The organism is Streptomyces barringtoniae, assembly GCF_020819595.1.
In the GTDB taxonomy this organism is placed as follows: domain Bacteria; phylum Actinomycetota; class Actinomycetes; order Streptomycetales; family Streptomycetaceae; genus Streptomyces; species Streptomyces barringtoniae.
In genome coordinates this window covers 282720-395821 of the sequence record NZ_JAJHNP010000008.1, presented here as the reverse complement: position 1 = coordinate 395821, position 113102 = coordinate 282720, and the positions used below count along the sequence as shown (strand labels likewise).

Here is a 113102-nt window from a genome sequence, read left to right as displayed (position 1 = left end):
GACGCCGCCCGGTTTGCGCTGTTCTCCGACGACGGCTCCGTCGGCCTGCTCCGCCTGGCTGCTGACCTGGCTGGTCACTGAACTGGACCTCCTTCGAGGCGGCTGTCCGGGGAGTGGTCGTCCCACAGACCATCCCAGGATCAACACTACGTCGGTTAGGGTCGCCTTCCCGAGGGCATCCACAGATTGGACGACATCGAGTCGGCCTGTGGCGCTTTCGAGTCGGCATGGCACTGCGGTGTCAGCGCGTCCTTCCCCGGTCGTGTCCTCCGGCCTTCCATCCGGGTACCCGGCCTTCCCATGGAAGCCGGATCGGCTGACACCCTGCTGACACAGTGTCTTTCGGTCAGGAGTTCAGATAGGTCAGCACGGCCAGAACACGCCGGTGGTCCCCGTCGCTCGGCGCCAGCCCGAGCTTCAGGAAGATGTTGCTGACGTGCTTCTCCACGGCTCCGTCGCTGACCACCAGCTGCCGGGCGATCGCCGAGTTCGTGCGCCCCTCCGCCATCAGCCCCAGCACCTCGCGCTCCCGCGGGGTCAGCCCCGCCAGCACGTCCTGCTTGCGGCTGCGGCCGAGCAGCTGCGCGACCACCTCGGGGTCCAGCGCCGTACCGCCCTCGGCCACCCGCACGACCGCGTCAACGAACTCGCGCACCTCGGCGACCCGGTCCTTGAGCAGATAGCCCACGCCCCGGCTGGAACCGGCCAGCAGTTCGGTGGCGTAGCGCTCCTCCACGTACTGCGACAGCACCAGCACGCCGAGCCCCGGATGCGCCTTCCGCAGTCGTACGGCCGCCCGGACGCCCTCGTCGGTGTGCGTCGGCGGCATCCGTACGTCCGCGACCACGACGTCGGGCAGCTCGCCCTGTGCGTCCAGGTCGGCGATGGTCTTCACCAGGGCCTCCGCGTCCCCGACGCCGGCCACGACATCGTGCCCGCGGTCGGTCAGCAGCCGGGTCAGGCCCTCCCTGAGCAGCACTGAGTCCTCGGCGATGACCACGCGCACCCTGTCCTCCACGATCTCCCGGCCCCCGATCCCGATCCTGATCCCGATCCGGCCCCCGACGACTGTCGTCCGTACGGAGGTCCGGCATTCGAGCGTACGAAGGTCCAGCATTCCAGCATCCGGTACGCGCCGCTCGCCGCATCAGCACAATCCCGCCTCCGAGGTGGGGCGGGACGGCGCTGGTGCGGTGGGTACGGGATCTTCATCACAGCGGGTCGCGGGTCGCGGGTCGCGGGTCGCGGTTCGCGGGTCGGTCATCGATCGGTGGGACTTCGACGGTTTCAGGCCCTCGCGTCAGGTTCGCCAGGGCAGTTCCGCGATCACCCGGGTGGGGCCGCCTGCCGGGGAGTCCACCACGAGGACGCCGTCCACCGCGTCCAGGCGGCCGGCGAGACCGGCCAGGCCCGAGCCGCGGGAGGCGTCCGCGCCGCCGACGCCGTCGTCGGTGACCTGCAGCATCAGGCGGTCCGCCGCGCGCCACACGTCGACCGCGGCGGAGCGGGCCCGGCTGTGCTTGCTGATGTTCTGCAGCAGTTCGGAGACCGTGAAGTAGGCGATGCCCTCGATGGCCGGGGCCGGGCGGGCCGGCAGATCGACCTCCACCCGCACCGGCACCGTGCAGCGGGAGGCGACCGAGGACAGGGCCGCGTCCAGGCCCCGGTCGGTCAGTACGGCCGGATGGATGCCGCGGGCGAGGTCGCGCAGCTCCTGCAGCGCCGTCTTCACCTCGCCGTGGGCCTCGTCCACCATCCGCGCCGCCGCCTGCGGATCCTCGTGGAGCTTCTCCTTCGCCAGCCCCAGGTCCATGGCCAGGGTGACCAGCCGTGCCTGGGCGCCGTCGTGCAGGTCCCGCTCGATGCGCCGCAGATCGGCGGCGGCCGTGTCGACCACGACCCCGCGGTCCGACTCCAGCTCCACCACCCGCGCCGACAGCGGCGACGGCCCCAGCAGGCCCCGCACCATCAGCCCGTCCACCGTCGTCAGGGCCCGTACGATCCACGGCGTTGCCAGCGTGAACAGCAGCCCGACCAGCGCGGTCACGGTGATCTCGAAGGGGTTGTCGAGATAGACGCTGTGGTGCTCGTCGCCGTACAGCTGGATGCCGCCCTGGCCGGCGTAGGCCGGGAAGACCCAGAACCACAGCGGGTAGGTCAGCAGCGTCCAGCCCATCGTCCACAGGCTCACCGCCACCGAGAACGAGAACACCGCCCACGGGAACTGCACCAGCGTGTACAGCAGGTTCCGCCAGGACGTGCCGCTCTTGAGTACGGCGCCCATCCAGGCCAGCGCGCCCGGCTTGCGCATCCGCAGCGGCTCCGGCTCGGCCACCTCCAGGCGCAGCAGCCCGCGCGCCCGCGCCCGCTCCAGCGCGCCGAAGCCGCGGCAGCCGGCGAGCGCCGCCGCGAGCACCGGGACGCCGAGGAAGGTCACCAGCAGGCCCGCGCCGAGCGACGCCATGGTCACCGTCCAGGTGAACAGCACGATCGAGAGCGGCAGGCTCAGCAGGACATAGCCGAACTCGCGCCAGCTGCGCGCCTCGAACGGCGCCCGCAGTGCGGGGGGCAGCCGATGGCCGGTCCCGGCGGACTGTTCCTCCCCGTATCCGTACCCGTGTCCGTACTCCGTGGCCATCGATTCCGTCCCGTTCTCCTCGTCCCGGCGGCGGTTCAGCCGCAACTCCAGGGTCGTGCGGCGGGGGTCTCCGGGCCATGGAGTCCGTCGGCGTCTTGGAGCGGGGGTTTTCCCCACCTCCTGCCTCCGGCGGTCGGGCCGTTTGACCGGTGCGGTTGGTTTCTTGGTGCGGTTGGGTTTCGGTGGCGTGGTGTGCGATCGCCGTGGGGGTTCCGCCGTGGGGCGGCTGCGGGGGCGTTGGGTCGCTCGCGCCCACGCGGCGGCAGCCGCGCAGCAGACGCAGCCCCGCGCCCCTGGGGGCGCAGCCGCCGTACCCGCCGGGAGCCCTCGCCGCCGTACCCGCATGGGAGCCGCCCTGGCCGCCGTACCCCCACGGAGCCCTGGCCGCCGCACCCGCATGCGGAACCGCGGCCGCCGCACCGCATACGAAGCCGTCGGCTATTCCGTCCGGTCCCGCCACGGCAGCTCGGCCGTGACCACCGTCGGGCCGCCCGCTGGGGAGTCGAGCACGAACAGGCCGTCCACCGCGCCCAGCCGGTCCGCGAGGCCGCGCATGCCGGTGCCGCCCTCGAGGCGGGCGCCGCCCCGGCCGTCGTCCCGGACCTGGATGAGCAGCCGGTCCGCCGCGCGCCACACGTCGACCGAGGCGGAGCGGGCCCGGCTGTGCTTGCTGATGTTCTGCAGCAGTTCGGAGACCGTGAAGTAGGCGATGCCCTCGATGGCCGGCGCCGGGCGGTCCGGGAGGTCCACGGTCACCTTCACCGGCACCGTGCAGCGGGTGGCGACCGAGGACAGGGCCGCGTCCAGGCCCCGGTCGGTCAGTACGGCCGGATGGATGCCGCGGGCGAGGTCGCGCAGCTCCTGCAGGGCCAGCTTCACCTCGCCGTGCGCCTCCTCCACCATCGCCGCCGCCGAGTCGGGATCCTCCAGCAGTTTCTCCTTGGCCAGACCGAGACCCATGGCCAGGTTGACCAGCCGTGCCTGGGCGCCGTCGTGCAGGTCCCGCTCGATGCGCCGCAGATCGGCGGCGGCCGTGTCGACCACGACCCCGCGGTCCGACTCCAGCTCGGCGATACGGCGCTCCAGCTCGTCCGAGGGCGACAGCAGCCCGCGCACCATGAAGCGGTCCACGTTGGCCAGGCCCCGCGCCAGGTACGGCAGCACCGGCCACAGCACGAACAGCGAGGTCAGCACGGTGCAGAAGGTGAGGATGCCCCAGGGCAGCCGGATGAGGTCGTACAGCAGGGTCCGCCAGCCCACCGGGTCCTTCAGCGCCATCCACAGCCGCTGCGTGAGCCCGCCGCCCTTCGCGAGCGGCAGCGGAGTCGGCTCCTCCACGCGCACCCCGAGCAGCCGTCGCGCGCGGGCCCGCTCCAGCTTCCCCAGCTGCCGGGCACCCAGCAGGCTGAGCGCGAGCAGCGGAAGACCGATGACAGTGATCGTCAGGCCCCCGCCCACGGACAGCACGGTGATCGCGTAGACGAACCCGAACACCGTCACCGGCAGGTTCAGCAGGAGATGCAGGATCTCCTTCCATGTGTGCGCGTCGTACGCCGGCCGGATGGGCGGGAGACGGTCGGTGTCGTCGGCCCGGCCGGCGGCGGAGCTGGTAGCGGTCATACCGGTCAGCCTGCCGTGCCCGGCACCCTGCGCGCCATGCGGTTCGCCGCCCTGCGCCGACGGGGGAAAACCCCACCCCGCACGCCTCGCCCGGCTCCTCCACCTGCCCCATGGCGTGACTGGCTGCTTACCGGTTCTTTATCAGGGCCTAGACTCCCGTGCGTACAGATCCTCGAATCACGCTGCATCACAGAGTGCGCCCTCGTGCACGAGGGCGTCCGAGGGTGCACGAGTTCACTAAGGTCACGAGGTCAGAGAGCGAGGGACGGACGGTGCGGGAGACGTTGGGGAACTCGACGGCCGCCGCGGCGAACGTCATCGCCGCCGGCTACTTCCGGTCCTACTCGGTGGTGGGCCTGCTCGCCCTCATCGGCGTGCTGTTCGTCGCCGTCGCCTTCGGCGCGGGCCGTCTGCTGCGCCCGGTCGTGCCGACCCCCGAGAAACTCCTGACCTACGAGTGCGGCGTCGACCCCGTCGGCGAGGGCTGGGCCCACACCCAGGTCCGCTACTACGTCTACGCTTTCCTGTACGTGATCTTCGCGGTCGACTCGATCTTCCTGTTCCCCTGGGCGACGGTCTTCGCCGCCCCCGGCTACGGCGCGACGACGCTCGTGGAGATGTTCGTCTTCCTCGGCTTCCTCGCCGTGGGCCTGCTGTACGCATACAAGAAGGGCGTCCTGGCATGGACGTGAACCCGGAGCCCGTTTACCTGCCGGAGCCCAAGCGGCTCGGCGCCCTGGCCCGCCTGGCCCCCGAGCCGATGAAGGTGGTCCTGAACTGGGGACGCCGCTACTCGCTCTGGGTCTTCAACTTCGGCCTCGCCTGCTGCGCGATCGAGTTCATCGCCGCGTCGATGGCCCGCCACGACTTCATCCGCCTCGGCGTGATCCCGTTCGCACCCGGGCCCCGCCAGGCGGACCTGATGGTGGTGTCGGGCACGGTCACGGACAAGATGGCCCCGGCCGTCAAGCGCCTGTACGAGCAGATGCCCGAGCCGAAGTACGTCATCTCCTTCGGCGCCTGCTCCAACTGCGGCGGCCCCTACTGGGACTCCTACTCCGTCACCAAGGGCGTCGACCAGATCATCCCGGTGGACGTGTACGTCCCCGGCTGCCCGCCGCGCCCCGAGGCGCTGCTCCAGGGCATCCTCAAGCTCCAGGAGAAGATCGCCCGAGAGTCGCTGGGGGAGCGGTACGGCGAGTCCCGCCCGTCCGCGGCCGCGCTGACCAGCGACCTGGTGAAGCCGCCCGCCCCCGCCGGTGAGGGGGATGGCCGATGAGCACCGTCGGCTGGCTGCCCGCCCCGGTCGAGGACCTCTTCGGTACGGACGCCACGGCCGAGGAGTCCTACGACCTCCTGACCGTGGACGTGCCGCCGTCCTCCTGGCTCACCGCCCTGGAGACGGCCCGTACGACCCTGGGCTGCACCTACTTCGACTGGCTGAGCGCGGTCGACGAACCGGGCACGGGTTTCCGTGTCTCCGCCCACGTCGTCGCCCTGGGCCCGGTCCGCCGCCTCCTCGTCCGTACGACCGTCCCGCACGAGGCGCCGACGCTGCCCTCCGCCGTCGGCGTCTACGCGGGCGCCGCCTGGCACGAGCGCGAGACCCACGAGATGTTCGGCGTGCTGTTCGAGGGCCACCCGGGGCTGGAGCACCTGCTCCTCCCGGAGGCCTTCGAGGGCCACCCGCTCCGCAAGGACTTCGTCCTCGCCGCGCGCGTCGCCAAGGCCTGGCCCGGCGCCAAGGAGCCCGGCGAGTCCGAGCACGGCGGCCCGAAGCGCCGCCAGATGCTCCCCCCGGGCGTCCCCGACCCCAACGAGTGGGGCCCCCTGAAGGGCCAGCTGCCCCCTGCCCCGGCCCGCCCGGCGCGCGGCGCGGGCCGCGCGGCGGGCGAACGCCCGGCAGCTCGCGCGGGCGCGGCCGGCGACCGACCGGTACGACGGACCCGTACGGCGGCACAGGGCTCGGCCAGCCAGACAGACGACGTTGCCGGAGCTGTGACCGAGGCCGGGGCCGCCGAGGCTGCTGGCGCTGCCGGAGCTGTGGGGAGCAGCGGGACTGCTGGGGCTGCCGGAGTTGCTGGGACCAGCGGGACTGCCGGGGCCGCCGGGGCTGCGGGTGCTGCCGGTGCCCGGCCGCGGCGGATGCGGAGCGCCGGCGAGGGCTCGGTGAGCCAGACGCGCGCACCTCAGGACGCGGCCGAGCTCAAGCAGACCGCAGCCGAGCGCGACGCGACGGGTGCCGAAGCGGCGGAAGGCCCGGCCGCCGAGGCCTCCGTGGCCCACGAACCCAGTACCGCCCCGGCCCGTCCGCGCCGCGCCCGCAGCGCCTCGGAAGACTCGGCCACACAGCGAGCCCAGACCCCGGAGCCGACGGCCCCGGCTACGGGCGAGCGGGCGGCCCCGGCTCCTCGTGAGTCGGCGGCGCCGGACACCGCAGCTCGTCCCGCGCGCCGGAGCCCGGCTCCGCGCAGCTCGGACGCCCCATGGCACCACGCCCGCCCGGCCTTCGAGGAGCCCGGACGGGCCCCGGCGGAGGCCGAAGAGATCCCAGTGGAGGCCGAAGGGGTCCCGGTGGAGGCCGAAGGGGTCCCGAAGGCATCCGAACAGGCGCCGGAGGAGCCGGAACGGACCGCCGCACAGCCCAACCAGGGCTCGGCTGAGCCGCAGCGGACGTCCGAGAGGCCCGAACAGGTCCCGGCGGACCCTGAGCTGACGTCCGCGGAGCCCGAGCGGAGGCCTGGCAGCTCGGCGGAGTCCGAGCCGGCTTCCGCAGAACCCAGGCGGAGCCCTGCAGAGCCCGAGGGGGCCCGGGCGGAGCCCGAGCAGCCCCCTGTGGCCCCTCGGCGGAGCCCGGAGCAACCGCAGCGGACCCCCGCCGAGCCCGGGCAGGGCCCTGCCGAGTTCGAGCAGACTCCCGCTGAATCCGGGCAGGTCCCTGCGGACTCTCGGCGGGGCCCGGAGCGACCGCAGCGGACCCCCGCCGAGCCCGGGCAGGGCCCTGCTGAGCCCGAGCGGACCCCCGCTGAACCCGGGCAGGCCCCCGCCGAGCCCGAGCGGACCCCCGCCGAACCCCGGCAGGCCGAGCAGCAACCTGAACCGCCCGCCGCCACCGGTGACGACTCCACCCCCGGCGACGAGCCCGCCACCCCCGACAACTCCACCCCGAATCCCGGCACCAACCCCGACTCCGGCACCGACCCCAACGACGACAACCCCGCAGGAGGCCCGCAGTGAACGGCGTGTTGGACGTCGCCCTGCGACTGCTGGTCGTGTTCGTCGTCTTCCTCACCTTCCCGCTGATCGTCGGCCAGACAGAGCACAAGGTGATGGCGCACATGCAGGGCCGCCTCGGCCCGATGTACGCGGGCGGCTTCCACGGCTGGGCCCAGCTCATCGCGGACGGCGTGAAGTTCGCGCAGAAGGAGGACGTGGTCCCGGCAGGCGCGGACCGCCGCGTCTTCCAGCTCGCCCCCGCCGTCGCTCTGCTGCCGTACCTCCTCGTACTGCTCGCCATCCCGATCGGCCCCAGCGAGGGCGCCGTCGGTCAGGTCCTGGACGCGGGTGTGTTCTTCGTGCTCGCGGTGATGGGCGTCGGCGTGCTCGGCTCGCTCATGGCCGGCTGGGCCAGCGCGAACAAGTTCTCCCTGCTCGGCGGCCTGCGCACGGCTGCCCAGCTGCTCGCCTACGAACTGCCGATGCTGCTCGCCGCCGCCTCGGTGGCGATGGCGGCGGGGACCGTCTCCCTGCCCGGCATCCTGCACGCCTTCCACTGGTGGTGGGTACCCTGGCAGATCGTCGGCGCGGTCGTCTTCTTCGTCGCCGGACTCGCCGAGCTGCAGCGCCCGCCGTTCGACATGCCGGTCGCCGACTCGGAGATCATCTTCGGCGCGTACACCGAGTACACCGGGCTGCGGTTCGCACTCTTCCTCCTCGCCGAGTACGCCGGGATCGTCGTCCTGTGCGGCCTGACCACCGTCCTCTTCCTCGGCGGCTGGCACGGCCCCTGGGGCCACGACGGCCTGGGCTGGCTGTGGACCCTGCTGAAGACCGCGATCCTCGCCTTCCTCGTCATCTGGCTCCGCGTCACCTACCCGCGCCTCCGCGAGGACCAGCTCCAGAAGCTGTCCTGGACCCTGCTCGTCCCCCTCTCCCTCGCCCAGATCGCCCTCACCGGCATCGTCAAGGTGGTGATCTCCTGATGGCCCCCATTCCCGGCTCCGGCCTTGCCAAGGGCCTGGCCGTCACCCTCCGCACGATGACCAGGAAGACGGTCACCGAGCAGTACCCGGACGCCCAGCCCGAACTGCCGCCCCGCACCCGCGGTGTGATCGGCCTGTTCGAGGAGAACTGCACGGTCTGCATGCTCTGCGCCCGTGAGTGCCCGGACTGGTGCATCTACATCGACTCCCACAAGGAGACGGTCCCGCCCGCCGCCCCCGGCGGCCGCGAGCGCAGCCGCAACGTCCTCGACCGGTTCGCCATCGACTTCTCCCTGTGCATGTACTGCGGTATCTGCATCGAGGTATGTCCTTTCGACGCGCTGTTCTGGTCCCCGGAGTTCGAGTACGCCGAGACCGACATCCGCGACCTCACCCACGAGCGGGACAAGCTCCGCGAGTGGATGTGGACCGTTCCGGCCCCGCCCGCCCTCGACCCCGCCGCCGAGGAGCCGAAGGAGATCGCCGCCGCCCGCAAGACCGCCGAGAAGCTGGCGGCCGCACAGGCCGAGCAGCATGAGCCGCAGGAGGGCGCGTCGTGAGCCTCGCCCCGACCGTGAGCCTGGCCGCGGGCCACCCCGGCTTCCTGTCCCCGACCGGCGTCGAGATCGCCTTCCTCCTGGTCGGGCTGGTCACCTTCGGCGCCGCACTGGTCACCGTCACCACCCGCCAGCTGGTGCACGCCGCTCTGTGGCTGGTGGTCTCGCTCGGCGGCCTCGCCGTCGAATACCTGCTGCTCACGGCCGAGTTCATCGCCTGGGTGCAGGTCCTGATCTACGTCGGTTCCGTCGTCGTCCTCCTGTTGTTCGGTCTGATGCTCACCAAGGCCCCCATCGGCCGCTCCCCGGACGCCGACTCCGGCAACCGCTGGGCCGCCCTGACCGTCGCGGTCGCCGCCGCCGTCGCCCTGGTGTGGGTGGTCGTCGACGCCTTCCGCACCACCTGGATCGACCTGAACGGCCCGGCCGCCGGCTCCACACGGGTCACCGGCGAGAGCCTGTTCCGCAACTGGGTGCTGCCCTTCGAGGCTCTGTCCGTGCTGCTCCTCGCGGCCCTGGTCGGCGCGATCGTCCTGTCCCGCAAGGCGAAGGCGGAGTCGAACCCTCCCCATGTGAACTCCCGGGGTGTCACCGAGAGTTCCCCCTCCGTCACGGATTCCGGAATTCACCCGGTCGAGCAGGAAGGCGCCCGCTGATGCACCTCGCCTACCCGGCCGTACTCTCCGCCCTCCTGTTCTGCACCGGCCTGTACGGTGTCCTCGCCCGCCGCAACGCGATCCTGGTCCTGATGTCGGTCGAGCTGATGCTCAACGCCGTCAACCTCAACCTCGTCGCCTTCGACGTCTGGCTCAGCCGGGCCGCCAGGGACACCCTGCACTCCGGCCAGGCGCTGACCCTGTTCACCATCACCATCGCCGCCGCCGAGATCGGCATCGGCCTGGCGATCGTGCTCGCCGTCTACCGCAACCGCGGCACCTCCGACATCGACAAGCTCCGCGACACCGCCGAGGGACCCGGCACCGAGGGACCGGGCTCCTCCGCGGCCGAGAAGGCTGAGGCCACCGCGTGACCACGACCACCCTCGCCGTCCTCGTCCCCCTCCTGCCGTTCCTCGGCGCCGCGGCCGGACTGCTGCTCGGCCGCACCGCGCCCAGGTTCGTCCGCCCGCTCGCCGTGCTGCCGCCGCTGGCCTCGCTCGTCCTGGCCGCGCTGGTCGCCGTACGCCAGGGCGGCGACCAGGCCATCACCGCGCACACCGAGCTGACACCCACCGGCTCGGTCCCGATCGAGCTGGCCCTGCACATCGACGGCTTCGCCGCGCTCGTCGCGATCCTGGTCGCGTTCGTCGCGGCCTGCGTGCAGATCTACTCGACCGGGTATCTGCGCGACGACCCGCGCTACCCCTCGTACGCCGCCCTCGTCTCCCTGTTCACCTCCGCGATGCTCCTGGTCGTCTACTCCGGCGATCTGATCGTGCTGCTGGTCGGCTGGGAAGTCATGGGCATCTGCTCCTACTTCCTGGTCGGCCACTACTGGGAGACCCCCGAGGCCCGCGCCGCCTCCCTGAAGGCCTTCCTGGTCACCAAGCTCGGCGACGTGCCGTTCCTCATCGGCCTGTTCGCGCTCGCCACCGACGCCGGCTCGTTCCGGATCACGCGCGTCCTCGGCGCCGTCGCGAGCGGCAACCTGCACCATCCGACGGTGGTCGCCCTGCTGCTCCTCGCGGGCGTCGCGGGCAAGTCGGCGCAGTTCCCGCTGCACACCTGGCTCCCGGACGCGATGGCGGGCCCCACGCCCGTCTCGGCGCTGATCCACGCCGCGACGATGGTCGCCGCCGGTGTCTACTTCGTCGCCCGCCTCCTTCCGGTGTTCGAGGCCTCCCAGGCCGCGATGCTCGTGCTGGCCGTCATGGCCGCCGTCACGATGGTCGGCTCCGGTCTCGCCGCGCTCGCCCAGGACGACATCAAGCGCGTCCTCGCCTACTCGACGATCGGCCAACTCGGCTACATGACGGGCGCCCTCGCCGTCGGCGACCGGGGTGCCGCCGTCTTCCACCTCCTGTCCCACGGCGCCTTCAAGGCGCTGCTGTTCCTCGCGGCCGGCGTGATCATCCACGCCGCCGGCACCAACTCACTGGCCGCCATGTCCCGCATGCACGGCCTGCGCGACCGCGTCCCGGACGCCTACTGGACGATGACCGTGGCGCTCCTCGCACTCGCCGCGATCCCGCCGTTCAGCGGCTTCTTCTCCAAGGAGTCCGTCCTCGGCGCCGCCGAGCACGTGGTGGACGGCCACCCGGACCACGCCCCCTGCGCCGCCGGCTGGATCGTCCTCGTCGCCGGTCTGCTCACCGCCCTGCTCACCGCCGCCTACGCGACGCGGCTGTGGCTGCTGGCCTTCCGCGGCCGGGGCGCCGAGGCCCCCGACCACGGCCGCCAGCCGCTGACGATGACCGTGGTGCTGTGGGTCCTCGCCGTCCCGTCCCTCGCCTTCGGCGGGCTCGCCTACCGCGCGCTGCCCGGCTGGTTCGACGGCCGCGACCTGACCCCGACCCTGCTCACCTCCATCCTCGGCACGGGCCTCGCCCTGGTCGGCGGGCTGCTCACCTACGGCGCCTGGCAGCGCACCACCCAGCTCGCCGCCCGGGTCCCGCTGGGCGCGGTCGCCGCCCATCCGGAGCAGGACGCCGGGCTGGTCGAGGCCGAGGCCATCGCCACCCACGCGCCGGCCTACGGCGACATCGCCTACGCGCCCGACCCGGCGGACCCCTCGCGGCTGCTGCTCGGCCCGCTGCGCCGCCACGCGGCCGTCGGCTTCCACCTGGACGCCGTGTACGCGGCGCTGTTCGTCCGCCCGGTGCAGGCCGGAGCGAGCCTCGTCCGGTTCCTCGACCGCGAGGTCGTCGAGACCTACGTACAGGGCGCGGCCGGCCTGCCCCGGCTGCTCGGGGCCGCCGTACGGCGCGCCCAGACCGGCAATGTGCAGACCTATGTGAGCGCGCTGCTCGCCGGCACCGTCGTCCTGGCGGTCGCCGTCGTCCTCGTCGCCACGGGAGCGTGAGCAGGCGTGATCGATATCAACGAGTCCGTGATGCAGTTCCTTCTGGCATTCGTCGTCGTCGGCCCGCTCCTCGGCGCCGTCGCCGCCCTCCTCCCTGCCCCGCCCGGGCTGAAGGGGAAGTCGCCCGAACAGGCCGTGCTGCGGCACGGCGTGACCGTGACCGGCGCGATCCTCATCGCCGCGATCGTCCTCGCGCTCGGCTTCGACCAGGGCCATCCGTCGAGGATGCAGGCCACGACCGACATCAGCTGGATCCCCGCACTCGACGTGCGGATCCACCTCGGCATCGACGGCATCTCCCTCCCCCTTGTCGTCCTGACCGCGCTGCTGACCTTCCTCTGCGCGCTGTACTCCTACTTCAAGCCGCCCGCGGGCGGCTCCCCGAAGGCGTTCGTCGCGCTGCTGCTCCTGCTCGAGTCCGGCACCCTGGCGACCTTCGCCGTCCTCGACCTGCTGCTGTTCTTCCTCGCGTTCGAGATGGTGCTCATCCCGATGTACTTCCTCATCGCCCGCTGGGGCGGCGAGGGCCGGACCCACGCCGCGTGGAAGTTCATCCTGTTCACGCTGCTCGGATCCGTCGTCATGCTGCTCGGCCTGCTCCTGATCGGCATCAAGGCGGGCACGTTCGACATGGTGGCACTCGCCACTGACAACGGCCGGTCGCTGACCGCATCCGTGCAGGTCATCGCCGTTCTGGCGATCGGGATCGGGCTTGCGGTGAAGTCGCCGATGTGGCCCGCGCACAGCTGGCTGCCCGACGCCCACACCGCTGCGCCGACCGTCGGCTCGGTCCTGCTGGCCGGTGTCCTGCTCAAGATGGGTACGTACGGGTTCGTCCGGATTCTGCTGCCGATCGCGCCGCACGGCTTCCACACCTTCGCGCCGTACCTCGCCGCATTCGCGGTGGTCGGGATCATCTACGGGTCCCTGGCCTGCCTGGCCCTGGCCAAGCGCGGCGCCAAGGGCGACCTCAAGCGGCTGATCGCCTACTCCTCCGTCGGCCACATGGGCTTCGTCCTGCTGGGCATCGCCACCATGACCCCGACCGGCGTCAACGGCGCCCTGTTCGCCAACATCGCCCACGGCCTCATCACCGGCCTGCTCTTCTTCCTGGTCGGCGCGCTGAAGGACCGCACGGGGACGACCGACCTGGACACCCTCGCCGAGGAGACGGGCCTCGCCCTGTACGGCAAGGCGCCACGCCTCGGCGGGCTGCTCGCGTTCGGCGCGGTCGCCTCCCTCGGCCTGCCCGGTCTCGCCGGGTTCTGGGGCGAGATGCTGGCCCTGTTCGGCGCGTTCAAGCCCGCCGCCGACCTCAGTCGGCCTGCCTTCCTCACCTTCATGGCGATCGGCGCGTTCGGCACCCTGCTGACGGCCGCGTACATGCTGATCGTGGTCCGCCGCGTGTGCATGGGCGGCGCGGAACAGGAGGTTCCGAAGCTCGCCGACGTCCACGGCTACGAGTTCGCAGCCTGGACCCCGCTCGTCGCCCTCACCGTCGTCGCCGGACTGTGGCCGAGGACGCTGCTCGGCCTGACCGACCCGGCCGTGCACCAGCTCCTCGCAGGAGGCACCCGATGAGCGCCCAGCCCCTCGCCGAGTCGCTGGTCCAGTCCGTCGACTGGCTCGCCGTCGCCCCGCCGGTCATCGCCGCCGCGGTGGGACTCGGCGTCCTGGTCGCCGACCTGTTCCTGCCCGAGGCCCGCAAGGCCGTCCTCGGATGGGTCTCGGTCGCGGGACTGGCCGTGGCCGTGCTGATGCTCCTGCCCCTCCTCGACGGCGACCGCAGCACGTTCTGCCTGACCGGCGGCGCCACGCGCGCGTGCAGCTACACCGCCGACCACTTCACCCTCGTCATCCAGTTCCTCGTCCTCGGCGGCGCGCTCCTCGCGGCCCTGCTGTCCGTCACGAACCTCACGGACGACCAGCGGCGCGTCCCGCCGGGCGAGTTCTGGTTCCTGCTGCTGTCCTCGGCGGCCGGTGCCGCCCTGCTGCCGGCTTCCCGGGACCTGGCCACCCTGATCGTCGCCCTGGAGGTCGCCTCCCTGCCCGCCTTCGCCCTCGTCGGCATCCGGCACGGCGACGAGCGGTCCTCCGAGGCCGCCCTGAAGTTCTTCCTGTCCTCGGTGACGGCCACCGCGGTCAGCCTGATGGGCATCAGCTTCGTCTACGCCTCCACCGGCACCCTCTACCTCACCCAGGTCGCCCAGCGCCTGCCCCACGTCGGCGGACAGCTGCACACGCTCGCGCAAGCGGGCGTCGTCCTCACCCTGATCGGCTTCGCCTTCAAGACGGCCGCCGTCCCCTTCCACTTCTGGGTGCCCGACACCTACGTCGGCGCGCCGCTGCCCGTCGCCGCGTACCTGTCGGTCGTCGGCAAGGCGGTCGGCTTCTCCGGGCTGATCCTCGTCACCGTCGTCGCGTTCCCGTCGTACGCCGACGTCTGGGGCCCCGCCCTTGCCGCTTTGGCCGCGCTCACCATGACCGTCGGCAACGTCGGCGCCCTGCGCCAGCAGGCCACGCGCGCGTACAGCGCCGTACGGCTGCTCGCCTGGTCCTCCGTCGGCCAGGCCGGCTATCTGCTGGTGCCGATCGCCGCCGCCGGCTACGCCAGGGACCCGCAGAAGGCGATCGGCTCCACGGTGGCCTACGCGCTGATGTACGGCGCAGTGAACCTCGGCGCGTTCGCGGTGGCCGCCGTGGTGGGCCGCAGCCGGGCCCTGAACCGGATCAGCGACTACCGGGGCCTGTACGCCACCAACCCGCTCACCGCGCTCCTGCTGGCGTTCTTCCTGCTGTGCCTGGCCGGGCTGCCGCCGGGGATCATCGGGCTGTTCGCCAAGGTCACCGTGTTCTCGGCGGCCGTGGATGCGGGCCTCGGCTGGCTCGCCGTCGTCATGGCAGTCAACGTGGTGATCGCCCTCTTCTACTACCTGCAGTGGACGGCCCTGCTGTTCCGCGCCCCCGAGGGCGAACCCGCCCGGCACCGCGTCCCGGCCCCCCTCACGGCCGCCCTCACCCTCACCGGCGTGCTCGGCGTCGCCCTGTCCGGAGCACCCCAGCTGGTCCTCCGTTTCGCGGCGACCGGACTGTTCTGAGGGCCCGGCCACGCGCGCGTGGGGCACCCGTGGCCTCCACGCGCGCGTGGCCGTACGCGCGCCCTCACCCGTACGACGCCGGCGCGCACACGCAGCCATCAGGGAACTCGCAGCTGCCGCCTGGCGTTGTCACAAGCGGGAGGGTCCACTGGACCAAAGTGTTCCCCAGCTGCACGACTTGGAGGGCGCACGGTGCACCGCCGGCACAACGGGCTCAGGACCGCAGTACTCCTCGGGGGACTGTCCGCACTCATCATCGTCATCGGCAGCTTCTTCGGCCGCACCGGTCTGGTGGTCGCGGTCCTGGTGGCCCTCGGCACGAACGCGTACGCCTACTGGAACAGCGACAAGCTGGCGCTCCGCGCGATGCGCGCCCGACCGGTCAGCGAGTTCGAGGCCCCGGCGCTGTACCGCATGGTCCGCGAGCTGTCCACGCAGGCCCGCCAGCCCATGCCCCGGCTGTACATCTCGCCGACGGAGGCCCCCAACGCCTTCGCCACGGGCCGCAACCCGCGCAACGCGGCCGTGTGCTGCACCGAGGGCATCCTGCGCCTGCTGGACGAGCGCGAGCTGCGGGGCGTCATCGGCCATGAGCTCAGCCACGTCTACAACCGGGACATCCTCATCTCCTCGGTGGCCGGCGCGCTCGCCTCGGTGATCATGTTCCTGGTGAACTTCGCCTGGCTGATCCCGGTCGGCCGCTCGGACGACGACGAGGGTCCCGGTCTGCTCGGCGTGCTCCTGATCATGATCCTCGGCCCGCTCGCCGCCAGCCTCATCCAGCTGGCCATCAGCCGCTCCCGCGAGTACGAGGCGGACGCCTCCGGCGCCCAGCTCACCGGCGACCCGCTGGCCCTCGCCAGTGCCCTTCGCAAGTTGGAGGCCGGCACCCAGCAGCTCCCGCTGCCGCCCGAGCCGCGGATCGAGACGGCAAGCCACATGATGATCGCCAACCCGTTCCGCGCAGGTCAGGGGCTGACCAAGATGTTCTCCACGCACCCGCCGATGGCGGAGCGCATCGCCCGGCTGGAGCAGCTGGCAGGCCGTCACCGGTGACGGCCCCGTCCCGCCGCTCGCCGAGCTGCTGGGGCGAACCCCGGAGTCGGTTTCGGCGCTGAGACCGACCGAAGAGGGCTGGTATGCCGAAGTCGAAGCCGTGGAACCGGAGCGCGGCGTGTGCCGGACACGAGCAGGGTCATGACCGGCTGCCAAGTCGCAGCGGACCCCGCGGGCGAGCTGCCCGGCTACGGCGCTTGGACCGAGACACCCGCGCGCAGGTCGACAGAGAGGGCCGCGGCCAGGGATGCCTTGAGAGCCACAGGACACCCCAGAGGGTCAGCGTCCGGCGAAACCCTGGTCCGACGGAACCACCTCACGTCCGAGCGGCATGAGCGAGATCGGGATGAGCTTCAGATTCGCCCAGCCGAAGGGGATCCCGATGATCGACAGGAACAGCGGGATGCTCGTGATCAGGTGGGCCAGTGCCAGCCACCATCCCGCGAAGATCACCCAGAGCACGTTGCCGATGAAGGAGGCGGCCCCCGCGTCCGGCCGTTCCACGGTGGTCCGGCCGAACGGCCACAGGACGAAGCCGGCGATGCGCAGCGACGCGATGCCGAACGGGATGGTGACGATCAGGACGAAGCAGATCAGGGCAGCGATGAGATAACCGATCGCCATCCAGAAGCCGCAGAAGACGAGCCACAGGATGTTGAGCAGCAGGTTGAACACCTTCATGATCGGTACCTCTCCAGGTCTCTCCGTCGGCATGCCTGCTGCCACAAGTATCAGCGCGTCAGGCGTTCGGGCAGAACCGCAGCACCTTTGTGGCTTGATCGGGAACGTTCAGGAACGTTCGGGAACGATCTGTCTACGGCGTCACCCGGCGCGTCGTCGCCGCACCCACCGTCGTACGCCGTAGGCCGCCGCCCCCACGGCGAGCACGCCCGCCCCCACGGACACCGAGACGGCGGGCAGCGCGAACGCCAGCGTGGCGCAGCCCAGCAGGCCCACCACGGGCACCGCACGGGCCGACGGGGCCGGACTCAGGGTCCAGGCGGAGGCGTTGGCGACGGCGTAGTAGGCGAGCACGCCGAAGGAGGAGAAGCCGATCGCGCCGCGCACGTCGACCGTCGCGGCCAGTACGGCGACCACCGCGGCCACGGCGAGCTCCGCCCGGTGCGGCACCTGGAACCGCGGATGCACGGCCGCCAGCGCCCCCGGCAGATGCCCGTCCCGGGCCATGGCGAGCGACGTACGGGAGACGCCGAGGATCAGGGCCAGCAGTGAGCCGAGCGCCGCCACCGTCGCCCCGACCCGCACCACCGGCACGAGCCCCGGCGCACCGGCCGCCCGTACCGCGTCGGCCAGCGGTGCCGCCGCATGCCCGAGCCCGTCCGCACCGAGGACGGCGAGCACCGCGACGGCCACGCACGCGTACACGACGAGTGCGATCCCCAGGGCCAGCGGGATCGCACGCGGAATGGTGCGCGCCGGATCCCGTACCTCCTCCCCGAGGGTCGCGATCCGTGCGTACCCGGCGAAGGCGAAGAACAACAGCCCCGCCGCCTGGAGCACCCCGCCCGCGCCCGACGACATCCCTGTGTCCAGCCGTCCGGCGTCGGCCCGCCCGGATGCCAGGCACACGACCACCACGGCCGCGAGGACGGCCAGCACCACCGCCACGATCACGCGCGTCAGCCACGCCGACTTCTGGATCCCGCCGTAGTTCACGGCCGTGAGGGCGACCACGGCCGCGACCGCCACCGCGTGCGCCTGCCCCGGCCAGACATAGGCGCCCACGGTGAGCGCCATGGCCGCGCAGGACGCCGTCTTGCCGACCACGAAGGCCCAGCCCGCGAGATAGCCCCAGAAGGGGCCCAGCCGTTCCCGTCCGTACACGTACGTCCCGCCGGAGGCCGGATAACGGGCGGCCAGCCGGGCCGAGGACATGGCGTTGCAGTAGGCCACCACCGCGGCGAGCGCCAGCCCGGGCAGCAGCCCCGATCCGGCCGAGCGCGCGGCCGGCCCCAGGGCCGAGAACACGCCGGCCCCGACCATCGAGCCGAGGCCGACGATCACGGCGTCCCGCACGCCGAGGGTGCGTCGCAGTGCGGTGCCGGAAGTTGTCATGCGCCGCACCCTACTGACCGCCGGAACCGGGTGGTGGACCGTCGGCGTCCTCCTCGTCAACAGGCCGCGAACACGCGGTCAAGCGGCAATGAACCGCGCGACGACAGCACGGAAGGGCGGGCACCGCTCGGGGGCGCCCACCTTCCGTGCTGTCGCGGATGTACGGCTGTTGTTGCTGTCGGTTCCTCGGTGTCCTGCCGGTGGTGTCCTGGCGGTTCCTACCGGTAGTTCACGAACTGCAGCGCGAAGTCGAAGTCCTTGCCCTTCAGCAGCGCGATCACGGCCTGCAGGTCGTCCCGGCTCTTGGAGGAGACGCGCAGTTCGTCACCCTGGACCTGGGCCTTCACGCCCTTCGGGCCCTCGTCGCGAATGATCTTCGCCACCTTCTTCGCGTTCTCCTGGGAGATGCCCTCCTCGATCGACGCGAAGATCTTGTACTCCTTGCCGGACAGCTGGGGCTCGCCCGCGTCCAGCGCCTTCAGCGAGATACCGCGCTTGATCAGCTTGGACTGGAAGACGTCGAGGACAGCCTTCACCCGGTCCTCGGAGTTCGCCTCCATGAGGATCTTCTCCCCGGACCACGAGATCGAGGCACCCACGCCCTTGAAGTCGTAGCGCTGCGAGATCTCCTTGGCGGCCTGGTTGAGGGCGTTGTCGACCTCCTGCCGCTCGACCTTCGAGACGATGTCGAAACTGGAGTCGGCCATGTCCTGTGGCTCCTTGTATCGGGGTGCGTATCGGGTGCGTATCGGTGCGTGCCGGCGTGCGCGGCGGCGGCCTGCGGCCCGACGTGACACCGGGCCGCATCCGCACCAGCCTAGCCATCCCGCGAGCCGAGAGGCGGAGATCAACCGGGTGGCGAAGCACCCCCGCGTATCGGGTATTGTTTACGTCGTCGCCAGGGGGCACCGCCGAAAAGCGGTTCGATCTGGTGGCCACCCCGGCGGTGTGCCCGAGCGGCCAAAGGGAGCAGACTGTAAATCTGCCGGCTCAGCCTTCCCAGGTTCGAATCCTGGCGCCGCCACACTTGAGGGAACCCCCTCCGAACTGCGGAAACGCAGCACGGAGGGGGTTCTTTCATATTCGAACACGTCGATTCGAACGATGATCGAAAAGCGAGGCTTGTCTCACCTGGTCTCAGGTGTGGCCCGTCCCTGATCAGCGTGTGTCCCCCAGGCGTCCCCCGGGGGAGGCGCTCTCTCAATGCCATTCCCGCAGGCCAGCCTCAATCTGGCGGTTCGCTCGGTCCTGGGCCTGTGCAAGAACCTTCGCGTAGACCCGCAGGAGCACGGCCACGGAGTGCCCGGCCCTACGCGCCACCTCCATGGGGTCGACACCGGAGAAGAGCCAGAAGGACACCCCGGCACATCGCAGGTCATACGGTCGGCGGGCGAGCGGCGACGTCACCTCGAAGGGAGACAGGGCAGCGCTCCGAGCTTCCACCCAAACCTCGCCGTATCCCGTGTCCTGAATCACACCGCCGCGGCTCGTGCGAAACAGGCGGCCATCGGGTGCCGCACCGTATCGCTCGACGTGCCACCGGAGCATCGCGACGTAGTGCGGTGGGATTGGCACCACTCGTGAGTCGCGGACCGCTCGGGCCTTGAGGTGGCGCTCTTGGTGGGCCCGGTCGTCGTCCGTCCAGTCATGGCCGGCATGGACGATGCCGCCGCGAAGCGTGAGGTGGCCCCACCCGCGCTTGGGCAGGTGACACTGTGACGCCTTCAGGCCCACAGCTTCGGCAGGGCGCATGGCGGCGTAGTAGAGGCACCCGAAGAAGGCTTCGAGGTGCGCGCCGCGCTCCCCCTGAGCGCGTACCGCTTCGAGCAGCTCCCGCACTTGGCGCGGATTGGCGACACTCGCCGGGTCAACTTCCTCGGTGGACTTCGGTGCCGTCCACTTCACCGTGGTCAGGGGGTTCACGGGGATCGTGAAGTACCTCCGTTCGACCGCGAGCCCGAGAACGTCGCTCAGGCAGGCTCGCTTGCGGCGGGCGGTACGTCCCGCAGCGGGAGAGCCGTCGAGCAGCCTCGACAGGGCGTCGAGCGCCGTGCGGAGCGTCGCAGGGTCTTCAAGCGCTGAGATGGCCACGGAATTCTTCTCCACCCAGCGAAGAGCGTCAGCCACTTCGGCGGGAGGCTCTTGGGCCCAACGGCTCTTGTTGTACGCCCAGCCGTACAGGGCCCTGCGCAGCACTCTGGGCGCCGGGCGGCCGGCCGTGGCCTTAACCAGCACGGGCGTGATGGTGGCGAGTGCGTCGGCATCGTTGCGGCGAGACTTGGCCGGGAGGCGGTCCCATCTGCCGGCGACGTATGCCCGGGTGTGCTCGTACCAGGTCACAGAGCCGTTCAGCGCGCGGAGCTCCGAGGCGGGCAGGCCGGTCTCCACGTCGAACTGTTCGCCCTTGCGGAGAGCGGTCATCAGCTCGGATCGGCGGCCGTCTGCCTGCGCTTTGACGGTGTAGCTCTTGGAGTGCTTCTGGGGGCCGACAAGCCAGCGGACGCGGTAGGGCTTCGGGCGGTCGCGGCGGGTTTCGATGCTGTAGACGCGAACGTCGTACGTGAAGGGCATTGCTCTCCAGGCAGCGAAAGGGCCCGCCCCTGGAAGGGCGGGCCCGATGGGTGGTGCAGGTCAGGCGGCGTGCTCGGTGCAGCTCTCCCACCACGCGTCCAGGTCGGCGCGGCTGACACGGACCTGGCCGTTGGGGAGCTTTCGGAGCTTGGGCGCTTGACCTCGGGCGCGCATTCGATAGAAGGCGGCGCGGCTCATGCCGATCTCTTCCAGGACTTCGGGGAGCTTGAGCATCTTGCTGTTGGCCATTCCGATGGCTCCTCAGCCGTCGAGGGCGTCTTGGTTCCGCGGGGTCCGTCTGTCCGAAGCGGGGATTTCTGCGTCACCGCGTCATCCGCGTCATGGGCGGCGCTGACGTGCCGGTATGCGTGACGGAGGCAGGGCAAGGTGCGTCATCGGGTGACGCAGGCTTTCGTCACCCGTGACGCGGGTGACGCGAAGTGACGGAGCCGCTGCCCGTCTGCGTCACGGCTTTTGCGGCTGGACAGGGGCTGTTTGCCGGTCTTGGGTGACGCAGGTGACGCAGCGTCTCTCTACTTCGGACAAGAGAGGGGGGAGTCTGTTGTGGTGCGGTGCGGCTCAGCGCGTGAAGAAGGAGCCGCGTTGCGGCACACCTATGGAGCGGCGGCGTTGCCGCCGAACAGCAAGAAGAGCACGCGGGCCGGGGTGCTCTTCTTGCTTGTGCCGGGCGTCCGGCGGTGATGCTGTTCAGAACGCCGGTTGCTGCTCGTGAGAGGGCGACGTGGCCGGGGATCGGGTGATCTCGATGTACCGGGCCTCTCGGGTGCGGCCCCAGTCGATCAGGACGCCTCGGGCGGCGAGGGTGGGTTGGAGACGCTTGAGACGGTCGGAGAGCACCTTGCCGGTTGTCGGCCACCCTTTAGGCAGGGGACGGCACTCCTCGCCGCTGTAGAGGCCGGTGAGGCAGTGCAGCCACTCGGAAGAGGTCATCTGTTGTTCTGCCCCCGGCTCCAGGCCGGCGGCGTGCTTGAGTACCGTCTGCGCCAACAGGTCGCCCTCGATCACGTCGTCGTTGAGGTCGTCCAGGCTGGCCCGGTAGGCGGTGAGTGCTCCAAGACCGGTGGCTGCGTCGAGCTGGGCGCACAGGTGGGCGAAGTCGGCCATGCGTAGGTCGGTGGGGATGTCCGCCTGTGCTGCGCGGACTTTGACCGTGAGGTCGAGCAGGGATCCGAGGATGACTGGCAGGGCCTCCTCATACTCGGCCCACAGTTCGGCTTCGGTGCGCCGGACCTTGGGCCGTTCCAGCCGCAGCGGCAGGAGCCGTTCGGCGAGGTCGGGCTTGATGACGCCGACGTCGATGCCGGTCAGGAGCAGGGGGCGGCGGTAGCAAACGCGGAAGACGTCCCCGTCGGTGAACAGGGCGCGTTTGACGTCCTCGGCGCCGGTGACGATACGGCACATGGCGTCGGACAGGTCGGGGGGCATGTGGGAGAGGTTGTCCAGGGCGGTGACCCAGCCGGCCGCGACGGTTGTGGTCAGGTTCTCTTCGTCCTTCGGGGCGCGGCGCAAGTCGCCGCTCATGCCCTCGATGACCCGCACGAGCATCCGTCCGCCGGTGGACTTGCCCGCGCCCTGGGGGCCGGTGAGGAACGGCGCGGGGACGGGCACGGAAGGCCCGAGGCAGCCGATGAGCCATGCGATGGCCAGGCATTCGGTCTCGGCCGTGGCGAAGTTGCACAGCCGCAGCAGGAGATCGATGCCCTTGCCGTTGGTGTCCTTGGCCGGCAGGGGCAGTTCCCCGGTGAGCTGGGTGCGCCGCCAGCACACCTCGTGCGGGTCGGGGACGGCGATGTCCCAACCGGTGGGGTGGATGCGGACGGACTGCCCGTCGCTGCGTCCCAGGTCGAGCCAGGTCGCCCCGCCGAATCCGGGGGCGACGCGGATGTGGACGGGCTGCACGTCCTCGGTCAGCGCGAGCGCTTCGATCAGGTCCAATGCCTCCTTGAGGGCGGTGCCGGTGAACACGCCCAGTCCGTCCTTGAACAGGCCGACCATGAGTTCCTGGCGGTGGCTGCCCGTGGTGCCCTGTGAACGGATCGGGCGGGCCACGGGGTGGCCGTTCCTCTGCGCGTACACGGTTCCGTCGGCGGTGCGGAAGTACCGGAAGTGCGCTTGCGCGTAGTCGGTGATGACCTCGCGGGCAGGGGTCTTGTCGTCGTCGGCCATGGTCACAGTCCCAACCTGGTTCGGGCGTTGGTCCATGCGTCGGTGCAGTGCCGGGGCGATTCCCCCTTGGCCTGCGCGGCGGCGAACAGCCGGGCAACGTGGGCGTCGGTGAGGCAGCCGCACCGGCCGTGCACAGACAGCACCGCCAGGAAGGCGCTGTAGACGGTGGCGTGCACCTGGCTGCGGGCCTCGGTGATGCGCTGCTCCGCCATGGCGATGCCGCGTTCGAGGTAGGCGGGCGTGCGGTGAGGGCACTCCGCGCTCCCGGCCGGTGCGGTCGCGGTGACGGCCGGTGATGCGGGCCGAACCGTGGCGGGCCTGTTCCCGACCAGGGTGCGCACGGCATCCGGCAGATAGACCATGGCGCCGGTGCCGAATCCAAGCCAGCGGGCGTAGGCCATGGTGGACTTGATATCCACGCCGGGGCGGACGGCGTTCGCGGACTGCATCGCACCGAGGTAGAGCCAGTGCTCACCCCGGCTGGTGGGCACGACCTGCGTGGCCGGCAGATGCTCGCGGGCCCATGCGATCGCGTCGGCGTTGTCCAGGTCTACGACCGTCAGACCGGCCCCGCCGGGGTGGTAGGCGACCGCCTCGGCCTGCAACCACGCGCGGCGCCAGGGCCCGGAAGTGATGCCGTGCGGGTCGGTGGTCGCGGCGGCCCACGCGTGGCAAGGGCCAGGGCAAGCGCACGGTCCGGGGTTCTTCATGTTCGGCCGGCCGCCGCACGCGTTGTCCGCGCAGCGCCGGCAGTTGCCGAACGGGACCTTCCTCGCCCGCAGCGGCAGCACCGGAATACGCGAGGCGGCCAGTTCGAGAGCGGTGCGCAGGTGCTCGTTCATGCCGCCACCTCCAGCGCGGGGGCGAGGTGGGCGAGTGCGGCGCGGTAGCGAGGCTGGGGCCCCTTGGCGACGCCGGTCATGTCGAACCCGGCGTCGTCGTAGTTCTTGCCGGCGCCGCCCTGGCAGCAGAACAGGTCCAGTAAGCGGGGCCGCCGGCCGACTACTCGCCGGATGAACGTGGGTTGGGTCATGCTGGATGCCTCCAGTTCGATACGAGCGTGCTGGATTGGCGGCGGCCCCGGTTCTTGGCGGAAGGGGGCCGCCGTCGCTGTTTCAGCGGTGCAGTTCGTTGCGGTTGCGGGTGATGAGCCCGTAGGCGGGCGCGGTGATGGTGTTGGTTTCCTGCCGGACCGGGCCGGCGTAGTGGTGGTGGGTCTCGGTGTGCGTGGCCTTGACCGAGCGGACGGCGGAGCCGATGGCGGCGGCGACTGCGGCCACGGCGGCGATGGGGAGGGTGATGAACAGGACGCTGGTCAGGGTCACGGCGGCGAATCCCTGGCAGGCGAGCCAGATGCCGCAGCCGACACCGACGCAGGTGGCACCGACCCCGATGCCAGCGACCGCCGTGCCGGCGGCCCATGCGGGGACGATCCGGCGGTCCGGCTGCGGGACTGGTGGCGTGGGGCCGTAGGCGGGCAGCGGGGTGGTGTCGCGGTAGGCGGTCGGCATCTGCGGCACGGGCCGGTAAGCGTCTTCAATGATCCGGCGGGCTTCGGCGACGGCTTCCGTGTCGGTCATGCGCGGGGGCCAGGCCGCGGAGTCATGGTCGGGCATGGCGGTCTCCAGCCGGGTTCAGGTGAGGTGTCGGGCGGCGTCAGCGAGCGCGGCGCATATGGCGCGGATGGTTCCGGCGGCGCCGGTGCTGGCGGTGAAGAAGCCGAACAGGAAGAGCACGAGGGCGCTGAACGGGCCGACGTAGCGGCCCCGCAGCAGAAAGAGGGCCAGCACTCCGAAGAGGGCGACGGCGGAGAGGGTCAGGATCATGCGCGGCCTCCCGGGAAACGCGGCGGGCAGCACCCGGGGCGTGGTGCTGCCCGTGCCTTGTCTTGTCGTGTCGCTTGTCGTCTCGCTTGTCGCTTGTCTTGTCTTGTCGCTTGTCGCCTTGCAGGTCACAAGCTGTTTCCGGGCCTCCAGACCCTCCCCGGACGGTCTTGTTTTGGCGGGGCGACAGGCGACAAGTGATCAGCTCTCGTCGGGCTGTTCGGGGGCGTGCTTGCGGTGGACGTAGCGGGCTTTGGTGCCCTCTCCGACGCGGACTGCGATGCCGTCCTCCACCCATGTCTTGAGCCAGCCGACGACCGTCTGACGGGTGGTGCCGTATTCGTCGGCGAGGGCGCGGGCGATCGCGGATGCGCCGGTGCCGTCCGGGCCAGCGGCGAGCAGCGCGGCGAGCGCGGCTTGCTGTGCGGGGTTATCCTGCTCGCCCCTCAGTGCCGACAGGTTCAACCCACCAGAGGCGGGCGGCGCGTCGTCGGTGGTACGGGCCTGCGGGTCAGGCGCCGTGGCGAACTGAGCATCGATCTGGGCCCGGAACTGCCGCAGCATCGCCTCTTCCGGCGAGACCTGCTCGGTCGGCTGCTCGCTGCGCAGGGCGGACAGGTTCAGCCCCTCCCTCGACGGCCCGGTGCCCGGGGCATCGTCGGCGGGGGTGTGGTCGAGCATCCATGCGGTGCGCTCGGTGTCCCAGCGGCGGGCGTAGGCGGGCCCGGCCGCCTTGGCGGAGATGTCGTCCAGCACGGGATGCCGGTCGGAGGTGGCGGCGATGATCTCGCGGATCTGGTTGGGCAGGATCCGCCAGGCCTTGAACAGGGCGGCCGGGGATTCCGGGGTGCCCATGAACCCGGCGCCCTTGTAGGGGGCCTGGTCCACGCGCAGGCCGCGGTAGCCGGGGAACATCTTGGACAGGTCCATGCCCTCGGTCTCGCCGCCGGTCAGGGCGACACGGACCTTGGCTTCCCGCCGGATCATGAGGTTGCCCAGCACGCTGCCGGTCGCTCCGAGGGCGGTGAGCACGGTGCGGATGCCCATGGCGCGGGCGATCCGGATCACTTCCAGGATCTTTTCCGCGAGCTTGCGCATCTGCCGGTCCGGGCTCGCCAGGATCTCCGCGCCCTCATCGATCACGAGCATGATCTGCGGAATCTTCGCGCTGATGGGCAGCAGGTCGGTGTTGTGGCGGGAGAGCAGGTCCTGATAGCCCATCTTGCGCTGCTTGGCCACCCGCACGGCGGTGTCCAGCATGGTCATGGCCTCGTCGAACGTCCCGGCCAGCCAGTCGATCCCGGGCCGGAGGGGCTTGCCGCCCTCGGCCTTGATCTCGCCGTTGAGCGCGGGCAGGACCCAGGGCAGGCCGGCCGATCCGGCGTTGAGGTCGATGACCCAGGTCAGCATGTCCTCGGCACGGGCGAACCCGGCCAGGATCAGATGGACCAGGTTCGTCTTGCCCGAACCGGTCGGGCCGACGACGAGCGCGCACTGCTCGCGCAGGTAGGCCCGGCTCTCCTCGGCGTTGGTGCGGTACCCCCAGGGGATGCCGGTGTGGACGGACAGCGGGCTGTACTCGGCCGGGTAGGTCCGCTCCTGTTCCAGCACGTTGACGGTGGTCACGTCGATGATGACGCGGCCCTGGTGGATGCCGGGGGAAGCGGTGGCGGTGCAGCCGTGCGGCAGCCCGGCGTCCGCCGACAGGCGGGGCGACTCGGCGGCGATCTTGTTCCAGGTGGCGCCGCCGGGCGGGAGTTCGGCGTCGATGGAGTACCCGGTGCCGGTCTCCCACTTCTCCACGCCGACCACGCGGACGGTGATGGAGCACACCCGCTGGATGCGGTCGATCCACTCGGCGGCGATCGCCCGGCGCTCCGCGGACAGTTCGGCGGCGATCTGCCGCTGCTCCGCGGCGATCGCTTCTTCCTCGCGGGCCTCTTCGTACAGGGCGACCGAGCGGGCGGCGGCGCCGATGCCGACGCCGATCGTGGCCAGTGATCCGATTGCGGCCCAGGTCAGGGGGCCGTGGGTCATGGCCCAGGTGGTCCATCCGGCGCCGACGAGCCAGCTGGCGGCGCGGGTGGCCAGAGTGCGGCCGGCGTTGCGCAGGCGCAGCCCGACGACGGTGTGCCCGAGGGCGCCGGCCGCGCCGACGGCGAGCGCCCAACCCGGGGGCATGCCGGTGGCGGCGCCGGTGGTGGCGACGGCGAAGGCTCCGGTGGTGGCGGACAGGGCGCCGGTCACGGGTCCGTGACCGGCGGTCCAGTCCAGCACCGGGCCACTCGGCTGCTGCTTCGTGGCGGTGGTGGCCATGGTTTAGACGTTCCAGCCCTTCTCGGCCTCGTGGCCGTTGCGGGGGTCCTCGTGCCGGGCGATGTCCTGGGCGTGGACCTGCCGGAACAGCGGTCCCATGTCCTCGGCGACCGCGACGGTGCTCATCAGGGCGCCGAAGATGTCGTTGAAGCCGTCCGCGACCTCCTTTTCCAGCGGGAACTCGCTGTCGGAGCGCTCGGCGAGGATCTTCATTACGTTCGCCACGCTGGTCAGCGCGGCCGGGAGCCCCTCGACCATGGCGAGGATTTCCATGCAGTCCTCGGGGTCGTAGGAGTTGGCGGCCTGCTCCATCTCGGCCGCGGCCTCTTCGAACCGGAAACCGGACACGTGCTCTCCTTCACTCAGCTCGGATGTGCTGCTGCTGGTGGGCACCGTGGTTGCGGGCCGCTGAACGCCGTCCGCGATGCCGTCCGTGCCGTCCTCGGTGGCCTGCGCGTCGGCGGCGGCCTCCTGCTCGGCCAGGTCCTCGCGGATCGCCGCATCGCGTGCGGCGCGCTGCTCGGCCGCCACACCGGCCAGACGCCGGTACAGGCGGCGGCCGGGGTGCATCAGCCACGGGATGCGGAACTTGCGTCCGAGCGGGGTGGTCAGGCAGCCGAGCAGGCCGATCGGGAGGGCGAGCAGGGCGGCGAGCAGGCGGCGGCCGTGGAAGCGGGCTGCGGACCTGCGCAGTGCCTTGCGGGCGGCCTTACGTGCGGGGGCCTTGCGGAGCGCGGCCCGCTGCGTGGCCACCGTGCCTCCCGTCTTGGCGTCGCGCTTGGCACGCTGCTTGGCGATGGCCGCATCTCGCGCGGCACGAGCCTTGCGGGCGACGCCGCCTAGCAGGCGGCCCGTCAGTCCCGTGCCCTTGCCCAGTCGAGCGTTGCTGGCTGCGGCTTTGGCGTTGCGGCGGGCGTCGGCGACCGCGCGGCGGGCGGCGGTGGTCTGCGCCCGCTGCCCGGCCTGTGATCCGGCCGCGGCCTGCTGAGCCGACCGCAGGGCCTTTATCTGTCCGACACGGCCCGCAGCACTCCCCGTGCCACCGGTCGCTCGCTTGAACGCGCCCTGACCGGCCGCGCCGCGCTTGCTCGGGCCGGTGGCGGTGCTGGCGTGGCGGCCGGCGGTCCCGGTACCGCGTCGGTGCCGGCCCGGCACACCGCCCGCCCGACCGCCGGAACGACCGGCACGGGAAGCAGCCGAACGATGCCCGGCCCTGCCGCCCGCACCCGTCCCACCGTGGCGCAGGCCTGCGCTCCGGGCTGCTGTGCGGCCGGCGGCGCGGGCCGCGGCCCGGCGGGCGTCGCGGCGGGAGTTGGGCTTGCGGGAGCGGGTGGCGGCGACGGTACCGAGGACGACGGCGCCGGTGGCGGCGACCATGGCGGCGATCGGGCCGCCGGCCAGGGAGGCTGCCGCGACCATGCCGACGGTGCTGTTCGCGCCGGTCAGGGCGAGCGGGACGACCGGCCAGCCGCCGGGCGTGTGCTCGACCTCAGCCGTGGCCGGGGCCTGTTCGGTTGGGGCGGGGGCGGGCGGGGACGGTTCGGGTGCGGCAGCCTCGACGGCTACCGGCTCGGTGCTGAGTTCCGTCATGCTGAGAGCACTCCTCTGGTGGAGTAGGGCCCGGCCGGGGCCGTAGGAAGTTGCCGGCCGGGCCTGCCTATGCGGGGAAGCCGAAGGTCACATGGCGCGGTGCGGGTGTCGGGCGGCGATCTCCTGCCAGCGCCGGTTCTCGGCGGCGTCGGCGTTGGTCAGCTGCACGCGGAAGTCGCAGCCCGGCTGCTTGCACTGGTGCGTCGTGGTGGACAGCGCGTCGAGTACGCGGAAGGCCAGGCTGGTGAAGGTGGTCAGGCACGACACGGAGCAGGCCACCAGCAGCGAGGCGGGGACGCCGTAGTCAGACAGCCGCACGCCGATCGCTCCGGCCAGTGCCGCGCAGGCGACGACGATGCCGGCCTGGACCAGGCGGCGCCGCGGAGTGGTAGTCGGGTTGACGCTCAACTCTCCAGTCGATGAAAGGGGTTCAGGCGGCGCGCTGTTCCTCGGGGTAGGCGCAGGTCACGCACATGCCGAGTGAGAGCGGGATGACGTATCCGGCGTCCCGGCCGCACTCCGGGCAGGTACGGCGCGCGGCGTTCGCTTTCGCCAGCGCTTCCCGCTTGGCGGGCGTCATCGGCCGGACCGGCTTGGCCTGCTCGATCGAGTACAGGTAGCCGACCAGCGGACCGCGGCGGCGCCGCGGACGCTCGATCTGCGCGGCCACCTCCTGCCCGCCCGGCCGTAGACCGAGGGCGCGCAGTTGACGGCGGGTGGCCAACCCGTCAGGGGCGAGCCGCCACCGATAGACCGGAACGGCGGCCATTACCGGCTCGCGATGGCCAGCTCAGCGCCGCCCGTGCCCGGGTCGCGGTGTTCGGCGTAGCGGGCGGAGACCCAGCCCACCGACCAGCCGCACAGCTCCGCCGCAGACCGTACCGACAGTTCCGCGCCAAAGGCGGCGGCCACGATGGCGCGCGCCTCGTCCTCGGGGAGCTTGCTCGTGGCCGGGCCGCGCTGAAGCAGCGCGGCGCGTTCACGCGCGGCCCGCTCCTCACGCTCCTGCTGTTCACGGCGTTCACGCTCCGCCCGCTCCGCAGCCTCACGGGCGCGGCGTTCGGCGGCCTCCCACTCGGCCCGTTCACGCTCCCGCTCGCGCTGTTCACGCTCGCGTTCACGGCGTTCACGCTCGGCCCGCTCAGCCATCTCCAGCGCGGCCCTGCGCTCCTGTTCCTCGCGCCAGCGCCGCTCTTCCCGCTCGGCCTGTTCACGGGCCAGAGCGGCCTCGTGCTCACGCCGTTCACGCTCCATCTGGGCGGCGTGCTCGCGTTCCTCACGGGCCTGCCGGCGGGCGGCTTCCGCCCGCTCGCGGGCCGCCTGCTCAGCTGCCGCACGCTCGGCACGCCGCTGCTCTTCTGCCCGCGCCACCGCCGCGGCGAGCGCCCGCCGGTAGGCCAGCGAGGTTTCCGCCGTGACGATCAGCAGCAGCGGCGCAACCGAGTGGACAGCCACGCCCACCAGGTCTTTCTTCAACGCGGAGTCTGCGGTGTTCAGCGCGAGCGTCATCAGACCGGTCATCCACCGCAGCACCATCGGCCAGCGCCCGCCGTGCCCGCCCAGACGGGCCAGCACGTCATCGAGCTTGACCACGATGACCACCGCGGCATCGACCACCAGCGGCAGAATCGGCGCCGTCCACGCCCACTGATCCGCCGTGTGCTCCGCCATGAGCGGTGTGACGGTGAGGATGGAGTAGAGCATCGCCCCGCACACGATCAGCCAGGTGCCGCCCGACAGCGCGCGCTCCGCTGAACGGGTCTGAACACTGTTCATGCCGCCCCCTGGACCGGCTTCGCAGCAGGCGGGTGAGCGCGGCGGAAACCGTTGGAGGCGGCGTTGTAGATGAACGCCTCACAGCGCCACGTGAACGCCGCGGCCGGGCGTTCATCGCAGGGCTGCCACACCTGATCCGCCGACACGCCGTGGGTGGCGGTGTCGGCGTGCGCGTCCTCGCGGGAGGCGTAGATGGTGTGCGGCTCGCCGTGGTGCAGCAGCATCAGCGTCTGCCCCTCCACCGACCCGGCCTGCAGCTCCCGGCGTAGACGGCGGATCGCGATGTCCTTCAGCAGCAGCTCCTGCTGCGCGGCGGACAGCTCCTCCAACGCGCGAGCAAGGATCACCCCCACCTCGGACGTGGCCGCCTCGGCGCGCTCGGCGCGGTCGGTGACGGCGAACAGCTCCCGAACGTGCTGGGACCAGGCGGCATCCGCTTGCCCCTGCACCTCACGGGCGCGCGTGCGGGCCTGGTCGGCGTCCTCACTCAGCCGCCGCAGACGCCCGGCGGTGACAAGGCGGATCACGCTGCCTCCCCGGCCCCGTAGCGGTTGGCCAGAGCGCGACGGGCGGCGAGCACCTTGCGCCGCGCCCGACGAAGGCGCCGCGCGTCCACCTCGGTGACCGGCCGGTCCAGGGTGGTGATCTGCGCGTCCAGCAACTCGACCTCCGCCGTGATGAGCGGGAGCTCCCGCTCGATGGCGTCCAGTTCCGCGGCCGTCGGCTCGCGGTCGTACTCAGCGGCGGTAACAACCGCCTGAACAGCACCGATGTGCCTCATGGGTCGTGACTCCTCTGCTCTGGTACGGCCCGACAGCACCCCCGGAGGCCCTTATCTCCGGGGGTGCGCCGTTTCTGGGGTGAGTTGGGTCAGTCCTGCTCGGAGGTGATGCCGTAAGCGGCGTCCAGCTCGGCCTTCACGTCCGTGCACTCGCCGGACTCGATCCGGGCGTAGACCTGCTGGCCCTTGTCGACGTTCTCCGGGGTGGTCAGGTCGATCGGCTGCTGCGTGTTCTCGCTGGCCATGCGGACTCCTGACGTGTGTCGTAGGTGGTGGACCCGGCCGGCCAAGCCGGCCTGCGGCTCCCCACACCCCGCCCGTACGACCACCGCAGCGAATGCGGGACCGGACAGGCGAGGGAGGCAACCGGCCGCAGCGCTAGCCGCCGCGATGGCAGGAAGTGAGCGGACCGGATTGGCCGCGAGCGCGCGTACCGCTCACGGACCGGGATGACGTACTGGCGCCCGCCGGCCGGTCCGTCACGGCGGCGCCCACAGTCTTCGTCGGTGCACTGGATGTCCCATCAGTCGAGGTCAACAGGGGTGAATCACTGCAAGGGGGACCACGTCCCCACTCTCCGGCCGTTGCTCGTGGTCGCCGGGCCACCTCGCCAGACCGGGCCGAAACCCTGATTGATCCCCTGGCCTTTAGCGGGATTGCAGCGTCCCCGCCCTGTGCATTCGTGCAGGTCAAACGGCCGTTTCCCAGGGATCCGGGCGACCGCTCATTGACTAGCTTGCACTAGTCTGCTGTGGTGCACAACCCTCGCGGGGTGATGCGCACTAGTTCGCTGTGGTGGGTACGCTCAGAGCATGACTGCCACAGGAGGGCCGAAGCCGAAAGCGGTGCAGGTCGCGGACGCACTTCGCGACGACATCAAGAAGATGAAGCCGGGGGACAAACTCCCGTCACAGCGCGAGTTGATCGACCGCTTCGGATTCGCGAGCCAGACCATCCAGAACGGCTTGGCTGCGCTCCGGGCCGAAGGGTTGATCGTGTCGGCCGGCAATCTCGGCAACTTCGTCAGCGACGGGGCTTCCCCCAGCAGCGACGTGCGCGACGACATCAAGGAAATCCGCTCCCAGATTCAGGCATTGGCTGAACGGGTCGCAGTGCTCGAAGAGCGCTCCGTCCCGGGTGGTGCGTGATCTGCAACCAGCATGCGGGGAACGGAAGTTGTGAGGTAAGTGACACCCAGGGGACGGCTCGGCGGAGGTGGGGACATGTCCAGTGACACCCCTGTGTCCCCTTCCCTGTCCCCCTGGCTCGCGGGTGAGACTCGGAGTAGGCACTCGGAGGAGGGCGCATGACCGACGACAGGCCCGCATGGGCGCGGCGCATCGCTGCTGAACGAGCGGCCCGTGACTGGTCGCAGCGTGACGCGGTAAGGGTGCTGCGGGCGCACGCTCCCACGGAGCTGCCCGCGGAAGACAGCATGATTCGCCAGTGGAAGCGCTGGGAGTCAGGCCAGATGCCGAACGACTTCTACCAACCGATCATCGCGGCCCCTTTCGGCACCGTGACTCACGCACTCTTCCCGGCGCCCTCCCGGCGAGACGGGGACAAGGAGATCCTGGCCGCGTCCGGCATGGAGACGCTGGAGATCGTCAGCCGTCTCAACCGGTCCGACGTCGACAACGCCACGCTTGATGCCCTCCGGATCACGGCGGACCGGCTCGCCTCGGAGTACCCGTTCATGCCGAGCGAACAGCTCCTCATCGAGGGGCGGCAGTGGCTACGCCGTGTCGTCGAACTTCACACGAAGAGCCTCACACTCGCGCAGCACCGCGAGGTGCTCGCACTGTCCGGTTGGCTCGCGCTACTGGTCGGCTGTGTCGAGTACGACACGGGCGCCCGTCACGCGGCCGAGTCGACGCGACAGGCCGCGCTCTCACTCGCGACCGAGGCTGACCATGCCGAGGTGGCCGGGTGGGCACACGAAATGCGGGCATGGTTCGCCCTCACGAACGGCGACTACCGCGGCGTCATCGCAGCGGCCCAGGCCGGAGCCGAGACGGCACAGCATCACGGCGTGGCCGTACAGCTCGCAGCCCAGGAAGCCAAGGCGTGGGCGCGGATCGGTGACCGCCGGCAAGTCGAGGTGGCCTTGGACAAGGGGCGGCGGTTGCTCGAAGGGATGCCGTACCCCGAGAACCTTGACAACCACTTCGTGGTTGACCCAGCCAAGTTCGATTTCTACGCGATGGACTGCTACCGCCTGGTCGGCGAAGACAAGCTTGCGCGCACGCTCGCAGAAGAGGTGCTGAGGGCGGGAACAGACTTCGACGGCACCGAGCGTTCGCCGATGCGCAACGCAGAAGCGCGGGTCACGCTAGGAGTCACGGCGGCGCGTGAGGGCGACTTGGAACAGGCACTCATCATGGGTGAGCGGGCTCTCGAAGGGGACCGCAAGTCGGTGCCTTCACTGATCATGACCAGCCGCGAGCTTGCTGCCGAGATGCGCCACCGGTACAGCTCCGAGCCGGGGGCACAGGACTACCTCGCCCGGCTTCACTCGCTCGCCGAGCAGAAGCCCGGGTTCATGCCTCGGTGACTTCACGAGAGGCGACCTGGGTTCACATGGACCCAGGTCCTCGCGTCATTAACCGTACGACGATCAGGCAGCCGTCGGCGTTTGGAAGTCAAGCCGCGCTCTCGAATTGCGCAACATTACGAATGTATTCGCGTAAGTCACACCCATCGCCTCGCAGGCGTCTGGAATAAGAATACGCCTCTTGGAGTCCGGCCGAGGTTGTTCGTGGGTGACGAGCGTATGATTGTGCGCTATCGCATAGGCCACCAAGAAGAAATCGGCCGTATTATTCAAGAATTCCGCGATGGCAGCAGTCGTGTAGCTGCGAGAATTAGCCCAAACCGTAAGCGGAGCAAAGTGCGTGGTAGTGACTGCGTCTATGGGCCGAAAGAAGTCAGGATGACTGCTCGCCCAATCTGCTAGCTCGTCCCCACCCTGGATCAACTCATCCCTTACAGGCTCAATGCTGCATGCTACGAAGTTAGTGTGAGCGTAATCAAGCCACGCCCAGAATCCAGGCGCTATATCAAAGGCATAGTAGCGATTCTTCGCCTCGATCAGCACGTTGGAGTCGACTAGATACATTAGGCGGCCCCGATACTCGCAACGAGATTCTCAAACGTCTGATGCTTTTTCGTACCCAGAAGATGATAGGCATCCCTGAAGGGCGTCCCGCCTTCAAAGGTGTCTGCGATCACTGCGCGTGCGAACCGAACCGTCGACCAAGACGCAGAGGCTGCGTGTTATAGAAACTGCCACCAGACTCACCCTCCCGCCCTGCCATTGCGGCGACAACACGTTGGCGTTCAGCAGCGTACCGCGCCTGATAGTCATCCCATTGAAGGAACCCTGCATCATAGAGCCGCTTCAAAACCACTAGGGTACTTACGCGATACCGACGCGCAAGACGTTCCAACTCGGCAACTGTGGCGTCACCGCCGTACTCACTGCGAATTTCAACCAGCGGAACAAGCACCTCTGCTGCCACACGATTGCACCATAGCTCCGCTTCATTGTCACTCTTCTTCGCCATTGCAGCATCAGAGAGTGCACTTTCACCGAGCCAGATATGGCAAAGCTCATGAACCACGGTGAAGATTTGAGCAGCTTTAGTATCCGCACCGTTAACGAAAATCAGCGGAGCAATGGGATCGGACAGGGCGAAGCCGCGAAACTCCTCCGGCTTTAGCTTACGATGCGTGTCAGCTCCCACCACCCCATTGACCATAACGAGAACCCCAATACCCTCGATGCGGTCGATGAGTTGGCGCAACGCTTCTTGCCAAGTTGCAAAAGCCGTCCGCTCAGAAACGCTGAAGCGCAACGCTTCCCTGATCTCGTCGGCTACTTCACGGGAGTCACTAGACGTGTTTACAGATCCAACGAATTCGAGGTCTGGGGCGCCGTGACTGTTCGCGTAATCGCGGTACCAGTCCTGCCGCGACTGGCAGGAATAGATGGTGTCAAGGAGGTCGACGGAGGGGCGAACAATGGCGCGATTGCCGAGCGTTCGCATGTCGGGGATCGGTACAGGCTCCTCCGGCGGCTCAGGGAGGAACAGGAGTCCGAGCGGTGCGTGGGTGAGGTGAGCGAAACGCTCCAACTGCTTCAGCGTGGGGCGAGCTCTCCCGGTAAGCCACTCGTCAAGCTTCGGGACACGTTGGGCAGCAATCTCCTCCGACCATCCGGCCCGCTCAACCGCCCACTCCAACAGAGCCGGTTCCACCCGGACACGGACAGACATGCCACTCACCTCCCCCTCGACCATAGGTTAGGGACCAAAGTGACGCTTGCGAACTCTACGTTCTGTCACGGATCGGTCACCGCCGTAGATGCTTCTCTGCCCAGTTGCGTTGCGGAGCATGCTCGGGCTGTCCGTACACCAAGCTCATGCCGGCAACAGGGACGCACGTAGTCGGCCGAGCGAGCGCGCCCAGAGGCCCCGGGACCAGGCACGATCCGCCCACGATATGGCCCCGCAGGCGTCCGAGCAGGGGGCCAAACGGGGGGCCAAACAAGGCAGCCGCGCCCGTACCGTCCTGGACGGCTATGGACGCCTGCGGAGTGGTACGTGCAGCTCAGCACCTTGTGGACAAGGTCACAAAGGGCCTGATCGCGTTCAGGACGAAGAAGTCGTCGGCTTCCCCTATGAGCGGGACTCACGCCTAGTCGAGGTGACGCAAGCGGCGACCCGGTCGGCAACGTACTCGGGGGATTCGTGCTCCCAAAAGCGCAGGACAGTCCATCCCTCAGCCGTCAGGGTGGTCGGTCGTTTCGACATCCCGAGCCATGTTCCTGTCGAGCTTGGCTCGCCACCACTCCGCGTTCGTCTTCGGCTGTGTTGCGTGCTCAGGACAGCCGTGCCAGAAGCAGCCGTCGATGAAGACGGCGATCTTGGCCTTCGTGAAGACGATGTCGATTACGCGACGGGGCATGCTGGGGACCGGAACGTTCACCCGGTAGCGCATGCCCGCCGCGTGCAGGAGCCGTCGGACCGCAACCTCAGCAGCGGTGTCGCGGGAGCTCTGTCGGCTCATGCGGGCCGACACTGCGAGGGAAGAAGGGGTGACTTGGGGCATGGCAGCATTTTGCCGGCGCGGGCGCGTACGGGGATGGGGCCAGAGGCGCACGGCCAGAGCTCGCTGAGCTCGTCCTTGCTGAAGATGCTCAACAGGCTGCAGGTAGGGCTGAACGAGGGGCCCAATCTGTTGACCGGACCCCTCGCGATGCCCTGGCGGCTCTGCTCGCCTGACGACCTACTGCGCTGGTTACTCCGCGACGATCAATATCGCCGCATCAAATCAGGCTGCTCTTGTAGTAAAAGCTGGCCATCTTGTCGGTATCCGTGGCCGAGTTTTCCGAGGCGAATCCCATGACCAGTCGGCAGGCTGCCATGTTGCTGGTGTCCGGGATCTGGATGGCGAGGCCTTCGGGTTCCCGGTAGTAGAGGCTCTGGGCGGCCTTGGTGAGCTGGCGGTCGCTGACGGATCCGGTGTTCCAGTCGATTCTGGTGATGTAGGTGTTGCCGTCAGGATTGGTGGGCGTCGTCGTGGTGTTGTTGGCGTACGTGTAGGCGTTTCCGTCGATCATGTACAGGTACTGGCCGAGGCTTGTGAAGCCCTGGAAGTCGGAATAGGCGGCGCCGGTCGGCTGGGTGACCGTGGCCAGCGGGGTGAACGTGCCGGACTTGAAAGCGGCGAGGTCGTAGAGGCTGAACATGAAGGTGCCGTTGAGCCGGTAGCGCACGGCCAGGCGGCTGTTGACCGGGTCGATGGCCACCGTGGTGCGGTCAGCTCCGGAGACGGGGCTGTACTTGGTCAGCTGCGATGAGCCGGTGTTGAGGACCGCGCCGTTGACGAACTTGAAGCGGGCCAACTTGCTGCCCCAGCCATTGGTGACGTTGTTCGCATCGGTGGACGCAACGGCGTCGGTTTCGGTCCACAGGTAGGCGCTGTTGCCGGAGGGTTCGGCGGCTATCGCGACGCCGTGGCCGAATCCCTTGAGGTACATACGCCCGATTTCCGCACCGGTGAGGTCCAGGCGGGTGACGACTAGATCGCCGTTGGCCGAGCGTTCGTCGCCGGTGTACTGGCGGGATTCCCCCGGGAGTTGCCTGGAGGCTTGGACGAGGCCGACCGTGTAGATGTGCTTGTTGGTGTTGTCGAAGGAGAAGGACTGCATGACGCGGACGTCTTGGAGTCCTATTTCCCGCAACAACTCGGACGACGCCGCGGTGAGGTCGAACTTCGAGGACGCGGCGACGGTTGCGGATGCGGTGCCGCTGGTCAAGGCGACGGTGGCGGCCGAGCCCAAGGTGGCCGTTCCCAGCATTCCTCCGGCCCATTTCATCAACTGTCTGCGGCTCATCGTCGAAAGAGCGTCCCGCATGCTGCCCACAACCCCCTGCTTCGCATTGGTTGGAGGATTGAAGCACCACGCGATCAGTCCACGCCAGCCCGGACTGCTGTTGGTTCCCCAAAGGCGCAAAGTGTGATGCGTATCACCGGAAGGCTCTGTTGGGGCTTGTCGTCATCCGACGCTCGATGTCCGTTTCGTTGATCTTTACCTGAAGCTTATCCGTCGGTTACGTTCCGCATCGCCTTTGTGGCCGGGCTGTGGGTTTCGGGTGAAGCCGCAGGCCGGGGCATGGGCCTGTGAGTGTTTGCGGGGCGGGGCCGGGGATGGTGCGGACTCTGTGCCATGTCTGGTGGGGGTTGCGCGATGTCATCGCGGTTGAAGAGTCTGGTGCTGGTCATTTCCGGTGCTCTGGTGGCGGGCGTCCTCACCGGCGTGCCGGCGGCGGCTTCGCCGCAGTCGGGCGCGTCGCATGTCACGCGCACACCGTCGGTGCCGGTGCAGCCCGCCGCGCCCGCTCGTAAGGACGAGCACGACCCGACGCTCAGCAAACCGGTTGCATCGCACTGGCCGAAGGCGACCGGCGCTTTGGTGAACCTGAACGGCGTCAAGCCGGGCAAGGCGCTGGCGGTGGCTCCGTCCGGTGCGGTGGTCGACGCCGCCGGCAGCGACGCGAACGCGAACGCCGCGGTCGTGTCGGTTGGCCCCGCGTCTCATTCCGATCTGGTGAAAAATGGTTCCCGTACAGGCGCGTTGAGCAGTGACTTGGCGGCGAAGGCGACGTCGGCGCCTGGTTCGGTCGACGTGGAGGTGCTGGACCGCAAGGCGGTGGCCCCTGCGGGCGGTGTCGGGCTGGGGGTGCAGCTGACCCGCAAGGACGAGGTCTCGGCCGCGGGGCCGGTACGGGTGACGCTGGACTACTCGGGTTTCAGGAACGCCTACGGCGGTGACTTCGCCTCGCGTCTGCGGCTGGTGAAGGTTCCGGCGTGTGCGCTGACCACGCCGAAGGCCAAGGGTTGTTCGCCCGGTGACCGGAAGATCGTCAAGGCGACCAACGATGTGAAGACCGGCACTTTGACGGCGACGGTCGAGGCGGACGGCGATCCGTCGGGCCGGCTGTCGCTGACCGGAGTGGGGTCGGGGGCGTCGACGCAGTTGGTGCGGTCGGCGCCGATGGCTACCTCCACCACGTCGTCGGGAACGGTGTACACGGTGGCGTCGACGTCGTCGTCGGACGCGGGAGATTACCGGGCCTCGTCGTTGAACGCGTCGGGTTCGTGGGATGTGTCGGTGGGGTCGGGTGCGTTCACCTACGATCTGCCGATCCAGCTGCCGAAGCCTCCGACGGGGTCGGCGCCGTCGCTGTCCCTCTCGTACGACTCGCAGTCGGTGGACGCCCTGACGTCGTCGGCGAACACGCAAGCGTCCTGGGCCGGTCTGGGCTGGGACCTGAACGTCGGATACATCGAGCGGCGCTACCGCAACTGCAGCCAGGACGGCATCTCGGACGTCGGTGACCTGTGCTGGGACTCGCCCAACACCGCTCAGGAGCCGGACGGCGCCGTGTATGTGATCAGCCTGAACGGGGTGAACTCCGAGCTGGTGCAGGACGGCACCGGCACGGGTTCGTACCACGTGCAGGACGATCCGGGCTGGCGGGTCCAGCACCTGACCGGCGGGCACGGCGCCGACGACGAGTACTGGGTGATCTCCGCGCAGGACGGGACGCGCTACTACTTCGGCTGGGGCCGCTCGGAGCGCACCGACCCGGATCCGAACTGGGACAAGTACACGCACTCGGTGCTGACTGTGCCCGTGGTGGGCAACAACCCCGGTGAGCCGTGCTACTCCCAGTTCCCGGAGCCGTGCACGCAGGCCTACCGGTGGAACCTGGACCGCGTCGTGGACGCCAACGAGGTGGAGACCTCTTACTTCTACGACAAGCAGGAGAACCACTACCGCTCGGTGATCTCCACCGACCAGGCCCGTGTCTACGACGCGGCCTCGTATCTGACGCGGATCGAGTACGGCTGGGCGTCGCAGATCCCGGGCGCGCAGCTGCCCGCCGAGGTGACCCTCAGCCACGTGGGCCGGTGTCAGGACCGGATGTCGTACACCGACCCGCTCACACAGAACGTGCCGGCCTGCCCGTCGATCTCCGATCACCCCGAGGCCTACCCCGACGTGCCGACGGACCTGATCTGCGACGGTACGGCGGCGGACGACTCGTGCAAGAGCATCACCGGAGTGACGTACACGCCGACGTTCTTCTCCACCGACATGCTGTGGGACATCCACACCTGGGTGCGCGACAGTGACTCCTCACCCTGGGACCCGGCGATGCAGTACCAGATGAAGTACGGCCTGCCGGACCCCTCCGGCACCATCGGCCATCAGCTGTGGCTGGACTACGTGGAGCGGCGGGGCTACGGCGACGGCGACGACATCACCCTGCCGACCATCAACTTCAATGGTGAGTGGCTGGACAACCAGGTCGGCTCCGACACACTGAATTTCCGCCGGGTCAACGAGGTCCATGGTGACCTGGGTTCGTTCGTGGACGTGACGTACGCCCAGCCGGACGCCTGCGACATCAACAACCCGCCCACGGAGTCCTCCGACACACAGGACTGCTTCCACCAGACGTGGACGCCGGAGGGCGACACCACGCAACATGGCGGGTGGTTCAAGAAGTACTTGGTCAGCAAGGTCACTTCGGACGCGGGTGTCGGCAAGGGCGCCAATGACGACGGTGATCCGGTGATGACCACCACGTACGAGTACCACGGGGGCGCGGCGTGGGCGTTCCCCAACGACCCGCTGACCCCGGACAGCGACGAGTCGTGGTCGGACTGGCGCGGTTACCAGCAGGTCGAGGTGTTCACCGGTACCAAGGCCAACGCCGCCTCGACGTACTACTGGCTGTACCAGGGCATGGACGGCGACCGCACGTCCAAGTCCGACTCCTCACAGACCCGCAGCGCCAGCGTGATTGACGGCGCCGGCACCAGCTACACCGATCATGCCTGGCTGAAGGGCCAGGTGCTGGAGTCCAGTCAGCGCGACGGCACCGGTCAGTCGCACGAACGGGTGTGGCACGACTACTGGTCGTACGACACCGCCACGTACGTCGGGCTGCCCGATGCCCGGTTCGTACGGGAATCGACGACCACCACCGACGACCTGATCTCGGGAGGCGCCTGGCGCAGACACATCATCAACAACGTCTACGACAACTCCTCCTCGACCAGCACCACCTACGGTCTGCCGGTACGCACCGAGGACCTCGGCGACAACGCGGTCCCCGGCGACGAACGCTGCACCGTCTACGGCCGCGCCTACAACACCGACACCTTCCCCAACTCCGCCGTGAAGCGGTGGATGGTGCTGGACGACGAGACGATCCACCACTCCACCGACTGCGCCGGCCGCAACAGCGCCAACATCGACAGCGACACCATCACCCTGTACGACGGAGCGACGTCGCTCGCCACCGACAAGCCGACGGACGGCAACGTCACCACCGCGATCACCGACATCGACGCGTCGCACTCGCGGACGGTCACCAGCACCTACGACCAGGCCGGCCGTGTGCGGACCGTCACGGACGCCAAGGGCAACGCCACCGGTGACACCGCCGACCACACCACCACAACGACGTATTCGCCGGCCACCTCCTGGCCGACCAGCGGTGTCACCGTCACCACCCCGGACCCGGACGGAACCGGCCCCGGCACGGCGATGACCACCACCACCTGGTACTCCCGGCTGTGGGGCAGCGCGTACAAGATCCTGGACGCCAACGGGCAGACCACCCGCATCGACCACGACGCCGTAGGACGCACCTGGAAGGTGTGGAAGCCGACTGAGATGGGCGGCTACGACGCCGGCACCACCCCCTCGATGCGGTTCACCTACACCATCACCACCAAACCCAACTCCGACGGCGTGCCGTACCTGGTCAACCGCAGCGACGCGCCTCCGGTGGTCAAGAGCGAGACCCTGCAGTCCCGGACCACGTACGTGGCCTCCTACACCTACCTGGACGGCCTGGGCCGGACCCGGGAGACCCAGACCGACGCCCCCGGCGGAACGGGACGCACGGTGGTCTCCACCCGGTACGACACCTCCGGCAACGTCACGGGCACGTCGGCACCGTTCTACAACGACGGTGGCAAGGCCGGAGACGGCATGGTCCTGCCGACCCTGGACACGATCCCGTCGTACGCCGACCTTCTGATCGACTACGCCGGGCGTACCACCCAGTCGCGGATCCTGGCCTACAACAAGCCGCAGATCCAGGGTCAGACGATCACCAACTACCACGGTGACTACACCACCACGATGCCGTCGGTGGGGGAACGGACCAACACCTACACCGACGTGTTCGGGCAGACGTCCAAGGTGGTCGAGTTCGGTCCGTCGACCTACACCACCACCTACCAGTACACGGCGGCCGGCAAGCTCTGGAAGATCACTGACGCCAAGGGCAACGTCACCACCTACACCTACAACTGGGCCGGCGAGCGCACCGCCACCACGGATCCGGACACCGGCTCCTCGTCCACGACCTACGACGACAACGGCAATATCGCCACCACGACAGACGCGAACACCGCCACGCTGTCCTACACGTACGACAACCTGAACCGGCCGCTGACCACCAGCCAGGGCAGCACGGTGCTGAACGCCCACACTTATGACACCGCTCCGGGCGGCGTGGGCCAACTCGCGTCGGCGACCTCGTACTCCGGTGGCAAGGCGTACACCACGGCCGTCACCAGTTACGACGCCGACGGCCGGGCGCTGGGCACCACGTACACGCTGCCCAGCGACACGATGGGCATGGCCGGCAGCTACACCTACGACTACGGCTACGACGCCGCCGGTCACCAGACCAGCGTCCACTACCCCGCACTCGGCGGTCTGCCCGAGGAGACGGTAACCACCGCCTACGACGGCCTCGGCCTGCCTACCAGGGTGACCAGCTCGCTGGGCACCACATATGTCGACGCCACCAACTTTGACACCCTCGGCCGCCTGACCGGCCGCACGTATGGCACGACGGCCAGCACCACGACGACCGCGCAGCGCAGCTACCACTACGACGACGCCACAGGCACCGGGTGGCTGAGCAACATCACCACGACCACCAGTACCAAGAGCACCGTCCAGAACGACACCTACACCCGCGACACGGCCGGGCAGACCACCGAACTGAAGGACAACCTCACCGGTCAGAGCGAGTGCTACAACTACGACGAACTCGACCGCATCACCCGGGCCTGGACCACCGAAGCCTCCACCGCATGCTCCGGCGCGTTCACCCCGGACCTGACCAGCACCACGCTGTCGCCGTACCAGCTGGACTACACCTACGACGGCATCGGCAACCTGCAGAAGGTCACCAGCACCACCTCCTCCGGTGCCAACGTCCGTGACTACGTCTACCCCGGCTACTCCGCCGACCAGTCGACCTACACCGCGGGCGCCGCCCACCCGCACGCCGTCACCAGCATCGTCACCTCCACCGGCACCGACACCTACAGCTACGACGCCGACGGCCAGATGAAGTCCCGCACCGAATCCGGGACCTCCACCGACTACACCTGGAACCCCCTCAACCAGCTCACCAAGACCACCATCCACGCCACCGGCGGCGACAAAACAACCAACTACCTCTACGACGCCGACGGCAACCTCCTGGAACGGGCCGCGCCCACCGAGGCCGTCCTCTACCTCGGCGGCCAGGAATTCCACAAGGCCAGCTCCGCCAACCCCGTCGGCACCCGCTACTACAGCGACGGCACCTCCGTCTGCGCCATGCGTGTCGCCGACAGTGGCAACGGCACCCTCACCTGGTTGATGTCCGACGGGCAGAACTCCAGCCAGCTCACCATCGCCACCGCCACCGGCACCGCCACCCGCCTCCGCTACCTCCCCTTCGGCGCCCAACGCGGTACCACCTCACTGCCCAGCAGCACCGACCGCGGCTTCCTCGGCAAAACCCAGGACGACTCCACCGGCCTCGACATCCTCGGCGCCCGCGCCTACGACCCCACCCTCGGCCGCTTCCTCACCACCGACCCACTCAGCGCCCCCTACGACCCGCAAGACCTCAACGCGTACACCTACTCGAACAACAACCCCATCAGCTACAGCGACCCGACCGGCCTGTGCGCCCAGGCCGATTGCCCCACCCGCAACTGCCCCTCCTGCCTCAACCGCACGCCGACCGACACCAACCCCAACTCGCCGGCGCTGCACGACCACGCAGGTTCGGGCAGCACACCCAGCAACAGACCGCACAAGACCGCGACCTCGAATTCTGCATCGACCACAACGCTGCCGTCCTGCAGCGGCAAAGGCTGTACTGAGGATCCGAACCGCTGGCAAGCCATCCAGCAAGCGGCGGCCGCCGAAACGACCGCTCAGAAGATCCATGACTACGAGATGGTCGGCATGGCGATCGGAGGCCTTGTCGCCGTAGTCCCAGTCGGAGTGGCCTGTGTGGAAGCCCCGGTCATTGCCCCAGCTTGCGTGAGCGGGGCAGGGGGCCTCGCGAACGGCGTCAACTCGATGTTCAGCGGGGCGAACGAAGGCGTGGACCCGGAACCACCAGCCGAGGGGTGCAGCTTCGCCCCGGAGACGCCCGTCCTCATGGAAGACGGCAAGCGCAAGCCCATCGGCAAGATCAAGGTCGGCGACAAGGTCCAGTCCGCCAACCCCCAAACCGGCAAACGCCAAGGCTCTCGCACCGTCCAGCACGTATGGATCAACCACGATCACGACCTGCTCGACGTCACCATACGCACCAGCCGCGGCCACACCTTCACCCTCCACACCACCGCCAACCACCCCTTCTGGGACAACACCACCCGCACCTGGGTTCCGGCCGGCGAACTCCACCACGGCGACGCCCTCAACACGGCCACCAGCGGCCACGTCCACGTCGTCGCTACCCACTCCACGCCCGGCGAGGCGAACCGGTGGAACCTCACCGTCCAGCAACTCCACACGTACTATGTACTCGCCGGTGATACGCCCGTACTCGTTCACAACACTGATCCCGCCTGCGATGTATCGATTTACAAGGCGCCCTCTAAGGGGTTGACCGAAAAGATCATGAAGAATGGATTTGATCACGCGGACTTCCCTGGAACTCCGGGAGATATGTACTCGGATGGAAGTGCCTACTTTGGCATGCAGGATGAAGGGAAGCAGATAGCCCTGGATTACGCGAGTCGTGGAAACTGGGACTCGAATGTGATCGAGGTCAGGATCCCCAAGGCCGACTTCGATGAGCACTTCTCGCGGTACGTCGCGTCGTACGACGGCCGCCCAGGAGCACAGGTGATCATCCCGCATACGGCGTTTGACCAACTGAACAAGTACCCGAGATCGATTGTTGGGCAATGAGTAGCGACGACAACATTCAGGTCAGCGAGTCAGAGCAGGCGCTCATCGGCACGCTCGTCGATGGGACGGTCGAGGCCGTCTTTCGGTGGGGAGTGATTGTCGACCTTGGGTTGTCCCATGTCGGCTTCATCGATGCCCTGTACATCGACGATGAAGATCACTATGCAGTGGGGGATAGGGTGAGCACCTACCTCACATGCTTCGATGCTCGCCAGAATAAGTTCTGGCTTCGGCCTCCAGGGCAAATACCTGTTTCAGAGCGACTCAGGGAAAAGGGGTTCGAAATATAGTTGCTCCGAAGCGTCGGTGAATTTCCGTCGCTGTGAACCGTGAGGCCCCACCGGACTCAGTTCCGGTGGGGCCTCCGGGGCATCTGACAGCAGTAGCTGACGGCAACGTCAGCGGACGAGTGCCGCACAAAGCGGCGGTTCGTCGCCGTTGTTGAGCTTGGTGGCGCTCGGGGTGGGAGCGCGGAGGGCGGTGCTGAGGACGTCGATGGCGTCGCGCTGGAGCCGGAGTCGGACGTGGGCGTAGACGGTGGCGGTAACGCCGATGTGGGCGTGGCCGAGGAGTTCCTTGATGACGACGAGTTCAACGCCCTGCTCCAGGAGGAGTGTCGCGGTCGAGTGGTGGAGGTCGTGAAACCGGATCGGCCGCAGGCGGGCTTCGCGGAGCAGGGCGTTGAAGTGCCGAGTGAGCGTAGCGGGCTCGATCGGGTGCCCGTCCGGCCGCGTGAAGACGTGCCCGCTGCCCTACCACTCCGAGCCCGCCCGGTCTCACTCCCTGGCCTGCCGCTCGCGGTGTGTGCGAAGCGAGGTGACACAGGAGGCCGACAGGGCGATGCGCCGCTCGGAGCTGATGGTCCTGGTCAGCAGGGTGGCCAGCCCGCTGCTGCGGGTGCGCTGCAGGATGCGGCGGATGCTGGCCGTGCCGCTGTCCAGGTCGAGGTCTTCCCAACGCAGGCCGAGGAGTTCGCCCTTGCGCAGACCGGTGCGGAGCGCCAACTCGAACAGCGCGGCGAGCCGATGGCCCTGAGCGGCGGCGAGGGATTCCGGTGCCGACGTTGCGCGGGATCTCCTCGGCAGCTGGCCGTCTAGCTGGACGACCGCAGCGGGGGAGGCCACAAGGCTTTGGCCGATCTCCGGCCAACAAGCCCTCCCGGCGGCTCTGGGTATGAATATAAGGGCAGGTCAGATGAGGTTCGGTGTCGCTGGCGACCGGTCGTGAAAGCCGTCGTGGCGCAAGTGACTGCGGATTCAAGGCCCGCCCTCGTTCGTCACGCTCGCGGGTCAAGCCCCTCAGGGGCGTCCGGCCGCCATGGCCTCGCCGGCTTCCCCGTACTGAAGGAGTCCGGCTGCTGCGTACCCGAAATGGACCTTTTCGGCCAACTTCACCGCCCCACCCACCCCCGTTTCACCTGCGTGGAAAGGGTCCGTGGCCTGCGCACCCTGCGCGGTTGGACCACCGAGTCACGCATTTTCTCCTGTGCGCTCCGCGGGCGCAACGCTTCGTGATCGAACGCTTCACGCCAAGTTGCCATGTCGGCAATGCGGCAGGTGGTGGACTGGGCAGCCCACGTCACGCGAGCAGCGAACCTCGTAACAAGCAGCGAGTGGCACCCCGCATTACCGGGAGGCCGCCCTAACACCCCACTCCAGGCATTCGAGGAAGAAGGTGTCGTCATGACCTTACGCGGCCGATCCGCGCGAACACAGGGGCGTCGTCGTTTTGGGCTATCGCCCGTACTCCTGTCGCTGGCGGTAGTCCCGACCTTGTGTATCTACCCGAACCTTGCAGCCCCGGTCAGTACGGCCGCCGCTGTTCTCGCCGCGCCCCTCCCCGTGCTCAGGAGTCGCCAGGGTCCCCAGTAAGAGCAGTCGGCTCTGGATTCCAGCGCAAGCGAGGGTGACGGCTCCGGCGGGGGCAATCTCTCCTGATATCACAGGCTCTAGTAGTGGGGGAGCAGAGGGAGGTGCATGTTCGTCCCCCATACCTTCCCCAGCAAGAGTGCAGATTCGACTTTCGGCAGGTCAGCGGCAGCTGAGCTAGCCCGCTGTAAATCTGCCGAGCCAAGCCGAGCCGAGTCAGAGCGACGGGCGCCATGCTCCCCCGCGATCACGAGGAACGCCCGCCTCCCGTCTCGTGGTGCATCAGGAGCGGGGATTTGGAAAGGCGCCGAGGAGGTTGGGTACGCCGCAGGCGGCGGCGAGGAGGTCGGCGTACGCGGCTAGGATGCGACGGGTGTCGTTCAAGGCGGTTCGCAGCTGAGCCGACTGGGGCCAGGCGCGCTCATGGTCGCGGCGGGAGCGGTCCGCAGGGCGGCGGCTCTCCCAGTCCTCCAACGCAGGGTGCCAGGCAGCTAGGAGCGGGCGTACACCGTAGTTGAGCATTGCCACCGCCAGGTACCCGAAGTTGTACTCGCCGTTCCGTTTCGGTTCGGCGATCTGCGGCCCGTGACGGCGCAGGATCTCGCGAGCGGTGCCGAACAGCGAGTACAGGCTCGTCAGCGCCTCGCGCAGCAAGCCCTCGTCCTCCCGCAGCGGCACCACAGATACTCGGGTGATCAGCTCCACATACAGCTCCCAGGCAGCTCGCCGCTCCGCGTCGTTTGGCTCCCAACTGCCTGCGATCTCAAGCATCGGCAGCTTCAGCCTGACTTCCACGTTCTTCGGCGCCTGGGCCATCTCCATGCCTCTTCCTGCCTGCGAGATCTCGGCGTTCTGTGCCCCGTCCCACGCTATACGCGAGACCATGGCTGGTGCTCTACGTTACGAGCGTCAGGGGATTCGGGGATCAACGGTGACCGACACCACGCAACGAATTTTTGTCAGCTATGCAGGCCCGGACCGGGCCTGGGCGGAGTGGGTCAGCTGGCAGCTCCAACAGGCCGGGCACCAGGTTGAGCTGGACCGGTGGCACTGGCGCGCCGGAGACGACTTTGTCCAGAAGATGAACCTTGCTCTCGACAGAGCCGACGTGGTGGTGGCCCTGTTCTCCAGGCACTACTTCGCCCCCAAACGATGGACCCGGGAGGAGTGGTCGGCCGCCGTGGCCCTGCGGGGACGCCTCGTTCCGGTGGCGATCGAGCTTCTGGCCGACGACGACGTCCCCGCCCTCCTGGCCGGGATGCTGCGCACAGACGTTCACGGCCTGGACGAGACCGCCGCTACTGCTGCCCTGCTCGAAGCCGTCCATGGACCGGTTACCCCGACCGGTCCGGTCGCCTTCCCCGGCGCCGCCTCCGCCGATACGACTACAGAAGCTGATGCACAGCGTCCCCGACTACCCAGCAGCGTCGGTCTGCCCGAGGTGTGGAATGTCCGTCGCCGCAACCCCGATTTTTCCGGCCGCGAGGCTGTCATGGGGCAGCTTCGTACTGGTCTGCTCAGCGGGCACCAAGCAGTGGTCCAGGCGCTCCACGGCATGGGCGGCATCGGAAAGACCCAGATTGCCTTGGAGTACGCTCACCGCTTCGCCAGCCAGTACGACCTCGTGTGGTGGGTTGATGCCGAACAGGCCGACCAGTTGCCCGTCCGCTACACCGAACTCGCCGACCGCCTCGGCATTGCCAAACCCGACGCCGGCTCCGAACCCAACGCCCGAGCTCTTCTCCAGCACCTGCGGACGCGGCACCGCTGGCTCCTCATTCTCGACAATGCTGAACACCCTGACCAGATCGAGCCCTGGCTCCCCGAAGGGCCAGGCCACGTTCTGATCACCTCACGCAACCCCGACTGGCACGGGATCGCTCACCAGAGCGAGCTGGACGTGTTCACCCGCACTGACTCCTTGGCCTACCTCAAGAGTCGTATCTCGGGAATGACCACCGAGCACGCCGATCTCCTGGCGCAGGATCTCGGCGACCTACCCCTTGCGCTCGCCCAAGCTGCGGGAGTTCTGCGCAGCGGCATGACCCTGGACCGCTACCGTCAACTTCTAACCACCGACACCGCACGCCTCCTGCAGGAGAGTGACGTTCGCGACTATCCCGCGCCGCTGGTCGCGACGGTCAACATCGCCTTTACCCGCCTCGAGGACGACGGCCATCCCGATGCCACGGCCCTGCTCCGTCTCGGCGCGTTCCTCGGCCCCGAACCCATCCCTACTGCCTGGCTGGAGACAGCCCGCCCCCGACTGGCCACCATTCCCGGCGACCCGGACGACCCGATGTGGCTGCGCAACGCCCTCCAGCCCCTTGGCCGCTTCGGACTGGCCCGCACCGATTTCGACACCTTCCAGATCCACCGACTGACCCAAGCCATCCTCCGCACCCAGACCAGTCCTGACGGGGTCACAGCAATCCGCGACGACGTGACCACTGTCCTTGCAGCAGTCAACCCGGGCGACCCGCAATCTCCGGCTGACTGGCCAGCGTGGTCCTCTCTCACCGCCCACCTCACCGCACCCCACGTCACCACCGCGATCACCAACCGGCCTGCACTGCGCCCCACCCTCTCGAAAGCGGCTCACTTTCTCATCTGCAGCGGCCAGCCACGCCCCGCCCATGACCTCAGTGCAGTACTGCATCAGGCATGGAGCACCGATGTGGGGCCAGATCACCCCGACACCCTCACCTGCGCACAGTTTCTGGGGCACGCGACGGTCGGACTTGGCGACTATGCCAAAGGACACCTAATCATCGAGGACACCCTTGTCCGCCGCCGCCGTGTTCTGGGTGAGGACCATCCCGACACCCTCCAGTCGGCCAACGATGTGTCTACCAACCTGTCTTACCTGGGGAAGCACGTTGAGGCCCGCCGCATGCAGGAGGATGTTCTTGCGCGTCGTGGCCGTGTTCGGGGTGAGGACCATCGCGACACCCTCAGTTCCGCCGGCAACCTTGCCAGCATTCTGAACAACTTGGGGGAGCATGAGGAGGCCCGCCGCATCAATGGGGATGTTCTTGCGCGTCGTGGCCGTGTTCTGGGTGAGGACCATCCCGACACCCTCCAGTCGGCCAACAACCTCGCCAGCACCCTCAGCGCCTTGGGGAAGTATGAGGAGGCCCGCCGTATGCAGGAGGATGTTCTTGCGCGTCGTGGCCGTGTTCTGGGTGAGGACCATCGCGACACCCTCAGTTCCGCCGGCAATCTTGCCAGCATTCTGAGCGATTTGGGGGAGCATGAGGAGGCCCGCCGCATGCATGAGGATGTTCTTGCGCGTCGTGGCCGTGTTCTGGGTGAGGACCATCCCGACACCCTCACTGCGGCCAGCAACCTCGCCAGCAGCCTGAGCGCCTTGGGGGAGTATGAGGAGGCCCGCCGCATCAATGGGGATGTTCTTGCGCGTCGTGGCCGTGTTCTGGGTGAGGACCACCCCGACACCCTCAGTTCCGCCGGCAACCTCGCCACCGCCCTGCAAAACTTGGGGGAGTATGAGGAGGCCCGCCGCATGCATGAAGATGTTCTTGCGCGTCGTGGCCGTGTTCTGGGTGAGGACCATCCCGACACCCTCACTGCGGCCAGCAACCTTGCCACCACCCTGAGCGCCTTGGGGGGGTATGAGGAGGCCCGCCGCATGCATGAGGATGTTCTTGCGCGTCGTGGCCGTGTTCTGGGCGAGGACCACCCCGACACCCTGACTTCCGCCAACAACGTCGCCGCCTACCTGCACGCTCTCCGTCGGTACCCGGAGGCGGTCGCACTCTTGAAAGATGTACGTGCTGGCTACGTACGCTTCTTCGGTGCGAAGCATCCCAAAACTGAGCGTGTCACCCGTAATCTCGCCGCTGCGCTGACCGCGATGGGAAGAACGCATGAGGCGCAGCAGTTGACCGGCCGAAAATCGAACAAGGGTAAACGCCGCTTCGGCCGCAAACGCCGTTAACGAAGAATGGCCGGTGTTTCCAGAGCGCAATGCAGTATCGCGCTCACGCTGTAATCAGCTCCCGGCTCGGGCAGGCACAGCATGAAAGCTGACGACGCTCACTGTTCTCAGCTTGGTGGGGCAAGCGTGGGGCAGCTTCACTCAGTGGTGGCTCAGATCCATGGTCAGAGACAGACGCGCGCGGTCTGTAAAACGGCCAGCCTCGCCGAGTGGGGACCGTCTCCGGGGGATCGTCGGTGCAGTTGACGTGAGCAGGTTCTGCACAGGTCATGTCCCGCCATGTGGTGTAGCAGCGATCAAGGTGAATCTGCAGGTCGCGCCCCATCGGCCCGCCCCGACGCCACCGATGACCTGACAGGCCGTTCAGTCGGAGCGGCCATCGCGACCGCCGTCGTAGAGCCCGCGGGCCTGGCCTCGATGAAGGCGGCATCCACACAGGCGTGGCAGCACCGTGGGCGCGCCACACTGACGCAGCGTCAGGTCGGCTTGATGGGCGGCCACGGGAATCAGGCCAGCGAGCTGCGCTTTCGCCGTGATCGCTGCCACACCACTCGGCGGGACGCCATCTCTGCACAGGCGCACGCGCCTGTCTGAGTGAGGACTAGCCGCCCAATTGGTTGGATGCGATCATCGACCTCAAGAGGTATCCATGGAGTAGTGAGTGCTAGACCGATCGAGGAAGAAATGGCCCGATGGGGCGGAGCCGAAGTCGAAGAACCCGGAATGCTGCTGCCGCAAGGACCGCTCGTCAGCGAGCACGAAATCGGCAGCATGGTCGCTGGTCTAGGCGTGTCCAATGGTGGAAGACAGCTGGAACCGCGATTACGGCTTTTGTGGCCATAATTACCGTAGCGTTCACGGGGGTGTCGACCTTCTATCAGGCGCAGGTCTCACAGGAACAGCTCAAGCAAGCGCAGGATCAATCCCAGCGTGAGATCCGAGCTCAAGCCGCGCACATAACGGCCTGGGTCGAAGTGGACACTCATAACGGAGTCAACTCCCTGCATGTGATGAACAGATCGCTCGACCCAGCCAGTTACGTCGTCGCCTACTTCGACGTGATAATAGAGTCGCCGAACAAAACGGTATATCAGCCGGCACTAGCAGAGATTTTGACAACCCCGCCATGCTCGGAAATGGTCCTTCAGCAACATGAAATTCAGGTTGATGTCATCGGCGACGAATATCGCAACTTGGTCGAAGATCGGGAATCTCTACGGAAGGCGAGCGGTATCTATTTGACTGAGCTGCAGTTCGTCGATCGAAATGGTAGGTACTGGAGTCGAACCTCGGAAGCACTGAAAGAAATACCCCCTCCCGCCGTCTGGTATTTCCCGCCGCAATACATACAAGTAAAGGGCCAGTTTCCTCACATTAGTCGTTCTCTCCAATGTACTGACGACAACGCCCCCGGGTAGCTTGAAAACTCATCGTTTGAGTGTCGTGCCGAGCGCTCGCAGGATGCGCCGCAGCACCCCCGACACCCGGGCGCCTAGGCCGAGACAGGGCTCTCTGCTCACCGCTAGCGAACGGCACGCTGTCGAGCGAATGCCAGGAGGGGGCCAAACAGGGCCAAACTGCTTCTGGGTCACTTTCATGATCCAGATCATGGCGAAAACCCCTAGCGGAGCATGGCGTTCAGGCATGGCGTGAGCCCGTCCCGGCGAAGATCATTTAGAAGTTCCTGGTCAGAGCCTCGTGGGGGGTGGCGAAACCTGGCGGATCGTGTCGGCGTTCGCCGGGCGAGTTGAAGAGCGCAGCAGCTGCCTAGCCGGAGCGGTGATGCACAGGGGCTGGGGCAGTGCCCCCGACCGCTCGCTGTGTGGCTGGCAGCCGTCTTGGCGCCTGCTCCTCTGTGGGGCGACCGTGGGGTACTGGGCATGAAGTCAGAGCACAAAAGCTGGTCAGGGCCCGTCACGCGCGCGGTCTGTAAATCTGCCGGCTCAGCCTTCCCAGGTTCGAATCCTGGCGCCGCCACACGGGAAAGAGAGCCCCGTGACCCGCGAGAGCGGGTCACGGGGCTCTCGTCGTCGACCGTCAGTGGAACTTGGCGACCATGCCCGCCTCGTAGTCGCCGGCGGGCTGCTGGGTGATGACGTTTCCGCGGTTGAAGGCGTTGATGACGGCGATCTGGGCCACCAGGTCGGCGAGTTGGTCCTCGTCGTAGTACTTGGCGGCGTTCGCCCAGACCTCGTCCGGGACGCCGCCGGCCGCGTCGGCGATGCGGGTGCCCTGCTCCGTCAGCTCCAGCGCGGCGCGTTCGGCGTCGGTGAAGACCGTGGCCTCGCGCCAGGCGGCGACCAGGTGGAGGCGTACGGCGGTCTCCCCGGCCGCGGTGGCCTCCTTGGTGTGCATGTCGATGCATCCGGCGCAGCCGTTGATCTGGCTGGCGCGGAGCATCATCAGTTCGCGTGTCGAGGCCGGCACGGTCGACTCCGACAGTGCCCTGCCCGCGGCGATGAGGTGCTTCATGGCCTTGGCCGCGACCGGGGCGGCCATGACGTTCAGACGAGCTTCCACGGTGTACTCCTGGGTGATTGCGGGTGTGTACGCCCTCCGCGTACGCCCTCTTGGACAGGACGGCCCCGCGCGCTGTGACAAGGGGGGATGTGACCTGCGTCTCGAGCTGTCTCGACCGGTCTCGACGCATCCCGACGGCGGAGAACCGTTTCACGCGGACCCCGTTCCGTCGCATCCCGCTGGTCGCACTTCCGGGTCTCTTCACTAGAATCGAACGTGTGAACGATGACCGTCCGCTGACGCGTCTCGACATGCTGCGTTTCGCCCGCCGCGTCGTCGAGCATCAGGCCGCGCGGCAGCTCGCCCTGATGGACCGGTGGATCGCGGACGAAGAACGCCGGGAGGCCGAACGGCAGCACCGCCTCGCCGCCCGGCAGGCCGCTCCGGACTGGCTGATCGAGCGCGGCCTGAACGGCCGCACCGCGGTGTACGTCCACGTCGGCGGCTGTACGAGCGCCGGCGGGCGTGCCAAGGGCGTCGGCCGGGACCAGGCCGTACGTGCCCTCACCGAAGAAGGAGTAGCCGCATGCCCGCTGTGCCGCCCCGACACCACGCTGGGAATACTGGAATGACCGGTCCGGGTGCGGACCCGGGCGGTCCGGACGATGCTGGAGCCATGCCCGGGAAACGACCCATCATCGTGCACCTGCCGTCCCCGACCGGCGGCCGCCGGGTCCGGGTGGACGGCGAGATCCTCGGCCTGGCGCACAACGTGGGGGACCTGGTGGAGTTCCTGCGCCGCGCCGGGCTGGAGATCGAGCCGGAGCAGGTGGCCGAGTCGCCGCTGATCGACTGGCGCGGGGTGGGCCCCGACCGCTGGGAGGCCGAGACCCGCACCTGACCGTGGTGCCGCGTCGGCGCCGGTGCGGGCACACTGACGGCATGTCCTCCCGACGCAGAACCTGCCCTGTGTGCCACCGCGACATCGCCGTGGTCGCGGGCCGCTACGCGCGGCACGACCCGCCCGGGGCGCGGGAGAACGGGGAGCTCGTCTCCTGCGCCGGGTCGCGGCAGCAGGCACAACTCGGGGCCGTCCAGCCGGCGTTGGACGGGTACGCCGTACCGGAGTTTCCCGGGCAGTTGCCTCTGTTCTGAGTCACTGAGAGACGGAGGGGGCGGCTTTGCTTGTGTTCGGGGGCGCGGGGGACCTGACGGAGTGGCAGGTCGACGGTGACGAGGACGTGGTGGCGGGACCTGTCCGTTCAACGGCCGGTGGCCGGCCTCAGTTCCCGGCCACCGACTTCACCGCCACCGACACCGGCGTCGATCCGCTGATCAGCTCCAGCGTCAGCCCGGTCGTCGCCGGGGTGTCCACCAACTCCGCGAGTACGGCCGCCACATCGTCCCGGGGGATCGCACCGCGCCCGGTGTGCGCTTCCAGACGCACCTGACCGGTGCCGGCGTCGTCCGTCAGCGAGCCGGGGCGCAGGATCGTCCAGTCCAGGGCCTCCTGGCGGGTGACGTACGCGTCCGCCTCGCCCTTGGCGCGCAGGTACGCGTCGAAGACACCGTCGCCCTGGTGAGCGGGATCCGCGCCCATCGAGGACACGACCAGGAAACGGCGCACGCGCGCGCGAACGGCCGCGTCCGCGAACAGCACCGCCGCGCCCCGGTCCACCGTCTCCTTGCGGGCCGCCCCGCTGCCCGGGCCCGCGCCGGCCGCGAAGACCGCCGCGTCGGCGCCCTGCAGGTGCGCCGCGACCCCCTCCACGGAGGCGGACTCCAGGTCGAGCAGCACCGGTTCGGCGCCGGCCTCCCGCAGATCGTCGCCCTGTTCGGACCTGCGGATGATCCCCGCCACCTCGTCCCCGCGCGCGGAGAGCAGGCGCTCCAGCCGCAGCGCGATCTGACCATGACCCCCAGCGATGACAATGCGCATGAATCCGACCGTACGCCGGACGGGGCGCATCCGCCGCGTGAGTTGACCGGCGTGGCAGGACCGCGCCGGGCACGCGCCCCTCGGCACGCGCCGGGCCTGCACCCGCCGGCCCGCGCCGGGCGCGACGCGAATGGGCACACGCCGGGCGCAAGACGAATGGGCACACGCTGGCGCGCACGCCCATACACGCCCCCGGGTCTCTGGGCGCCCCCCAGATGCACCCCAGGCACCCAGACGCACCCCGGGCCCCCAGCCCACCCCAGGCCCCAGGCCCCCGCCCGAGACCGCGCCCCTTCACGACAAAGCGCCCCGCCCCTGTCGCGGCAACCCGAGTTCCGCCGTGGCCGCCGAGTTGCAGTACTCGCGTACCGCGCTCGTGCGGGCCACCACCCGTCCCCGGTGGACCACGATCCGGCTGTAAGCCAGGGACAGGGCGCCGGACAGGCGGCTGCCGCGTACGGCGAGGAGGTCGGCGGGGAAGCCCGCCTCCACGCGTACCTCCGGCAGGCCCAGCGTCGCGCGGGCCGAGGAGCTGACGGCGTCGTAGGCGTCCTCGGGGCGCAGGCCGTGGGCGGAGGCGAGGAGATAGGCCGCCTCCAGGGGGTCACCCCGGCCGACGGGGTTGGCGGCGTCCCGCAGGGCGCCGCTGCCGGCCGACACCCGCACCCCGGCCGCGCGCAGCAGCCGTACCGGAGCGGCGCCGCGGCGGTCCGTTTCGCAGCAGCCGCCCTGGGGCAGGCACACCACCGTCACACCGGCCGCCGCGAGCTGGTCGGCCGCGCGGGAGGCGGCCTCGGTGGGCAGCCGCGCGAGACCGGCGCACGGCCCGATCGTCACGCCGGGGCGCAGGCCCCCGGCCATGGCCGCGAGCCGGGACAACCGGGCGGGGTCGGAGGCGTCCGTGTGCAGGTCCACCGGGCAGCCGTGCTCGGATGCGACCTCCAGGACGGTCTCCACATAGCCCGTGGGATCGGGGTCCAGGTCGGGACAGCCGCCCACCACCGAGGCGCCCATCTTGAGGGCGTCGCGCAGCATCGCCAGCCCGTCGGCCCCGGCCACACCGGTCAGCAACCGTGGCATCGCCACCGTCGTCAGCTCGGCGAGTCCCCGCAGCGAACGCCGCGCCTGCAGGACGGCGCCCAGCGCGCCGAGCCCCTGCACATCGCCCACGCGCACGTGCGCGCGTGCCGCCGTCGCCCCGTGCCCGAGCTGCAGCAGGGCCGCCTCGGTCGCCCGGCGCTGGACGTCCTCGGGGGCGTACGACGCCGGGCCGGGGCGCTCGGCGGACAGCGCGGTGTCTCCGTGGGCGTGCGGCTCGGCCGGGGCCGGCAGGAGCAGGTAGCCACTCAGGTCCACGCGCGTGGCGCCCGTCCGCGCGGGTCCCGCCGCCAGGCTGCCGGCCGTGCCCACCGCCTCGATGCGCCCGCCGCCCAGCCTTACGTCCACCGTCCGGCCGTCGGTGAGCCGCGCCCCGCACAGCAGCAGGGCGGCCGGGGCGGACTTGCCCGAGGAACCCGAGTTCGACGGTGGGTGGGGCTGCGGCTGGCTGTCGGGCATCGCGCTCCAGGATCGGTGCCGGGGGCTCGGGCGGGCCCGCGTGAGACATCCGGGGCCCGGGCCCCAAGATCACGCAGAGCGAGTCGAGCCTAGGGTGGCGAGCCGCGCCGGGCGCGCAGGAGCGCAATAGTCGTACCGGTGTGGTCCGCCCTTGGCGGTACGCATGTCGCCCACCCGCGTGGACCCCGCTCTCCCCGCCGACGCCCACGCGCGCGTGCACCGCTTGTGGCGGTCGGCGGCCCGTCGGCCGTGCTGCCCTTGGCGATCAGCTACTGCCTCCCGGGCCCCGCCATGCGCCCGATGAGGCCGCTGCGAGCCCTGGGCCGGGGGTGGTCGCGGGCTGCCGGATACGGATTTGGGTGAACGGCGGCGGACCGTGTAATGTCTTCATCGCTCGCCCCAATAGCTCAGTCGGCAGAGCGTCTCCATGGTAAGGAGAAGGTCAACGGTTCGATTCCGTTTTGGGGCTCTGGTGTGAGAGGTTCCCGCCGAAAGGCGGGGTCCGATCGCATCACAGCGGTGTAGCTCAGTCGGTAGAGCAAGCGGCTCATAATCGCTGTGTCACCGGTTCAAGTCCGGTCACCGCTACTGACAGTAGCCGATTGCGGGGTCGGTCCTTCGATCGGCTACTCTTTCTTGCGTTGAATCTAGTCCATCCGTTCGTCTTAGGAGCACTCACGTGGCTGCCACCGACGTCCGCCCGAAGATCACGCTGGCCTGCGTGGAGTGCAAGGAGCGGAACTACATCACCAAGAAGAACCGGCGTAACAACCCGGATCGTCTTGAGATGAAGAAGCACTGCCCGCGTTGCAACGCGCACACCGCGCACCGCGAAACGCGATAAACAGGCTCGTCCGCGAGGCCGTCCCCTTCCGAGGGGGCGGCCTCGCGGCGTTTCACCGCTTCACCGGCGCTCCGGCGCCCCCGCGCTCCGGCGGCCGGGGCCTCGCCGTCCCCCCGCGCATTCCCCGGCGCGGATTCCGGCTAATTTGGGGCCATCACAGCAGACATCAGGAGGTGCCGGGCCATGGCGCTCGACCAGTCCTTCGTGGGACGGACCTACCCGCCCACCACGCCCTATGAGGTGGGCCGGGAGAAGATCCGCGAGTTCGCCGAGGCGGTGGGCGAGACCAACCCGGTCTACACGGACCCGGAGGCCGCGAAGGCGTTCGGTCATTCCGACGTGATCGCCCCGCCGACATTTGTGTTCGCCATCACCTTCCCGGCCGCGGGACAGATCGTCGAGGACCCGCAGCTCGGTCTCGACTACAGCCGCGTGGTGCACGGCGACCAGAAGTTCGCCTACAGCCGCCCCGTGCGCGCCGGCGACCGGCTCACGGTCACCTCCAGCATCGAGGGGATCAAGTCCCTGGCGGGCAACGACATCCTGGACATCCGCGGTGAGGTGCACGACGAGGCCGGAGAGCACGTCGTGACGGCCTGGACCAAGCTCGTGGCCCGCGCGGCCGAGGGGGCGTGAGGAACCTGATGACGGCGAAGATCGCGTACGACGACGTCGAGGTCGGCACCGAACTGCCGGCGCAGACCTTCCCCGTGACCCGCGCCACGCTCGTGCGTTACGCGGGTGCCTCCGGGGACTTCAACCCGATCCACTGGAACGAGAAGTTCGCCAAGGAGGTCGGCCTGCCGGACGTCATCGCGCACGGCATGTTCACCATGGCCGAGGCGATCCGGGTGGTCACCGACTGGACCGGGGACCCCGGCGCGGTCATGGAATACGGCGTCCGCTTCACCAAGCCCGTCGTCGTACCGAACGACGACAAGGGCGCCCTGATCGAGGTCAGCGGCAAGGTCGCGGCCAAGCTGGGCGACAACGCCGTGCGCGTGGACCTGACGGCGACCAGCGGCGGCCAGAAGGTACTGGGCATGTCCCGGGCGGTCGTACGGCTGGCCTGACGACTCCACCGGAACCGGTGACGTAAGGGGCGTCCTCCCTGGCGGGGCGCCCCTTACGCGTATCTCGGCCGACCGGGCTTGCCAAGTTAGTGATTGAGCACTAACTTACTTCTCATGGTCAGGATGAGCGCAGAGGAGCGACGCGAGAGCGTCATTCGCGCGGCGATCGCGGAGTTCGCGCAGAAGGGCTACTACGGCACTTCCACGGAGGCGATCGCGAGTCGCGTGGGTGTGTCGCAGCCGTACCTCTTCCGGCTCTTCGCAGGCAAGAAGGCGATCTTCGCCGCCGCGTCGCTGCGCTGCGTGGAGGACACCTGCCGGGTCTTCGAGGAGGCGGCAGCGGGGCTGGAGGGCGAGGAGGCCCTGCACGCCATGGCGAACGCCTATGTGCGGTTGATCACGGAGCAGCCCGAGCGGCTGCAGATGCAGATGCAGACCTACATCACGGTCGCGGCGGCCGAGGCGGAGGGTGACCACGAGTTCGGCGAGGCCGTACGGGCCTCCTGGATGAAGCTCTGGAACACCGTTCACCTGCCGCTGGGGGCGGACGACAACGAGACCACGACCTTCCTGGCGTACGGGATGCTCATCAACACCCTCACGGCCATGGGGTTTCCGCCGGATCACCGGGTCTGGCAGGGGATGTATCCGTCGGCCCGGCTCACCGGCCGGCTGGAGAAGTAGCGGAACGAGGCGGGTTGTCCTGCCTCTTTTTCCTGCCCACGAAAGTTAGTCATCAATAACTAACTAGATCGCTCTCTGGGGGAGAGATGTCACAGCACACCGCGACGAGGGCGGGGCGCGGAAGCGCCGCCTGGGCCCTCGTCATCACCAGCGTCGCCGGCTTCATGGCGGCCCTCGACAACCTCGTCGTCACCACCGCCCTGCCCTCCATCCGCAAGGATCTCGGCGGTGCGCTGGACGACCTCGAGTGGACCGTGAGCGCCTACACGCTCACCTTCGCCGTCCTGCTGATGTTCGGCGCGGCCCTCGGCGACCGCTTCGGGCGCCGTCGGCTCTTCATCGCCGGACTCACGGTCTTCACCGGCGCCTCCGCCGCCGCGGCCATGGCCCCCGGCATCGGCTCCCTGATCGCGGCCCGCGCGGTCCAGGGTGTCGGCGCGGCCGTGATGATGCCGCTGACGCTGACCCTGCTGACCGCGGCCGTGCCCGCCGCCAAGCGCGGGATGATGTACGGCATCTGGGGCGCCGTCAACGGGCTCGCCGTCGCCTCCGGGCCGCTCATCGGCGGCAGCCTCACCGAGCACGTGTCCTGGCACTGGATCTTCTGGCTGAACGTGCCGCTCGGCCTGATCACGCTGCCGCTCGCCCGTCTCCGCCTCGCCGAGTCCTACGGCACCGGCGCCCGGCTCGACGTCCCCGGCACCCTGCTCGCCAGCGGCGGCCTCTTCGGGATCGTCTACGGCCTGGTCCGCGGCCCCGCCGACGGCTGGACCGACACCGTGGTCCTCACCTCGCTGTTCGCGGGCGGCGCGCTGCTGACCGGGTTCGTCCTGTACAGCTCCCGCGCAGCCCACCCCATGCTGCCGATGCGGCTGTTCCGGTCCCGCGCCTTCTCCGGCATCAACGCGGCCAGCCTGCTGATGTTCGTCGGCATGTTCGGCTCGATCTTCCTGCTCAGCCAGTACATGCAGGGCGTGCTCGGCTACTCGCCCACCGAGGCGGGTCTCAGGATGCTGCCCTGGACCGGCATGCCGATGCTCGTCGCGCCGATCGCCGGGATCCTCTCCGACCGCATCGGCGGCCGTCCGGTCGTCGCCGCGGGCCTGTTCCTGCAGGCCGCAGGCCTCGGCTACATGGCCGCCGTCGCCACCGCGGACGCCTCCTACGCCGCCCAGCTGCCCGCCCTGGTCATCAGCGGGATCGGCATGGCCCTGTACTTCGCTCCGGCCGCCAACCTGGTGATGTCCAGCGTCCGCCCGCAGGAGCAGGGCATCGCCTCCGGCGCCAACAACGCGCTGCGTGAGGTGGGCGGGGCGCTCGGCATCGCGGTGATGTCGTCGATCTTCTCCGCACAGGGCGGCTACGAGAGCGCACAGAGCTTCGTCGACGGCCTGCGGCCCGCCCTGGTCACCGGCTCGGCGGTGGTCGCCCTCGCCGCGGTCGCGGCCCTGGTGATCCCGGCCCGGCGCAGCGCCGCCCGCCTCGCCGTCGCGGGCGACGTGCAGACGCCCGCGACTGCCCTGGAGGCCGCCGCTGCCGCCGAGGCTCCCGCCCTGGAGACCACCGCGCCGACGACCACCGCGCCGGAGACCGCCGCCGCGGTGACCAGCGCCGTGAAGAGCACCGCCCGCTGAGACCCGGACCCCGAGCCTCGCCTCGCTCACCGAAGGAGTTCGTGATGCCCGCTCTCCCCGCTCTTCCGTGGATCGTGCCGAACACCCCGCCGCAGGACACCGAGGTGCACGTCTTCGCCTCGCGCTTCGAGACCCGTTCCCTGTGGGGCGCCCTCCGCTTCCTCGCCCGCACCCCGGCCGTGTGGCGGCAGGTCGGCAAGGCGCCCGGCGCGTACGGGGCCTCCCTCAAGGCACAGCCCCTGCGGCGGACCTTCTGGACACTGTCCGCCTGGGAGTCCGCCGAGGCGCTGAAGGCCTTCGCCCGCTCCGGTGTCCACCGGCCCGCCTCCCGCGGGCTGGCTTCGCAGATGCGCGACGCCGCGTTCGCCACCTGGCAGACCACCAGCGACCAACTGCCGGTGAGCTGGGAGGAGGCGGAGCGGCGGCTCACGTAGACCGTCGGCAGGCAGTCACGGTACGTCGCCTACGCGCGCGTGGCCTTCGTGAGGAGCCACGCGCGCGTGTAGGTGTGTCGGGGGTTCACGCGCGCGTGCCCCTGTGCAGTTGTGCAGTCGTTCACGCGCGCGTGCATGCCTGTCGGCGCGTGCGGGTTGGCGGGGAGCGGCTGGGCGAGGCCGGCGTCGGACCAAAGCGTCGCGATGCGAGGGCCGTTCCGGCCGACCCGCGCGGGGACAGGACCGAAAGTCCCACCGCACCGCAACGCCGCTCTCGGCGACTTACGGAGAGGTCGGCCGGAATCGGAGGTGGCACAGTGCCGACGCCGCCCCGCCCCGCCGCCCCGCTCCCGGCCGGCCGGTGGAGAAGCCCCGCCCCGGCCGGTGGAGGAGCCCGTCGGTGCCTGCCCAGCCGGATGAGGAGCCCCAGTGCCCGCCCAGCCGGGCACGGACTCCCACTTCGGTCCGGCAATGGCGAGGAACCGCGGCCGCGCCCACCGGCGCCGCCGTCGACCCGGATCTGTGCCGAGAGGCAAGGCGCCCCCGCCGTCCCGCCGCAGTGCCGTGACCGCCGCCCGCGCGGATGCGGTGCTGTCGGGGCCGTCTCGTAGTCTTGGGCCCGTGCAGGTACTCCACGACGCCCCTCTTGCCCCGCTGACCACCTTCCGGCTGGGCGGTCCCGCGACGCGGCTGGTCACTGCGGTGACCGACGCCGAGGTGATCGCCGCCGTCCGTGAGGCCGACGACAGCGGGACGCCGCTGCTGGTCGTCGGCGGTGGATCGAACCTGGTCATCGGCGACAAGGGCTTCGACGGCACCGCCCTGCGCATCGCCACGCGCGGTGTCGAGCTGCGCGGCACGACGCTGGAGCTGGCGGCCGGCGAGGTGTGGACGGACGCCGTCGCCCGCACGGTCGAGGCCGGGCTCGCCGGCGTCGAGTGCCTGGCCGGCATCCCCGGGTCCGCGGGCGCCACGCCGATCCAGAACGTGGGCGCCTACGGCCAGGAGGTCTCCTCCACCATCACCGAGGTCATCGCCTACGACCGGCGCGCCGGCGAGACCGTCACGCTGACGAACGAGGAGTGCGCCTTTTCGTACCGCCACAGCCGCTTCAAGGCCGATCCCGAGCGCTATGTCGTGCTGCGCGTCCGCTTCGAGCTGGAGGACGCGGGCGGGCTCTCCGCGCCCGTCAAGTACGCCGAGGCGGCGCGCGCGCTCGGCGTCGAACCGGGGGACCGGGTGCCGCTGGCCGACGCCCGCGAGACCGTGCTGAAGCTGCGCGCCGGTAAGGGCATGGTGCTCGACCCCGAGGACCACGACACGTGGTCCGCCGGGTCCTTCTTCACCAACCCGATCCTCACCGACGAGCAGTTCGCCGCGTTCCACGCGCGCGTGCGCGAGCGGCTGGGCGACGGCGTGGAGCCGCCCGCCTACCCGGCGGGGCAGGGCCGTACGAAGACCTCTGCGGCCTGGCTGATCGACAAGGCGGGCTTCACCAAGGGCTACGGCACCGGACCGGCCCGCATCTCCACCAAGCACACCCTCGCCCTCACCAACCGGGGCGACGCCACCACCGAGGACCTGCTGGCCCTGGCCCGTGAGGTGGTCGCCGGCGTCCGCGAGGCCTTCGGCATCACGCTGGTCAACGAGCCGGTGACGGTCGGCGTCAACCTCTGACGGCACGAACGGCAGTGGCCTAGTACGCCACCCCCACCCCCTGCTTCACCGTCCCCGCGTCGTCGATCATCGCCAGCATCGCGTGTGCCACGTCGGCGCGCGCGATGAAACGGCCCTGGCGCGGGAAGCCGCCGACGGCGGTGCGGTAGCGGCCGGTGAGCGGCTTGTTCTGCAGGCGCGGCGGCCGTACGGAGGTCCAGTCCGTGCCGCTGCGGACCAGCTCGGTCTCCATCCCGCGCAGATCGGTGTAGACGTCCTTCAGGACGGCCGACACCAGGCCGCGCATCGCACGGTCCAGCGCGCCGTCGCCCTCGGGGGCGGGGCCGACGGGACCGGCGCTGACCACGAGCAGCCGTCGTACGCCCTCCGCCTCCATGGCGCGCAGCACCGTACGGGTCAGCCGGGTGGCGACCCCGGCGTCCTTGCGGCTGCGCGCGCCCAGGCCGGAGAGGACCGCGTCCCGGCCCCGGACGGCGGTGCGCAGTTCCTCGGGGTCGGTGAGGTCGGTGCGGAACACCTGCAGCGTGTTCCCCGTGACGTCGAGCCGGGCCGGATCGCGGACCACGGCCGTCACCCGGTGGCCGGCGCCGAGCGCCTGGCGGACGATCTCCCGGCCGATGCCGCCGGTGGCGCCGAAAACGGTGAGGTTCATGAGTGCTCCCGTACTCGGGACTGGTGGGTGAGTGTTCACTCACCCCTGCTGACTCTAGAGTGGGTAAGCACTCACCCACCCGTCAAGCCCGATTGGACGTCCCATGGAGCCGAAGCCGGCGCGTGTCCGCATCCTCGACGCCGCCCACGAGCTCATGCTCACCGTCGGACTCGCCCGCACCACCACCAAGGAGATCGCCCGCGCGGCCGGCTGCTCCGAAGCGGCCCTCTACAAGTACTTCGACAGCAAGGAGGACCTGTTCGTGCGCGTCCTCGCCGAGCGGCTGCCCCGGCTCACACCCCTCCTCAACAGCCTCGCCGCGAAACCGGGACAGGACACCCTGGAGGGCAACCTCACCGAGATCGCCCGCCAGGCCGCCCTCTTCTACGAGCAGAGCTTCCCGATCGCCGCCTCCCTGTACGCCGAGACCCAGCTCAAACGGCGCCATGACGACGCCCTGCGCACGCTCGGTTCCGGCCCCCACCGGCCCATCCAGGACCTGGACGCCTACCTGCGCGCGGAGCAGGCCGTCGGCCGGGTCCGCGCCGACGCCGACACCTTCGCGGCCGCCTCCCTGCTGCTGGGGGCCTGCGCGCAGCGTGCCTTCGCCTACGACGCGACCGACACGGGGGAGCGGCCGTCGGTCGACGCGTTCGCCGCGCGGCTCGCGCGGACACTGCTGGGCGGAATCTCCGTTGCGCCGCCCTCAGCGTGAGCTTCACGCTGAGGGCATGACAACCGCCCACGCGATCACGGCCGTATGCGGCTGAGCCTGCGCGAGTTCCGGCCCCGCACCGTCCCCGCGGTCGACTTACTGGTCTGTTTCAATCCCTGTCCGCCCTACGCCCACTTCAGACGGCCGGGCGGGCCAGCCACTCGTCCACGCCGGCCAGCAGCCGTTCCCTGATGTCCTGCGGGGCGGCCGAACCCCGCACCGACTGCCGGGCCAGCTCGGCGAGCTCGGCGTCCGAGAAGCCGTGCGCGTGCCGGGCGATCTCGTACTGGGCGGCCAGCCGGGAGCCGAACAGCAGCGGGTCGTCGGCGCCGAGGGCCATCGGAACGCCCGCCTCGAAGAAGGCCCGCAGCGGGACGTCCTCGGGCTTCTCGTACACGCCGAGCGCCACGTTCGACGCCGGGCACACCTCGCAGGTCACCTGCCGGTCCGCCAGCCGCTTCAGCAGCCGGGGGTCCTCCGCCGCGCGCACTCCGTGCCCGATCCGCGAGGCGTGCAGGTCGTCCAGGCAGTCGCGCACCGACGCCGGGCCGGTCAGCTCGCCGCCGTGCGGGGCCGACAGCAGGCCGCCTTCGCGCGCGATGTGGAAGGCCCGGTCGAAGTCCCGCGCCATGCCCCGCCGCTCGTCGTTGGAGAGCCCGAAACCGACCACGCCACGGTCCGCGTACCGCACCGCCAGGCGGGCCAGCGTACGGGCGTCCAAGGGGTGCTTCATGCGGTTGGCGGCGACCAGCACGCGCATGCCGAGCCCGGTCTCCCGGGACGTCGTGTCCACGGCGTCCAGGATGATCTCCAGCGCGGGGATCAGACCGCCCAGCCGGGGCGCGTACGACGTCGGGTCCACCTGGATCTCCAGCCAGCCCGAACCGTCCTTCACGTCCTCCTCGGCGGCCTCCCGGACCAGGCGCTGGATGTCCTCCGGCCGGCGCAGGCAGGAGCGCGCCGCGTCGTAGAGCCGCTGGAAACGGAACCAGCCCCGCTCGTCGGTGGCCCGCAGCCTGGGCGGTTCGCCGCTGGTCAGGGCCTCGGTCAGGGCCTCGGGCAGATGCACGCCGTACTTGTCGGCCAGCTCCAGGACGGTTCCCGGCCGCATCGAACCGGTGAAGTGCAGGTGCAGATGGGCTTTCGGCAGCTCAGAGAGATCACGTACACGCTCCATTCCCAGATCCTGCCGTACGTCCCTGCCGTACCGGTAGCCGTTTCCCCGTACGTGGTCTTGCTCGCACAAACGAACAGGGGCACCCCGAACCCTCAGGGCGCCCCTGTCCAAAAATGGACCGGCTCAGGCCTTGGCCTCCGCCAGCAGCTTCTGGAGGCGGCTCACGCCCTCGACGAGGTCCTCGTCACCCAGCGCGTACGACAGCCGCAGGTAACCCGGCGTGCCGAAGGCCTCGCCCGGGACGACCGCGACCTCGACCTCCTCCAGGATCAGCGCGGCCAGCTCGACCGTGTCCTGCGGCCGCTTGCCGCGGATCTCCCTGCCGAGCAGGGCCTTGACCGACGGGTAGGCGTAGAAGGCGCCCTCGGGCTCCGGGCAGACAACGCCGTCGATCTCGTTGAGCATCCGCACGATCGTCCTGCGGCGCCGGTCGAAGGCCTCGCGCATCTTCGCCACGGCCTCCAGGTCACCGGAGACGGCGGCCAGGGCGGCCACCTGGGCCACGTTGGAGACGTTGGAGGTGGCGTGCGACTGCAGGTTGGTCGCGGCCTTGACGACATCCTTCGGGCCGATGACCCAGCCCACGCGCCAGCCGGTCATGGCGTACGTCTTCGCCACACCGTTGACCACGATGCACTTGTCGCGCAGCTCGGGCAGCAGCGCCGGCAGGGACACCGCGGCGGCGTCGCCGTAGACCAGGTGCTCGTAGATCTCGTCGGTGAGCACCCACAGGCCGTGCTCCACCGCCCAGCGGCCGATCGCCTCGGTCTCGGCCTCGGAGTACACCGCGCCGGTCGGGTTGGACGGGGAGACGAAGAGTACGACCTTGGTCTTCTCCGTGCGCGCCGCCTCCAGCTGCTCGACCGAGACGCGGTAGCCGGTCGTCTCGTCGGCCACGACCTCCACCGGGACACCGCCGGCCAGGCGGATCGACTCCGGGTACGTCGTCCAGTACGGCGCCGGGACGATGACCTCGTCGCCCGGGTCGAGGATCGCGGCGAACGCCTCGTAGATGGCCTGCTTGCCGCCGTTGGTGACGAGGATCTGCGAGACGTCGGGCTCCCAGCCGGAGTCGCGCAGCGTCTTCGCGGCGATGGCGGCCTTCAGCTCGGGCAGCCCGCCGGCGGGCGTGTAGCGGTGGTACTTGGGGTTCTTGCAGGCCTCTACGGCCGCCTCGACGATGTAGTCCGGGGTCGGGAAGTCGGGCTCGCCGGCGCCGAAGCCGATCACCGGACGCCCGGCGGCCTTCAGGGCCTTGGCCTTGGCGTCCACGGCGAGGGTGGCGGACTCGGAGATCGCGCCGACTCGGGCGGAGACCCGGCGCTCGGTGGGTGGGGTTGCAGCGCTCATGGAGCCCATCGTTCCAGACCGGAAATGTCCCCGGCACACGGGTTTCACGGACTGAACAACCAGGGGTCGATGCGTGAACACGGGTCCGAATCCGGCCCCCGGCCAGGACGATCTTTGGTCAACCGGCCCTGGACGGGCGCTTTCTGTTCGACGCCGGGCCGCGGACCACGTACACTCTCACCTCGTTGGCCTTCAGCAGCCGCCGCCGAAACCGGTGCACACCTCGCACCCGGCCGGATGCGGTACGTTGGGGGACACACAAAGGGTCGTAGCTCAATTGGTAGAGCACCGGTCTCCAAAACCGGCGGTTGGGGGTTCAAGTCCCTCCGGCCCTGCTACACACACCGCCAGGATGTGTGCGCATGTACGTACAGCAATGCACCGCCGTGCGGCTCAGAAACCGGGCGCGGCACGGCCACGACCCGGGACCAGGTGAGGACAATGACGGACGCCGTGGGCTCCATCGACACGCCTGATGCCCAGGACGAGGCGCTCGAGTCCAAGAAGAAGGCCCGCAAGGGCGGCAAGCGCGCCAAGAAGGGCCCGCTGAAGCGCCTCGCCACCTTCTACCGCCAGATCATCGCGGAACTCCGCAAGGTCGTCTGGCCGACGCGCAACCAGCTGACGTCGTACACCACAGTGGTGATCTTCTTCGTCGCCATCATGATCGCGCTGGTGACCGTGATTGACTATGGGCTCAACCACGCGGCCAAGTACGTCTTCGGCTGAGCCAAGAGCGAAGGGCGCCGTGGCACCGGCGCCCGTTTTCGCATGTTCCACCCCTATGTATCCAGGAAGAAGCAGCCATCGTGTCTGACCCGAACCTGAACGACGACGCCATCGAGCCTCGCGGTACCGCTGCCGAGATGGTGGACGACGAGCTCGACATCGTCGAGGGCGCGGACGAGCAGGACGAGTTCGAGGCTGCCGAGGCCGAGGCGGGGGAGCCGGCCGAAGAGGCTGCCCTGAACGTCGAGGACGAGGACGAAGAGGACGAGGAAGCCGGCGAGGAGGCTGCCGCCGAGGCCGCCGAGGAGGAGCCGGCCGCGCCCGTCGACCCCGTCGAGGCCCTGCGCGAGGAACTGCGCTCCCTGCCCGGCGAGTGGTACGTCATCCACACCTACGCCGGCTACGAGAACCGCGTGAAGACCAACCTGGAGCAGCGCGCCGTCTCGCTGAACGTCGAGGACTACATCTTCCAGGCCGAGGTGCCGCAGGAGGAGGTCGTCCAGATCAAGAACGGCGACCGCAAGACGATCAAGCAGAACAAGCTGCCGGGTTACGTCCTGGTCCGCATGGACCTGACCAACGAGTCCTGGGGTGTCGTCCGCAACACCCCGGGCGTCACCGGCTTCGTCGGCAACGCCTACGACCCGTACCCGCTGACCCTGGACGAGATCGTCAAGATGCTCGCCCCGGAGGCCGAGGAGAAGGCCGCCCGCGAGGCCGCCGAGGCCGAGGGCAAGCCCGCCCCGCAGCGCAAGGTCGAGGTCCAGGTGCTGGACTTCGAGGTCGGCGACTCGGTCACCGTCACCGACGGCCCGTTCGCCACCCTGCAGGCGACCATCAACGAGATCAACCCCGACTCGAAGAAGGTCAAGGGCCTGGTGGAGATCTTCGGCCGCGAGACGCCGGTCGAGCTGTCCTTCGACCAGATCCAGAAGAACTAGTCCATTTCTGGACGTCGCTCTTCCGCGCAGGTCAGGCGGGCTGTCTCAGCCGGTCTGACCTGCTCGGTTTTTGGCCGCGCATCTATACCCGTTATCGTTGTGCGGTATGCCTGCGTCAGGATCGCGATCCTCGCGCGGGCATGGACCCGAATGAAAGGACCCGGAGAGCAATGCCTCCCAAGAAGAAGAAGGTCACGGGGCTCATCAAGCTCCAGATCAACGCCGGTGCCGCGAACCCGGCCCCGCCGGTCGGCCCCGCGCTGGGTCAGCACGGCGTCAACATCATGGAGTTCTGCAAGGCGTACAACGCCGCGACCGAGTCGCAGCGTGGCTGGGTGATCCCGGTGGAGATCACGGTCTACGAGGACCGCTCCTTCACCTTCGTCACCAAGACGCCGCCGGCCGCGAAGATGATCCTCAAGGCCGCTGGTGTGGAGAAGGGCTCCGGCGAGCCGCACAAGACCAAGGTCGCCAAGATCACCGAGGCGCAGGTCCGCGAGATCGCCCAGACCAAGCTCCCCGACCTCAACGCCAACGACCTGGACGCCGCGTCGAAGATCATCGCCGGCACCGCCCGTTCCATGGGCATCACGGTCGAGGGCTGACCTCACCCCCAGTACGTCATGCGGCCGTAACCGGTCGCACGTGGCAGGGCCTGCTCGGCCCAGAGACCACGACTCCTTCAGAACACACAGGAGCAAGTTGTGAGCAAGCGCAGCAAGGCTCTCCGCGCTGCGGACGCCAAGGTCGACCGGGAGAAGCTGTACGCCCCGCTCGAGGCCGTCCGTCTCGCCAAGGAGACCTCCACGACCAAGTTCGACGCCACCGTCGAGGTCGCCTTCCGTCTGGGTGTCGACCCGCGCAAGGCCGACCAGATGGTCCGTGGCACCGTGAACCTTCCGCACGGCACCGGTAAGACCGCCCGGGTCCTGGTCTTCGCGACCGGCGACCGTGCCGAGGCCGCGCGTGCCGCGGGCGCCGACATCGTCGGCGCCGACGAGCTGATCGACGAGGTCTCGAAGGGCCGCCTGGACTTCGACGCCGTCGTCGCCACCCCGGACCTCATGGGCAAGGTCGGCCGCCTCGGCCGCGTCCTCGGCCCGCGTGGTCTGATGCCGAACCCGAAGACCGGCACCGTCACCCCCGACGTCGCCAAGGCCGTCACCGACATCAAGGGCGGCAAGATCGAGTTCCGCGTCGACAAGCACTCGAACCTGCACTTCATCATCGGCAAGGCGTCCTTCGACGACGCCAAGCTGGTGGAGAACTACGGCGCCGCGCTGGAGGAGATCCTCCGTCTGAAGCCGTCCGCCGCCAAGGGTCGCTACCTCAAGAAGGCCGCCATCACCACCACGATGGGCCCCGGCATCCCGGTCGACCCGAACCGCACCCGCAACCTCCTCACCGAGGAGGACCCGGCCGCCGTCTGAGCCCTCCGCTCAGCCCGGTAGCCGCGTCAGGTACGCGTGAGCAAGGGCGGGCCCTGCAACCTTCCAGGTGCGGGGCCCGTCCTTTCTTTGTGCGAACTTTCGTACGACTGTCAGTGGCCTGAGTTACGTTGCAGACACACGATTTGTCATAGGGGTGGGACCAGATGAAGAGCACGACCGTCCGCCGTACGGCCCTTTCCGTAGCCGCTGTCGCCGCGCTGACCTCGGTGGCGGCCTGCGGCTCCTCCTCCGGCCCGGGCAAGGGTGACAAGGCGGCGGCAAACGGCGGCACGATCCACGTCAGCCCCATCGCCGTCGTCCTGCGCACCACCGAGCAGTCCACCGACAAGGCGGAATCGGCGAAGGTGCGCTCCAGCACCACCCTGGGCACGGTCATGTCACTGAGCGCGACCGGGGAGGTGTCCTGGGCCGGCGGCCTCAAGGGCGACCTCACCCTCACCTACACCGGCGGCAGGCTCGGCGAGGCCATGCGCAAGGCCGGCACGCCGTCCTCGGAGGCCCGGTATCTGCCGGACGCCGTCTACGGCAGGGTGGGCGGCAAGTTCGCCGAGCAGACCGGCAAGCACTGGATCCGGTACAGCTACGCCGACCTCACCAAGATCACCGGCGGCGCCACGCCCAACCTCCAGGACCAGGCGCGGACCACCACGCCGTACCAGTCGGTGCAGATGCTGCTGGCCTCGCACGACGTGAAGAAGGTCGGCAGGGAGGACGTCTCCGGCGTCCGGGTCACGCACTACTCCGGCACCATCGACGTCGCCGACTTCGCCCGCAGGAACGGCAACCTGAGCGCCTCCCGGCTGGCCGAGCTCAAGCGGCAGCTCGACAAGACGGGCATCACCACGGAGACCGTCGACATCTGGATCAACGACCAGAACCTCCTGGTCAAGAAGACCGAGAAGGCCGACACGGCGTACGGCGCCATGACCAACACCACCTACTTCAGCGACTACGGCGTGAAGGTCTCCCCCGAGGCGCCCCCGGCGAGCGACACCAAGGACTTCAAGGACCTGATGAAGTCCCTCGGCGTCCCCGGTTCGGGCAGGACGTCGAGCGGTTCCGGCACCAGTGTTCCCGGGGCGGGCAGCGGCATCAGCTCCTGACCTCACCGGGGCCGGGGCCCGATTTGCTCGATGGCGCCCCGGTCCCGTACTCTCCTACTGAAGCCAAAGACCGCTGGTCGTTGCCGCGCGCTTGAACGAGGGCGCGGTGGCCGAAGGATCCGCTGAAAAGTGGGCGACCCGCGCAGGTGACAGTGGAAGAACTCCCGGAGTGCGCGCGCCGAGCGCGTGTGCGACCGGTCGAGTCCGCCCCGTGCGCCTGCGCCGGGGCGTTTCGTTTCCCCAGTCCTCCTTCGGGTCCGCGCGGTCCGAATCACCCGGAAGGAGGCCGAGGCTCTATGGCGAGGCCCGACAAGGCTGCCGCGGTTGCGGAGCTGACGGACAAGTTCCGCAGCTCCAACGCCGCCGTGCTGACCGAGTACCGCGGTCTCACCGTGGCGCAGCTCAAGACGCTGCGCCGGTCGCTCGGTGAGAACGCCCAGTACGCCGTGGTGAAGAACACGCTGACCAAGATTGCGGCCAAGGAGGCCGGGATCACGCTGGAGGACCAGCTCTTCGCTGGCCCGACGGCCGTCGCCTTCGTCACCGGTGACCCGGTGGAGTCGGCGAAGGGTCTGCGTGACTTCGCCAAGGACAACCCCAATCTCGTCATCAAGGGCGGTGTCCTCGAGGGCAAGGCCCTCTCCGCCGACGAGATCAAGAAGCTTGCGGACCTCGAGTCCCGCGAGGTTCTGCTCAGCAAGCTGGCCGGTGCCTTCAAGGGCAAGCAGTCCCAGGCTGCTCAGCTCTTCCAGGCGCTGCCGTCGAAGCTCGTCCGCACCGTGGACGCGCTGCGCGCCAAGCAGGCCGAGCAGGGCGGTGCCGAGTAATTCGGCTCGCTTTCTGATCCTGGCCGCATGAGGCGGCGAGGGTCTCAGCGGGCCGACGTACGCCCGCCTTACCCAGTACATCCGGCACCTGCCGATTGAGTGGAAGGACCGCCATCATGGCGAAGCTCACCCAGGACGAGCTGCTTGCCCAGTTCGAGGAGATGACCCTCATCGAGCTCTCCGAGTTCGTGAAGGCCTTCGAGGAGAAGTTCGACGTCACCGCCGCCGCCGCGGTCGCCGTTGCCGGCCCCGCCGGCCCGGCCGCCCCGGCCGAGGCCGAGGAGGAGAAGGACGAGTTCGACGTCATCCTCACCGGCGCCGGCGACAAGAAGATCCAGGTCATCAAGGTCGTGCGTGAGCTGACCTCCCTGGGTCTGAAGGAGGCCAAGGACCTCGTCGACGGCACCCCGAAGCCGGTCCTCGAGAAGGTCAACAAGGAAGCCGCCGAGAAGGCCGCCGAGTCCCTCAAGGCCGCCGGCGCCTCCGTCGAGGTCAAGTAAGACCTTCCGGGTCCCGCGACACGCAGGACCCGACTGCGCGCAGAAATTCAGTCCCGTAGGGCTGTAACGCGAACGCACCGAAGGGCGATCATCCATCCGGGTGGTCGCCCTTCGGCGTTCCCCGGGGCCCGGCCTGGCCTGCCTTGCACCTGTGTTCGTGAGGGGTAAGGTGATCTTCGCCGTGTCTCCGGATGCCCGGTTCCCCGCAAGGGGGCCCTTGACGAACCGCACGCAGCGCGCAATTCTCAGGACGCGTCGTCACAAGGATCCGAATCCGAGGCATGGATCGACGGCGAAGAGGGCAGTATCAACGTGCGTTGAGGGCAGGCATGCCGAGGGCGTTGACAAGAGCGGTGAGCACAGCGAGGGTCTCGACAAACCCGCACTGGACATCAGTGTGCCAAGTGGCTACACTGACCCTTTGCGCTGCCTGTTAGCTGTCCCCTGCCCGTCACCAGGGGTCTGCCCTCACTCGAGCACTGACGACAAAAGCTCCCTTGACCTGGGGTTTCTGTCTCTGTGTACGGGTGAGGGGCCGGTACGCGCGTAGTGAGTCCGAGCCCTCGGAAGGACCCCCTCTTGGCCGCCTCGCGCAATGCCTCGACCGCGAATATGAACAACGGCGCCAGCACCGCCCCGCTGCGCATCTCCTTTGCAAAGATCAAGGAGCCTCTCGAGGTTCCGAACCTGCTCGCGCTGCAGACCGAGAGCTTTGACTGGCTGCTCGGCAACACCGCCTGGCAGAGTCGGGTCGAGGAGGCTCTGGAGAACGGTCAGGACGTCCCCACCAAGTCCGGTCTGGAGGAGATCTTCGAGGAGATCTCCCCGATCGAGGACTTCTCCGGGTCGATGTCCCTGACGTTCCGGGACCACCGCTTCGAGCCGCCGAAGAACTCCATCGACGAGTGCAAGGAGCGCGACTTCACGTACGCCGCCCCGCTCTTCGTCACCGCGGAGTTCACCAACAACGAGACCGGTGAGATCAAGTCCCAGACGGTCTTCATGGGCGACTTCCCGCTCATGACGAACAAGGGCACCTTCGTCATCAACGGCACCGAGCGTGTCGTGGTGTCCCAGCTGGTCCGTTCCCCCGGTGTCTACTTCGACTCCACCATCGACAAGACGTCCGACAAGGACATCTTCTCCGCCAAGATCATCCCCTCCCGGGGTGCCTGGCTGGAGATGGAGATCGACAAGCGCGACATGGTCGGTGTGCGCATCGACCGCAAGCGCAAGCAGTCGGTCACCGTGCTGCTGAAGGCGCTCGGCTGGACGACCGAGCAGATCCTCGAGGAGTTCGGCGAGTACGAGTCCATGCGCGCCACCCTGGAGAAGGACCACACCCAGGGCCAGGACGACGCGCTGCTCGACATCTACCGCAAGCTGCGTCCGGGCGAGCCCCCCACGCGTGAGGCCGCGCAGACGCTGCTGGAGAACCTCTACTTCAACCCCAAGCGCTACGACCTCGCCAAGGTCGGCCGTTACAAGGTCAACAAGAAGCTCGGTGCGGACGAGCCGCTGGACGCCGGCGTGCTCACCACCGACGACGTCATCGCCACCATCAAGTACCTGGTGAAGCTGCACGCCGGCGAGACCGAGACGGTCGGCGAGTCGGGTCGCACCATCATGGTCGAGACCGACGACATCGACCACTTCGGCAACCGCCGTATCCGCAGCGTCGGCGAGCTGATCCAGAACCAGGTCCGTACGGGTCTCGCCCGTATGGAGCGTGTCGTGCGCGAGCGCATGACCACCCAGGACGTCGAGGCGATCACGCCGCAGACCCTGATCAACATCCGCCCGGTCGTGGCGTCGATCAAGGAGTTCTTCGGCACCTCGCAGCTGTCCCAGTTCATGGACCAGAACAACCCGCTGTCGGGGCTGACGCACAAGCGTCGTCTGAACGCCCTCGGCCCGGGTGGTCTCTCCCGTGAGCGGGCCGGCTTCGAGGTCCGTGACGTGCACCCCTCGCACTACGGCCGCATGTGCCCGATCGAGACGCCGGAAGGCCCGAACATCGGTCTGATCGGCTCGCTCGCCTCCTACGGCCGGGTCAACGCGTTCGGTTTCATCGAGACGCCGTACCGCAAGGTCGTCGACGGCCAGGTCAGCGACGAGGTCGACTACCTGACCGCCGACGAGGAGGACCGCTTCGTCATCGCGCAGGCCAACGCGCCGCTGAACGACGAGATGCGGTTCGCTGAGGCCCGCGTGCTGGTCCGCCGCCGTGGCGGCGAGGTCGACTACGTCGGCCCCGAGGACGTGGACTACATGGACGTCTCGCCGCGCCAGATGGTGTCGGTCGCGACCGCCATGATCCCCTTCCTCGAGCACGACGACGCCAACCGTGCCCTCATGGGCGCGAACATGATGCGTCAGGCCGTGCCGCTGATTAAGTCCGAGGCCCCGCTCGTCGGCACCGGCATGGAGTACCGCTCCGCGGTCGACGCCGGCGACGTGGTCAAGGCCGAGAAGGACGGTGTGGTCCAGGAGGTCTCCGCGGACTACATCACCACCGCCAACGACGACGGCACGTACATCACGTACCGCCTGGCCAAGTTCTCCCGGTCCAACCAGGGCACCTCGGTCAACCAGAAGGTCATCGTCAACGAGGGCGACCGCGTCGTCACCGGCCAGGTGCTGGCCGACGGCCCGGCCACCCAGAACGGCGAGATGGCCCTCGGCAAGAACCTGCTCGTGGCGTTCATGCCGTGGGAGGGTCACAACTACGAGGACGCGATCATCCTGTCGCAGCGCCTCGTGCAGGACGACGTCCTCTCCTCGATCCACATCGAGGAGCACGAGGTCGACGCCCGTGACACCAAGCTCGGCCCCGAGGAGATCACCCGGGACATCCCGAACGTCTCCGAGGAGGTCCTCGCCGACCTCGACGAGCGCGGCATCATCCGCATCGGTGCCGAGGTTATCGCCGGTGACATCCTCGTCGGCAAGGTCACGCCGAAGGGCGAGACCGAGCTGACCCCCGAGGAGCGCCTGCTGCGCGCGATCTTCGGTGAGAAGGCCCGTGAGGTCCGTGACACCTCGCTGAAGGTGCCGCACGGCGAGACCGGCAAGGTCATCGGTGTGCGCGTCTTCGACCGCGAGGAGGGCGACGAGCTGCCGCCGGGCGTGAACCAGCTGGTCCGCGTCTACGTCGCGCAGAAGCGCAAGATCACCGACGGTGACAAGCTCGCCGGCCGTCACGGCAACAAGGGTGTCATCTCCAAGATCCTGCCGATCGAGGACATGCCGTTCCTGGAGGACGGCACCCCGGTCGACATCATCCTCAACCCGCTGGGTGTGCCGTCCCGAATGAACCCGGGACAGGTCCTGGAGATCCACCTCGGCTGGCTCGCCAGCCGCGGCTGGGACGTCTCCGGCCTCGCGGACGAGTGGGCCCAGCGCCTGCAGGCCATCGGCGCCGACCAGGTCGCCCCGCGCACCAACGTCGCGACCCCGGTCTTCGACGGTGCCCGCGAGGACGAGCTGGCGGGTCTGCTGCAGCACACCATCCCGAACCGCGACGGCGAGCGCATGGTGCTCCCGTCCGGCAAGGCGCGGCTGTTCGACGGCCGCTCCGGTGAGCCGTTCCCGGACCCGATCTCGGTCGGTTACATGTACATCCTGAAGCTGCACCACCTGGTCGACGACAAGCTGCACGCCCGCTCGACCGGTCCGTACTCGATGATCACCCAGCAGCCGCTGGGTGGTAAGGCGCAGTTCGGTGGCCAGCGGTTCGGCGAGATGGAGGTGTGGGCACTGGAGGCCTACGGCGCCGCGTACGCCCTCCAGGAGCTGCTGACCATCAAGTCCGACGACGTCACCGGCCGCGTGAAGGTCTACGAGGCCATCGTCAAGGGCGAGAACATCCCCGAGCCCGGCATCCCCGAGTCCTTCAAGGTCCTCATCAAGGAGATGCAGTCGCTCTGCCTGAACGTGGAGGTGCTGTCCAGCGACGGTATGTCCATCGAGATGCGTGACACCGACGAGGACGTCTTCCGCGCAGCGGAGGAGCTCGGCATCGACCTGTCCCGGCGCGAGCCGAGCAGCGTCGAAGAGGTCTGACGGGAGTCCGGCGGGGCCCCCACCCACGGGGCCCCGCCGACCCCCAGGCCCCCGTTTCAGACCACAGACTTACGACCCTGAGAGGGATTGACGCATAGTGCTCGACGTCAACTTCTTCGACGAGCTCCGGATCGGCCTGGCCACCGCTGACGACATCCGTCAGTGGAGCCACGGCGAGGTCAAGAAGCCCGAGACCATCAACTACCGCACCCTCAAGCCCGAGAAGGACGGCCTCTTCTGCGAGAAGATCTTCGGCCCCACCCGGGACTGGGAGTGCTACTGCGGCAAGTACAAGCGCGTCCGCTTCAAGGGCATCATCTGTGAGCGCTGTGGCGTCGAGGTCACCCGCGCCAAGGTGCGCCGTGAGCGGATGGGCCACATCGAGCTCGCCGCGCCCGTCACGCACATCTGGTACTTCAAGGGTGTCCCCTCGCGCCTCGGCTACCTGCTGGACCTGGCGCCGAAGGACCTCGAGAAGGTCATCTACTTCGCCGCGTACATGATCACGTACGTCGACGAGGAGCGCCGTACCCGCGACCTGCCCTCCCTGGAGGCGCACGTCTCGGTCGAGCGCCAGCAGATCGAGAACCGCCGGGACGCCGACCTGGAGGCCCGCGCCAAGAAGCTCGAGTCCGACCTGGCCGAGCTGGAGGCCGAGGGCGCCAAGGCCGACGTGCGCCGCAAGGTGCGCGAGGGTGCCGAGCGCGAGATGAAGCAGCTGCGCGACCGTGCGCAGCGCGAGATCGACCGCCTCGACGAGGTGTGGAACCGGTTCAAGAACCTCAAGGTCCAGGACCTCGAGGGCGACGAGCTGCTTTACCGCGAGCTGCGTGACCGCTTCGGCACGTACTTCGACGGCTCGATGGGTGCCGCGGCGCTGCAGAAGCGTCTGGAGTCCTTCGACCTCGAGGAGGAGGCCGAGCGCCTCCGCGAGATCATCCGCACCGGCAAGGGCCAGAAGAAGACCCGTGCCCTCAAGCGCCTGAAGGTCGTCTCCGCGTTCCTGCAGACGTCCAACAGCCCCAAGGGCATGGTCCTGGACTGCGTCCCGGTCATCCCGCCGGACCTGCGTCCGATGGTGCAGCTGGACGGTGGCCGCTTCGCGACCTCCGACCTGAACGACCTGTACCGCCGCGTCATCAACCGCAACAACCGTCTGAAGAGGCTGCTCGACCTCGGCGCGCCCGAGATCATCGTCAACAACGAGAAGCGCATGCTTCAGGAGGCTGTTGACGCCCTCTTCGACAACGGCCGTCGCGGCCGTCCGGTGACCGGTCCCGGTAACCGCCCGCTGAAGTCCCTCAGCGACATGCTGAAGGGCAAGCAGGGCCGCTTCCGTCAGAACCTGCTCGGTAAGCGTGTCGACTACTCGGCGCGTTCCGTGATCGTCGTCGGTCCGCAGCTGAAGCTGCACCAGTGCGGTCTGCCGAAGGCGATGGCGCTGGAGCTGTTCAAGCCGTTCGTGATGAAGCGCCTGGTCGACCTGAACCACGCGCAGAACATCAAGAGCGCCAAGCGCATGGTGGAGCGCGGCCGTACGGTCGTGTACGACGTCCTCGAAGAGGTCATCGCCGAGCACCCGGTCCTGCTGAACCGTGCTCCCACCCTGCACCGCCTCGGCATCCAGGCCTTCGAGCCGCAGCTGGTCGAGGGCAAGGCCATCCAGATCCACCCGCTCGTCTGCACCGCGTTCAACGCGGACTTCGACGGTGACCAGATGGCCGTGCACCTGCCGCTGTCCGCGGAGGCGCAGGCCGAGGCCCGCATCCTGATGCTGTCCTCGAACAACATCCTCAAGCCGGCCGACGGCCGTCCGGTGACGATGCCGACCCAGGACATGGTCCTCGGTCTGTTCTTCCTCACCACCGACGGCGAGATGCGCGACGTCAAGGGCGAGGGCCGCTCGTTCGCGTCCGTGGCCGAGGCGATCATGGCGTTCGACGCCGGCGAGCTCTCGCTGCAGTCGCGCGTGGACATCCGCTTCCCGGTGGGCACCATCCCGCCGCGCGGCTGGACCCCGCCGGCGCGCGAGGAGGGCGAGCCGGAGTGGCAGCAGGGTGACAGCTTCCGGCTGAACACCACCCTGGGCCGCGCGCTCTTCAACGAGCTGCTGCCCGAGGACTACCCGTTCGTCGACTACGAGGTCGGCAAGAAGCAGCTCTCCGAGATCGTCAACGACCTCGCCGAGCGCTACCCGAAGGTCATCGTGGCGGCGACGCTCGACAACCTGAAGGCGTCCGGCTTCTACTGGGCCACCCGTTCCGGCGTCACCGTCGCCATCTCCGACGTCGTCGTTCCCGAGGCGAAGAAGGAGATCGTCCGCGGCTACGAGGCGCAGGACGAGAAGGTCCAGAAGCAGTACGAGCGCGGTCTGATCACCAAGGACGAGCGCACGCAGGAGCTCATCGCGATCTGGACCAAGGCGACCAACGAGGTCGCCGAGGCGATGAACGAGAACTTCCCGAAGACCAACCCGATCTTCATGATGGTGAACTCGGGTGCACGAGGCAACATGATGCAGATGCGTCAGATTGCCGGTATGCGTGGTCTGGTGTCGAACGCGAAGAACGAGACGATCCCGCGGCCCATCAAGGCGTCGTTCCGTGAGGGTCTGTCCGTGCTGGAGTACTTCATCTCCACGCACGGTGCCCGTAAGGGTCTGGCGGACACCGCCCTTCGTACCGCCGACTCGGGTTACCTCACCCGTCGTCTGGTCGACGTCTCCCAGGACGTCATCATCCGCGAGGAGGACTGCGGCACCGAGCGTGGCCTCAAGCTCCACATCGCGGAGCGCGGCGCGGACGGCGTGCTGCGCAAGGCGGACGACGTCGAGACGTCCGTGTACGCGCGCTGCCTCGCCGAGGACATCGTCGTCGACGGCAAGGTGCTGGCCCCGGCCGGTACCGACCTCGGTGACGTGCTCATCGACGAGCTGGTCAAGCACGGCGTCGAGGAGGTCAAGACCCGCTCGGTCCTGACCTGCGAGTCCGCCGTCGGCACCTGCGCGATGTGCTACGGCCGTTCGCTCGCCACCGGCAAGCTGGTCGACATCGGTGAGGCGGTCGGCATCATCGCCGCCCAGTCCATCGGTGAGCCCGGTACCCAGCTGACGATGCGTACCTTCCACACCGGTGGTGTGGCCGGTGACGACATCACCCAGGGTCTGCCGCGTGTCGTCGAGCTCTTCGAGGCCCGTACCCCGAAGGGTGTCGCCCCGATCTCCGAGGCGAGCGGCCGCGTCCGCATCGAGGAGACCGAGAAGACCAAGAAGCTCATCGTCACCCCGGACGACGGCAGCGACGAGACGGCGTTCCCGATCTCCAAGCGTGCGAAGGTCCTGGTCAGCGAGGGCGAGCACGTCGAGGTGGGCCAGCAGCTCACCGTGGGTGCCACCAACCCGCACGACGTGCTGCGCATCCTGGGCCAGCGTGCCGTCCAGGTCCACCTGGTCGGCGAGGTCCAGAAGGTCTACAACTCGCAGGGTGTGTCGATCCACGACAAGCACATCGAGATCATCATCCGGCAGATGCTGCGCCGCGTGACGATCATCGAGTCCGGCGACGCCGAGCTGCTGCCCGGCGAGCTGGTCGAGCGCTCCCGCTTCGAGCAGGAGAACCGTCGTGTGGTCCAGGAGGGCGGTCACCCGGCCTCCGGTCGTCCGCAGCTGATGGGTATCACCAAGGCCTCGCTGGCGACGGAATCCTGGCTGTCGGCCGCCTCCTTCCAGGAGACGACCCGAGTCCTGACGGACGCGGCGATCAACGCCAAGTCCGACAGCCTCATCGGCCTGAAGGAGAACGTCATCATCGGTAAGCTCATCCCGGCCGGTACGGGCCTGTCCCGCTACCGCAACATCCGGGTCGAGCCGACCGAGGAGGCCAAGGCCGCGATGTACTCGGCCGTCGGCTACGACGACATCGACTACTCGCCGTTCGGCACCGGCTCCGGCCAGGCCGTTCCGCTGGAGGACTACGACTACGGTCCGTACAACCAGTAAGCGAGCAGCATGAAGGGCGGTCACCCCACGGGTGGCCGCCCTTCGGCGTGTTCACCGGCCGCGGCCGACGCCGCCACGGGCCCTGCTGCTACAGGCCCTGTGGCTGCGGGCCGCCCTGCGGCTGCAGATACGGCTGCAGGTGGTGCAGCCGGGTGTAGTGGTCCGGGTGGGACGACAGCAGCCGGGCCAGCGCGCTCTCCTCGACGGGCCGCCCGCCGTTCTGAGCGGCCAGCTGGGTCTGCTGCGCCTGCTCCTGCCGGTGCAGCTTGTCGAGTACGGCCGCCAGCATGGGGGCGAAGCCGAGTACGGCGGCATGCTCGTCGGCCCGCAGCTCGGCACGGCGGCCCACGGCGGCCAGCGCGTACGGCACGGCCAGGATCAGCAGCGGCAGGCCGAAGAAGCTGGTGATCGTGGCCAGGGCGATCCCGCCGACGAACAGCACCAGAAAGCCGATGCCGAAGCAGCCGAAGGCACGCGACACCTTGAACATGAAGCCGAAGGACGCCTTCAGCACCCGCCAGGCCACCCGGCCGGGCAGGGCGTACCAGTAGCCGAGCAGCGAGGACCAGGCATGGCCGCCGACATGGTGGCCCAGCTCGTGCGCCATGACGGCGGCCAGTTCGCCGTTGGGCAGCCTGTTCATGGCGAAGCGGGTGACGCCGACGATGTGTCCGGCGGCCGCGACCGCGTTCAGGGAGTCGCTGTCCTCCACCCACAGCTCGTAGTTACGGCCCTCGATGCCGGCGCGGGCCGTCACCTCCCGCCAGACCGGTTCGAGTTTGGCGCGTTCTTGTGGAGTGGGGTAGCGAAGACGGAGCACATGGCGCGCGAGGGCGCTTTCGGTGGGCCGGTGGAACACGAGTGCGCCGCTTGCGAGCCAGGCGAGTATGACGACGATGCCCAGACCGCCGAAGAACAGCGAGACCAGCGCGACAACGAAGAGGCTGCACAGGAAGTTGGGCACGTGCAGCAGCAGGTTCCCCACGGCCGTGGCGTCCGTCCGGCGCTGATCGGCGGAGAGGAAGACCCGCCCCCGGTCGGTGTCGATGTGGTGCGGGTGCGGGTGCTGGTCGGGGACCGGGGGCAGGGACGCAGGCGCCTCCGGGTACTGCGGCGGCACGGGCGCTGCCTGCGGGTACGGGGGTGCCGCTGGTGAGTACTGGGATGGCGCAGCGTCCGGGTACTGGGGCGCTGCCTGCGGATACTGGGGTGCCGCTGGTGCCGCTGGTGCCGCCTGTGGGTACTGCGGGGCCGCGTGGGGGTACTGCGGGGCCGGCTCGGGATGTGGGCGGGCGGGTGGCTCGGAGTGGTCCGGGGGCATGGGCTGGGTCATGGCGGTCGTTCGTTCCTTCACGTGCGGGTGGGGACGGCTGCGGACGGGCGGATCAGCCGACCAGCAGGGATGCGGGCAGCAGGACCGTGCCGGCGCAGAAGGCGATGAGCCCGGTGCGGATCCACTGGTGCTTGCGTACGGCGATCCGGCTGTTCTCCGTCAGGGCGCGGGCCAGCCCGGCCGTGGGACGGTTCTCGGTGTCGGCGAGCGCGGTGTCCAACCGGCCCTGCCGGACGGCCTGTTGGACGTCGCCGAAGTACGACAGCGGCTCCCCCGGTGTCCACGTGCCCAGCTGGTAGCGGGGCAGTACGGCGAGCAGCAGGGCGAACAGCGAGAGCAGGAGCGACAGGGCCCCGGCCCACCACATGACGGTGCCGGCCGCGGAGAGGGCGGACGGGGTCCACTTCCGCCCGGCGAGCAGTCCGCTGAACACACCGGCGCTCATCCCGAGCGCGGCGACCAGGACGGAGGCCTTGTTGTCGGCGTGGGCGATCTCGGTCCGTGTCTCGGCGAGCAGCCGTTCACACAGCCGCGCGGCAGTGGCGGGGACGTCCGGGGCGTCCGGTGCGCCGGGGGCGGCCGGGTCCGTGGCCGTCATGGAGCGCTCCCGGCGCCGTCGTCGTCGCCGGGCGCGACCGGCGCCTCGGCGTCGTCCGGTTCCGCCGTGGGACGCGGGTCCGGCACCGTCGGCGTCGTGCCGTACCCCGGAGGCGGCTGCCAGGCCGGGGGCGGTGGGGCGTAGGCGGGCTGGGGTGGCGGGGGCGGAACGGCGGGGGTGCCGTACGGCCCCGGCATTCCCGGCGACGGCACGAAGGGAGCCGCGGCCGGGACCGGCGGGCCGAAGGGCGCCGCCGGAGCCGCCGTCGGCGGCACCTGCGGGCTGAAGGGGCCCGGCGGAGTTGTCGCCGGCGCCGGTGGAGTCGTCGGCGTCGGAGACGGGGGAGGGCTGGAGGGCTGTGCCTCGGCGGCCGACGTCGGTGGTGTTCCCTCCGTCGTCTCCGGCTGCGGGACCGGTGTCGGCTGTGCCGGTGAGCCGTAGCCGGGTCCGGCGGGCACCGGTGGGCCGTAGCCGGGGCCCTCCGGCAGCAGGGGCGGGTTCTGCGGGACTCCCGGAAGGCGCTGGTTGAGGATGTCGCTGACCGTGCGGAGAGCCAGCTGCTTGGGGCCCTCCAGCTCGTAGCTCTCGGCCGTGTCGCCGCTCAGCAGCTGCTTCACCAGGTCCATCTGCGCCTGGATCATGCGCAGTTGGTCCTCGCGCATGCTGGACATCACCAGCTGGGAGTCCTCGGGGTGCTGGGCGAGATGGAGCGCCCAGGCGTGCACGCCGCCCTGCTGCAGGTGGTACTGGTAGAAGGCGATCTTCTGGGCCTCGATCTGCTGCAACTCGATGTCCTGGCGGCCCTGTTGCAGGGCGAGCTCGTGCCGCTGCCCGCCGGCGAGCATGGCCTGCTCGTGCTGCCAGCGCTGCTGCCGCAGAAGCAGCTCGTGCTGCTGTGCGCCGTACGCGACGGCCCGCTCGATCTGCAGGGCGTCCTGCTGCCGCAGCCTGCGGTCCACCTCGACGTCGACGTCCATGCCGCGCTGGGCCGCGTGGACCTGCTCGGTGGCGGAGTGGTCGATGGCCCGCAGCCGCTGCTGGTGCTCGATGTCGGCCTGGTCGCGCCTGAGCCGCAGGGTCCAGGTGACCTGGAGTCCCGCGGTCGCGCCCAGCGGCCCCAGCACGGTCACCGCCTCCAGCAGCTTCCGTTCGGCCGACGCGCTGTCCGCGACCGCGAAGTCCCGGGTCACCGGCCGGGCGGCCTGCTGGAGCTCGCCGAGCACCAGGGCGGGCACGTCCCGGTGGCCGCTCGCCACGAACCGGGCCGGATCCAGCACCTGCCAGGACAGGTCGACCTCGGCGGTGAACTCGAAGGCGTCGTTGTCGCTCGGCAGCGCGAGGGTCGCCGTGTGCGGGTGGACGCCCATGTCCACCTCGTAGACGGCGGAATAGCGCCTGGCCGTGATCTCGGCGCGCGTCGGCCGCTGCGGCGGCAGGTAGGCCTCGTAGGAACCCTTGGGGGTGGAGAAGACGAGTGCGTGGTCGATACGGACAAGGGACCGGAAGTTGAACTCGAAGCGGGACAGCTGCCGCACGGTGAGCACCGGGTCGACCAGCTGGGTGTGCCGGTCGGCGGGCTGCTGCCACTCGGGTTGCCGGAAGGAGGGCATGGCGTGTCGTCCAGGGGTAGGTCAGCGGGTGGGACGTGGGTCGGTGTGGAGCGCGGTCAGCAGGCGGTCGGTGACCCCGGGCGGCGGAGTGCCGTCCTCGCCCGGCATGGTGCGCAGCAGGTGGTTCAGCCGCTCGTGCTCGGTGGCCGTGGTGACGAGCCTGGGCAGCAGCGCGGCCAGGGCCCACTCGACGGCCGTCGACCGGTCGGCGATGAGCACCCAGGTGCGCAGGATCTGCAGGGCCTGCCGGGTGGCGCGCGGATCGCCCAGCGCGGCCCGCCACAGCAACGGCACGCCCTGCGCGGCGGGGCCGCCGTCGGCGGCCGCGCGGGCGAACCAGCCGAGGACGAGCGGAAGGCCGTACCGCTCGTCGCCCTCGGTGTGCCGGCACGCCCCGACGAAACCGCTCAGCGTCAGGTCGCGCACGGCACGGTCGTCGGTCAGGTGCTCGCACAGCCCGTCGAGAACGCGGTCGCTCGCCGCCGACAGCAGCAACAGCTCCACGGACTCGGCCAGTTCCCGCGCCAGTTCGCCGTCGATGTCGTCGGGCGTGTCCTCGTACAGGCGCCGTACGGCACCGCGCAGGGCGGCCAGCGCCTGCTCCGGGCGCTCCGCCCCGATCAGCCCGTACGCCCTTACCGCCACCCAGCGCAGCCTCGGGTCGTCGCCCTCGCACCAGGCGTCGAGGACGCGGGGGATGTTGGGCGTGCCGACCAGGTGCGACAGGGCGAGCGCGTTGACCGCCACGAGCCGCTGCCGGTACCGCTTGGAGGTCGCCCACGGCTCGATGACCAGCGCCATCGCGGACGGCAGGTCGGTACGGGCGAGGACGGCCACCGTGGAGGCGGCCCGGGTGCGCACCAGCGGGCGGCCGTCGTCCGCGAGCCGGCGCAGCCAGGCGATCAGCGCGGGCCGGGCGGAGGGGTGGCCGGTCCACACCTCGCGCAGCAGCACCAGGGAGGCGCGCTCGTCACGGAACGCGGCCTTCTGCTGGTCGACCGGGCCCCACTCGGTGTGCTCGGGCTCCCCGTACATGCGCGCCCGCGCCAGTTGCAGCCGCTTGCCGACGTGCGTGCCGAAGACGGGCACCTCGGGGACGCGGGCCGGGTTCTCGGTCTCCTGCAGGAACCGGTAGAGCAGGTCGCTCAGTTCGGCGGTGAGCGCGTAGGGCCCGCCGTCGAAGGCGGCGAGCGCGACGAGGAACGCCTTGTCCCGCAGGTGGAGTTCGGACTCCTCCGCCTCGAACCACTCCTGGACCTGGTTCTCCAGGGACACCAGCGAGAACTGTCCTACGGCGTCCTCGGCGACCTCTCCGGTCGCGTACCGGGCGAGCAGCCGGGCGAACGCGGCGGACTCGCGCGGCTGGTGACTGCGCTGCAGGAACTCGGTCACCGGCGGCAGGCCGAGCATCTTCCCGGCCGTCTCCTGGCCGGTGCGGGCGCGCAGCTGGGCGGCGAGCACGTCGGCCGCGGCCGGCGGGTGCCACTCCTCGGCGGTCACGTCGTCCAGCGCGGCGCCGGGATCGAGGGTGACGACGAGGTAGGCGTCCCGCTCGGTGAGGCGTTCGCGGGCGGCGAGCAGATGCGTCCAGCGCAGCGGCTGGTCGCGGCGCGGGGCGAGGTCGCACAAGACATGGCCGCGGGCCTTCGGCTCGCCCCGCTCGCCGCAGAGCCGGTCGGCGAGGCTGTCGGCGGTGGTGTCGCTGACCAGGGTGCGCACGGGCAGGGCACCGAGACGGCGCAGCAGCATCAGGGCGGCCGTGCGCCGGCCGGTGAAGCGGGCGCCGGACAGCACCAGGACCCGGTCGTCGCGCAGCCGGCGCAGCAGGCGGTCCATCAGCCGCTCGTCGGCCGCGAAACCCCGCTCCAGTTCCTCCAGGGTGGCCTCGGGCACCTCACCGGAGGCGGGGGCGCCGGCCCCGGACGCGGCGAGCTGGTAGACCTCCGTGCGGCCGCCCAGGAAGACGTCGCCGGTGAAGTGGCCGCCGCTGATGCCGCCGTGCTGGTCGCCGCCGAGCAGACCGCCGCTGAAGCGGGCCCGGGCGCCGACGTTCATGCTGCGGGGACTGTGGTCGACCAGGTCCCGCCGCGCCGACCAGGCGGTCTGCGGCTGGTCGCGCTCCTCGGGCTCGCCCGGGTCCGCGCCGCCTTCGGCCGGTCTGGGCTCGTCCGCGGCCGGCTCGGTCCCCGCTGCGGCCGCCGGACGGGGCGGTGCCTGGGCCTCGGGCGTGCTCACGCGCCCTCACCCCGCGCGCGCCCGCCGTCCTTGCCGGGGTCGCCGAAGACGACGTCCCCGGTGAAGTGGCCGCCGCTGATGCCGCCGAACTGGCTGCCGCCGATCAGCCCGCCGCTGAAGCTGCCGCCGTGGACGTTGATGACCGGGCCCGGCGCCGGGGCGCTCCCTGATCCGGCCGGTGCCGGGCCGTCCTCGACGGGCGCAGCGGGCCTGCCCGGTGCCGGGCGGTCCCCCGAACCGCCCGGCACCTCCCCCTCCCCCGTGTCACGGTGGTCCTCCTGACGGTGGCCCTCCTGCCGGTCCAGGCCGGCGGGCAGCGGCCCGTGCAGCCAGGCCTTCAGCGGGCCGTTCTTGCTGTCCACCGTCACCGGGCTGAACTCGGCCGCGGGAATGCCCGGGTGGTCGTGGCGCACCACGCCCGCGTACAGGGCGTCCGAGACGCACAGCGCGAAGTCGTCGGACCGCTCGCGCAGGGCGTCGCGCAACAGGCCGGCGTCGAGCAGACGGAAGGCGTGGTTCAGGTCGGAGCCGACCCAGCCGTCGAGTTCGTCCACGGCGACATAGCCGGTGGCGACGACACCGCGCAGCCGGATCTGGGCGGAGCGTGACGCCATGCGGTTGACGGCGTGCAGCTCGGCCGGGACCTCCTTGAGCAGGACGCGCAGCAGCGTCGTGACCGAGGCGTTCGCATCGATGAGCTCCAGGACCGCGTCCCCGCGGTCGGCGCGCAACCGCCGGGTCTCGTCGATGCCGGCGCGTTCCAGGGTGCGGTCGGTGATGTCGTAGAGCATGCGCCGCAGATAGGCCTGCTCCACGTCGTCTCGGTCGCTGAACCTCTCGATGTCCAGCAGCAGGATCGTACGGCTCACGGGGTCGGTCATCGTCGCCTCTCGGGGGGGTTCCGCCGTGCAGGGCAGCAGAGTGGCTGCGCAGCGGCGGCGGATGTGAGGGCGGATGACGCAGTCGAAGTGTGACCGTGTGCACAGAGTGACCCCGGGGGCCGCGGTTGCCCTTCGGGGGCTTTTGGCTTCGGTCCCTTCGGGGGTGGCGGTGGTGGCCGGGGCGCTCTTCGGGGTCGGTGCCTTTTTGGGGCCTGATGGCCGACGTCGCGCTTCGGACGGCCGTGGTGGCTGCGGTCCAGGCTGCCGCCGGCACGCTGTCACCGTCCTGCGGCTGTCACCCGTCCGGCGGCACGGGTGACCGCTGTCATCGGCATCACCCATCTGGCGGGACCCTGGTGACTGCTGTCACCGTCCTACGGGTTGTCACCCACCTGGCGGCCCCGATGCCCGCCGTAACCCAGCTGGGGCCCCACGGCCCGCCGTCACCCGCCCGGCTGCCCCACTGCCGTCACCCGCCTGGCGGCCCCGATGCCCGCCGTAACCCAGCCGGGGTCCCACGGTCTGCCGTCACCCGCCTGGCGGCCCCACTGCCGTCACCCGCCTGGCGGCCTCGATGCGCGCCGTAACCCAGCTGGGGTCCCACGGTCCGCCGTCACCCGCCTGGCGGCCCCACTGCCGTCACCCCGCCTGGCGGCCTCGATGCCCGCTGTAACCCAGCTGGGGTCCCACGGTCCGCCGTCACCCGCCTGGCGGCCCCAGGTGCCCTCCGTCATCTCCAGCGGCACCGTGGACCCACCCTCCGCGGCCCGGTGCCCCCGTCACCCCTCCGCCGGTGGCCCCGGTGGCGACGGGATCCACGGGGCGCCCGGGGACGGAGCGGAGGCTGCGGCAGCTATCCGGCGCAGTACGTCGGGGCGGTGGATCAGCAGGGCCCGGCGGCCCGTGGTGACCGCGTGTTTGTCGCGCAGTTCCTTCAGCAGGCGCTGGACCATCTCGCGGGAGGCCCCCACCGAGCCCGCCAGCTCCTGTTTGCTCAGCGGGACGGAGACCTCGATGCCTTCCTCGGTGCGGCGGCCGTGCGTGCGGGCCAGGTCCAGCAGCAGGACGGCGAGCCGCTCGCGCACGTTCATGGAGGCGAACTCCAGCCGGCGCCGGTCGGCCGCGCGGGTGCGGTCGGCGGTGAGGCCCAGCAGGGCGAAGGAGGCGGCGGGGGAGTGGCGCAGGAAGTCCCGGAACCGCTCGTGCTCCACGGCCAGCGAGCGCACCGGCTCCAGCGCGGTCACCGTGGCCGAGCGCGGCCGCCCGGTGAGCGCCGCCGACTCGCCGACGATGTCACCGGGGCCGCGCAGCGCGAGCAGCGCCTCGTATCCGTTGGCGGCCGCCGCGGTGACCTTGGTCCAGCCCTGCACGAGAAAGAGCACGTGGGAGGATGGCTCGTGCTGGTGGATCAGCACCGTGCGGGCGGTGAAGGCCAGCTCCCGGCCGAGGGCGAGCAGCGTCTCCCGGTCCTCGGTTTCCAGCCGGGCCAGGAAGGGCACCCGGTCGTCAAGGCCGCCGTCGTCCCGTGCAGACGCGGTCGTCCCAGTGTTCGCCATGCCGGCCCCCCGATTGTTCACCCGCAGCGGACGGATCAACGTACTGAAAGCGCACCAGGCATATCCCCGGCAAGAGCGGAAACCGGCCAGCCGCGGCCGAAGGGCGGTTTCCGGCCCTGCGACCAGGCATGACCCCGTGCCGTGGCGTCCCCGGGGCGGGCGCAGGACAACTGGGACGAATCCTGGCCGGCGAGGTGGGAAGTCCGGCGTGTCGGTGCCCGCTCCATTTGTTTTGACCGAAGTCCGTGAGGTAGGTACGCTCAGACCTTGTGCCTGGGGTGTGCCCTGGCTCTCGTGCGTGCCTTGAAACCGCATCGTGAGCTATGAGCGGCCACCGTAATCTGTGCTCTTTTCGCCTTGCGGCGGGAGTCCGCCGGATTCGACACACCCGACCGCGTGGGTCGGCGATGTTCCAGGTTAGCTGTACCCATCGGCACACAGAAACCGGAGAAGTAGTGCCTACGATCCAGCAGCTGGTCCGCAAGGGCCGGCAGGACAAGGTCGAGAAGAACAAGACGCCCGCACTCGAGGGCTCCCCTCAGCGTCGTGGCGTCTGCACGCGTGTGTTCACGACCACCCCGAAGAAGCCGAACTCGGCCCTCCGCAAGGTCGCGCGTGTGCGTCTGACCAGCGGCATCGAGGTCACCGCTTACATTCCGGGTGAGGGACACAACCTGCAGGAGCACTCCATCGTGCTCGTGCGCGGCGGCCGTGTGAAGGACCTGCCGGGTGTTCGCTACAAGATCATCCGCGGCTCGCTCGACACCCAGGGTGTCAAGAACCGCAAGCAGGCTCGCAGCCGTTACGGCGCCAAGAAGGAGAAGTAAGAATGCCTCGTAAGGGCCCCGCCCCGAAGCGCCCGGTCATCATCGACCCGGTCTACGGTTCTCCTCTGGTGACCTCCCTGATCAACAAGGTGCTGCTGAACGGCAAGCGCTCCACCGCCGAGCGCATCGTCTACGGCGCCATGGAGGGCCTGCGCGAGAAGACCGGCAACGACCCGGTCGTCACGCTCAAGCGCGCTCTCGAGAACATCAAGCCGACCCTCGAGGTCAAGTCCCGCCGTGTCGGTGGCGCCACCTACCAGGTGCCGGTCGAGGTCAAGCCCGGCCGTGCCAACACCCTGGCGCTGCGCTGGCTGGTCGGTTACTCCCGCGCCCGTCGCGAGAAGACCATGACCGAGCGTCTCCTCAACGAGCTTCTCGATGCCTCCAACGGCCTCGGTGCGGCCGTGAAGAAGCGCGAGGACACCCACAAGATGGCCGAGTCCAACAAGGCCTTCGCGCACTACCGCTGGTAGTCGCTACCCACATCGAGACCGAGAGAAGACTGAAGCCTTATGGCTACCACTTCACTTGACCTGGCCAGGGTCCGGAACATCGGGATCATGGCCCACATCGACGCGGGCAAGACGACCACCACCGAGCGGATCCTGTTCTACACCGGCGTTTCGTACAAGATCGGTGAGGTCCACGACGGCGCTGCCACCATGGACTGGATGGAGCAGGAGCAGGAGCGTGGCATCACGATCACCTCTGCTGCCACCACTTGCCACTGGCCGCTGGAGAACGTCGACCACACCATCAACATCATCGACACCCCGGGTCACGTCGACTTCACCGTCGAGGTGGAGCGCTCCCTGCGCGTGCTCGACGGTGCGGTGACGGTGTTCGACGGCGTCGCCGGCGTCGAGCCCCAGTCCGAGACGGTGTGGCGTCAGGCGGACCGCTACGGCGTTCCGCGTATCTGCTTCGTCAACAAGCTCGACCGCACGGGTGCCGAGTTCCACCGCTGCGTCGACATGATCTCCGACCGCCTGGGCGCGCAGCCGATCGTGATGCAGCTCCCGATCGGTGCCGAGGCCGACTTCAAGGGCGTCGTGGACCTGGTCCGCATGAAGGCGCTCGTGTGGTCCGCCGAGGCCACCAAGGGCGAGATGTACGACGTCGTCGACATCCCGGACACCCACACCGAGGCTGCCGAGGAGTACCGCGGCAAGCTGCTCGAGGCCGTGGCCGAGAACGACGAAGAGATCATGGAGCTGTACCTGGAGGGCACCGAGCCCACCGAGGAGCAGCTGTACGCCGCGATCCGTCGTATCACCATCGCGTCCGGCAAGGGCACCGGCACCACCGTGACCCCGGTGTTCTGCGGTACCGCGTTCAAGAACAAGGGCGTCCAGCCCCTGCTCGACGCGGTCGTGCGCTACCTGCCGTCCCCGGTCGACATCGAGGCCATCGAGGGCCACGACGTCAAGGACGCCGAGGTCGTCGTCAAGCGCAAGCCGTCCGACGAGGAGCCGCTGTCGGCGCTGGCGTTCAAGATCATGAGCGACCCGCACCTCGGCAAGCTCACCTTCGTCCGGGTCTACTCGGGCCGCCTGGAGTCCGGCTCTTCGGTGCTGAACTCCGTCAAGGGCAAGAAGGAGCGCATCGGCAAGATCTACCGCATGCACGCCAACAAGCGTGAGGAGATCGAGTCGGTGGGCGCCGGTGACATCGTCGCCGTCATGGGCCTGAAGCAGACCACCACCGGTGAGACGCTGTCCGACGACAAGAACCCGGTCATCCTGGAGTCCATGGACTTCCCGGCGCCGGTCATCCAGGTCGCCATCGAGCCCAAGTCGAAGGGCGACCAGGAGAAGCTGGGCGTCGCGATCCAGCGCCTGGCCGAGGAGGACCCGTCCTTCCAGGTCCACTCGGACGAGGAGACCGGCCAGACCATCATCGGTGGTATGGGCGAGCTGCACCTCGAGGTGCTGGTCGACCGTATGCGCCGTGAGTTCAAGGTCGAGGCCAACGTCGGCAAGCCGCAGGTGGCGTACCGCGAGACGATCCGCAAGGCCGTCGAGCGCGTCGACTACACCCACAAGAAGCAGACCGGTGGTACCGGTCAGTTCGCGAAGGTGCAGATCGGCATCGAGCCGCTCGAGGGTGGCGACACCTCGTACGAGTTCGTGAACAAGGTGACCGGTGGTCGTATCCCGAAGGAGTACATCCCTTCGGTCGACGCCGGTGCGCAGGAGGCCATGCAGTTCGGCATCCTCGCCGGCTACGAGATGACCGGCGTCCGCGTCATCCTCCACGACGGTGCCTACCACGAGGTCGACTCCTCCGAGCTCGCCTTCAAGATCGCCGGTTCGCAGGCCTTCAAGGAGGCCGCGCGCAAGGCTTCGCCCGTGCTGCTCGAGCCGATGATGGCCGTCGAGGTCACCACGCCCGAGGACTACATGGGTGAGGTCATCGGCGACATCAACTCCCGCCGTGGCCAGATCCAGGCCATGGAGGAGCGGGCCGGTGCCCGCGTCGTGAAGGGCCTCGTGCCCCTTTCGGAGATGTTCGGTTACGTCGGCGACCTGCGCAGCAAGACGTCCGGCCGGGCCAGCTACTCCATGCAGTTCGACTCCTACGCCGAGGTTCCGCGGAACGTCGCCGAGGAGATCATCGCGAAGGCCAAGGGCGAGTAACGCACCGCGTTCACACGCTTTAGGCTTGACTCCGGAGCCTCAAGGGGCATTCAGCCGCAATCCCGGATGAATGCCCCGGGTTCCGGGCTTTCCAGCAAAGATCACCTGGCGCCGATGAAGTAAGGCGTACAGAACCACTCCACAGGAGGACCCCAGTGGCGAAGGCGAAGTTCGAGCGGACTAAGCCGCACGTCAACATCGGCACCATCGGTCACATCGACCACGGTAAGACGACCCTCACGGCCGCCATTACCAAGGTGCTGCACGACGCGTACCCGGACCTGAACGAGGCCACCCCGTTCGACAACATCGACAAGGCGCCCGAGGAGCGCCAGCGCGGTATCACCATCTCCATCGCGCACGTCGAGTACCAGACCGAGGCGCGTCACTACGCCCACGTCGACTGCCCGGGTCACGCGGACTACATCAAGAACATGATCACCGGTGCCGCCCAGATGGACGGCGCGATCCTGGTGGTCGCCGCCACCGACGGCCCGATGCCGCAGACCAAGGAGCACGTGCTCCTGGCCCGCCAGGTCGGCGTTCCGTACATCGTCGTCGCCCTGAACAAGGCCGACATGGTGGACGACGAGGAGATCCTGGAGCTCGTCGAGCTCGAGGTCCGTGAGCTCCTCTCCGAGTACGAGTTCCCGGGCGACGACGTTCCGGTCGTCAAGGTCTCCGCTCTGAAGGCCCTCGAGGGCGAGAAGGAGTGGGTGGACTCCGTCCTCAACCTGATGAACGCCGTCGACGAGTCGATCCCGCAGCCGGAGCGCGACGTCGACAAGCCGTTCCTGATGCCGATCGAGGACGTCTTCACCATCACCGGTCGCGGTACGGTCGTCACCGGCCGTATCGAGCGTGGTGTCCTCAAGGTCAACGAGACCGTCGACATCATCGGCATCAAGCAGGAGAAGACCACCACCACGGTCACCGGCATCGAGATGTTCCGCAAGCTGCTCGACGAGGGCCAGGCCGGTGAGAACGTCGGTCTGCTGCTCCGCGGCATCAAGCGCGAGGACGTCGAGCGCGGCCAGGTCATCATCAAGCCGGGCTCGGTCACCCCGCACACCGAGTTCGAGGCGCAGGCCTACATCCTCTCCAAGGACGAGGGTGGCCGCCACACGCCGTTCTTCAACAACTACCGTCCGCAGTTCTACTTCCGTACGACGGACGTGACCGGCGTCGTGACCCTCCCCGAGGGCACCGAGATGGTCATGCCGGGTGACAACACCGAGATGAAGGTGGAGCTCATCCAGCCCGTCGCCATGGAAGAGGGCCTGAAGTTCGCCATCCGTGAGGGTGGCCGCACCGTGGGCGCCGGCCAGGTCACCAAGATCACGAAGTAAGTTCCGCTTGCTTCGAGGTCGACCTGACCTTGGAGAGGCCCGTACGACTCCGGTCGTACGGGCCTCTTCGTCGTTTTCGGCGCCCACAGGGAGCGGACGGGGGAGGGCTGTCGTTCCGCAGCGATTGCCGTACGATGCGCCCTCGTGTCCATACAGAATCCGTACCCGTGGGGACCCCCGTACGGCGGCCCGCCGCCTCCGCCGGTGAACATTCCGGCGAAGGACTTGCGGCCTCGGCGCATCTGGTACCTGGTGGCCGCGCTGCTGGGGCTCGTACTGGCCGGTGTCGGTATCGCCTTCATCGTCGCGACGGTGAAGGACACCGTGAACTCGGTCGACACCGCCCACAGCTTCTCCAGCGGTGACTCGCGGACGTTCAGCTTCGTCCGGGGGAAGACCAAGGCGATCTACGTCTCCCAGTCCGGGCAGGGCCATGTCGTCTGCCGGATCCCGGACATGCGGTCCGGGTCGATGACCCAGCCGGACAGCACCTTCCGCATCACCCTCGGTTCCCGCTCCTGGGACCGCGTCCTCGAGGTGAAGCCCGGCAGCAGCGGCGACTACACGCTCACCTGCACCTCGGAGCTGCCGGCCGAGTTCGCGCTGGGAGACAAGCCCCGGGTGGGAGCCACGATCGGGAGCATCGCCGCGGGGATCGTCTGTTTCCTCGCCGCGCTCGCCGTGGCCACGACCATCACCATCGTCACCGCCGTACGTCGCGGCCGCCACCGCAGGCGGCTCGCCGCCGCGCTTGCCCCTCCACCGCAGTGGGGCCCACCGCCTGGCTGGATGCCTTAGCACGCTGCCGCCAACAGGCCATCGACTCGGTCGAAAAGGCCAAGGATCAGGGAGCGCGCAACGCGACGACGCCGCTGTTGACCTATGCGGACCACCAGCACATGACGCCCCACGAGGTGCGCGAGCTGACCACGAAGGCGCATTACGCGTACATGGCAGGCGGCGACCAGAGCGACACCGATGACACGCGGGGCTGGTGACATGCGGCGCCTCATCGCCCTTCCCTCGCTCGTGGCCCTGCTGCTCGCTTCGGCGGCGTGCGGTTCCGGCGGCACGAAGAACGCCGAGACCGGCGACAGCACCAGGAAGACCTGCGAGGACCTGTTCGGCACGGCGGGCGAGAAGTGGGTGAAGAACAACAGCACACAGGAAACCGGCCTGGTGGACGTGAAAGACCTCAAGACCGCCAAGGCCGATTTCTATGACGACGCCCGGTCGTGGAACCCCACGAGCAAGGCGACCCCCTCTTTCATGCCCGCTGAGCTGTGCCGGGTCGCGTACCGGGGCCGGCAACGGCGCACGAGCCGCCTGTCGATCAGCTACGGCGCGTCCGTCTTCCTCTTCGGTTCACCGTTCGGCGAGAAATCCGACGTGTACGACGAGGAAAAGCTGGTCCGCGTCAACTCCGACGCCGAACTGGTGGTGCGGAAGGACAACGGCAGCTACGACTACTCGGTCTACGTCAAGTGCCGGACACCCGGCACACCCGCGGCCCAGGAGACGGGGGTGCCGCTCGCCGGCTCCATGACCGACACCCTCACCCGGAACACCGGAACCGAGCCCCACCTGCAGTTCCTCCTGCACTCCGCGCAGGTGGTGGCGAAGGAATTCGGCTGCCTGAACCATCACGTCGTTCCGGCGAAGGCTCCTGTGGCAGGGTGATCTCGGCCCATACGGTCTTGCGCGGAGTCCGGCCCGTCGAGACACCCCAGCGGTCGGCCAACGCGTCCACGAGGACCAGGCCCCGGCCCGAGTCCTCCTCGGCATCCGGACGTCGCATCCCGGGCAGGCGGTCACCGCGCGTGTCGGTCACTTCGATACGGAGCGTGCCGCCGACGACGTAGAGCGTGAGCCGGAAGTTCCGCCCCGGAACGCGGCCGTGGGTCGCGGCGTTGGCCACCAGCTCGGCCACGATGTGCGCGGCAGCGTCCAACGGGAGTCCCCAGGTGCGCAGTTGCTCTGCGGCCAGGAGGCGGGCCAGGCGGGCGCCGCGACGCGTAGGGGACAGGAGAACCGTGAAGTTGGGAATGGGGCTGGTGAGTTCTGCCGGGGGCTCTGCGCTCTCGGCGGTTTCTTGATTCATGTCACTCAGAGTGTCCTGATGTGTTTCCTTGGGTGAGTGACAACGCCTGCACGTACGGTGACTGTCCCGGCTTTGTCCCGGCTGTCTCGCCTGTCTCGGGCGTTGTACGAGTACAGGTGCGCGTCGGAGGAGGGGCGATGGGTGACGGTGCGGACGAGGCGGGTTGGGACGTCGAGCCGGGTGATGAGATCGAGCCGGTGGTCCAGGCGGTGGGGCGCCTGCTCAGGATGTGCCGGGAGGCGGCCGGGCTGAGCGCGGCCGAGCTGGCCGAGGCCCTGGGCTACGGCGAGGACATGATCCGCAAGACCGAGCGCGGCGTGCGGATTCCCCGGCCTGAGCTGCTGGACAGGGCGGACCAGATCCTGAAGGCGCGGGGGCATCTGAGGGCCTTCATGGAGGACATGCGGAAGGCGCGGTACCCGAAGAAGGTGCGCGAGCTGGCGGAGTTGGAGGGGCGGGCGGTGGAGATGTTGCTGTACGGCAGCCACAACATCCATGGCCTGTTGCAGACGGAGGAGTACGCGCGAGCGCTGCTTCGCACCTGGCGTCCGGCTTACTCGCCGGACGAGCTGGAGCGCATGGTGGCCGCGCGGATGGCCAGGAAGGCCGTCTTCGAGCGCTCGCCTGCACCGGAGTTCAGCTTTGTCCAGGAAGAGGTGACGCTCCGCCGCCCTGTCGGGGACACAATGGTGTTGCGCCGACAGCTCGAACACATGCTGGAGGTGGCCCGGTTGCCGTTCGTGGAGCTTCAGGTCATGCCGACCGCCCGCGCGAACCACCCTGGAACGGGGGGCCGTATCCAAGTGCTGAAGTTCGCGGACGGTACGGGGATGGGCCGTACCGACGGTGACTTCTCGGGCCGCCCGGTCTCGACCCCGAGGCAGCTCCGCCTCCTCGACCTGCGCTATGGCATCATCCGGGCTCAGGCACTCACGCCAGAGGAGTCTCTGGTCTTCATCGAGCAAGCGCTGGGAGAACTATGAGCACCCCGGAACTCCACTGGTTCAAGAGCAGCTACAGCGACAGCAGCAACGGAAACGACTGCCTCGAGGTCGCCCCCACCCCCACCACCATCCACATCCGCGACTCCAAGAACACCGACGGCCCGCAGCTCGCCGTCACCCCGGCCACCTGGACCGGCTTCGTCGTGTACGCCTCACGGAACGTCTAGGCTGCCGTAAAGGAAACGCCAAGGCCGCAGCTCAACGCGCCGATAAAACAGGGCCATTTGCTAGCGTGACGTGGTCACGTCGAAGCAGTGGACGGGGGTCATCGTGGCGGGAAGCGGCGGCGAACACGCCGTGGGAATGCGGCTCAACCACTTGCCGGACGGTCCGGGCGGTGGCGGATCAGCGAGTGGTAGCGGGCCCGACCTCGCGCACTCCCCGGACGAGAAGAAGGCTGCAGCGGACACCCTCTACAACGACATCGAACCGCACACCAAAACGGCGGGGAAGTGGGCGGACGACGAGACGGGCGCTGTGGTGAAGGCGTTCGATGCGAAGGACGGGCATGGCTGGCTCACGTCCAGTGCCGTGAGCAAGGCGCACAAGATCTGGGGCGAACAGGTCCAGAACTTCCTGACCCGGCTGGCGGGAGACGAATCGGCTCTCCGGTACAGCAACACCCTGTTGACCGGTACGGACGCCGGAGTGGGCGGTACGGCACGCAAGGTGTCCGTGTTCGACACCTACTCACCGCCGCCGGGTCACTGACAGACAGTCGAGGCCTCTCGCACGCCACCAGAACCAACGGGGACCCATGCCGACCTATCACGAGATCCTGACGACCGACCTGTCCACGCTCACCACGGCCGCCGAACGCTGGGACGGCATGGCGAAGGAGCTCAACAAGCAGGAGACCGCGTACCGGCGGGACGTGCACGGCATCACTCTGCGCCCGACCTTCGCCGGTGAGAGCCGGCAAGCCGCCAACGCGCGCTTCGGTGTCAGGCTCACGGAGTACCAGAGCGCCCAGACCGAGGCCAAGGCGATCGCCTCGCTCCTCCGCGATGCGCACACCCAGTTCGTGGACCTGCGCAAGAAGCTGGAGTCGGCCCGGAAGGACGCGATCGCCGCAGGCATGAAGGTGTCCGATCAGGGCGTGGTCTCGTACGACACCGAGAAGCTCAGCCAGGGCGAGAAGCAGGAACTGGCGCACGACCCCGACTCGCAGGAGAGCGTCCGTAAGTCGGTCGCCTCCTGGCAGGCCGTCATCGACAAGTGCGTGAAGGACGTGAACGACGCCGACAAGGGCGTCGAGGTCGCCTTCGCCGCCGTCGTGAAAGGCCCCGACATGGGCGACGGCACGGTCCCCGGCTTCAACGGCAAGGCGCAGGGCGACATCGAGAAGTACGAGGCCCAGGAGGCGGACGACATCGCCCGGCGGGTCGCACACGGTGACAAGGTCTCCGCCGCCGACCTGGCCGAGCTGCGCCGCGCCTTCCGGGACAACAAGGGCGACAAGGCGTTCAGCCAGACCTTCCTGCACGGCCTGGGGCCGGACAACACGATCAAGTTCACCAACGAGCTGAACGATCTCGCCTACTCGTCCGACAAGAGCCACCAGAACGTGTACATGGACCTGGAGGGCGGGCTGGCCGACGCTGTCGCCAACGCCACGCAGGTGCCGGGCTCGGTCGCCGACATGCCGCCGGGATCACCGAAGTTCAAGGCATGGCTGGACAGTGCCGACGGTGCCTTCTACCGCCAGTGGATGCAGGGGCTGGAGAAGTACGGCACAAAGAACTACGGCTCCACGTCGAATCCGCTGTACGGCTACCAGTCCGTCGTCGGCATGATGCAGCAGAGCGGCACCAAGTACGACGACCAGTTCCTGTACCAGATGGGCGACGACATGATCGGCGCCGAGAAGAAGCATGCGGGCCTCTTCACCGGATGGGGAACGGGCCACGACGGCGTCCGTGCCGACGCCCTCGACGGGCTCCTCGCCGTGATGAGCAACAACCCCGATGCCGCGACTCACTTCTTCGATCCGGCTGGCAACGGCAGCGGCGCCGACCATGTCGGCAATGATCACCTGCACTACCTGCTCAACGCCCGGGACTGGCCGAAGGACATACTCGACGGCACGGGCTTTTCGACCATTGACGATCCCTTGAGCCGGACGGGGCTGGGTGCGGCGCTCGAAGCCGCGGCGACCGGGCATCCTCCTCTCGCCGCAGGCCAGGACCCGTGGCCCGAGGTGCGCCATAACGCAGCACAGACCCGTGTCATGGCTGACATCATTGACCAGCTCAAGCCGAGTTCCGACACGAGCACGTCCGTGCCCACGAATCTCCGGCAGCCGATCGCCGACGCGCTGGGCGAGTACGCATCGGACACCCATCAGATCCTGGCCGGGGTGGACACCGACTACATCAAGTACGGCGACATCAACGGCTCGGTCAGCTACGGACACGGTTACTTCACCGACAAGGCGGGCCACATCCATCTGGCGACTGATCCCAAGACCCTTGTGCAGGTGATGCGCGGTCTCTCGGACGATCCCAATGCCTATGCGACGTTGCAGAAGGCCGAGGATCGGCACATCAACTACGAACTGGACAAGCTGCCGCACGGAGTCCTTCACCAGAACGTCAGCTCGAAGTTCGAGAACATCGGAACGGTGCGCGCAACCTACAGTGTCATCCAAGAGGACGTCATCAACGACGACCGCATGAGCAAGTATGCGGCCGCCGACTGGAAGGCGAAGGTCGCCTATCACGTGATCGGCGGTGCGGTGACGCCGCTGTACTTCACGGCCGGCGAAACGTCCATCGCCTACGGTGACTCCTTGCAGCGTGGCGTGGACACGGTGACCTGGCAGATGGACAACGAGTGGAAGGCCAGTGCGGACGCCGAGGCCAATGCCAAGGTCGCCGACACCTTCCTTTCGGCGAACAAGCATTTGCCGCTGCTGATCAACGGGTGGGCCGATGGGCGGCCGGACATCGACATGAACGACACGGACGACAAGAACAAGGTCGAGAACCTGACCACAGCGGCGCTGGCCGGCCAGACCCGAGGAATCACGAACGCTAGGAATTACCTGGTCGACACCACGAACTGAGACAGACCGAGACCGTGTCCACAGAAAGCAGCCACCCCGCCATGTCGCCACCCTCGGCGCCGAGCCCCCGCCGACTCCGCCTGAAGATCACGGTTACTGTTGTCTGTCTGGCCATGGCCGGTGGCATCGCGAGCTGGCTGTGGCTGGGACAGGCCGCAGACTCCGGGATGTGTCAGGAGCTACTGGGTGACAAGAGAGTGCGCTCGGCGCTGGCAGAGCAGTATCGGAGTGATCTGAGCTGCTCAGAACTGGGGGCGGCCGCGAAGCGTGCCACTACGGGTGCTTCGTCGGGCAAGCACTCCCTTCAGCAGGCGCGATCCATGCAGAATCTGTTGCTGGCCATGGACGACAAGATCGGTACGGGGGCACGACGCATGGACCCCGCGCTTGCCGTCCCCTTCGCCGAAGCGCTGGCCGACTATGCGGACGACACGGACCAGATCCTGACGTCCGTGAACGTCGACTACATCCGCGCGGACACCCGGTCGACCTCCCCGTGGCAGGACCGGGCCGGCGTGCACATGTCCGTTTCCTTGGATTCCCTGATCCACGTCCTGCGGGGGCTGTCGGACAGCCCCGCCGCGTACGCCACGGTTCGCGAAGCCGCCACCCGGCACATCGCGGCCGACTTCGCGGCGACCCCTCGCACCGCCGACAAGGTCACGCTCGGCCTGCGCGCCAAACTGGCCGGTCGGATCCTCGGCTCCCTGGACGGCGTCGCCCAGAAGGTCACGCAGGACAAGGGGCAAACCGAGGGACAGAAATGGGGCGCGGACGTTGACGCGCGCCTTGCGGCGAACGCGGAGGCGCCGCCCGCCTATCGTGAGGATCCAGCCGGCCACCTGCTGTACTCGTGGAAACGGGAGCTGAAAGATGCAGGCCCGCAGGACTCACTGACACAACAGGACTCACTGACACAAATGGAAGCGCAGAGCCAGGACATGACCCGGTTGTGGGCCCAGGCGCTTCGGCTTGAGCGTGGGACGCAGAACTCACTCCGCGAGGAGTCCCGCGACAATGCGATCGCAGCCCGCAGCGACGCCCTGGACCAGCTGCGGTGACTTGAGGCGCTCGGCTCCGAACGCGGTGCGTCACCCTCACTGTCGCTTGTGCCATGGCGGCCGGTGGAGTCGCGGCGCGGCTGCTTCTGAGGGAGGGCCTGAGCGGAGCCTTCGCCGGGCTGGAGTCATCCACCGGCCTCGGCATCCCGGCCGAGAGTCGACGCGACACGGTCGGCGCCCATGCGTCCGCGCTTGCCGTGGTGTACGCAAGGTGCCGCGATGACTCCGTCGTGTTCATGGCCCAGCAGAAGGACGGCACTCACGGGTACACCTTCATCCACCAGGCCTTTCACGCCTACGTGGCCGCGGAGGCCACCCGACCGGGCTGCAGCCCCGCTGCAGATCCGGATCCCGGACCGACCGCAACCGGCCCGCACAGCCGCGGTACGGCTGCTGACCCGTGCCCCCGGTTTGACCCCCGCCACCCCAGGGGTATTCTCTCCGCCCCGATTGGCATCCGCCCCGCCCCATATGGCAGACTGTCCGAGTTGCTCGGTCGAGTGTTGATGCTGCGCGCCTCCCGCCGGGAGGACCGGAAGCGAGTCCCACAGTACTCGTCGTCCTAACTGCCCTCGGGCAGCACTGGGGCGGACGTACGGGAATCTTCCGGGAAGTGTGAGCGCGGCACCGGCCAGGCGCCCGGTGGGCCCGAGGTCCCCGGTCCGCGGTTCCGGAAGGGCCGTCGCATTCCCCGCAGGGATGTTCGAGAGATGGGACATCTGTGTCAGCGGAAGAGCGACACGCCCGACCGCGTGGGTCGGAGAAACGACGGCAGCAGAAGGAATCCGCCGGGTTCCAGAGCGTGAGAAGAGACAGGACTACTGAGTAGCCATGGCGGGACAGAAGATCCGCATCCGGCTCAAGGCCTACGACCACGAGGTCATCGACTCCTCGGCGAAGAAGATCGTCGAGACGGTGACCCGCACTGGTGCGTCGGTCGCGGGCCCGGTGCCGCTGCCCACTGAGAAGAACGTGTACTGCGTCATCAAGTCGCCGCACAAGTACAAGGACTCGCGCGAGCACTTCGAGATGCGCACGCACAAGCGCCTGATCGACATTCTCGACCCCACCCCCAAGACCGTTGACTCTCTGATGCGACTCGACCTTCCGGCCGGTGTCGACATCGAGATCAAGCTCTGAGGGTCGGTGAGCTGAGAATGGCTAAGCAGATCAAGGGCATCCTGGGCGAGAAGCTCGGCATGACGCAGGTGTGGGACGAGAACAACCGTGTTGTTCCGGTCACCGTCGTCAAGGCCGGCCCCAACGTCGTCACCCAGGTCCGTACGAACGACGTCGACGGCTACGAGTCGGTCCAGATCGCCTTCGGCGAGATCGACCCGCGCAAGGTGAACAAGCCCCTCAAGGGCCACTTCGCCAAGGCCGACGTCACCCCGCGCCGCCACCTCGTCGAGATCCGCACCGCGGACGCCTCCGAGTACACGCTCGGCCAGGAGATCACCGCCGAGGTGTTCGAGGCCGGTGTCAAGGTCGACGTGACCGGCAAGAGCAAGGGCAAGGGCTTCGCCGGTGTCATGAAGCGCCACAACTTCCGTGGCCTCGGCGCCGGACACGGCACCCAGCGCAAGCACCGCTCGCCCGGTTCCATCGGTGGCTGCGCCACCCCGGGCCGCGTGTTCAAGGGCCTCCGCATGGCGGGTCGCATGGGCAACGAGCGGGTCACCACCCAGAACCTGACCGTCCACGCCGTTGACGCGGAGAAGGGTCTGCTGCTCATCAAGGGCGCGGTTCCCGGTCCGAACGGCGGCCTCGTCCTGGTCCGCACCGCGGCCAAGGGGGCCTGAGGTAACCGATGAGCACTGTTGACATCCTTTCGCCGGCTGGCGACAAGGCCGGTTCCGTCGAGCTCCCCGCGGAGATCTTCGACGCCAAGGTCAGCGTTCCGCTGATCCACCAGGTCGTCGTCGCGCAGCTGGCCGCTGCCCGCCAGGGCACGCACAAGACCAAGACCCGCGGTGAAGTCCGTGGTGGCGGCAAGAAGCCGTACCGCCAGAAGGGCACCGGTCGCGCCCGCCAGGGTTCGACCCGCGCGCCGCAGTTCGCCGGTGGTGGCGTCGTGCACGGTCCCGTGCCGCGCGACTACTCGCAGCGCACCCCGAAGAAGATGAAGGCCGCCGCCCTGCGCGGTGCCCTCACCGACCGGGCGCGTCACAACCGCATCCACGTCGTCTCCGGCGTGGTCGAGGGCGAGACCCCCAGCACCAAGGCCGCCAAGTCGCTGTTCGGCAAGATCTCGGAGCGCAAGAACCTGCTCCTGGTCGTCGACCGCGCCGACGAGGCCGCGTGGCTGTCCGCCCGCAACCTGCCCCAGGTCCACATCCTGGAGCCGGGCCAGCTGAACACGTACGACGTTCTCGTCTCGGACGACGTGGTCTTCACCCAGGCCGCTTTCGAGTCCTTCGTCGCCGGCCCGAAGGCCAACGACACCGAAGGGAGCGAGGTCTGATGGCCATCCGTCACCCGAGCATCGCCTCGAAGGCCGCCAAGGCCGCCAAGGCCGCGCGCGTCGCCAAGGCGCGTCGTCACGCCGCCGAGGGCAAGAACACCGTCGAGACCCCGCTGAGCAAGTCGTACACGGACCCCCGTGACGTCCTGCTGAAGCCGGTCGTCTCCGAGAAGAGCTACGCGCTTCTCGACGAGAACAAGTACACGTTCATCGTCGACCCGAACGCCAACAAGACCCAGATCAAGCAGGCCGTCCAGGCGGTCTTCGACGTCAAGGTCACCGGGGTCAACACGATCAACCGCCAGGGCAAGCGCAAGCGGACCCGCACCGGCTTCGGCCAGCGCGCGGCGACCAAGCGCGCGATCGTGACCCTCGCCGAGGGCGACCGTATCGACATCTTCGGCGGTCCGACCGCGTAAGCGGGTCGGATCGTCCGATATCGGACGAGGACTGAGAAATGGGAATCCGCAAGTACAAGCCGACTACGCCGGGCCGTCGTGGCGCCAGCGTCGCCGACTTCGTCGAGGTCACGCGGTCCACGCCGGAGAAGTCGCTGGTCCGCCCCCTGCACAGCAAGGGCGGCCGTAACAACGCCGGTCGTGTGACCGTTCGCCACCAGGGTGGCGGACACAAGCGCGCCTACCGCGTGATCGACTTCCGTCGTCACGACAAGGACGGCGTGCCGGCGAAGGTCGCGCACATCGAGTACGACCCCAACCGCACCGCTCGCATCGCGCTGCTGCACTACGCGGACGGCGAGAAGCGCTACATCCTCGCGCCGCGTGGCCTGAACCAGGGCGACCGGATCGAGAACGGTCCCGGGGCCGACATCAAGCCGGGCAACAACCTCGCCCTGCGCAACATCCCGGTCGGTACGACCCTGCACGCCATCGAGCTGCGTCCGGGCGGCGGCGCCAAGTTCGCCCGCTCGGCCGGTGCCTCCGTGCAGCTGCTCGCGAAGGAGGGCGCCTACGCCCACCTGCGCATGCCGTCCGGTGAGGTCCGCCTGGTCGACGTCCGCTGCCGCGCCACTGTGGGCGAGGTCGGCAACGCCGAGCAGAGCAACATCAACTGGGGCAAGGCCGGCCGCAAGCGGTGGCTGGGCGTTCGCCCGACCGTCCGTGGTGTCGTGATGAACCCGGTCGACCACCCGCACGGTGGTGGTGAGGGCCGGACCTCCGGTGGTCGCCACCCTGTGTCCCCGTGGGGCAAGAAGGAAGGCCGTACTCGTTCGCCCAAGAAGGCGTCGAACAAGTACATCGTCCGCCGCCGCAAGACGAACAAGAAGCGCTAAGGACGGGTTGAGATGCCTCGTAGCCTGAAGAAGGGGCCCTTCGTCGACGACCACCTGATCAAGAAGGTGGACGCCCAGAACGAAGCCGGCACCAAGAACGTCATCAAGACCTGGTCCCGCCGCTCGATGATCGTCCCGGCCATGCTGGGCCACACGCTCGCGGTGCACAACGGCAAGACCCACATCCCGGTGTTCGTCACCGAGTCGATGGTCGGCCACAAGCTCGGCGAGTTCTCGCCGACGCGCACCTTCCGGGGTCACGTCAAGGAAGACCGGAAGTCGAAGCGCCGCTAGTAGCGGATCGCATTCAGACACGTAAGTAACTGAAGGGACAACCATGGAAGCCAGGGCCCAGGCGCGGTACATCCGCGTCACGCCCATGAAGGCCCGCCGCGTGGTGGACCTCATCCGTGGCATGGACGCCACGGAGGCCCAGGCTGTTCTGCGATTCGCTCCGCAGGCAGCCTCCGTGCCGGTCGGCAAGGTGCTCGACAGCGCCATCGCCAACGCCGCGCACAACTACGACCACACCGACGCCGACAGCCTCTACATCTCCGAGGCGTACGTCGACGAGGGTCCGACCCTGAAGCGGTTCCGTCCGCGTGCCCAGGGCCGTGCCTACCGGATCCGCAAGCGGACCAGCCACATCACCGTGGTCGTCAGCAGCAAGGAAGGAACCCGGTAATGGGCCAGAAGGTAAACCCGCATGGGTTCCGGCTCGGTGTCACGACCGACTTCAAGTCGCGTTGGTACGCCGACAAGCTGTACAAGGACTACGTCAAGGAAGACGTCGCCATCCGTCGGATGATGACGTCCGGCATGGAGCGCGCCGGTATCTCGAAGGTTGAGATCGAGCGCACCCGTGACCGCGTCCGCGTGGACATCCACACCGCTCGCCCGGGCATCGTCATCGGCCGCCGCGGCGCCGAGGCCGACCGCATCCGCGGTGACCTGGAGAAGCTGACCGGCAAGCAGGTCCAGCTGAACATCCTCGAGGTCAAGAACCCGGAGACGGACGCTCAGCTGGTGGCCCAGGCCGTCGCCGAGCAGCTGTCCTCCCGCGTTTCCTTCCGCCGTGCCATGCGCAAGAGCATGCAGTCGGCGATGAAGGCCGGCGCCAAGGGCATCAAGATCCAGTGCGGTGGCCGTCTCGGCGGCGCCGAGATGTCCCGCTCGGAGTTCTACCGCGAGGGCCGTGTGCCCCTGCACACGCTCCGCGCGAACGTGGACTACGGCTTCTTCGAGGCCAAGACGACCTTCGGCCGCATCGGTGTGAAGGTCTGGATCTACAAGGGCGACGTCAAGAACATCGCCGAGGTCCGCGCCGAGAACGCTGCCGCCCGTGCGGGTAACCGCCCGGCCCGCGGTGGCGCCGACCGCCCGGCCCGTGGTGGCCGCGGTGGCGAGCGGCGCGGTCGCAAGCCGCAGCAGGCTGCCGGCGCCGAGGCCCCCAAGGCCGAGGCCCCCGCCGCTCCGGCTGAGAGCACCGGAACGGAGGCCTGACCGACATGCTGATCCCTCGTAGGGTCAAGCACCGCAAGCAGCACCACCCCAAGCGTCGGGGTGAGGCCAAGGGCGGTACCACGGTCGCGTTCGGCGAGTACGGCATCCAGGCCCTCACGCCGGCGTACGTGACCAACCGCCAGATCGAGGCGGCTCGTATCGCGATGACCCGCCACATCAAGCGTGGCGGCAAGGTCTGGATCAACATCTACCCGGACCGCCCGCTCACGAAGAAGCCGGCCGAGACCCGCATGGGTTCCGGTAAGGGTTCGCCGGAGTGGTGGATCGCGAACGTGCACCCGGGACGGGTCATGTTCGAGCTGTCCTACCCGAACGAGAAGATTGCGCGTGAGGCTCTCACTCGTGCGGCTCACAAGCTGCCGATGAAGTGCCGCATCGTCAAGCGCGAGGCAGGTGAAGCGTGATGTCGGTCGGTACCAAGGCGTCCGAGCTGCGCGAGCTGGGCAACGAGGAGCTTCTGGCGAAGCTCCGCGAGGCCAAGGAAGAGCTGTTCAACCTCCGCTTCCAGGCGGCGACGGGCCAGCTCGAGAACCACGGCCGTCTCAAGGCGGTCCGCAAGGACATCGCCCGGATCTACACCCTCATGCGTGAGCGTGAGCTCGGCATCGAGACGGTGGAGAACGCCTGATGAGCGAGAAGAACGTGACTGAGAACACCGAGGCGCGCGGTTTCCGCAAGACCCGTGAGGGTCTGGTCGTCAGCGACAAGATGGACAAGACCGTCGTCGTCGCCGTCGAGGACCGCGTCAAGCACGCGCTGTACGGCAAGGTCATCCGCCGTACCAACAAGCTCAAGGCGCACGACGAGCAGAACGCCGCGGGTGTCGGCGACCGCGTCCTCCTGATGGAGACCCGGCCGCTGTCCGCGACGAAGCGCTGGCGCGTCGTCGAGATCCTCGAGAAGGCCAAGTAATTCTCCTGCGGGGCGCCCCTCGCAGGACAGTTCCGCCAGGCTCCGGGGGCCCGCTCGGTTGAGCGGCCCCCGGGGAACCGGCAGACATTCAGGAGATAGACGTGATCCAGCAGGAGTCGCGACTGCGTGTCGCCGACAACACTGGTGCGAAGGAGATCCTTTGCATCCGTGTGCTCGGTGGCTCCGGTCGCCGCTACGCGGGCATCGGTGACGTCATCGTCGCCACCGTCAAGGACGCGATCCCCGGTGGCAACGTGAAGAAGGGTGACGTCGTCAAGGCGGTCATCGTTCGCACCGTCAAGGAGCGCCGCCGTCCGGACGGCTCGTACATCCGCTTCGACGAGAACGCCGCCGTCATTCTGAAGAACGACGGCGACCCTCGCGGCACCCGCATCTTCGGCCCGGTCGGCCGTGAGCTGCGCGAGAAGAAGTTCATGAAGATCATCTCGCTCGCGCCGGAGGTGCTGTAAGCATGAAGATCAAGAAGGGCGACCTGGTCCAGGTCATCACCGGCAAGGACAAGGGCAAGCAGGGCAAGGTCATTGCCGCTTACCCGCGCGACGAGCGCGTCCTGGTCGAGGGTGTCAACCGGGTCAAGAAGCACACCAAGGCCGGCCCGACCGCCAGCGGTTCCCAGGCCGGCGGCATCGTGACCACCGAGGCCCCGATTCACGTGAGCAACGTTCAGCTCGTCGTGGAGAAGGACGGCCAGAAGGTCGTCACGCGTGTCGGCTACCGCTTCGACGACGAAGGCAACAAGATCCGCGTTGCCAAGCGGACGGGTGAGGACATCTGATGGCTACCACCACCACTCCGCGTCTGAAGCAGAAGTACCGCGAGGAGATCGCGGGCAAGCTGCGTGACGAGTTCAAGTACGAGAACGTCATGCAGGTTCCCGGCCTCGTGAAGATCGTGGTCAACATGGGTGTGGGCGACGCCGCCCGCGACTCCAAGCTGATCGAGGGCGCCATCCGCGACCTCACCACGATCACCGGTCAGAAGCCGGCCGTCACCAAGGCCCGCAAGTCCATCGCGCAGTTCAAGCTGCGTGAGGGCCAGCCGATCGGTGCCCACGTCACGCTCCGTGGCGACCGCATGTGGGAGTTCCTGGACCGCACCCTGTCGCTCGCGCTGCCGCGCATCCGCGACTTCCGCGGCCTGTCCCCCAAGCAGTTCGACGGCCGTGGCAACTACACCTTCGGTCTCACGGAGCAGGTCATGTTCCACGAGATCGACCAGGACAAGATCGACCGTACCCGGGGCATGGACATCACCGTGGTCACCACGGCGACCAACGACGCTGAGGGCCGCGCGCTCCTTCGTCACCTCGGCTTCCCGTTCAAGGAGGCGTGAGCGAGATGGCGAAGAAGGCTCTGATTGCCAAGGCTGCTCGCAAGCCCAAGTTCGGTGTGCGTGGCTACACGCGCTGCCAGCGCTGCGGCCGTCCGCACTCCGTGTACCGCAAGTTCGGCCTCTGCCGCGTGTGCCTTCGTGAGATGGCTCACCGTGGCGAGCTGCCGGGCGTGACCAAGAGCTCCTGGTAATCCCCGCTTTTAGGGATTCCTGAAGCTCTCGGTAAGCAATGGGCGTGTCAGGCGCCCACCCCTTCATGGCTTAGGCTTGGAGGGTTGGGCGCCTGACAGTCGCCCGTACGACTTACTACGCCGTAGGTCCACCGCGCCGCACCCGTCCCGTCTCGGATCGGGGAGAGGGATGGCGCACCAGGAAACCCCGGCGAGAGAGGCCGAAGGCCAATTCATGACCATGACTGATCCGATCGCAGACATGCTGACGCGTCTGCGGAACGCGAACTCGGCGTACCACGACTCGGTGTCGATGCCGCACTCCAAGATCAAGTCGCACATCGCGGAGATCCTCCAGCAGGAGGGCTTCATCACGGGCTGGAAGGTCGAGGACGCCGAGGTCGGCAAGAACCTCGTTCTCGAGCTGAAGTTCGGCCCGAACCGTGAGCGCTCCATCGCGGGCATCAAGCGGATCTCCAAGCCCGGTCTCCGGGTGTACGCGAAGTCCACCAACCTGCCGAAGGTGCTGGGCGGCCTCGGCGTGGCGATCATCTCCACGTCGCACGGGCTCCTCACCGACAAGCAGGCCGGCAAGAAGGGCGTGGGTGGGGAAGTCCTCGCCTACGTCTGGTAGCAGAAGGGAACGGAGGAAACAGCTATGTCGCGCATCGGCAAGCTCCCCATCGCGGTTCCCGCCGGCGTGGACGTCACCATCGACGGCCGTACGGTCGCGGTCAAGGGCCCCAAGGGCTCGCTGACCCACACCGTCGCGGCTCCGATCGACATCGCTAAGGGCGAGGACGGCACCCTGCAGGTGACCCGCCCGAACGACGAGCGTCAGAGCAAGGCCCTGCACGGCCTCTCCCGCACGCTGGTGGCGAACATGATCACCGGCGTGACCCAGGGTTACGTGAAGAAGCTCGAAATCAGCGGTGTCGGTTACCGAGTGACCGCCAAGGGTTCGAACCTGGAGTTCGCTCTCGGTTACAGCCACCCGATCCTGGTCGAGGCCCCCGAGGGCATCTCCTTCAAGGTGGAGTCCCCGACCCGTTTCTCGGTCGAGGGCATCGACAAGCAGAAGGTCGGCGAGGTTGCGGCCAACATCCGCAAGCTGCGCAAGCCCGACCCGTACAAGGCCAAGGGCGTCAAGTACGAGGGCGAAGTCATCCGCCGCAAGGTCGGAAAGGCGGGTAAGTAAGCCATGGCATACGGGCAGAAGATCCTCAAGGGCGACGCCTACAAGCGCGCCGCGATCAAGCGCCGTCACATCCGGATCCGCAAGCGGATCTCCGGTACGGCGGAGCGCCCCCGTCTGGTCGTGACCCGCTCCAACCGCCACATCGTGGCGCAGGTGATCGACGACCTGAAGGGCCACACGCTGGCGTCGGCGTCCACTCTGGACGCGTCGATCCGTGGCGGCGAGGCCGACAAGTCCGCGCAGGCCAAGCAGGTCGGCGCCCTGGTCGCCGAGCGTGCCAAGGCCGCCGGTGTCGAGGCCGTCGTGTTCGACCGTGGTGGCAACCAGTACGCCGGGCGCATCGCCGCCCTGGCGGACGCCGCCCGCGAGGCCGGGCTCAAGTTCTGAGCCGCTTGTAGCTAGCGGAAAGAGAGAGGTAATCCAATGGCTGGACCCCAGCGCCGCGGAAGCGGTGCCGGTGGCGGCGAGCGGCGGGACCGGAAGGGCCGTGACGGCGGCGCTGCTGCCGCCGAGAAGACCGCGTACGTTGAGCGCGTCGTCGCGATCAACCGCGTCGCCAAGGTTGTGAAGGGTGGTCGTCGCTTCAGCTTCACCGCGCTGGTCGTGGTGGGCGACGGTGACGGCACCGTGGGTGTCGGATACGGCAAGGCCAAGGAGGTGCCGGCCGCCATCGCCAAGGGCGTTGAGGAGGCCAAGAAGCACTTCTTCAAGGTCCCCCGGATCCAGGGCACCATCCCGCACCCGATCCAGGGTGAGAAGGCTGCCGGCGTCGTGCTGCTCAAGCCCGCGTCCCCGGGTACCGGTGTTATCGCCGGTGGTCCGGTGCGTGCCGTGCTCGAGTGCGCCGGTATCCACGACGTGCTGTCGAAGTCGCTCGGCTCCGACAACGCGATCAACATCGTGCACGCGACCGTGGAGGCCCTGAAGGGTCTGCAGCGTCCCGAGGAGATCGCGGCCCGCCGTGGTCTGCCGCTCGAGGACGTCGCTCCCGCGGCTCTCCTTCGTGCGCGTGCCGGGGCGGGTGCGTAATCATGGCGCAGCTCAAGATCACGCAGGTCAAGTCCTACATCGGCAGCAAGCAGAACCACCGTGACACCCTGCGGTCGCTTGGTCTCAAGGGGATCAACACCGTGGTCGTCAAGGAGGACCGCCCCGAGTTCCGCGGCATGGTGCACACCGTCCGCCACCTCGTGACGGTCGAGGAGGTCGACTGATCATGGCGGAGCAGAACCCGCTGAAGATCCACAACCTCCGTCCGGCCCCCGGCGCCAAGACCGCCAAGACCCGTGTCGGTCGTGGTGAGGCGTCGAAGGGTAAGACGGCCGGTCGTGGTACCAAGGGCACCAAGGCCCGCTACCAGGTTCCGGAGCGCTTCGAGGGTGGCCAGATGCCGCTGCACATGCGCCTCCCGAAGCTGAAGGGCTTCAAGAACCCGTTCAAGACCGAGTACCAGGTCGTGAACCTCGACAAGCTGGCCGCGCTCTACCCCGAGGGTGGCGAGGTCACCGTCGAGGGTCTGGTGGCCAAGGGTGCCGTTCGCAAGAACAGCCTCGTCAAGGTCCTCGGCCAGGGCGAGATCTCCGTGGCGCTGCAGGTGACGGTGGACGCCGTCTCCGGCTCCGCCAAGGAGAAGATCACCGCCGCCGGCGGTACGGTCACCGAGCTGGTCTGAGTCCCTCAGGCCCCTCGATGACGTGAACGATCCCGACCGGGGATACTCCACAAAAGGGGTATCCCCGGTTGGTCGTTCCTAGGGCGGTGCTCTCGCCGGTAAGGTAGCCAGCACTGCCTACTTTCAATGGATGCCCCCCATGGGGCACCCTGAGCGGCAGTTGACCGTTAGTAATTCGTCTGTATCCGTCGAACCTCAAGACCGTCACCCTTGACGCAGTTGCGCGGGGGTCGCAGGAGGCACCGTGCTCACCGCGTTCGCCCGGGCGTTCAGGACGCCCGACCTGCGCAAGAAGCTGCTGTTCACGCTGGCCATCATCGTGGTGTACCGGATCGGCACCCACATCCCGATCCCGGGCGTCAACTACCGGAACGTGCAGACGTGTGTCCGCGAGGCCTCCGGTAACCAGGGTCTCTTCGGACTGGTCAACATGTTCAGTGGCGGTGCGCTGCTGCAGATCACGATCTTCGCGCTCGGGATCATGCCGTACATCACGGCCAGCATCATCCTGCAGCTGCTGACGGTCGTGATCCCGCGCCTGGAAGCCCTCAAGAAGGAGGGCCAGGCCGGCACCGCCAAGATCACGCAGTACACCCGCTACCTGACCGTGGCGCTGGCCATCCTCCAGGGCACCGGTCTGGTGGCCACTGCCCGCAGCGGTGCTCTGTTCGGCACCTGCTCGGTGGCGAACCAGATCGTCCCCGACCAGGGGATCTTCACCACGATCACGATGGTCGTCTGCATGACGGCCGGTACGTGCGTGGTGATGTGGCTCGGTGAGCTGATCACCGACCGCGGCATCGGCAACGGCATGTCGATCCTGATGTTCATCTCGATCGCCGCGACCTTCCCGTCCGCGCTGTGGGCGATCAAGAAGCAGGGCACCCTGGCCGGCGGCTGGATCGAGTTCGGCACCGTGATCCTGGTCGGCCTGGTCATGGTCGGGCTCGTCGTGTTCGTCGAGCAGGCCCAGCGCCGCATCCCGGTCCAGTACGCGAAGCGCATGATCGGCCGTCGTTCCTACGGCGGTACGTCCACCTACATCCCGCTCAAGGTGAACCAGGCCGGTGTGATTCCGGTCATCTTCGCCTCGTCGCTGCTCTACATTCCGGCGCTGGTCGCGCAGTTCGCGGGGCACAAGTCGGGCTGGGCACAGTGGGTCCAGCAGAACCTGACCAAGGGCGATCACCCGATTTACATCGTTTCGTACTTCTTGCTGATCGTTTTCTTTGCGTTCTTCTACGTGGCGATCTCCTTCAACCCCGAGGAAGTCGCCGACAACATGAAGAAGTATGGTGGCTTCATCCCGGGCATCCGGGCTGGCCGACCGACCGCTGAGTACCTCAGCTACGTGCTCAACCGGATCACCTGGCCGGGTTCGCTGTATCTGGGTCTGATCGCTCTCGTACCGACAATGGCGTTGGTGGGCTTCGGGGCAAGCCAGAACTTCCCGTTCGGTGGTACCAGCATCCTGATCATCGTGGGTGTCGGTCTCGAGAC

108 protein-coding genes, 4 tRNA genes and 3 pseudogenes (1 of these 115 only partly in view) are annotated in these 113102 nt (G+C 68.7%); 74 read left to right on the top strand and 41 right to left on the bottom strand.

Features of this window, described 5'->3' with window-relative positions:
- Positions 1 to 346: 346 nt before the first annotated feature.
- From LMU33_RS17480 to LMU33_RS17470, 3 genes are all read right to left on the bottom strand, one after another.
- A complete protein-coding gene (locus LMU33_RS17480; protein ID WP_308280789.1) occupies positions 347 to 1006 on the bottom strand; it encodes a LuxR C-terminal-related transcriptional regulator in 660 nt (219 codons plus the stop codon).
- 294 nt (positions 1007 to 1300) lie between these two features.
- On the bottom strand, positions 1301 to 2638 hold the full coding sequence (locus LMU33_RS17475; protein ID WP_228621294.1) for a sensor histidine kinase: 1338 nt from the start codon (positions 2636 to 2638) through the stop codon (positions 1301 to 1303).
- 438 nt (positions 2639 to 3076) lie between these two features.
- Positions 3077 to 4258, bottom strand: a complete 1182-nt coding sequence (locus LMU33_RS17470; RefSeq protein WP_228621293.1) for a sensor histidine kinase — start codon at positions 4256 to 4258, stop codon at positions 3077 to 3079.
- Between the two features lie 272 nt (positions 4259 to 4530).
- Between LMU33_RS17470 and LMU33_RS17465 the strand changes: the two genes are divergently transcribed.
- The 12 genes from LMU33_RS17465 to gvpO all read left to right on the top strand — a co-directional run bounded on the left by LMU33_RS17465 (position 4531) and on the right by gvpO (position 16337).
- Positions 4531 to 4950 (top strand): NADH-quinone oxidoreductase subunit A, encoded by a 420-nt coding sequence (locus LMU33_RS17465; protein WP_228621292.1) that lies wholly within the window; start codon positions 4531 to 4533, stop codon positions 4948 to 4950.
- Positions 4941 to 5537 carry an NADH-quinone oxidoreductase subunit B gene (locus tag LMU33_RS17460; protein ID WP_228621291.1) on the top strand — a complete coding sequence of 199 codons (597 nt, stop codon included), beginning with the start codon at positions 4941 to 4943 and terminating at the stop codon, positions 5535 to 5537. Before LMU33_RS17465 ends, LMU33_RS17460 begins: the two co-directional genes overlap by 10 nt.
- Positions 5534 to 7495 (top strand): NADH-quinone oxidoreductase subunit C, encoded by a 1962-nt coding sequence (locus LMU33_RS17455; protein WP_228621290.1) that lies wholly within the window; start codon positions 5534 to 5536, stop codon positions 7493 to 7495. Before LMU33_RS17460 ends, LMU33_RS17455 begins: the two co-directional genes overlap by 4 nt.
- Positions 7492 to 8460 (top strand): complex I subunit 1/NuoH family protein, encoded by a 969-nt coding sequence (locus LMU33_RS17450; protein ID WP_228621289.1) that lies wholly within the window; start codon positions 7492 to 7494, stop codon positions 8458 to 8460. Before LMU33_RS17455 ends, LMU33_RS17450 begins: the two co-directional genes overlap by 4 nt.
- Positions 8460 to 9020: a NuoI/complex I 23 kDa subunit family protein gene (locus tag LMU33_RS17445; protein ID WP_228621288.1), complete on the top strand. Its 561-nt coding sequence runs from the start codon at positions 8460 to 8462 to the stop codon at positions 9018 to 9020. The genes LMU33_RS17450 and LMU33_RS17445 overlap by 1 nt, the downstream gene beginning before the upstream one ends.
- Positions 9021 to 9034: 14 nt before the next feature.
- Entirely contained in the window at positions 9035 to 9673 is a 639-nt protein-coding gene (locus LMU33_RS17440) for an NADH-quinone oxidoreductase subunit J family protein (protein ID WP_228621310.1), read from the top strand.
- The gene (nuoK, locus tag LMU33_RS17435; RefSeq protein WP_228621287.1) at positions 9673 to 10047 is read left to right on the top strand and encodes an NADH-quinone oxidoreductase subunit NuoK; all 375 of its coding nucleotides are present in this window, start codon (positions 9673 to 9675) and stop codon (positions 10045 to 10047) included. Before LMU33_RS17440 ends, nuoK begins: the two co-directional genes overlap by 1 nt.
- The gene (locus LMU33_RS17430; RefSeq protein WP_228621286.1) at positions 10044 to 12038 is read left to right on the top strand and encodes an NADH-quinone oxidoreductase subunit 5 family protein; all 1995 of its coding nucleotides are present in this window, start codon (positions 10044 to 10046) and stop codon (positions 12036 to 12038) included. The genes nuoK and LMU33_RS17430 overlap by 4 nt, the downstream gene beginning before the upstream one ends.
- A gap of 6 nt (positions 12039 to 12044) precedes the next feature.
- Complete coding sequence (locus tag LMU33_RS17425; RefSeq protein ID WP_228621285.1) at positions 12045 to 13619, top strand: NADH-quinone oxidoreductase subunit M; 1575 nt, start codon at positions 12045 to 12047, stop codon at positions 13617 to 13619.
- Complete coding sequence (locus tag LMU33_RS17420; RefSeq protein ID WP_228621284.1) at positions 13616 to 15136, top strand: NADH-quinone oxidoreductase subunit N; 1521 nt, start codon at positions 13616 to 13618, stop codon at positions 15134 to 15136. Before LMU33_RS17425 ends, LMU33_RS17420 begins: the two co-directional genes overlap by 4 nt.
- A gap of 192 nt (positions 15137 to 15328) precedes the next feature.
- Entirely contained in the window at positions 15329 to 16192 is an 864-nt protein-coding gene (htpX, locus tag LMU33_RS17415; protein ID WP_228621283.1) for a zinc metalloprotease HtpX, read from the top strand.
- 25 nt (positions 16193 to 16217) lie between these two features.
- Positions 16218 to 16337, top strand: a complete 120-nt coding sequence (gvpO, locus tag LMU33_RS42010) for a gas vesicle protein GvpO (RefSeq protein ID WP_372477983.1) — start codon at positions 16218 to 16220, stop codon at positions 16335 to 16337.
- Positions 16338 to 16471: 134 nt separating this feature from the next.
- Here gvpO and LMU33_RS17405 read toward each other — a convergent pair whose 3' ends face one another.
- The 3 genes from LMU33_RS17405 to LMU33_RS17395 all read right to left on the bottom strand — a co-directional run bounded on the left by LMU33_RS17405 (position 16472) and on the right by LMU33_RS17395 (position 18975).
- Positions 16472 to 16873: a YccF domain-containing protein gene (locus LMU33_RS17405; RefSeq protein ID WP_228621282.1), complete on the bottom strand. Its 402-nt coding sequence runs from the start codon at positions 16871 to 16873 to the stop codon at positions 16472 to 16474.
- A 141-nt stretch (positions 16874 to 17014) separates the two neighbouring features.
- Positions 17015 to 18268: an APC family permease gene (locus LMU33_RS17400; RefSeq protein ID WP_228621281.1), complete on the bottom strand. Its 1254-nt coding sequence runs from the start codon at positions 18266 to 18268 to the stop codon at positions 17015 to 17017.
- A gap of 218 nt (positions 18269 to 18486) precedes the next feature.
- Positions 18487 to 18975 (bottom strand): YajQ family cyclic di-GMP-binding protein, encoded by a 489-nt coding sequence (locus LMU33_RS17395; RefSeq protein WP_030174428.1) that lies wholly within the window; start codon positions 18973 to 18975, stop codon positions 18487 to 18489.
- Between the two features lie 235 nt (positions 18976 to 19210).
- Between LMU33_RS17395 and LMU33_RS17390 the strand changes: the two genes are divergently transcribed.
- Positions 19211 to 19292 (top strand) — tRNA-Tyr (locus LMU33_RS17390).
- A gap of 176 nt (positions 19293 to 19468) precedes the next feature.
- On the opposite strand, the gene LMU33_RS17385 is transcribed toward LMU33_RS17390, so the two are convergent.
- From LMU33_RS17385 to LMU33_RS17315, 15 genes and pseudogenes are all read right to left on the bottom strand, one after another.
- Positions 19469 to 20839, bottom strand: a complete 1371-nt coding sequence (locus LMU33_RS17385) for a tyrosine-type recombinase/integrase (protein ID WP_228621280.1) — start codon at positions 20837 to 20839, stop codon at positions 19469 to 19471.
- Positions 20840 to 20899: 60 nt separating this feature from the next.
- Entirely contained in the window at positions 20900 to 21088 is a 189-nt protein-coding gene (locus LMU33_RS17380; RefSeq protein WP_228621279.1) for a helix-turn-helix transcriptional regulator, read from the bottom strand.
- A gap of 459 nt (positions 21089 to 21547) precedes the next feature.
- Positions 21548 to 23026 (bottom strand): AICE element replication initiation protein, encoded by a 1479-nt coding sequence (locus LMU33_RS17375; protein WP_228621278.1) that lies wholly within the window; start codon positions 23024 to 23026, stop codon positions 21548 to 21550.
- 2 nt (positions 23027 to 23028) lie between these two features.
- Positions 23029 to 23868 (bottom strand): bifunctional DNA primase/polymerase, encoded by an 840-nt coding sequence (locus LMU33_RS17370; RefSeq protein ID WP_228621277.1) that lies wholly within the window; start codon positions 23866 to 23868, stop codon positions 23029 to 23031.
- Positions 23869 to 23912: 44 nt separating this feature from the next.
- A pseudogene (locus LMU33_RS17365) lies at positions 23913 to 24059 on the bottom strand (SAM-dependent methyltransferase); the annotation flags it as partial.
- Between the two features lie 82 nt (positions 24060 to 24141).
- Positions 24142 to 24642 carry a hypothetical protein gene (locus tag LMU33_RS17360; RefSeq protein ID WP_228621276.1) on the bottom strand — a complete coding sequence of 167 codons (501 nt, stop codon included), beginning with the start codon at positions 24640 to 24642 and terminating at the stop codon, positions 24142 to 24144.
- A gap of 18 nt (positions 24643 to 24660) precedes the next feature.
- Positions 24661 to 24852 (bottom strand): hypothetical protein, encoded by a 192-nt coding sequence (locus tag LMU33_RS17355; protein WP_228621275.1) that lies wholly within the window; start codon positions 24850 to 24852, stop codon positions 24661 to 24663.
- Positions 24853 to 25050: 198 nt separating this feature from the next.
- Positions 25051 to 27165, bottom strand: a complete 2115-nt coding sequence (locus tag LMU33_RS17350; RefSeq protein WP_228621274.1) for a hypothetical protein — start codon at positions 27163 to 27165, stop codon at positions 25051 to 25053.
- 3 nt (positions 27166 to 27168) lie between these two features.
- Positions 27169 to 28755, bottom strand: coding sequence for a hypothetical protein (locus tag LMU33_RS17345; RefSeq protein WP_228621273.1), 1587 nt, complete (start codon positions 28753 to 28755; stop codon positions 27169 to 27171).
- An 87-nt stretch (positions 28756 to 28842) separates the two neighbouring features.
- Positions 28843 to 29163: a hypothetical protein gene (locus tag LMU33_RS17340; protein ID WP_228621272.1), complete on the bottom strand. Its 321-nt coding sequence runs from the start codon at positions 29161 to 29163 to the stop codon at positions 28843 to 28845.
- A 22-nt stretch (positions 29164 to 29185) separates the two neighbouring features.
- The gene (locus LMU33_RS17335; protein ID WP_228621271.1) at positions 29186 to 29524 is read right to left on the bottom strand and encodes an RRQRL motif-containing zinc-binding protein; all 339 of its coding nucleotides are present in this window, start codon (positions 29522 to 29524) and stop codon (positions 29186 to 29188) included.
- Entirely contained in the window at positions 29524 to 30531 is a 1008-nt protein-coding gene (locus tag LMU33_RS17330) for a DUF2637 domain-containing protein (protein ID WP_228621270.1), read from the bottom strand. The genes LMU33_RS17335 and LMU33_RS17330 overlap by 1 nt, the downstream gene beginning before the upstream one ends.
- Entirely contained in the window at positions 30528 to 31058 is a 531-nt protein-coding gene (locus tag LMU33_RS17325) for a hypothetical protein (RefSeq protein ID WP_228621269.1), read from the bottom strand. The genes LMU33_RS17330 and LMU33_RS17325 overlap by 4 nt, the downstream gene beginning before the upstream one ends.
- Positions 31055 to 31312 carry a DUF6284 family protein gene (locus LMU33_RS17320; protein ID WP_228621268.1) on the bottom strand — a complete coding sequence of 86 codons (258 nt, stop codon included), beginning with the start codon at positions 31310 to 31312 and terminating at the stop codon, positions 31055 to 31057. Before LMU33_RS17320 ends, LMU33_RS17325 begins: the two co-directional genes overlap by 4 nt.
- A gap of 89 nt (positions 31313 to 31401) precedes the next feature.
- Entirely contained in the window at positions 31402 to 31557 is a 156-nt protein-coding gene (locus tag LMU33_RS17315; protein WP_228621267.1) for a hypothetical protein, read from the bottom strand.
- 567 nt (positions 31558 to 32124) lie between these two features.
- On the opposite strand from LMU33_RS17315, the gene LMU33_RS17310 reads away from it, so the two are divergent.
- On the top strand, positions 32125 to 32460 hold the full coding sequence (locus LMU33_RS17310; RefSeq protein WP_228621266.1) for a winged helix-turn-helix domain-containing protein: 336 nt from the start codon (positions 32125 to 32127) through the stop codon (positions 32458 to 32460).
- Between the two features lie 158 nt (positions 32461 to 32618).
- Positions 32619 to 33866 (top strand): NsdA family TPR-like regulatory protein, encoded by a 1248-nt coding sequence (locus tag LMU33_RS17305; RefSeq protein ID WP_228621265.1) that lies wholly within the window; start codon positions 32619 to 32621, stop codon positions 33864 to 33866.
- A 63-nt stretch (positions 33867 to 33929) separates the two neighbouring features.
- On the opposite strand, the gene LMU33_RS42005 is transcribed toward LMU33_RS17305, so the two are convergent.
- From LMU33_RS42005 to LMU33_RS17290, 5 genes and pseudogenes are all read right to left on the bottom strand, one after another.
- Positions 33930 to 34430, bottom strand: a complete 501-nt coding sequence (locus LMU33_RS42005) for a DUF4411 family protein (protein ID WP_372477980.1) — start codon at positions 34428 to 34430, stop codon at positions 33930 to 33932.
- Entirely contained in the window at positions 34430 to 34543 is a 114-nt protein-coding gene (locus tag LMU33_RS42305) for a DUF8813 domain-containing protein (protein WP_504967694.1), read from the bottom strand. Before LMU33_RS42305 ends, LMU33_RS42005 begins: the two co-directional genes overlap by 1 nt.
- Entirely contained in the window at positions 34540 to 35589 is a 1050-nt protein-coding gene (locus LMU33_RS17300; protein WP_228621264.1) for an ImmA/IrrE family metallo-endopeptidase, read from the bottom strand. Before LMU33_RS17300 ends, LMU33_RS42305 begins: the two co-directional genes overlap by 4 nt.
- A gap of 402 nt (positions 35590 to 35991) precedes the next feature.
- Positions 35992 to 36382, bottom strand: a pseudogene (locus tag LMU33_RS17295) (very short patch repair endonuclease).
- Between the two features lie 259 nt (positions 36383 to 36641).
- On the bottom strand, positions 36642 to 37712 hold the full coding sequence (locus LMU33_RS17290; protein WP_228621263.1) for a phage baseplate protein: 1071 nt from the start codon (positions 37710 to 37712) through the stop codon (positions 36642 to 36644).
- A gap of 354 nt (positions 37713 to 38066) precedes the next feature.
- Between LMU33_RS17290 and LMU33_RS17285 the strand changes: the two genes are divergently transcribed.
- Both LMU33_RS17285 and LMU33_RS17280 read left to right on the top strand, forming a co-directional pair.
- Positions 38067 to 45119 carry an RHS repeat-associated core domain-containing protein gene (locus LMU33_RS17285; protein WP_228621262.1) on the top strand — a complete coding sequence of 2351 codons (7053 nt, stop codon included), beginning with the start codon at positions 38067 to 38069 and terminating at the stop codon, positions 45117 to 45119.
- Positions 45116 to 45409 carry a S1 domain-containing protein gene (locus LMU33_RS17280; RefSeq protein WP_228621261.1) on the top strand — a complete coding sequence of 98 codons (294 nt, stop codon included), beginning with the start codon at positions 45116 to 45118 and terminating at the stop codon, positions 45407 to 45409. Before LMU33_RS17285 ends, LMU33_RS17280 begins: the two co-directional genes overlap by 4 nt.
- Positions 45410 to 45517: 108 nt before the next feature.
- On the opposite strand, the pseudogene LMU33_RS17275 reads toward LMU33_RS17280, so the two are convergent.
- Together LMU33_RS17275 and LMU33_RS17270 are read right to left on the bottom strand one after the other, a co-directional pair.
- Positions 45518 to 46201 (bottom strand): annotated as a pseudogene (locus tag LMU33_RS17275) (site-specific integrase); the annotation flags it as partial.
- 1068 nt (positions 46202 to 47269) lie between these two features.
- Entirely contained in the window at positions 47270 to 47809 is a 540-nt protein-coding gene (locus LMU33_RS17270; protein ID WP_228621260.1) for a hypothetical protein, read from the bottom strand.
- 109 nt (positions 47810 to 47918) lie between these two features.
- On the opposite strand from LMU33_RS17270, the gene fxsT reads away from it, so the two are divergent.
- Positions 47919 to 50945 carry an FxSxx-COOH system tetratricopeptide repeat protein gene (gene fxsT / locus LMU33_RS17265; RefSeq protein WP_228621259.1) on the top strand — a complete coding sequence of 1009 codons (3027 nt, stop codon included), beginning with the start codon at positions 47919 to 47921 and terminating at the stop codon, positions 50943 to 50945.
- A gap of 863 nt (positions 50946 to 51808) precedes the next feature.
- Positions 51809 to 52363 carry a hypothetical protein gene (locus LMU33_RS17260; protein WP_228621258.1) on the top strand — a complete coding sequence of 185 codons (555 nt, stop codon included), beginning with the start codon at positions 51809 to 51811 and terminating at the stop codon, positions 52361 to 52363.
- Positions 52364 to 52982: 619 nt separating this feature from the next.
- Here the strand turns inward: LMU33_RS17260 and LMU33_RS17255 are convergent.
- Positions 52983 to 53465, bottom strand: coding sequence for a carboxymuconolactone decarboxylase family protein (locus LMU33_RS17255; protein WP_228621257.1), 483 nt, complete (start codon positions 53463 to 53465; stop codon positions 52983 to 52985).
- A 218-nt stretch (positions 53466 to 53683) separates the two neighbouring features.
- Here LMU33_RS17255 and LMU33_RS17250 point away from each other — a divergent pair, with 218 nt between their 5' ends.
- The 3 genes from LMU33_RS17250 to LMU33_RS17240 are packed head-to-tail and all read left to right on the top strand — an operon-like array spanning position 53684 to position 54560.
- Positions 53684 to 54037: a DUF6233 domain-containing protein gene (locus LMU33_RS17250; RefSeq protein ID WP_228621256.1), complete on the top strand. Its 354-nt coding sequence runs from the start codon at positions 53684 to 53686 to the stop codon at positions 54035 to 54037.
- Between the two features lie 44 nt (positions 54038 to 54081).
- The gene (locus LMU33_RS17245; RefSeq protein WP_228621255.1) at positions 54082 to 54306 is read left to right on the top strand and encodes a hypothetical protein; all 225 of its coding nucleotides are present in this window, start codon (positions 54082 to 54084) and stop codon (positions 54304 to 54306) included.
- A 41-nt stretch (positions 54307 to 54347) separates the two neighbouring features.
- A complete protein-coding gene (locus tag LMU33_RS17240) occupies positions 54348 to 54560 on the top strand; it encodes a hypothetical protein (protein WP_228621254.1) in 213 nt (70 codons plus the stop codon).
- A 127-nt stretch (positions 54561 to 54687) separates the two neighbouring features.
- Here the strand turns inward: LMU33_RS17240 and LMU33_RS17235 are convergent, their stop codons facing one another.
- Both LMU33_RS17235 and LMU33_RS17230 read right to left on the bottom strand, forming a co-directional pair.
- Positions 54688 to 55344 (bottom strand): SDR family oxidoreductase, encoded by a 657-nt coding sequence (locus LMU33_RS17235; RefSeq protein ID WP_228621253.1) that lies wholly within the window; start codon positions 55342 to 55344, stop codon positions 54688 to 54690.
- Between the two features lie 294 nt (positions 55345 to 55638).
- On the bottom strand, positions 55639 to 56901 hold the full coding sequence (locus LMU33_RS17230) for an amidohydrolase family protein (protein ID WP_228621252.1): 1263 nt from the start codon (positions 56899 to 56901) through the stop codon (positions 55639 to 55641).
- A gap of 396 nt (positions 56902 to 57297) precedes the next feature.
- Here LMU33_RS17230 and LMU33_RS17225 point away from each other — a divergent pair.
- From LMU33_RS17225 to LMU33_RS17185, 9 genes are all read left to right on the top strand, one after another.
- Positions 57298 to 57370 (top strand) — tRNA-Thr (locus LMU33_RS17225).
- A 46-nt stretch (positions 57371 to 57416) separates the two neighbouring features.
- A tRNA-Met gene (locus LMU33_RS17220) sits at positions 57417 to 57489 on the top strand.
- A 91-nt stretch (positions 57490 to 57580) separates the two neighbouring features.
- Positions 57581 to 57745: a 50S ribosomal protein L33 gene (rpmG, locus tag LMU33_RS17215; protein WP_003948671.1), complete on the top strand. Its 165-nt coding sequence runs from the start codon at positions 57581 to 57583 to the stop codon at positions 57743 to 57745.
- Between the two features lie 183 nt (positions 57746 to 57928).
- On the top strand, positions 57929 to 58381 hold the full coding sequence (locus LMU33_RS17210; RefSeq protein ID WP_228621251.1) for a MaoC family dehydratase N-terminal domain-containing protein: 453 nt from the start codon (positions 57929 to 57931) through the stop codon (positions 58379 to 58381).
- 8 nt (positions 58382 to 58389) lie between these two features.
- The gene (locus LMU33_RS17205) at positions 58390 to 58818 is read left to right on the top strand and encodes a MaoC family dehydratase (protein ID WP_228621250.1); all 429 of its coding nucleotides are present in this window, start codon (positions 58390 to 58392) and stop codon (positions 58816 to 58818) included.
- A gap of 114 nt (positions 58819 to 58932) precedes the next feature.
- Positions 58933 to 59502, top strand: coding sequence for a TetR/AcrR family transcriptional regulator (locus tag LMU33_RS17200; RefSeq protein ID WP_228621249.1), 570 nt, complete (start codon positions 58933 to 58935; stop codon positions 59500 to 59502).
- Between the two features lie 86 nt (positions 59503 to 59588).
- Entirely contained in the window at positions 59589 to 61136 is a 1548-nt protein-coding gene (locus LMU33_RS17195) for a DHA2 family efflux MFS transporter permease subunit (protein WP_228621248.1), read from the top strand.
- 44 nt (positions 61137 to 61180) lie between these two features.
- A complete protein-coding gene (locus tag LMU33_RS17190; protein WP_228621247.1) occupies positions 61181 to 61570 on the top strand; it encodes a DUF3291 domain-containing protein in 390 nt (129 codons plus the stop codon).
- A gap of 621 nt (positions 61571 to 62191) precedes the next feature.
- Positions 62192 to 63247 (top strand): UDP-N-acetylmuramate dehydrogenase, encoded by a 1056-nt coding sequence (locus tag LMU33_RS17185; RefSeq protein WP_228621246.1) that lies wholly within the window; start codon positions 62192 to 62194, stop codon positions 63245 to 63247.
- Between the two features lie 19 nt (positions 63248 to 63266).
- On the opposite strand, the gene LMU33_RS17180 is transcribed toward LMU33_RS17185, so the two are convergent.
- Positions 63267 to 63899 (bottom strand): NAD(P)-dependent oxidoreductase, encoded by a 633-nt coding sequence (locus LMU33_RS17180; protein WP_228621245.1) that lies wholly within the window; start codon positions 63897 to 63899, stop codon positions 63267 to 63269.
- 103 nt (positions 63900 to 64002) lie between these two features.
- On the opposite strand from LMU33_RS17180, the gene LMU33_RS17175 reads away from it, so the two are divergent.
- Entirely contained in the window at positions 64003 to 64614 is a 612-nt protein-coding gene (locus LMU33_RS17175) for a TetR/AcrR family transcriptional regulator (RefSeq protein WP_228621244.1), read from the top strand.
- A 136-nt stretch (positions 64615 to 64750) separates the two neighbouring features.
- Here the strand turns inward: LMU33_RS17175 and LMU33_RS17170 are convergent, their stop codons facing one another.
- On the bottom strand, positions 64751 to 65791 hold the full coding sequence (locus tag LMU33_RS17170) for an adenosine deaminase (protein ID WP_228621243.1): 1041 nt from the start codon (positions 65789 to 65791) through the stop codon (positions 64751 to 64753).
- Between the two features lie 123 nt (positions 65792 to 65914).
- On the bottom strand, positions 65915 to 67141 hold the full coding sequence (locus LMU33_RS17165; protein ID WP_228621242.1) for a pyridoxal phosphate-dependent aminotransferase: 1227 nt from the start codon (positions 67139 to 67141) through the stop codon (positions 65915 to 65917).
- A gap of 262 nt (positions 67142 to 67403) precedes the next feature.
- On the opposite strand from LMU33_RS17165, the gene LMU33_RS17160 reads away from it, so the two are divergent.
- The 10 genes from LMU33_RS17160 (at position 67404) to LMU33_RS17115 (ending at position 80754) form a co-directional block, all read left to right on the top strand.
- Positions 67404 to 67476, top strand: a tRNA-Trp gene (locus LMU33_RS17160).
- 106 nt (positions 67477 to 67582) lie between these two features.
- Positions 67583 to 67870, top strand: coding sequence for a preprotein translocase subunit SecE (gene secE / locus LMU33_RS17155; RefSeq protein ID WP_023547417.1), 288 nt, complete (start codon positions 67583 to 67585; stop codon positions 67868 to 67870).
- A gap of 80 nt (positions 67871 to 67950) precedes the next feature.
- Positions 67951 to 68811: a transcription termination/antitermination protein NusG gene (gene nusG, locus LMU33_RS17150; RefSeq protein ID WP_228621241.1), complete on the top strand. Its 861-nt coding sequence runs from the start codon at positions 67951 to 67953 to the stop codon at positions 68809 to 68811.
- A 170-nt stretch (positions 68812 to 68981) separates the two neighbouring features.
- On the top strand, positions 68982 to 69416 hold the full coding sequence (rplK, locus tag LMU33_RS17145; protein ID WP_037858373.1) for a 50S ribosomal protein L11: 435 nt from the start codon (positions 68982 to 68984) through the stop codon (positions 69414 to 69416).
- Between the two features lie 99 nt (positions 69417 to 69515).
- The gene (rplA, locus tag LMU33_RS17140; protein ID WP_228621240.1) at positions 69516 to 70241 is read left to right on the top strand and encodes a 50S ribosomal protein L1; all 726 of its coding nucleotides are present in this window, start codon (positions 69516 to 69518) and stop codon (positions 70239 to 70241) included.
- Positions 70242 to 70405: 164 nt separating this feature from the next.
- Positions 70406 to 71365 (top strand): SCO4651 family lipoprotein, encoded by a 960-nt coding sequence (locus LMU33_RS17135; protein WP_228621239.1) that lies wholly within the window; start codon positions 70406 to 70408, stop codon positions 71363 to 71365.
- 296 nt (positions 71366 to 71661) lie between these two features.
- The gene (rplJ, locus tag LMU33_RS17130; protein WP_069779227.1) at positions 71662 to 72192 is read left to right on the top strand and encodes a 50S ribosomal protein L10; all 531 of its coding nucleotides are present in this window, start codon (positions 71662 to 71664) and stop codon (positions 72190 to 72192) included.
- A gap of 116 nt (positions 72193 to 72308) precedes the next feature.
- Positions 72309 to 72692, top strand: a complete 384-nt coding sequence (rplL, locus tag LMU33_RS17125; RefSeq protein ID WP_228621238.1) for a 50S ribosomal protein L7/L12 — start codon at positions 72309 to 72311, stop codon at positions 72690 to 72692.
- Between the two features lie 579 nt (positions 72693 to 73271).
- Positions 73272 to 76757, top strand: coding sequence for a DNA-directed RNA polymerase subunit beta (gene rpoB, locus LMU33_RS17120; protein ID WP_228621237.1), 3486 nt, complete (start codon positions 73272 to 73274; stop codon positions 76755 to 76757).
- Positions 76758 to 76854: 97 nt separating this feature from the next.
- Complete coding sequence (locus tag LMU33_RS17115) at positions 76855 to 80754, top strand: DNA-directed RNA polymerase subunit beta' (protein ID WP_228621236.1); 3900 nt, start codon at positions 76855 to 76857, stop codon at positions 80752 to 80754.
- A gap of 88 nt (positions 80755 to 80842) precedes the next feature.
- Here the strand turns inward: LMU33_RS17115 and LMU33_RS17110 are convergent, their stop codons facing one another.
- The 6 genes from LMU33_RS17110 to LMU33_RS17085 form a co-directional block, all read right to left on the bottom strand.
- Positions 80843 to 82087 carry a M48 family metalloprotease gene (locus LMU33_RS17110; protein WP_228621235.1) on the bottom strand — a complete coding sequence of 415 codons (1245 nt, stop codon included), beginning with the start codon at positions 82085 to 82087 and terminating at the stop codon, positions 80843 to 80845.
- A 52-nt stretch (positions 82088 to 82139) separates the two neighbouring features.
- Positions 82140 to 82685 carry a Pycsar system effector family protein gene (locus LMU33_RS17105; protein ID WP_228621234.1) on the bottom strand — a complete coding sequence of 182 codons (546 nt, stop codon included), beginning with the start codon at positions 82683 to 82685 and terminating at the stop codon, positions 82140 to 82142.
- Positions 82682 to 84295 (bottom strand): hypothetical protein, encoded by a 1614-nt coding sequence (locus LMU33_RS17100; protein ID WP_228621233.1) that lies wholly within the window; start codon positions 84293 to 84295, stop codon positions 82682 to 82684. Before LMU33_RS17100 ends, LMU33_RS17105 begins: the two co-directional genes overlap by 4 nt.
- Before the next feature lie 21 nt (positions 84296 to 84316).
- Entirely contained in the window at positions 84317 to 86530 is a 2214-nt protein-coding gene (locus LMU33_RS17095; protein WP_228621232.1) for a hypothetical protein, read from the bottom strand.
- Positions 86527 to 87411 (bottom strand): hypothetical protein, encoded by an 885-nt coding sequence (locus LMU33_RS17090; protein WP_228621231.1) that lies wholly within the window; start codon positions 87409 to 87411, stop codon positions 86527 to 86529. Before LMU33_RS17090 ends, LMU33_RS17095 begins: the two co-directional genes overlap by 4 nt.
- A 779-nt stretch (positions 87412 to 88190) precedes the next feature.
- On the bottom strand, positions 88191 to 88967 hold the full coding sequence (locus tag LMU33_RS17085) for a Crp/Fnr family transcriptional regulator (protein WP_228621230.1): 777 nt from the start codon (positions 88965 to 88967) through the stop codon (positions 88191 to 88193).
- Between the two features lie 455 nt (positions 88968 to 89422).
- On the opposite strand from LMU33_RS17085, the gene rpsL reads away from it, so the two are divergent.
- The 5 genes from rpsL (at position 89423) to LMU33_RS17060 (ending at position 94580) form a co-directional block, all read left to right on the top strand.
- Complete coding sequence (rpsL, locus tag LMU33_RS17080) at positions 89423 to 89794, top strand: 30S ribosomal protein S12 (RefSeq protein WP_003948652.1); 372 nt, start codon at positions 89423 to 89425, stop codon at positions 89792 to 89794.
- Positions 89795 to 89796: 2 nt separating this feature from the next.
- Complete coding sequence (rpsG, locus tag LMU33_RS17075; RefSeq protein ID WP_055706461.1) at positions 89797 to 90267, top strand: 30S ribosomal protein S7; 471 nt, start codon at positions 89797 to 89799, stop codon at positions 90265 to 90267.
- A 39-nt stretch (positions 90268 to 90306) separates the two neighbouring features.
- Positions 90307 to 92433 (top strand): elongation factor G, encoded by a 2127-nt coding sequence (gene fusA, locus LMU33_RS17070; protein WP_228621229.1) that lies wholly within the window; start codon positions 90307 to 90309, stop codon positions 92431 to 92433.
- A 155-nt stretch (positions 92434 to 92588) separates the two neighbouring features.
- Positions 92589 to 93782, top strand: coding sequence for an elongation factor Tu (gene tuf / locus LMU33_RS17065; protein ID WP_228621228.1), 1194 nt, complete (start codon positions 92589 to 92591; stop codon positions 93780 to 93782).
- Between the two features lie 144 nt (positions 93783 to 93926).
- Positions 93927 to 94580: a serine/arginine repetitive matrix protein 2 gene (locus LMU33_RS17060; RefSeq protein WP_228621227.1), complete on the top strand. Its 654-nt coding sequence runs from the start codon at positions 93927 to 93929 to the stop codon at positions 94578 to 94580.
- Positions 94581 to 95337: 757 nt separating this feature from the next.
- Here the strand turns inward: LMU33_RS17060 and LMU33_RS17055 are convergent.
- A complete protein-coding gene (locus tag LMU33_RS17055) occupies positions 95338 to 95883 on the bottom strand; it encodes an ATP-binding protein (RefSeq protein WP_228621226.1) in 546 nt (181 codons plus the stop codon).
- A 137-nt stretch (positions 95884 to 96020) separates the two neighbouring features.
- Here LMU33_RS17055 and LMU33_RS17050 point away from each other — a divergent pair, with 137 nt between their 5' ends.
- The 27 genes from LMU33_RS17050 to secY all read left to right on the top strand — a co-directional run.
- Positions 96021 to 96866: a helix-turn-helix domain-containing protein gene (locus LMU33_RS17050; protein WP_228621225.1), complete on the top strand. Its 846-nt coding sequence runs from the start codon at positions 96021 to 96023 to the stop codon at positions 96864 to 96866.
- On the top strand, positions 96863 to 97054 hold the full coding sequence (locus LMU33_RS17045) for a DUF397 domain-containing protein (RefSeq protein ID WP_228621224.1): 192 nt from the start codon (positions 96863 to 96865) through the stop codon (positions 97052 to 97054). The genes LMU33_RS17050 and LMU33_RS17045 overlap by 4 nt, the downstream gene beginning before the upstream one ends.
- A 70-nt stretch (positions 97055 to 97124) precedes the next feature.
- Positions 97125 to 97598 (top strand): hypothetical protein, encoded by a 474-nt coding sequence (locus LMU33_RS17040; RefSeq protein ID WP_228621223.1) that lies wholly within the window; start codon positions 97125 to 97127, stop codon positions 97596 to 97598.
- Between the two features lie 46 nt (positions 97599 to 97644).
- Positions 97645 to 99954 (top strand): DUF6571 family protein, encoded by a 2310-nt coding sequence (locus LMU33_RS17035; RefSeq protein ID WP_228621222.1) that lies wholly within the window; start codon positions 97645 to 97647, stop codon positions 99952 to 99954.
- Between the two features lie 113 nt (positions 99955 to 100067).
- Positions 100068 to 101015 carry a hypothetical protein gene (locus LMU33_RS17030; RefSeq protein WP_228621221.1) on the top strand — a complete coding sequence of 316 codons (948 nt, stop codon included), beginning with the start codon at positions 100068 to 100070 and terminating at the stop codon, positions 101013 to 101015.
- 831 nt (positions 101016 to 101846) lie between these two features.
- Entirely contained in the window at positions 101847 to 102155 is a 309-nt protein-coding gene (gene rpsJ, locus LMU33_RS17025; protein WP_003948644.1) for a 30S ribosomal protein S10, read from the top strand.
- A 17-nt stretch (positions 102156 to 102172) separates the two neighbouring features.
- On the top strand, positions 102173 to 102817 hold the full coding sequence (gene rplC, locus LMU33_RS17020) for a 50S ribosomal protein L3 (protein ID WP_014674369.1): 645 nt from the start codon (positions 102173 to 102175) through the stop codon (positions 102815 to 102817).
- Between the two features lie 8 nt (positions 102818 to 102825).
- Entirely contained in the window at positions 102826 to 103479 is a 654-nt protein-coding gene (gene rplD, locus LMU33_RS17015) for a 50S ribosomal protein L4 (protein WP_030641187.1), read from the top strand.
- A complete protein-coding gene (gene rplW, locus LMU33_RS17010) occupies positions 103479 to 103898 on the top strand; it encodes a 50S ribosomal protein L23 (protein WP_228621220.1) in 420 nt (139 codons plus the stop codon). Before rplD ends, rplW begins: the two co-directional genes overlap by 1 nt.
- A 38-nt stretch (positions 103899 to 103936) precedes the next feature.
- Positions 103937 to 104773 carry a 50S ribosomal protein L2 gene (gene rplB, locus LMU33_RS17005; RefSeq protein ID WP_228621219.1) on the top strand — a complete coding sequence of 279 codons (837 nt, stop codon included), beginning with the start codon at positions 103937 to 103939 and terminating at the stop codon, positions 104771 to 104773.
- Between the two features lie 12 nt (positions 104774 to 104785).
- Complete coding sequence (gene rpsS, locus LMU33_RS17000; protein WP_023547380.1) at positions 104786 to 105067, top strand: 30S ribosomal protein S19; 282 nt, start codon at positions 104786 to 104788, stop codon at positions 105065 to 105067.
- A gap of 43 nt (positions 105068 to 105110) precedes the next feature.
- Positions 105111 to 105458, top strand: coding sequence for a 50S ribosomal protein L22 (rplV, locus tag LMU33_RS16995; RefSeq protein WP_019329637.1), 348 nt, complete (start codon positions 105111 to 105113; stop codon positions 105456 to 105458).
- The gene (rpsC, locus tag LMU33_RS16990) at positions 105458 to 106276 is read left to right on the top strand and encodes a 30S ribosomal protein S3 (RefSeq protein WP_055706471.1); all 819 of its coding nucleotides are present in this window, start codon (positions 105458 to 105460) and stop codon (positions 106274 to 106276) included. Before rplV ends, rpsC begins: the two co-directional genes overlap by 1 nt.
- A gap of 5 nt (positions 106277 to 106281) precedes the next feature.
- On the top strand, positions 106282 to 106701 hold the full coding sequence (rplP, locus tag LMU33_RS16985; RefSeq protein ID WP_030788270.1) for a 50S ribosomal protein L16: 420 nt from the start codon (positions 106282 to 106284) through the stop codon (positions 106699 to 106701).
- The gene (rpmC, locus tag LMU33_RS16980; RefSeq protein WP_023547377.1) at positions 106701 to 106925 is read left to right on the top strand and encodes a 50S ribosomal protein L29; all 225 of its coding nucleotides are present in this window, start codon (positions 106701 to 106703) and stop codon (positions 106923 to 106925) included. Before rplP ends, rpmC begins: the two co-directional genes overlap by 1 nt.
- On the top strand, positions 106925 to 107209 hold the full coding sequence (gene rpsQ, locus LMU33_RS16975) for a 30S ribosomal protein S17 (RefSeq protein ID WP_153539280.1): 285 nt from the start codon (positions 106925 to 106927) through the stop codon (positions 107207 to 107209). The genes rpmC and rpsQ overlap by 1 nt, the downstream gene beginning before the upstream one ends.
- A gap of 101 nt (positions 107210 to 107310) precedes the next feature.
- Positions 107311 to 107679 carry a 50S ribosomal protein L14 gene (gene rplN, locus LMU33_RS16970; protein ID WP_003998823.1) on the top strand — a complete coding sequence of 123 codons (369 nt, stop codon included), beginning with the start codon at positions 107311 to 107313 and terminating at the stop codon, positions 107677 to 107679.
- Between the two features lie 2 nt (positions 107680 to 107681).
- Entirely contained in the window at positions 107682 to 108005 is a 324-nt protein-coding gene (gene rplX / locus LMU33_RS16965; RefSeq protein ID WP_133043289.1) for a 50S ribosomal protein L24, read from the top strand.
- Positions 108005 to 108562, top strand: a complete 558-nt coding sequence (gene rplE / locus LMU33_RS16960; protein ID WP_061920719.1) for a 50S ribosomal protein L5 — start codon at positions 108005 to 108007, stop codon at positions 108560 to 108562. The genes rplX and rplE overlap by 1 nt, the downstream gene beginning before the upstream one ends.
- A 5-nt stretch (positions 108563 to 108567) precedes the next feature.
- Positions 108568 to 108753 carry a type Z 30S ribosomal protein S14 gene (locus tag LMU33_RS16955; RefSeq protein WP_003948630.1) on the top strand — a complete coding sequence of 62 codons (186 nt, stop codon included), beginning with the start codon at positions 108568 to 108570 and terminating at the stop codon, positions 108751 to 108753.
- A 214-nt stretch (positions 108754 to 108967) separates the two neighbouring features.
- Positions 108968 to 109366, top strand: coding sequence for a 30S ribosomal protein S8 (gene rpsH, locus LMU33_RS16950; protein ID WP_014674378.1), 399 nt, complete (start codon positions 108968 to 108970; stop codon positions 109364 to 109366).
- A gap of 24 nt (positions 109367 to 109390) precedes the next feature.
- Positions 109391 to 109930 carry a 50S ribosomal protein L6 gene (rplF, locus tag LMU33_RS16945; RefSeq protein ID WP_228621218.1) on the top strand — a complete coding sequence of 180 codons (540 nt, stop codon included), beginning with the start codon at positions 109391 to 109393 and terminating at the stop codon, positions 109928 to 109930.
- Positions 109931 to 109933: 3 nt separating this feature from the next.
- Complete coding sequence (gene rplR / locus LMU33_RS16940) at positions 109934 to 110317, top strand: 50S ribosomal protein L18 (protein ID WP_014674380.1); 384 nt, start codon at positions 109934 to 109936, stop codon at positions 110315 to 110317.
- Positions 110318 to 110353: 36 nt separating this feature from the next.
- Positions 110354 to 110959, top strand: a complete 606-nt coding sequence (rpsE, locus tag LMU33_RS16935; RefSeq protein WP_019753099.1) for a 30S ribosomal protein S5 — start codon at positions 110354 to 110356, stop codon at positions 110957 to 110959.
- A 2-nt stretch (positions 110960 to 110961) separates the two neighbouring features.
- Positions 110962 to 111144 carry a 50S ribosomal protein L30 gene (gene rpmD / locus LMU33_RS16930; RefSeq protein WP_003998814.1) on the top strand — a complete coding sequence of 61 codons (183 nt, stop codon included), beginning with the start codon at positions 110962 to 110964 and terminating at the stop codon, positions 111142 to 111144.
- Between the two features lie 2 nt (positions 111145 to 111146).
- On the top strand, positions 111147 to 111602 hold the full coding sequence (gene rplO / locus LMU33_RS16925) for a 50S ribosomal protein L15 (protein WP_014674382.1): 456 nt from the start codon (positions 111147 to 111149) through the stop codon (positions 111600 to 111602).
- A gap of 244 nt (positions 111603 to 111846) precedes the next feature.
- Positions 111847 to 113102: the 5' portion of a preprotein translocase subunit SecY gene (gene secY / locus LMU33_RS16920; protein WP_228621217.1), read on the top strand. 58 nt of this gene lie beyond the right edge of the window; 1256 of the gene's 1314 nt are visible here — the first part of the coding sequence; it begins with the start codon at positions 111847 to 111849; its stop codon lies off the right edge, out of view.

Coding starts and splice junctions, on each gene's coding strand:
- rplX (WP_133043289.1), top strand. CDS start 107,682: ATGAAGATCAAGAAGGGCGACCTGGTCCAGGTCATCACCGGCAAGGAC.
- rplL (WP_228621238.1), top strand. CDS start 72,309: ATGGCGAAGCTCACCCAGGACGAGCTGCTTGCCCAGTTCGAGGAGATG.
- LMU33_RS17330 (WP_228621270.1), bottom strand. CDS start 30,531: ATGAACAGTGTTCAGACCCGTTCAGCGGAGCGCGCGCTGTCGGGCGGC.
- LMU33_RS17230 (WP_228621252.1), bottom strand. CDS start 56,901: ATGCCCGACAGCCAGCCGCAGCCCCACCCACCGTCGAACTCGGGTTCC.
- LMU33_RS17090 (WP_228621231.1), bottom strand. CDS start 87,411: ATGACCGACCCCGTGAGCCGTACGATCCTGCTGCTGGACATCGAGAGG.
- LMU33_RS17050 (WP_228621225.1), top strand. CDS start 96,021: ATGGGTGACGGTGCGGACGAGGCGGGTTGGGACGTCGAGCCGGGTGAT.
- LMU33_RS17195 (WP_228621248.1), top strand. CDS start 59,589: ATGTCACAGCACACCGCGACGAGGGCGGGGCGCGGAAGCGCCGCCTGG.
- LMU33_RS17460 (WP_228621291.1), top strand. CDS start 4,941: ATGGACGTGAACCCGGAGCCCGTTTACCTGCCGGAGCCCAAGCGGCTC.
- LMU33_RS17135 (WP_228621239.1), top strand. CDS start 70,406: ATGAAGAGCACGACCGTCCGCCGTACGGCCCTTTCCGTAGCCGCTGTC.
- LMU33_RS17280 (WP_228621261.1), top strand. CDS start 45,116: ATGAGTAGCGACGACAACATTCAGGTCAGCGAGTCAGAGCAGGCGCTC.
- rpsG (WP_055706461.1), top strand. CDS start 89,797: ATGCCTCGTAAGGGCCCCGCCCCGAAGCGCCCGGTCATCATCGACCCG.
- rpsQ (WP_153539280.1), top strand. CDS start 106,925: ATGAGCGAGAAGAACGTGACTGAGAACACCGAGGCGCGCGGTTTCCGC.
- rpsC (WP_055706471.1), top strand. CDS start 105,458: ATGGGCCAGAAGGTAAACCCGCATGGGTTCCGGCTCGGTGTCACGACC.
- rplW (WP_228621220.1), top strand. CDS start 103,479: ATGGCCATCCGTCACCCGAGCATCGCCTCGAAGGCCGCCAAGGCCGCC.
- LMU33_RS17270 (WP_228621260.1), bottom strand. CDS start 47,809: ATGGAGATGGCCCAGGCGCCGAAGAACGTGGAAGTCAGGCTGAAGCTG.
- LMU33_RS17190 (WP_228621247.1), top strand. CDS start 61,181: ATGCCCGCTCTCCCCGCTCTTCCGTGGATCGTGCCGAACACCCCGCCG.
- LMU33_RS17360 (WP_228621276.1), bottom strand. CDS start 24,642: ATGCCCGACCATGACTCCGCGGCCTGGCCCCCGCGCATGACCGACACG.
- LMU33_RS17315 (WP_228621267.1), bottom strand. CDS start 31,557: ATGGCCAGCGAGAACACGCAGCAGCCGATCGACCTGACCACCCCGGAG.
- LMU33_RS17180 (WP_228621245.1), bottom strand. CDS start 63,899: ATGAACCTCACCGTTTTCGGCGCCACCGGCGGCATCGGCCGGGAGATC.
- LMU33_RS16955 (WP_003948630.1), top strand. CDS start 108,568: ATGGCGAAGAAGGCTCTGATTGCCAAGGCTGCTCGCAAGCCCAAGTTC.
- rpsJ (WP_003948644.1), top strand. CDS start 101,847: ATGGCGGGACAGAAGATCCGCATCCGGCTCAAGGCCTACGACCACGAG.
- LMU33_RS17380 (WP_228621279.1), bottom strand. CDS start 21,088: ATGGCCAACAGCAAGATGCTCAAGCTCCCCGAAGTCCTGGAAGAGATC.
- LMU33_RS17105 (WP_228621234.1), bottom strand. CDS start 82,685: ATGACGGCCACGGACCCGGCCGCCCCCGGCGCACCGGACGCCCCGGAC.
- LMU33_RS17290 (WP_228621263.1), bottom strand. CDS start 37,712: ATGAGCCGCAGACAGTTGATGAAATGGGCCGGAGGAATGCTGGGAACG.
- LMU33_RS17045 (WP_228621224.1), top strand. CDS start 96,863: ATGAGCACCCCGGAACTCCACTGGTTCAAGAGCAGCTACAGCGACAGC.
- rplC (WP_014674369.1), top strand. CDS start 102,173: ATGGCTAAGCAGATCAAGGGCATCCTGGGCGAGAAGCTCGGCATGACG.
- LMU33_RS17475 (WP_228621294.1), bottom strand. CDS start 2,638: ATGGCCACGGAGTACGGACACGGGTACGGATACGGGGAGGAACAGTCC.
- rplO (WP_014674382.1), top strand. CDS start 111,147: ATGGCGGAGCAGAACCCGCTGAAGATCCACAACCTCCGTCCGGCCCCC.
- LMU33_RS17320 (WP_228621268.1), bottom strand. CDS start 31,312: ATGAGGCACATCGGTGCTGTTCAGGCGGTTGTTACCGCCGCTGAGTAC.
- LMU33_RS17245 (WP_228621255.1), top strand. CDS start 54,082: ATGCCCGGGAAACGACCCATCATCGTGCACCTGCCGTCCCCGACCGGC.
- rpmD (WP_003998814.1), top strand. CDS start 110,962: ATGGCGCAGCTCAAGATCACGCAGGTCAAGTCCTACATCGGCAGCAAG.
- LMU33_RS17210 (WP_228621251.1), top strand. CDS start 57,929: ATGGCGCTCGACCAGTCCTTCGTGGGACGGACCTACCCGCCCACCACG.
- LMU33_RS17455 (WP_228621290.1), top strand. CDS start 5,534: ATGAGCACCGTCGGCTGGCTGCCCGCCCCGGTCGAGGACCTCTTCGGT.
- LMU33_RS17085 (WP_228621230.1), bottom strand. CDS start 88,967: ATGGCGAACACTGGGACGACCGCGTCTGCACGGGACGACGGCGGCCTT.
- rpsH (WP_014674378.1), top strand. CDS start 108,968: ATGACCATGACTGATCCGATCGCAGACATGCTGACGCGTCTGCGGAAC.
- rplB (WP_228621219.1), top strand. CDS start 103,937: ATGGGAATCCGCAAGTACAAGCCGACTACGCCGGGCCGTCGTGGCGCC.
- LMU33_RS17055 (WP_228621226.1), bottom strand. CDS start 95,883: ATGAATCAAGAAACCGCCGAGAGCGCAGAGCCCCCGGCAGAACTCACC.
- rplP (WP_030788270.1), top strand. CDS start 106,282: ATGCTGATCCCTCGTAGGGTCAAGCACCGCAAGCAGCACCACCCCAAG.
- rplD (WP_030641187.1), top strand. CDS start 102,826: ATGAGCACTGTTGACATCCTTTCGCCGGCTGGCGACAAGGCCGGTTCC.
- LMU33_RS17030 (WP_228621221.1), top strand. CDS start 100,068: ATGGCCGGTGGCATCGCGAGCTGGCTGTGGCTGGGACAGGCCGCAGAC.
- LMU33_RS17110 (WP_228621235.1), bottom strand. CDS start 82,087: ATGACCCAGCCCATGCCCCCGGACCACTCCGAGCCACCCGCCCGCCCA.
- LMU33_RS17375 (WP_228621278.1), bottom strand. CDS start 23,026: ATGGCCGACGACGACAAGACCCCTGCCCGCGAGGTCATCACCGACTAC.
- LMU33_RS17400 (WP_228621281.1), bottom strand. CDS start 18,268: ATGACAACTTCCGGCACCGCACTGCGACGCACCCTCGGCGTGCGGGAC.
- LMU33_RS17165 (WP_228621242.1), bottom strand. CDS start 67,141: ATGAGCGCTGCAACCCCACCCACCGAGCGCCGGGTCTCCGCCCGAGTC.
- LMU33_RS17235 (WP_228621253.1), bottom strand. CDS start 55,344: ATGCGCATTGTCATCGCTGGGGGTCATGGTCAGATCGCGCTGCGGCTG.
- LMU33_RS17300 (WP_228621264.1), bottom strand. CDS start 35,589: ATGTCTGTCCGTGTCCGGGTGGAACCGGCTCTGTTGGAGTGGGCGGTT.
- fusA (WP_228621229.1), top strand. CDS start 90,307: ATGGCTACCACTTCACTTGACCTGGCCAGGGTCCGGAACATCGGGATC.
- LMU33_RS17285 (WP_228621262.1), top strand. CDS start 38,067: ATGTCATCGCGGTTGAAGAGTCTGGTGCTGGTCATTTCCGGTGCTCTG.
- rplJ (WP_069779227.1), top strand. CDS start 71,662: ATGGCGAGGCCCGACAAGGCTGCCGCGGTTGCGGAGCTGACGGACAAG.
- LMU33_RS17470 (WP_228621293.1), bottom strand. CDS start 4,258: ATGACCGCTACCAGCTCCGCCGCCGGCCGGGCCGACGACACCGACCGT.
- LMU33_RS42005 (WP_372477980.1), bottom strand. CDS start 34,430: ATGTATCTAGTCGACTCCAACGTGCTGATCGAGGCGAAGAATCGCTAC.
- secE (WP_023547417.1), top strand. CDS start 67,583: ATGACGGACGCCGTGGGCTCCATCGACACGCCTGATGCCCAGGACGAG.
- LMU33_RS17345 (WP_228621273.1), bottom strand. CDS start 28,755: ATGACGGAACTCAGCACCGAGCCGGTAGCCGTCGAGGCTGCCGCACCC.
- rpsS (WP_023547380.1), top strand. CDS start 104,786: ATGCCTCGTAGCCTGAAGAAGGGGCCCTTCGTCGACGACCACCTGATC.
- rplR (WP_014674380.1), top strand. CDS start 109,934: ATGGCATACGGGCAGAAGATCCTCAAGGGCGACGCCTACAAGCGCGCC.
- LMU33_RS17035 (WP_228621222.1), top strand. CDS start 97,645: ATGCCGACCTATCACGAGATCCTGACGACCGACCTGTCCACGCTCACC.
- LMU33_RS17445 (WP_228621288.1), top strand. CDS start 8,460: ATGGCCCCCATTCCCGGCTCCGGCCTTGCCAAGGGCCTGGCCGTCACC.
- LMU33_RS17335 (WP_228621271.1), bottom strand. CDS start 29,524: ATGGCCGCCGTTCCGGTCTATCGGTGGCGGCTCGCCCCTGACGGGTTG.
- LMU33_RS17200 (WP_228621249.1), top strand. CDS start 58,933: ATGGTCAGGATGAGCGCAGAGGAGCGACGCGAGAGCGTCATTCGCGCG.
- nuoK (WP_228621287.1), top strand. CDS start 9,673: ATGCACCTCGCCTACCCGGCCGTACTCTCCGCCCTCCTGTTCTGCACC.
- LMU33_RS17170 (WP_228621243.1), bottom strand. CDS start 65,791: ATGGAGCGTGTACGTGATCTCTCTGAGCTGCCGAAAGCCCATCTGCAC.
- LMU33_RS17405 (WP_228621282.1), bottom strand. CDS start 16,873: ATGAAGGTGTTCAACCTGCTGCTCAACATCCTGTGGCTCGTCTTCTGC.
- rplK (WP_037858373.1), top strand. CDS start 68,982: ATGCCTCCCAAGAAGAAGAAGGTCACGGGGCTCATCAAGCTCCAGATC.
- LMU33_RS17100 (WP_228621233.1), bottom strand. CDS start 84,295: ATGCCCTCCTTCCGGCAACCCGAGTGGCAGCAGCCCGCCGACCGGCAC.
- rplV (WP_019329637.1), top strand. CDS start 105,111: ATGGAAGCCAGGGCCCAGGCGCGGTACATCCGCGTCACGCCCATGAAG.
- LMU33_RS17240 (WP_228621254.1), top strand. CDS start 54,348: ATGTCCTCCCGACGCAGAACCTGCCCTGTGTGCCACCGCGACATCGCC.
- LMU33_RS17385 (WP_228621280.1), bottom strand. CDS start 20,839: ATGCCCTTCACGTACGACGTTCGCGTCTACAGCATCGAAACCCGCCGC.
- LMU33_RS17305 (WP_228621265.1), top strand. CDS start 32,619: ATGACCGACGACAGGCCCGCATGGGCGCGGCGCATCGCTGCTGAACGA.
- LMU33_RS17355 (WP_228621275.1), bottom strand. CDS start 24,852: ATGATCCTGACCCTCTCCGCCGTCGCCCTCTTCGGAGTGCTGGCCCTC.
- rplF (WP_228621218.1), top strand. CDS start 109,391: ATGTCGCGCATCGGCAAGCTCCCCATCGCGGTTCCCGCCGGCGTGGAC.
- LMU33_RS17370 (WP_228621277.1), bottom strand. CDS start 23,868: ATGAACGAGCACCTGCGCACCGCTCTCGAACTGGCCGCCTCGCGTATT.
- rplE (WP_061920719.1), top strand. CDS start 108,005: ATGGCTACCACCACCACTCCGCGTCTGAAGCAGAAGTACCGCGAGGAG.
- LMU33_RS17395 (WP_030174428.1), bottom strand. CDS start 18,975: ATGGCCGACTCCAGTTTCGACATCGTCTCGAAGGTCGAGCGGCAGGAG.
- LMU33_RS17205 (WP_228621250.1), top strand. CDS start 58,390: ATGACGGCGAAGATCGCGTACGACGACGTCGAGGTCGGCACCGAACTG.
- LMU33_RS17350 (WP_228621274.1), bottom strand. CDS start 27,165: ATGGCCACCACCGCCACGAAGCAGCAGCCGAGTGGCCCGGTGCTGGAC.
- rpsE (WP_019753099.1), top strand. CDS start 110,354: ATGGCTGGACCCCAGCGCCGCGGAAGCGGTGCCGGTGGCGGCGAGCGG.
- LMU33_RS17420 (WP_228621284.1), top strand. CDS start 13,616: ATGAGCGCCCAGCCCCTCGCCGAGTCGCTGGTCCAGTCCGTCGACTGG.
- rpmC (WP_023547377.1), top strand. CDS start 106,701: ATGTCGGTCGGTACCAAGGCGTCCGAGCTGCGCGAGCTGGGCAACGAG.
- LMU33_RS17310 (WP_228621266.1), top strand. CDS start 32,125: ATGACTGCCACAGGAGGGCCGAAGCCGAAAGCGGTGCAGGTCGCGGAC.
- LMU33_RS17175 (WP_228621244.1), top strand. CDS start 64,003: ATGGAGCCGAAGCCGGCGCGTGTCCGCATCCTCGACGCCGCCCACGAG.